The organism is Nocardioides flavescens (assembly GCF_009823805.1).
In the GTDB taxonomy this organism is placed as follows: domain Bacteria; phylum Actinomycetota; class Actinomycetes; order Propionibacteriales; family Nocardioidaceae; genus Nocardioides; species Nocardioides flavescens.
In genome coordinates, this window is record NZ_WUEK01000002.1 from 56,111 (window position 1) to 171,453 (window position 115,343).

Sequence of the window (115,343 nt, forward strand, 5' to 3'; positions counted from 1 at the left end):
TGCCCGACATCGCGAAGGTCGGGTTGTCCATCGGCGTCGGGCTCGGCACCAAGCTGCCGAGCGGCGGCTACGAGGTCGACGCCCACACGACGCAGACCACCGCGATCGACGCCGACGACGAGGCCCCGATGTTCTGGGGCCAGCAGACGTCGTCGGCCGACTTCGCCTCCGACATCCACCTCCTGCTGAACGGCTGACGCGGTCGTGAGTCTGCACGTGAGCCCGGCGCTGTTCATCCCCAGTCCGTCCAACGGCGTCTGGCACCTCGGACCGCTGCCGATCCGCGGCTACGCGCTGGCGATCATCCTCGGCATCGTCGCCGCGATCTGGATCGGCGAGCGCCGCTGGCAGGCGCGCGGCGGCGAGGCCGGCCAGGTGCAGGACTTCGCGATCTGGGCCGTCCCGTTCGGCCTGGTCGGGGGGCGGCTCTACCACGTCGCCACCGACCACGAGCTCTACTTCGGTCCCGACGGCAACCCGTGGGCGGTGTTCTTCGTCTGGCGCGGCGGACTCGGGGTCTGGGGCTCCATCGCGCTCGGCGCGGTCGGTGTGCTCATCGCGGCCCGGCTCAAGGGCTTCCGGCTCTGGCCCGTGCTCGACGCCCTCGCACCCGGGGTGCTGGTCGCCCAGGCACTCGGACGCTGGGGCAACTGGTTCAACCAGGAGCTGTTCGGCAAGCCGACCGACCTGCCGTGGGCGCTCGAGATCGACGCGGCCCACCGCCCGCCCGGCTACGAGCAGTTCGCGACCTTCCATCCGACGTTCCTCTACGAGTTCGTCTGGAACCTCCTCGTGTTCGCCGTCCTGCTGCGCCTCGACAAGCGCTTCCGGTTCGGCCACGGCCAGATGCTGGCGCTCTACGTCATGGGCTACACCCTGGGCCGCGGCTGGATCGAGATGTTGCGCATCGACACCGTCGAGCTGAACGACGTGGGCGGGCTCCGGTTCAACGTCTGGACCTCGCTCGTGCTGTTCCTCGTGGGCCTCGCGTGGTTCCTGTACAGCCGGCGCCGCTGGCCCGAGCAGGAGCCCTCCATCTACCGTCCCGGGCGCGGCCCCGCGGCACGCAGTGGGGAGGGCAGTGGGGAGGCCCACGGCGAGGAAGAGGCGGTCGGCGGCAGCGCGACTACGCTGGATCACGAGCCGGGGGAGCGGCCTGACCACGGATCGGATGCTCGTTCCTAGGAATGTGACGAACCTGTTAACGTTCCTCTCCGCGAGGGCCAACGTCGTCCCCTGCTCGCACTGACACAGCGCACGGTTCGCCCGATCGAGGGTGAGCGGCGCAGCAGCACATGACGACGGGAGCAACGACCATGGCGTACCCGCACGCCTTCCCGGCGCCTCAGGGCCTCTACGACCCGCGCCACGAGCACGACGCCTGTGGCGTGGCCTTCGTCGCGACCCTGACGGGCGAGCCGAGCCACGACATCGTGCGCAAGGGCGTCACCGCCCTGCTCAACCTCGACCACCGGGGAGCGGCCGGCGCCGAGGTCAACTCCGGCGACGGCGCCGGCATCCTGATCCAGGTCCCCGACGCGTTCCTGCGGGAGGAGACCGCGGCCGCCGGCTTCGACCTGCCCCCGGCCCACGCCTACGCCGTCGGCACGGCGTTCCTGCCCGGCGAGGCCGAGCACGTCGCACAGACCCGCGCCACGATCGAGCAGATCGCCGCCGAGGAGGGTCTCGACGTCCTCGGCTGGCGCGAGGTCCCCGTCGACCCGAGCTCGCTCGGCAAGACCGCGCTCGCGGTGATGCCGACGTTCGCCCAGCTGTTCGTCGCCGCCTCCGGCCAGCGCCTGACCGGCATGGCCCTGGAGCGCCTCGCCTACTGCCTGCGCCGGCGCACCGAGCACGAGACCGACGCCTATTTCCCGTCGCTGTCGAGCCGCACCCTGGTCTACAAGGGCATGCTCACCCCCGGTCAGCTCGACGAGGTCTTCCCCGACCTGCGCGACGAGCGGGTCGCCTCGGCGATGGCCGTCGTGCACTCGCGCTTCTCGACCAACACGTTCCCGAGCTGGCCGCTGTCGCACCCGTTCCGCTACATCGCGCACAACGGCGAGATCAACACCGTCATGGGCAACCGCAACACCATGCGGGCCCGCGAGGCGCTGCTCGCCTCCGACGTGATCCCCGGCGACCTCGAGCGGCTCTTCCCGATCTGCACCCCCGGCGGCTCGGACTCTGCGTCGTTCGACGAGGTCCTCGAGCTGCTGCACATGGGCGGGCGCTCCCTGCCGCACGCGGTGCTCATGATGATCCCGGAGGCGTGGGAGAACCACACCGAGATGGACGAGGCCCGCAAGGCCTTCTACCGCTTCCACTCCGCGCTCATGGAGCCGTGGGACGGGCCGGCGTGCGTGGTCTTCACCGACGGTGACCAGATCGGCGCCGTCCTCGACCGCAACGGCCTGCGCCCCTCGCGCTTCTGGGTCACCGACGACGGCCTGGTCGTCCTCGCCTCCGAGGTCGGGGTGCTCGACATCGACCCCGCCACCGTCGTGCGCAAGGGCCGCCTGCAGCCCGGCAAGATGTTCCTCGTCGACACCGGTGAGCACCGCATCATCGAGGACGAGGAGATCAAGGCCGAGCTCGCCGCCGAGCACCCCTACGCCGAGTGGCTCCACGCCGGCCTCGTGCACCTCGACGACGTCCCCGACCGCGAGCACGTCGTGCACACCCACGCCTCGGTGACGCGGCGCCAGCAGATCTTCGGCTACACCGAGGAGGAGCTGCGCGTCCTGCTCACGCCGATGGCCAACGCCGGCGCCGAGCCGATCGGCTCGATGGGCACCGACACGCCGATCGCGGCGCTGTCGAGCAAGCCCCGGCTGCTGTTCGACTACTTCGTCCAGCTGTTCGCCCAGGTGACCAACCCGCCGCTCGACGCGATCCGCGAGGAGCTCGTCACCTCCCTCAACGGCTCGATCGGCCCCGAGGCCAACCTGCTCGAGCCGCAGCCCGCGTCGTGCCGCCAGATCGTGCTGCCGTTCCCGGTCTTCTCCAACGACGACCTGGCCAAGATCCGCCACATCAACCGCGACGGCGACATGCCGGGCTTCCAGACCCACGTCGCCCGCGGCCTCTACGAAGTCGAGGGCGGCGGCGAGGCGATGGCCCGCCGGCTCGACGAGATCTGCGCCGAGGTCAGCCAGGCGATCGCCGACGGCGCGCGCATCATCGTGCTGTCCGACCGCCACGCCACCCAGGAGCTCGCGCCGATCCCGTCGCTGCTGCTGACCGGCGCGATCCACCACCACCTGGTCCGCGAGAAGACCCGCACCCAGGTCGGTCTGCTGGTCGAGGCCGGCGACGTGCGCGAGGTCCACCACGTCGCGCTGCTGATCGGCTACGGCGCGGCGGCGGTCAACCCCTACCTCGCGATGGAGTCCGTCGAGGACCTCGCCCGCGAGGGGCACTTCGTCACCACCGAGCCCGAGGTCGCGGTCAAGAACCTCATCAAGGCGCTCGGCAAGGGCGTGCTCAAGGTGATGTCGAAGATGGGCGTCTCCACGGTCGCCTCCTACACCGGTGCGCAGATCTTCGAGTGCGTCGGTCTCTCGCAGTCCGTCGTCGACCGCTACTTCACCGGCACGACCTCCAAGCTCGGCGGCATCGAGCTCGACGTGATCGCCGAGGAGGTCGCGCGGCGCCACGCCACGGCGTACCCCCGCGGCGGGATCTCGCCGGCCCACCGCGAGCTGACCGTGGGCGGGGAGTACCAGTGGCGCCGCGAGGGCGAGCCGCACCTGTTCGACCCCGAGACCGTCTTCCGCCTCCAGCACGCGACCCGCAGCGGGCGCTACGACGTCTTCAAGCAGTACACCTCCCGCGTCGACGAGCAGTCCGAGCGGCTGATGACGCTGCGCGGGCTGTTCCGCCTCAAGGACGCCGAGGCGACCGGCCGCACGCCGGTGCCGATCGAGGAGGTCGAGCCGGTCTCCTCGATCGTCAAGCGCTTCTCCACCGGCGCGATGTCGTACGGCTCGATCAGCCAGGAGGCGCACGAGACCCTCGCGATCGCCATGAACCGGCTGGGCGCCAAGTCCAACACCGGTGAGGGCGGCGAGGACCCCGAGCGCCTCTACGACCCCGAGCGTCGCAGCTCGATCAAGCAGGTCGCCTCGGGCCGCTTCGGCGTCACCTCGGAGTACCTCACCCACGCCGACGACATCCAGATCAAGATGGCGCAGGGCGCCAAGCCCGGCGAGGGCGGTCAGCTGCCCGGCCACAAGGTCTACCCGTGGGTGGCCAAGACCCGGCACTCCACGCCGGGCGTGGGCCTCATCAGCCCCCCGCCGCACCACGACATCTACTCCATCGAGGACCTCGCCCAGCTCATCCACGACCTCAAGAACGCCAACCCGCAGGCGCGGGTGCACGTCAAGCTGGTCGCGGAGGTCGGCGTCGGCACGGTGGCGACGGGCGTCTCCAAGGCGCACGCCGACGTGGTGCTCATCTCCGGCCACGACGGCGGCACCGGTGCCTCGCCGCTCACCTCGCTCAAGCACGCGGGGGGGCCCTGGGAGCTCGGCCTGGCCGAGACCCAGCAGACGCTGCTGCTCAACGGGCTGCGCGACCGCATCGTCGTGCAGGCCGACGGCCAGCTGAAGACCGGCCGCGACGTCGTCGTCGCCGCGCTGCTGGGGGCCGAGGAGTTCGGCTTCGCGACCGCTCCGCTCGTCGTCTCGGGCTGCATCATGATGCGCGTCTGCCACCTCGACACCTGTCCGGTCGGCGTCGCCACGCAGAACCCCGTCCTGCGCAGCCGCTTCGCCGGCAAGGCCGAGCACGTCGTGAACTTCTTCGAGTTCATCGCCGAGGAGGTCCGCGAGCTGCTGGCCGAGCTCGGCTTCCGCACGCTCGACGAGGCGGTCGGCCAGGTCGGCTCGCTCGACGTCGTCCAGGCCGTCGACCACTGGAAGGCCTCGGGTCTCGACCTGACGCCGATCCTGCACGCGCCCGACCTCGCGGCGTTCCCCGACCAGGACCTGCGCTGCACCAAGGCCCAGGACCACGGCCTGCAGAAGTCCCTCGACCTGACCGAGCTGGTGCCGCTCGCCCAGCCCGCGCTCGAGAACGGCGAACCCGTCCGGGCCCAGGTCGAGGTGCGCAACGTCCACCGCACGGTCGGCACGATCCTCGGCCACGAGGTCACCAAGCGCCACGGCGGCGCGGGCCTGCCCGACGGCACGATCGACATCACGCTCGTGGGCTCGGCCGGGCAGTCGTTCGGCGCGTTCGTCCCGAAGGGCGTGACCCTGCGCCTGGAGGGCGACGCCAACGACTACGTCGGCAAGGGCCTCTCGGGCGGGCGCATCGTCGTGCGGCCCGACCGCGCGGCGCCGTTCCGCGCCGACGAGCAGATCATCGCCGGCAACGTCATCGGCTACGGCGCGACCTCGGGTCGCATCCACATCCGTGGCGGCGTCGGCGAGCGGTTCTGCGTGCGCAACTCCGGTGCCTGGGCCGTCACCGAGGGCGTGGGCGACCACGCCTGCGAGTACATGACCGGCGGACGCGTCGTCGTCCTCGGCAAGACCGGCCGCAACTTCGGGGCGGGCATGTCGGGCGGCGTCGCCTGGGTGCTCGACCTCAAGGCGCACCGCGTCAACACCGAGCTCGTCGAGCTCGGCCCGGTCGAGGGCGAGGCCGCCGCGGAGCTCGAGCAGCTCGTGCGCGACCACGTCGAGGAGACCGGCTCGGAGATCGCCGCCGAGCTGCTGGCCGACTGGCCCGCCGCCCTGGCCCGCTTCACCGAGATCATGCCCACCGACTACCGCGTCGTCCTCGAGGCCAAGGCCAAGGCCGAGGCCGAGGGCCTCGACGACAACGCGATCGCCAACGCGATGATGGGAGCCCTCCATGGCTGACCCCAAGGGATTCTTGAAGCACACCCGCGAGGTCGCCCCCCGGCGACCGGTCGAGGAGCGCGTCAAGGACTGGAACGAGGTCTACCCCGACGGGATCGGGCGCGCCCTGCTGCCGATCATCACGCCCCAGGCCGGACGTTGCATGGACTGCGGCATCCCCTTCTGCCACCAGGGCTGCCCGCTGGGCAACATCATCCCGGAGTGGAACGACCTGGTCTGGCGCGACGACTGGGAGGGTGCGATCGAGCGCCTGCACGCGACCAACAACTTCCCTGAGTTCACCGGTCGCCTCTGCCCCGCGCCCTGCGAGACGGCCTGCGTGCTGGGCATCAACCAGGACCCGGTGACGATCAAGAACGTCGAGGTCTCGATCATCGACCGTGCCTGGGAGAGCGGCTTCGTGCGCCCCCAGCCCCCGGAGTGGCTCTCGGGTCGCACCGTGGCGGTCGTCGGCTCCGGCCCTGCCGGTCTCGCGGCCGCCCAGCAGCTGACCCGGGCCGGGCACACCGTCGCGGTCTACGAGCGGGCCGACCGCATCGGCGGGCTGCTGCGCTACGGCATCCCCGAGTTCAAGATGGAGAAGAAGCACCTCGACCGGCGCCTCGACCAGATGCGTCGCGAGGGCACCGTCTTCCGCACCGGCGTCTCGGTGGGCGAGGACCTCACCGCCGACTCTCTGCGCGACCGCTACGACGCGGTCGTGCTCGCGGTCGGCGCGACCGAGCCCCGTGACCTCGGTGCCACCGGGCGCGAGCTCGACGGCATCCACCAGGCGATGGAGTACCTCCCGCAGGGCAACCGCGTCGCCGTCGGCGAGGAGGTCGAGGACCAGATCCTCGCCACCGGCAAGGACGTCGTCATCATCGGCGGCGGTGACACCGGCGCCGACTGCCTCGGCACCGCCACCCGCCAGGGCGCCCGGTCCGTCACGCAGCTCGAGATCATGCCCGAGCCCTCGGAGTCCCGCCCGGCGGGCCAGCCGTGGCCGACGTACCCGATGACGTTCAAGATCTCCTCGGCCCACGAGGAGAACGGCGAGCGCGTCTACTCCGTCTCGACCAAGCAGTTCCTCGGCGACGACGAGGGCCGCGTGCGCGCCCTGCAGGTCGTCGAGGTGCGCTTCGTCGACGGCCGGTTCGAGGAGGTCGAGGGCACCGAGCGCGAGCTCCCCGCCCAGCTCGTCCTCTTCGCGATGGGCTTCACCGGCCCGGAGAGGCCGGGGCTGCTCGAGCAGCTCGGCGTCGAGCTCGACGCGCGCGGCAACGTCGTGCGCGACAAGGCCTACGCCACGTCCGCGCCCGGCGTCTTCGTCGCCGGTGACGCCGGTCGCGGCCAGTCGCTCATCGTCTGGGCCATCGCCGAGGGTCGCGCCGCCGCCTCCGCGGTCGACGAGTTCCTCACCGGCTCGACGACCCTGCCCTACCCGATCGCCCCGACCGAGCGTCCGCTCGTCGTCTGAGCAGCGACCCGACTCCTCGACAGTCGAACATCCGTGCCGCCCGGAGTGGTCCGGATGTTCGACTGTCGATCGGGCGGTGCTCGTCGAACGTCGTGTCGGCGGCCCGGGCTCCTGTTGGAACGTTCCAAGGGTGAGTAGGGTTCGGGGTGTGAGAAGAGCGAAGATCGTCTGCACCCTCGGCCCCGCCACCAGCTCCGAACGGCGCATCCGCGAGCTGGTCTACGCCGGGATGGACGTGGCGCGGCTCAACATGAGCCACGGTGACCACGCCGACCACGCCGAGTCGTACCGCTTGGTCCGCGAGGCCTCCGACGCCAGTGGTCACGGGGTCGCGGTCCTCGCCGACCTCCAGGGCCCCAAGATCCGCCTCGAGCGCTTCTCCGGCGGTCCCGTGCAGCTGCGCCGCGGCCAGCGCTGGACGATCACCACCCGCGACGTCGACGGCAACGACGAGATCTCCGGTACGACGTACAAGGGTCTGGCCGGCGACGTCGCCCCCGGCGACCCGCTGCTCATCGACGACGGCAAGGTCCGCCTGCGCGTCCTCGAGGTCGTCGACGGCACCGACGTGGTCACCGAGGTGCTCGTGGCCGGCAAGGTCAGCAACCACAAGGGCATCAACCTGCCCGGCGTGGCCGTCTCCGTGCCCGCGATGTCGGAGAAGGACGTCGAGGACCTGCGCTTCGCGCTCCGCCTGCCCGTCGACTTCGTCGCGCTGAGCTTCGTGCGCGACGGCAAGGACGCCGAGGACGTGCGCCGGATCATGCGCGAGGAGGGCGTCATGCGCCCGGTCATCGCCAAGATCGAGAAGCCGCAGGCCATCGAGAACCTCGACGAGGTCATCAAGGCCTTCGACGGCTTCATGGTCGCCCGCGGCGACCTTGGCGTGGAGTGCCAGATGGAGGAGGTGCCGTTCCTGCAGAAGACGATCATCGACCGGGCCCGGCTCAACGCCAAGCCCGTCATCGTCGCCACGCAGATGCTCGAGTCGATGATCACCAGCCCCTCGCCGACCCGCGCCGAGGCCAGCGACGTCGCCAACGCCGTGCTCGACGGCGCCGACGCCGTGATGCTCTCGGGTGAGACCAGCGTGGGGGAGTACCCCGTCCACACGGTCGAGACGATGGCGCGCATCATCCAGGCCACCGAGGCCCACGCCCTCGAGCAGCACGAGGTCGGCACCCTGCGCGCCCTGCCCTTCGAGCCGCGCACCAAGTCCGGCGTGATCACCAAGGCCGCCGGCGAGGTGGCCGAGCGGGTCGAGGCGAAGTACGTCGTCGCGTTCACGACCACGGGTGACTCCGCGCGCCGGATGTCGCGCCTGCGTGGCCCGATCCCGATCCTGGCCTTCACCCCCGAGGCGCAGACCCGCTCGCAGCTCGCCCTGTCGTGGGGCGTCGAGACCTTCAAGACGGCCTCGGTCGAGCACACCGACGAGATGGTGCGTCAGGTCGACGAGCAGCTGCTGCAGATCGGCCGGGTCCAGGAGGGCGACCTCGTCGTCATCATCGCGGGCGCACCCCCCGGCATCCCCGGCTCGACCAACGCGCTGCGGGTGCACCGGATGGGCGACGCCATCAACGAGGTGGCTCCGGCGTACCGCCGCGGCTGAGCAGCCGGTGCCGATGGTGCCGATGGTGCCGATGGTGCCGCTGAGTGTCCCGGGTGGGATTCGAACCCACACTGGATGAGGTTTGAGCTCATTCTCTCTGCCGTTGGAGTACCGGGACCTCCGCGGCGCGAGGCTACCGGAGCCGCTCGCTGTCGACAGAAGTCGATCAGTTCACTAGACTTTGCCAGGTGAGTCTGACGGCGTTCGTGTCCGCCCCCTGGTGGGGCCTCGTCGACGCCTGCGCTCGGCGCAGCCAGCGCGGTGCCGTCGCCAACGCGCGGGTCGCGGCCACCGCCTGCTCCCGTGCCCGTCTCGAGCGGGCCGAGGTGGACACGTGGCTGGAGGCGCGGGCAGAGCTCGCCGCGGCCGCCCGCGTCGCCGCCCGCGTGGGCGCCGTCACCTCCAGGCGATGACGCCGTGGGACGGGCGGCGTCGCCGCGCCGCGATGTCCTAGCCTTCAGGACGTGAGCGAGCACCCGATCAGCACTGCGCGCACGACGTCGCCGCGCACGGTCGTCGTGGCCGAGGACGAGGTGCTGATCCGCATGGACCTCGCCGAGATGCTGACCGAGGAGGGCTACGAGGTCGTGGGACAGGCCGGCGACGGGGCCACGGCCGTGGAGCTCGCCGAGCAGCACCGTCCCGACCTCGTGATCCTCGACGTCAAGATGCCCGTCCTCGACGGCATCGCCGCCGCCGAGCAGATCGCCGCCGCGCGGATCGCCCCGGTCGTCATCCTCACCGCCTTCAGCCAGCGCGACCTCGTCGAGCGGGCCCGTGACGCCGGCGCCATGGCCTACCTCGTCAAGCCGTTCACCCAGGCCGACCTGGTGCCGGCCATCGAGATGGCCCTGAGTCGCTACGCCGAGCTCACCCAGCTCGAGGCCGAGGTCTCCGGACTGACCGATCAGCTCGCCACCCGCAAGGCGGTCGAGCGCGCCAAGAGCCTGCTGATGCAGCAGCTGGGACTCACCGAGCCCGAGGCGTTCCGCTGGATCCAGAAGACCGCGATGGACCTGCGCCTGTCGATGCGGCAGGTGGCGGAGGGCGTCGTCGAGCACGGTCCCGGTCTCGCGGGCGCCTGACGCGGCGAGCCACCCCCCGGGGCGTGGTGCCCCGTGCTGCGGGGCTACTCCTCTCCCGCGTCGTGTGACAGTCCGATAACGGTCTGGTTTCCCGCGAGATCCCGCCGGTTCGCGCTGGCGCAATCGGCAGTTCGCACCCCTAGACTGCGGGGCGGCATCCGGCCGGGTGCCCGTGAGGAAGGACTCCTGATCAATGGTTCGACCACGTGCTCCTCTCGGAGCCATGGCACGAGGCCTCGCGGTCACGCTCCTGCTGGTGCTCGTCGCGCCGCTGCTCCTGCTCGTCACGAGCCGGTCCGCCGACGCCGTCACCCTGTGCGTGCCCAAGAAGGACGAGACCGCCTGCATCGCCGGGACCATGGGCAGCCGCTCCGACCCGATCGCGGACGTCGACGTCGTCCTCACCAAGCCCGACGGCACCACCGAGAGCCAGACGACGGCTGAGGACGGCAAGTTCTCCTTCCAGGTCGACGCGGCCGGTGAGTACCTCGTCGGCGTCGACCCGGAGACCCTGCCCAAGGGCTCCGAGCTGCGCCCGCCGTCGAACCCGACGCTGGAGGGCCCCGACGGCGCCCTGAAGGTGACGGTCGCCCTGGGTCAGACCCGGGCCGCGACCCTGACCGTCCGCGCTGCCGACTACGACGACAGCACCAGCAAGCTCGAGGAGGCTGTGCAGTCGGCGTTCAACGGCCTGCGCCTCGGCCTCCTGCTCGCCCTCGCCTCGGTGGGTCTGTCCCTGATCTACGGCACCACCGGCATCTCCAACTTCGCCCACGCCGAACAGGTGACCCTCGGCGGCATGGTGGGCTACGGCTTCGCCAACGTGATGGGCCTGCCGCTGTGGCTCGCCGGGCTCCTGGTGGTCATCGTCTGCGCCGCGACCGGCTACGGGCAGGACCGGCTGCTGTGGCAACCGCTGCGTCGCCGCGGTCTCGGCCTCACCCAGCTGATGATCGTCACGATCGGTCTGTCGCTGGCGATGCAGTACGCCTTCCAGTACTTCGTCGGCTCGCGCACCGTCCGCGTGGTGGTCGAGAGTGCGACCTCGGTCGAGCTCGGCCCCATCCGCACGACGGTGACGTCGCTGGTCTGCATGGCCATCGCGGTCGTCGTGCTCATCGCCGTCGGCTTCGCGCTGCTGCGCACCCGCATCGGTCGTGCGACGCGGGCCGTCTCCGACAACCCGGCGCTCGCCCAGGCCTCCGGCATCGACACCGACAAGGTGATCCGGCTCGTCTGGACCGTGGCGATGGGCCTGGCCGGCCTCTCGGGCATGCTCTACGCCCTCGTCGTCAACGGCATCAAGTGGGACACCGGTCTGCAGATCCTGCTGCTGCTGTTCGCCGCCGTCACCCTCGGTGGCCTCGGCACCGCCTTCGGTGCCCTCATCGGCTCCATCGTCATCGGCCTCGTCGTCGAGATGTCGCCGCTCGTCATCCCCGGTGACTTCAAGTACGCCGCCGCGCTCCTCATCCTCATCCTGCTCCTGCTCGTGCGGCCCCAGGGCCTGCTCGGACGAGCGCAACGGGTCGGCTGAGGTCCGAGGAAGCAGGAGAGAGAACTCAGATGGACGACATCCAGAACATCCTCGGCGCGATGATGCGCGTGGCGATCGACCCGCAGACCGCGGCCGTCGCCATCGCCGTCATCGGCCTCAACATCCACTTCGGCTACACCGGCCTGCTCAACATCGGTCAGTCGGCGTTCATGCTCCTCGGGGCCTACGGCTTCGCGATCTCGATCACGCAGGGCGTGCCGATGTTCTTCGCGATCCTGATCGGGCTCGCGCTCGCGCTGGTCTTCGCGCTGGTGCTCGGCGTGCCGACCCTCAAGCTGCGCGGCGACTACCTCGCCATCGTGACGATCTCGGCCGCCGAGATCATCAGGTACGTCGGGCGCTCGGTCGGCATCGGCTGGCTCACCGACCTCACCAAGGGCGCCCAGGGCATCCCCGGCAGCCAGTACCGCGCGCCGTTCACCAACCTGTCCTTCTTCGGTGACGGCAGCACGACGCTGCTGCCGTTCAACTACACCGACGTCGCCGGCGGCTCGGTCGTGGTGCGCCTGATCGGCTGGGTCGTGGTGATCGCCCTGATCGTGCTGCTGGTGCGCATCGCCCGCGGCAAGGTCGCGCTGACCGGCGCGGCCCGCACCGGGGCGATGGTCGGCGCCGTGGTCGTCGCCGCGCTGCTGGCGCTGTTCCTCGTCCCGGTGACCCAGCGCAACACCGGCGCCAACGGCCTGTGGTTCACCGCGGTGGCGTGGACGGTCGTCGGGCTCAGCGTCCTGCTGCTGCTCGGCCTCACCCGCAGCCCGTGGGGCCGCGCGCTGCGCGGGGTGCGCGAGGACGAGGACGCCATGCGCTCGCTCGGCAAGAACGTCTTCGCCATCAAGATGCAGGCGCTGGTCATCGGCGGTCTGTTCGGTGCCCTCGGCGGCATGATGTACGTCCTGCCGGCCACCGTGCAGCCGGACTCCATGGGCCGCACGCTGACCTTCTTCTGCTACACCGCGCTGCTGCTCGGCGGTGCGGCCACGATCTGGGGTCCGGTGCTCGGATCGCTGATCTTCTACGTCGGCCGCGCGTTCGTCATCGCGGTCTCGCAGACCTACCTGCAGGACGGCAGCAGCCCGATCGGGTTCATGTCGAACCAGCAGACCCAGCAGTTCGCCTTCATCGTCGTCGGTGTCGCGCTCATGCTGCTGGTGATCTTCCGTCCACAGGGCATCCTGGGTGACAAGAGGGAGCTCCGGTTCAATGTCTGAGACCACCACGCCGACCACTGGGAGCACAGGGGGAGCGCTCGCCGACCCGGCGGAGCGTCGCCGCCTCATGTCGACGGTGACGCCGGAGCCGGGTGCGGCCAAGGCCGACCCGATCCTGAAGGTCGACAAGATCACCCGTCAGTTCGGCGGCATCACCGCCGTCGATGTCGAGCACCTCGAGGTCCAGCGCGGCGTCATCACCGCGCTGATCGGCCCCAACGGCGCCGGCAAGACGACGTTCTTCAACCTCATCACCGGCTTCGACAAGCCGACCTCGGCCGGTCACGGCGCGCACTGGGAGTTCGACGGCCGCGCCCTCAACCGCACGTCGGCCTCGTCGGTCGCACGGTCGGGGATGGTCCGCACCTTCCAGCTCACGAAGTCGCTGAGCCGGATGACGGTGATGGAGAACATGATGCTCGGCGCCCAGGGACAGGCCGGGGAGAGCCTGGCCAAGGCGCTGTTCCGCCCGTTCTGGGCCGGCGAGGAGAAGCAGATCGAGGAGAAGGCGCTCGAGCTGCTCGCGCGGTTCAAGCTGCACGAGAAGCGTGCCGACTTCGCCGGCTCGCTCTCGGGCGGCCAGCGCAAGCTCCTCGAGATGGCCCGGGCGCTGATGAGCGACCCGAAGATGATCATGCTCGACGAGCCGATGGCCGGGGTGAACCCGGCGCTGACCCAGTCGCTCCTCGGGCACATCCAGAGCCTGCGCGACGAGGGCATGACCGTGCTGTTCGTGGAGCACGACATGCACGTCGTACGACACATCTCCGACTGGGTCGTGGTCATGGCCGAGGGCCGGGTCGTCGCCGAGGGGGCCGCGGACACCGTCATGTCCAACCCCGCCGTCATCGACGCCTACCTCGGGGCGCACCACGACACCGACCTCGGGGACGACGACCTGCTCGACGACGCGACGATGGAGCGTCTCGAGCAGGAGGTCGCTGCCGAGGAGACCGAGCGCGAGGAGGGCAAGGCGTGAGCGTCCAGACCGAAGGCACGACCCAGAACAGGACGGCGGTCATCGAGGCCAAGGACCTGGTGGCCGGCTACCTGCCCGGCGTCAACATCCTCAACGGGTGCTCGCTGGTCGCCTACCCCGGCGAGATGATCGGCATCATCGGCCCCAACGGCGCCGGCAAGTCGACGCTGCTCAAGGCGATGTTCGGGCTGGTGAAGATCCGCTCGGGCAACGTGCACCTCGGCGATCGCGACATCACCAACCTGCGGGCCAACCGGCTGGTGGAGATGGGTGTCGGCTTCGTGCCGCAGACCAACAACGTGTTCCCCTCGCTCACCATCGAGGAGAACCTGCAGATGGGTCTCTTCCTGCGTCCCGCCAAGCTGCGCGAGCGGCTCGATGCGATGTGGGACCTGTTCCCCAACCTCCACGAGCGCCGCAGCCGGTCGGCCGGGGCCCTGTCGGGCGGTGAGCGCCAGTCGCTCGCCATGGCCCGGGCGCTGATGATGGAACCGTCGGTGCTCCTGCTCGACGAGCCGTCGGCGGGGCTGTCGCCGGTCCGTCAGGACGAGACGTTCCTGCGCACGCGCAAGATCAACAAGACCGGTGTGTGCGTGGTGATGGTCGAGCAGAACGCCCGCCGCTGCCTGCAGATCTGCGACCGCGGCTACGTCCTCGACCAGGGGCGCGACGCCTACTCCGGCACCGGCCGCGAGCTCGCCAACGACCCCAAGGTCATCGAGCTCTACCTCGGCACGCTCGCCCAGGACGTCGACGAGGCCAAGGGCGACACCGCCCACTGAGGGCACGTCCGGGGCCCGATGCGAGTCGGGCCCCGGACGTTTCCCCGGCCAGCCGGGGAAAGGTGCACCCGGGGGTCGGAATGTCGGCCCCCGGGTGCACGCTCTGCCCCCTGAGACCACCGATGCAGCTGGCTGCGTTCAGCTGGCCTGGGCGGCGATGAGCGAGCGGATGCGACCCGCGAGCCGCTCGGGGTGGGACAGGTCGCTCCAGGTCACGCGCATGCATCGCCAGCCCATCGCCTCGACGATGCGCTCCTCACGACGCTTCTCACGGACCACCACGTCGCTCGCCGATTCACCGGGCCGCAGGAGCCCCTCGTACTTCACCTTGCCGTCGAACTCCAGGAACAGCCGGTGCTCGGGCCAGGCGAAGTCGACCCGGCCGAGGAAGCGTCCGAATCGGTCGTAGACGGCGTACTGGGCTGTGGGGAACGGGAGCCGCTGCTTCCAGCAGACGAACAGCACGCGTGACTCGCCGGCCGACTCGCAGGCCGGCTCGGCGAGCCTGAGCACCAGGTCCGCCGTCAACGAGTGCGGCCAGTGGTCCATCCGTTGTCGGACCTGGCCCAGTTGCTCGGCCGTGGCCAGGCGTCGGTGCAGGATGTCGTTGACTGCAACGAGGCCTCGCTCGACGTCGAGCACCTGCAACGACTCGACTGCCGCTCGAGCCGCCGTGGTGACCGCGATCCCGTTGAGGTGGACCACCTCGTCGGCGGGCAGGCGACCGTGGTGCTGACGAACGCCGGCCTCGTGTCGACCGGCGCGCCGGTCGAGACGGGTGAGGTCCACCGTGGTGAGGTCGACGTCCCACAGGGCCACGTCCCACTCGGCCAGGGCGCTGAGGTGCGACAGCGTCACCGGAGTCCGGGCCTGGCGGAGGACAGCGCGGGCACGCAGTCGGTGCCGCGTCATCTCGTCCGACGCTCGCCAGGTCGCGCCGTCGACGTACGCGCCGTGCCTCACCCGCTCGAGTGCTCCCGAGGAGAGCATCTGCAGGATCGCGCGGTGGGGCACTCCCTCGTCGATCAGCTCGCGACGGAGCACGATGGGAGACATCCGAGCGTCGTCGACGGGGCAGCGCATCACGACCGCGACTCTGCCCCTCGGCGAGGCTGGACGGCGGCCGCTCCCCGCGGGGTGTGGAGGGACGTGCTGACGTCGACGGCTGTGGACAGCTCGTGGCCACTCTCGCGGACGCTGCCGCCCCGGGGCCGGTGACGGAGCGCGGTGCTGCTCGGGGGGCAGTCCGTGCACCTGGTGTGCGAAATCTCGATCCGCAGGAGCACCTTTCCCCGGCTGACCGGGGAAACGTCCCACCCGGGCGACGCACAGAGGCCCCGGACCGTGTGGTCCGGGGCCTCTGGGTGGCGCGGTGGCTCAGCTGCGAGCCGGGGGTGGAGCTGAGGTCACTTGGTGCCCTCGACGGTGCCGGTGAGCGTGTACTTGTTGTCGGCGCCGTACTGGTAGATGCCGATGAACGCCGAGGACGGGTCGTTCTCGTCGTCGATCGGGCCGATGCCGGACGGACCGGCGTAGCGGATGTCCGAGCCCTCCTCGATCAGAGCGAGGCAGTCGGCGTAGGTGTTGCACTCCTCGGCGTTCTCGGACTCACCCGAGACGGCGCGGTAGTTGGCCTGGACCGTCTGCGAGTCGTTGGCGCCGCCCTTGGCCGCAGCGAGCGCGGCGAGGATGGTGGCGTCGTAGGACTCGGCACCGTAGGAGAAGTCCTTCAGGGCCTCGCCGTTGGCGGCCTCGTACCAGCCCGACAGCTTGTCCTTGAAGTCCTGGTCGGGGTCGGCGCCCGGCAGGGTGCCCTGGGCGCCCTCGAGGGTGCCCTCCTCGAAGTCCGCGCTGTAGTCGGAGAGGTTGCCGTCGGTGAAGTAGGTCTTCGACATGTCGAAGCCCGACGCGGCGAGCTCGGGGACGATCGACTTGGTCTCGTCGAAGGCGATGATGACGATGGCGTCGGGCTTGGCCGCGGTGACGGCCTGGACCTCGGCGGAGAAGGTCGTCTGGCCGGCGGGGAACTCGTCGCCGTCGCCCTTGCAGCCGTAGACGCAGGAGCCACCGGCGTCGGTGATGGTCTGCTCGACGGCGTTGCGCAGGCCGGTGCCGTAGGTGTCGTTGAACACCAGGAAGCCGACGTTGGTGTAGCCGTCCTGCGAGATCAGGGTGCCGAGGGCCGAGCCCTGGACGCCGTCCGGCGGGGCGGTGCGGAAGTAGAAGTCCGAGTAGCCGGACAGGTCGACCGCGGTGTTGGCGGGGGAGACCTGGGTGATCTTGGCGTCGGTGAGGGTGTCGACGAAGTTCAGCGAGACGCTGGACGAGGCGGCACCGATGACGACCGAGGGCTTCTGCGAGACCAGGGTGTTGGCCGACGCGGTCGAGATCGACAGGTCGGTCGAGTCGCCGGAGTCGAGGATGTCGTGGCAGGCCTGGACACCGTTGACGCCGCCCGCGGCGTTGATGTCGGAGACGGCGAGGCCGACGCCCGAGATCTCCGGCGGGCCGAGGAAGGCGAGGTTGCCGGTCAGCGGCAGGATGCCGCCGGCGACGAAGGAGTCGGCGCTGGACGCACCGGAGGCGCACTCGTCGTTGGTGAACGAGGCGGTGCCGGCGGACTCGGAGCTCGACTCGGACGGGCTGGCCGCGGAGGAGGACTCCTCGCTGCCGGCGCCCTCGTCGCCGCCGTCGTCGGAGCCGCAGGCGACCAGGGCCATGCTGAGGGCGGCCGTACCCGCCATCAGCTTCACCCAGGAAGCGGTTGTGGATCGATTCACGTCGTGAACCTTTCTGTGGTGTGAGTGCACTTCACCGCGGCCCGGACCCCCGGAAGTCGGGCACAGCAGGGCGAGCGTAAGGGCGGAACCGCCCTCGACACCGTCCCGAACACTGTCGTCACCAAACCGTTACGTGGGGGCCGGTGCACGGGCCGGTGCGCGGGTCGGTGCGCTCGTCAGTGCACGGCTGCGGCGACCTCGACCAGCAGCGGCGCCACGAGGAGCGCGGGCAGCAGGTCGGCCACGGGCACGTCGCGGATGCGCAGCAGGCGCAGCGCCACCCCGACCAGCAGCAGGCCACCCGTCGCGGTGATCGCCGCGAGGTGCGCGTCGGGGAGCACGTCGCCGAGCGCGAGCCCGACGAGGGTGAGCGACCCCTGGACGACGACGACGGTGACGGCGCTGGCGGCGACGCCCCAGCCGAACGACGCGGCGAAGGCGATCGCCGCGAACCCGTCGAGGACCGACTTGAGCAGCAGCTGGTCACCGCCGTTGCCGAGACCGTCGTTGAGCGAGCCGAGGATGGTCAGCGGCCCGGTGCAGAAGACCAGGGAGGAGACGACGAACCCCTCCACGAAGCGCTGGCGCTCCGCCGAGCCGGACCCGCCCGCGAGGCGCCGCTGCAGCCAGGCGCCGACGCCCTCGACGCGCTGCTCGAGGCGCAGCAGCGAGCCAGCGATCCCGCCGAGGAGCAGGGAGCCGAGGACGATGAGCACCGGGGCGCTGGAGCCCACCTCGGACGCGAGCTCGGGCGCGGTCACCGAGAGGGCGGAGGTGGCCGCGATGAGGAGTGTCACCAGACCCAGGGCGTCGGTGACGAGCTCGCGGGTGCGCACCGGGAGCCGGTTGCCCAGCAGCACCCCGGCGCCCGCGCCCAGCAGGACCGTCGCGACGTTGACGAGCGTGGCGACTCCGGGCGGCATGTGACTCCTGGGCTGTACGGCGGACGGGTGCGTGAGCGGGTTGCGCACAGTGTGGTCGACGGGTCGCTCGCGGGGTCCGGGGGCGCGTAGTCTCGCCCTGTCCGGGAGACGCTCCCGGCCGTGGTGTGGAGGAGGGACGTCGGTGAGCCGCACCAACGTGGTCCTGCGCGAGGCCACCGTCGGGGACGTGCCGTTCCTGGTCTGCCTCTGGGCCGACACGCTGCGCCGTGCCGAGCGCGAGGAGCAGGTGCGCGACCTCGAGCTCGTCGTCAAGGAGGCCGCGGGCTCTCCCGAGCAGCGCCTCCTCGTCGCGGAGTACGACGGTGAGGCGGCCGGTGCGGTGCTGCTGCGGCTCGCGACCCTGAGCCCGATCAACCTCGAGCCCACCGTGCAGGCTCTGTCGCCGCACGTGCTGCCCACCTTCCGGCGCCGAGCCGTCGGGCGGGCCCTGATGGAGGCCGCCGTCGGCTGGGCCGAGGAGCTCGGCGTCGACACGATCGCCACGGCCGCCCCGTCGTCGTCGCGCGCCGGCAACCGGTTCATGGCCCGGCTGTCGTTCGGGCCCCGCGCGGTGCTGCGGGTCTCGAGCACGCACCTCGTGCGGGCCCAGCTCACCGCGCTCACCCCGACCCGGGAGCGGGTGCCGGGCCGGCGCCCCATCGGCCAGGTGCTCGCGGTGCGCCGCCAGCAGCGCGGTCGCGCCGCCGACGCGGCGTCCGCCGACTCCTGAGCCCGCGGCGGCCTGTCGGAGGCCGCGACTAGGGTGACGTCGTGCCCGAGAACGCCCCCGCCAAGCTCCTGCTGCTCGACGGCCACTCACTGGCCTACCGCGCGTTCTTCGCCCTCCCGGTCGACAACTTCTCGACCACGACGGGGCAGCACACCAACGCCGTGTTCGGGTTCACCTCGATGCTCATCAACGTGCTGCGCGACGAGCGGCCGACCCACGTCGCGGTGGCCTTCGACGTCTCCCGCCAGACCTTCCGCATGGAGGAGTACGCCGAGTACAAGGCCGGGCGCAACAAGACCCCCACCGAGTTCTCGAGCCAGCTGCCCCTCATCGAGGAGGTGCTGGACGCGATGCGCATCCCCTTCCTCAAGAAGGAGGGCTACGAGGCCGACGACGTCATCGCGACGCTGGTGACCCAGGCGCTCGCCGACGGACCCGACGGCGCGGCGTTCGAGGAGGTGCTCATCCTCACCGGGGACCGCGACTCGATCCAGCTGGTCACCGACCGCTCGACCGTGCTCTACCCGATGCGGGGCGTCTCCGACCTGGCCCGCATGACGCCGGCCTACGTCGAGGACAAGTACGGCGTGCCGCCGCACCAGTACCCCGAGCTCGCGGCCATCGTGGGGGAGACCTCCGACAACCTGCCCGGGGTGCCGGGTGTCGGGCCGGGCTTCGCGGCGCGCTGGATCAAGCAGTACGGCGACCTCGACGGCGTCATCACCAACGCCGACAAGATCACCGGCAAGAAGGGCGAGGCGCTGCGCGAGCACCTCGGCGACGTGATTCGCAACCGCCAGCTCAACGCCCTGGTGACCGATCTCGACCTGCCCCGGCGGCCCGAGGACCTGGCCTGGGAGTCCTGGGACCGCCAGAAGGTCCACACCCTCTTCGACGGCCTCGAGTTCCAGGTGCTCCGCACCCGGCTGATCGAGGCCATCCCGACCGAGGAGGAGGAGATCGACGAGTCCGGCTTCGACGTCTCCATGCGGGTCCTGGGCGAGGGCGAGCTGGCGGGGTGGCTCGCCGAGCAGGGCTCGACCGGCGAGCGGGTCGGGGTCCACCCCGTCGGGCACTGGCGGGCCGGCACGGGAGACCTCACCGCCATCGCGTTCGCGACCGAGGAGGGCGCCGCCTACGTCACCACCGACGCTCTGAGCGTCGAGGACGAGGAGGCGTTGGCCGTCTGGCTGCGCGACCGCGAGCGGCCCAAGGTCCTGCACGACGCCAAGGGTCCGATGCTGGCCTTCGCCGCCCGGGGCATGCCGCTGGCGGGGCTCGAGCGCGACACCGCCCTCTCGGCGTACCTCGCGCGTCCCGACCAGCGCTCCTACGACCTCGCCGACCTCACCGTCCGCTACCTCAAGCGTGAGCTGCGCCAGGGACCCGCCGACGACGGCCAGCTCTCGCTCGAGGGCCTCGACGGCGACGCCGCGCCGTCCGGGCCGGCGGCGGGCGAGACCGAGATGCTCCACGCTCGAGCGGTGCTCGACCTCGCGGCCGCGCTCGACGACGAGCTCGAGGAGCGCGGCGGCACCCGGCTGCTGACCGAGATCGAGCTGCCGCTGGTCGACCTCCTCGCGCAGCTCGAGCGCACGGGCATCGCCGTCGACGATGACCACCTCAGCGCACTGGAGGACCACTTCGCCGCCGAGGTGAAGAAGGCCGCCGACGAGGCGTTCGCGGTGATCGGCAAGGAGATCAACCTCGGCTCGCCCAAGCAGCTGCAGGTCGTGCTCTTCGACGAGCTCGAGATGCCCAAGACCAAGCGCACCAAGACGGGCTACACCACCGACGCGGACGCGCTGCAGGCGCTGTACGTCAAGACCGAGCACCCGTTCCTGCTGCACCTGCTGCGCCACCGCGACGTGACCCGGCTGCGCTCGACGATCGAGGGGCTGCTCAAGACCGTCTCTCCCGACGGGCGCATCCGCACCACCTTCAACCAGCTGATCGCGGCCACCGGACGGCTCTCGAGCACCGACCCCAACCTGCAGAACATCCCGATCCGCACCGAGGAGGGTCGACGCATTCGCGAGGCGTTCGTCGTGGGCCGGGGAGCGGGGCAGGAGTTCGAGTGCCTGATGACCGCGGACTACAGCCAGATCGAGATGCGGATCATGGCGCACCTGTCGCAGGACGCGCTGCTCATCGAGGCGTTCCGCTCCGGTCGCGACTTCCACTCCATCACCGCCGCACGGGTCTTCGACGTGCCGGCCGACGCGGTCACCGTCGAGATGCGCGCCAAGATCAAGGCGATGAACTACGGCCTGGCCTACGGGCTCTCGGCGTTCGGCCTCGGGGGACAGCTCGGCATCGACCCGGCCGAGGCCCGTGGGCTGATGGACGAGTACTTCGAGACCTTCGGCGGCATCCGCGACTACCTCGGCGGCATCGTCGACCAGGCGCGGCGCAGCGGCTACACCGAGACGATCATGGGGCGCCGGCGCTACCTGCCCGACCTGACCTCCGACAACCGCCAGCGCCGCGAGATGGCCGAGCGGATGGCGCTCAACGCCCCGATCCAGGGCTCGGCCGCCGACCTCATCAAGATCGCGATGCTCAACGTCGAGCGGGCGATCCGCGCCGAGGGCCTCGAGTCGCGGATGCTGCTCCAGGTGCACGACGAGCTCGTCTTCGAGGTCGCGCCGGGTGAGCGCGGGGCGCTCGACGCGCTGGTGCGCCGCGAGATGGGGTCCGCGGCCGACCTCGAGGTGCCCCTCGACGTGTCCGTCGGCACCGGGCGCAGCTGGCACGAGGCCGCCCACTGAGGCACGGCCCCGGCGGTCCCGGAGGTCGCGGGCTCAGGCGGTCGCGCTGCCGGCCGGCTCCCGCGCATCCTCGCGGCTGCTGATCAGCGCGATGACGAGCAGCGCCGCGCACAGCACGGCGTCGATGGTCGCGACCAGCAGCACCAGCGACGGCGCGGTGTGCACGAACAACGCTCCGACGACGAGCACCGCGAGCGCGGTCCAGAGCACGACCGCGGCGCGACCCTGGCGCCGCGCCAGGGCGGAGTAGACGAGCAGCTGGATCATCGACAGCAGCGTGCCGACGACGCCGAACTTCCACAGGTCGCCGGAGACCTCGGCGAAGTCGTCGCCCCCGACGAAGAGCAGGGCGAGGTCGGGCAGCAGTGCCGTCGCGGCCACACCGAGGGCCCCCAGCACGGCGATCACCGCGAGCGCCGGCACCATCGTGCGCACGTCGGGGCGCTTCGACATCGCCGGGAACGCCAGCACGACGACGAACTGCGGCAGGAACAGCACGGCCTTGACGAGGATCAGCCCGGCGGCATACAGCCCCGCCTGGTCGTCGGGCATGGTCGCCCGGGCCAGCACGATGTCGAGGTTGGAGAGGGCGAAGAAGGCGAGCAGTGCCTGGCTGCTCACGCCGACCTCGCGGAGCAGCTCGAGACCGGGGTGGCCCTCGCTGTGCTCGGACCTGGCCCGGGGCCGGCGCAGGGCGAACCACGCGATCACCACGGGCACCCAGGCACCCGCCGCGACCCCGAGGATCGCCGCGAACTCCGTGGGGCGGAACACGATCAGCGCGGCACCCAGCCCGATGCGGCCGAGACCCTGGGCGAGGTAGACCAGCGCGAGCGGCACCCAGCGCTCCTCGCCCTGCAGCACGCCGAGCTGGGCGCCCATGTAGGTGAGGGGGAACGCCGTCACGCCGACGAGCAGCGCGGTCGGCAGGCTCTCGAGGCGCAGCAGCCCGTTGATGAGCGGCGCCGCGAGCAGGCACAGGCCACCCAGCACCACCGCACTGCGCAACCCCACGCCGAGCACGACGCGCTCGATGGCGGCGACCTGGTGGGGGGCGGCGGAGATCCGGCGGGCGCCGGTCGCCTGCAGGCCCAGCGACAGCACGCTGATGACGAGGAGCAGACCCATCAGCGCCGAGAACGCGCCGTAGGGCGCCTTGCCGATGCTGTGCGCCACGAGCACGGTGTAGGCGTAGACCGACACGTTCATCACGGCCATCGCGACCGCGACCACGGCGCCGCTGCGCAGCTTCTGCGTCGTCTCGGTGGCCATCTTCGTCACGGGGGGGCAGCCTACGGTGCCCTGGCCTGTGGAGCGGGATCGAGAGCGTCGCGGCGGGGGTGGTCGTGTCCGTGGCGCGGCGGGCGCAGTGGTTGGATCTGCAGGGTGAGCCGGCGTCGGGTCGAGGAGGTCGCCCTCGTCGCCTGGTCGGTCCTCCTCGCGGCGGTGACCCTCGGACCGGCGCTCGCACCCGGTGCGCTCGAGCTGCGCGACATGGTCTGGGTGCCCGACCTGCGTTTGTCGGGTGACGCGCTCGGCTTCGGTTCCGGGCTGCCCCGTGCGGTGCCGTCGGACGCGGTCGTCGCGGTTCTCGACGAGGCGGTGCGCGGCGAGCTGCTCCAACGGCTCGTCCTGTTCTGCGGGTTGGCCGGGGGAGGGCTCGGGGTCGCGCGCCTGCTCGGACCGGCGGCTGCCACGGTGGCTCGTTTCGCGGCGGTGACCCTGTACGTCTGGAACGCCTGGGTGCTCGAGCGGCTCCTGATGGGCCAGTGGCCCGTGCTCGTGGGCTGCGCGGTGCTGCCGTGGGTGGTGCTCGGCACTCGCGACTGGGCGGGGCGTCGCCGGCTGTCGCCGTTCCTGCTGGTGCTGCTTCCCCTCGGCAGCCTGAGCGCGAGCGCGGGGCTGGTGACGGCCGTCGGGCTGCTGCTCTCCCTGCACGACGCTGGCCGTCGTCGGCTGGGCGGTGCTCTGCTGCTCGTCGTCGCCGCCAACGCGCCGTGGATCGCGTCGGGGCTGCTCCACGCCGCCGATGCCACCTCGGATCCGCGCGCGGCCGAGGTCTTCGCTCTGCACCGCGAGGGGGGCGTCCCGGCGCCGCTGGCCGCGCTGACCCTGGGCGGGATCTGGAACGCCGACGTCGTTCCCCTCGAGCGGACGGGGCTGCTCGGGTGGGCGGCGCTCGTGGTGCTGTGCGGCCTGGCCGCGGCCGGCGCCGGCGTCTGGTGGCGGCGGACGTCGAGTCCGCTGCGCACCGCCCTCGTCGGTTGCTGGTGCGTCGGGGCCGGACTGGCCCTTCTGACCTGGGCCGCGCCCGGCGTCGTCGGTTGGGCCGCGGCCCACGTGCCGGGTGCGGGGGTCATCCGGGACGGAGCCCGCCCGTTGGTGCTGTGTGCCCCGCTCCTGGCCGTGCTCGTCGGCTCCGGGGTGGAGCTGGTCCTGCGCCGCCTGCAGGGCCCACCACGCGTCGTGCTCGCCGTCGCTGCGGTGCTCCTGCCCGTCGCGCTCCTGCCCTCGCTCGCCTGGGGTGCCGGAGGCTCGCTGAGGCCGACTACCCTCCCCGCGGCGTACGCCGAGGCACGGGACCTCCTGGCCGACGGGCAGGGCGACGTCCTCCTGCTGCCGCTCAGCAGCTACCGCGCACCGGTCTGGAACGGCGGCCGCCCGGTCCTGGACCCGCTCGCCCGCTACCTTGCGCGCGACCCCGGATCCAGCGTGGTGGCCAGTGACGTGCTGGTGGTCGACGGCGTCCCGCTCGCGGGCGAGGACCCGCGGGTCGCGTCCGCGGCAGGAGCGCTGGCGGCCACCTCGCCGGAGCTGCGCGCACGTGGGCTGGCGGCGATCGGCATCGGAGCCGTCGTCACGGACCTCGCCGCGCCGGGCGCTGAGCGAGCGCCGGCGGTCGCGGGCGACGTGCTCCTCGACGGGACGGGCCCGTCCGAGGGGCTCCGCGTCGTCTCGCTCCACCACGTGCAGGTCCGTGAGGTCCCGATCGCGTGGGTCGTGGTCATGGGCCTCGCCTGGGTGCTCTTCCTCGCCCTGCCGGTCGGCTCGGTCGCGCTCGTCGCGGTCCGTCGCGGGGCGTGGTGGCGCGGCCGGCGCCCGCCTCGCCGGGGCGTGCGGGAACGACCTCGCGACGTGTAACCTGGAACCCGTTCTGAGGAGGACTGTCTGTGGGCACTGTCATCACCACGTTCGTCTCGATGCTGGTCGGGGGCGCCGTCGCCGCCGTCACCGTCGTGGGTGTCGTGAACTCGCAGACCACCGCGCCCGACAAGACGCCGGTCAGCGTCAACGCGCCGGCCATCGACTACGGCTCGACCAACTGACCCCGTCCTGACGCCTGGCCCGCGTCAGAGGTCCGCGACCCTCTACTCGGGCCCGGTGTCGCAGGTCTTCACGGGGCTCGTCCCCGGGCGATCGCTCACGAGCTCGGTCGCGCACTCAGCTCGTCGGGGTCCTGGGCGTCGACGAGCCTGCCGTCGAGGGCGCTGACGAGGACGAGCGCGAAGGAGAGCTGAGCGTGGCTCCAGGAGAAGGCGTGGCTCATCTCGTAGGCCCCGTCTCCCAACCGCTGCCGCCGTTCGTGGTCCTCGAGCAGGTCGCCCAACGCCGCCACGAAGCCGACCTGGTCCTCGACGAGCAGACCGGACCAGCCGTCACGCACCGACTCGCGAGTGCCCCCGGCGCTCGAGTACGCGACGGTGGGCGTACGGTGCATCCCGGCCTCGCCGATGACCAGGCCCCACCCCTCTTTGAGCGAGGGCAGAGCCAGCACCCACGCTCGCTCGTAGACCTCGTGCTTGCGCGCCTCGTCGACCTGGCCCTCCCACACCACGAGGTCCTCGGCATCGCGGGCCACGACGTGCTCGCGCAGCTCCGCCTCCCACCACCCGCTGCCCACCACGTGCAGACGGATGCCCGGGAGACGTCCTCGCAGGGCCACCACGGCGTCCACCGCGTGCTCCACCTGCTTGTGGGGGACCAGCCGTCCCACGACGGCGACGACCGGGTGACCCGCCTTGCCCGACGTGACCGGTGTCGACGGGTCCGTGCCGTTGTGGACCACCGCGATGCGCGGGCCGCGGACCCCGAGGGTCCGCAGCTCTGCGCGCGTGGCGCGCGAGACCGCGACGTACTGGTCACGCCGGTAGAGCCACGGCGCGATGCGACTCTCGATGAACCAGCCGACCCGGCCGGTCACGCCGGGGTAGACGACGGGCCACTGCTCACGGTGGACGTGGTGGACCAGCACCACGACGGGGCGACGCGTGACCAGTCGGGAGAAGAACGGCAGTCCGTTCTGCACGTCGACCACCACGTCGGGCTCACCGAGGTCGCCGCGGCGCAGGGCTCGCATGCCGTGGAGGTAGACGCTCAGCTTGGTGCCCCGACGCACGTAGCGCACCCCGTCGACGATCTCCTCCGGCGGCGCGGCAGCGTGCGCAGCGCAGAACACCGTGACCTCGGCGCCGGCAGCGACCAGGCCGGCCGCGACGACCTCCAAGAAGCGCTCCGCGCCGCCGCCCTCGGGGTTGCGGGTGTCGCGCCAGCTCAGGAACACGACACGTCGTCCGCGCAGCGCCGTCACGTCGTCCACCCGGTGAAGGTTACGGGCTGGCGGCTGTCGTGATACCGCCCGGTAACCTCCGCGACGTGTCTGCCCAGCCCCGCACCGCACGTCGTTGGCGACCCGGTCTGCGCCGCTCCGTGCGTCTGCTGCGTGAGTTCCGCTACGAGCAGCCCGACCCGGCGCGCTTCTACACCGCGCTCGCCGAGGACTCGGTCGCCCAGCTCAGCGAGTACGCCGACCTCTCAGGTGCCCGCTTCCTCGACGTCGGGGGCGGGCCGGGCTACTTCCGCGACGCCTTCACCCGCGCGGGCGCGACCTACCTCGCGCTGGACTCCGATGTCGGAGAGCTCTCCGGTCTCGGCGAGATCGCCGAGGGCACTGTCGTCGGCTCCGGCATGCGGCTGCCGTTCCGCGACGACGCGGTCGACGTCTGCTACTCCTCCAACGTCCTGGAGCACGTGCCGGACCCCTGGCGGATGGCCGCCGAGATGGTGAGGGTGACGCGACCGGGCGGCACGGTCGCGATCTCCTACTGCGCCTGGTGGGGTCCGTGGGGCGGCCACGAGACCTCGCCGTGGCACTACCTCGGCGGGCACCGGGCCCGACGTCGCTACGCCCGCCGGCTCGGGGTGCAGCCCAAGAACAGGTACGGCGAGTCACTGTTCACCATCACCGTCGGAGCCGGCCTGCGCTGGGCCCGGCAGCAGGGCGAGCTCGGAACGGTCGACGTCGTCGACGTCCTCCCGCGCTACAACCCCCGCTGGTCGTGGTGGCTGCTGCGGGTCCCGGTCGTGCGGGAGGTGGTCACGTGGAACCTCGTCCTCGTGCTCCGCAAGAGATGACCGCGACGGAGTCGAGTGCGCTCCGGGGCAACGGGCGCACCCGGTTCCGGCTGGCTGCGGCGTGCGTGGTGCTCCTCGCCGTGGCGTTGGTGCAGGAGCCGGGGCTGCTGGTGCCGGACACCAAGTTCGACCTCGTCGCGGCACCGGGGGAGTTCCTGCGGCGCGCCCTGCACCTCTGGGACGCCGAGGGCGCCTTCGGGCAGCTGCAGAACCAGGCCTACGGCTACCTGTGGCCGATGGGACCCTTATTCTGGGTCGGGGACCTCGTCGACCTGCCAGGGTGGCTGGTCCAGCGCCTGTGGCTGTCACTCGTGCTCGTCGTCGCCTTCCTGGGCGCGGCCCTGCTGGTGCGTGCGCTCGGGGTGCGCTCCGACCTGGCCACCGTGCTCGCAGGCCTCGCCTTCGCCCTCTCGCCGAGGATGCTGACCACCCTCGGTCCGATCTCCATCGAGGCCTGGCCCGGCGCGCTCGCGCCGTGGGTGCTGCTCGCCCTCGTGCGAGGCTCCGAGTGCGGCTCACCGCGCCGCTGGGCGGCCATCGCCGGACTGGCGGTCGGGGCGGTCGGCGGCGTCAACGCTGCGGCGACGTTCGCGGTGGTGCCCCTCGGGGTCGTCTGGCTGCTGACCCGCACTCCGGGTCCCCGTCGGCGCGCGCTGATGCTGTGGTGGCCGGTCTTCACGCTGCTGGCGACCGGGTGGTGGCTGGTGCCGCTGTTCGTGATGGGCACCTACAGCCCACCGTTCCTCGACTACATCGAGACCTCGTCGGTGACGACACTGCCCACCACCGTGTGGGACGTGCTCCGCGGCACGTCCAACTGGGTCCCCTACGTCGATGCGAGCTCGCGAGCCGGCAACGACCTCATCACGACGCCCTACCTCGTGCTCGACAGTGCGGTGGTGCTGGCCGTCGGCGTCATCGGCCTGCTGGACCGGCGTACGCCGCAGCGGGCGTTCCTGGGACTCTCCGTTCTCCTCGGCGTCCTCATGGTGGGTGCGGGGCACCAGGGCTCGACCGCGGGCTGGTTCTCGGGCGACCTGTCCGCCCTCCTCGACGGCGCGCTCTCACCCCTGCGCAACGTCCACAAGTTCGACCCCGTCGTCCGGCTGCCTCTCGTCATCGGACTCGCCTTCTTCGTCGATCGGACCCGGAGCGGTGAGCGCCGCACCCGGCCCGTCGCCGAACGTGTCAACTCGATGGTGCTGGCCGGCGTGGTCGTGCTCGCGGTGGCCGGCGCCTCGGTGCCCGCCGTCGTCGGCCGCATCGCACCGGCTGGCGGCTTCGCCGCGGTGCCGGCGTACTGGCAGCAGACGGCGTCGTGGCTCGCACGGGAGGCTGACGGGACGACGTTGGTGGTCCCGGGCACCTCCTTCGGCACCTACGTGTGGGGCGACCCGCGCGATGAGCCGATGCAGTACCTCGCGACCTCGCCCTGGGCGGTGCGCAACGTCATCCCGCTCGCGCCCCCGGGCGGCATCCGGATGCTGGACGCCTTCGAGGACCGGCTGGCCCAGGGTGAGGGCTCGCCGGGCCTGGCCTCGGCCCTCGCCCGCGCAGGCGTCGAGCACGTCGTGGTGCGCAACGACCTGGAGCGCGGGAGCGATGTGCCCGACCCCGTGCTCGTCCACCAGGCCCTCGTCCAGTCCGGGCTCGAGCGGGTCGCCGACTTCGGACCCACGGTGGGTGGCGACGCGGTGCTGGCGTCCGGCACCTCGGCGGACCCGGCCACGGGTGGCAGCGCGGATGCGGTCGAGGCAGGCAGCGGCGGCCCGACCGCACCCCGGGTGCTCGCCAACGACGGCTGGCAGGCCCCCTACCCCGCGGTCGAGGTCTACGCCGTGCCGGAGCGCGCCGCGACGGCCGTGAGCGCCGCGGAGGTCGCCGTCGTCGCGGGCGGTCCCGAGGACCTCCTGGACCTGCAGGACCTGGGCGTGCTCGACGACCGGCCGGCGGTGCTGGCCGGCGACCTGGACCCCGAGCTCGTCGACGCCCTCGGTGTCGGTCCCGGGCGAGTCGTGCTCACCGACGGGCTCCGCGACCGCGAGCGCTTCTTCGCCCGCATCCACGACGGCGCCTCGGCTGCGCTCACCTCCGGTGACACGCCGCAGACCGGCAACCCGACCCGGGACTACCTCGTGCCCGGAGCCGACCGCTGGTCCACCCGGGTCCAGCTCACGGGGGCGCGTCGCATCGTCGCGAGCTCGTCACGCTCCTCCGCGGTCGCGCTCGGTGGTGCGGTGCGGGGCGACCTGCCCTACGCCGCGGTGGACGGCGACCCCGACACCCAGTGGGTCTCGGGTGCGGGCCGGACCGACCGGGCCTCGTGGCGCGTCGACCTCACCGACCCTCGCGACGTCGACGAGGTGGAGCTGCGGGGCGGCGCGGACGCCGCCGACAACCAGCAGGTGGAGGTCGTGACGCAGGCGGGGACCTCCGGGGCGGTCGACCTCCCGAGCGGCACCACCCGGCGTGTCCCGGTGCCCGCGGGAACCACCGGCTGGGTCGAGGTCCGAGACGCCTCACCCGACGGCGGCCGCCAGCTCGCCCTCGCCGACGTCGGCGTCGACGGCCTGCAGGTGGAGCGTGCGCTCCGGCTCCCGTCCCTCCCGGAGTCCTGGGGCGACCCCGCGGCCGTGGTGCTGCGGGCCGACCTCGACGACCGCCGCGGCTGCGTCGACGTGGGCGGTGACGTGCGCTGCGCGACAGGACGCGACCAAGCCGCCGAGGAGTCCTCGGGGATCGACCGAGTCGTGCCACTGGCGAGCGCCGACAGCTTCGGCACGGACCTCCTGGTCCGACCGCGTGCGGGCGCGGCACTCGACGACCTCACCCTCGCGTCGCAGCCCGTCTCGATCGCCGCCTCGTCGCTCGCGGTCCCCGACCCGCGGGCCGGGCCCGTCTCGGCCGTCGATGGCAACCGCTCGTCGACCTGGTACGCCGCGACCGACGACCTGCGACCGTCTCTCGACGTGCGCTGGCTCGGTAGCAAGCGCATCAGTGGCATCAAGATCGGGCTCGACCGCGACGCATCGGCACGCCGTCCGCTGCGAGTCCGCATCGACTCGGGGGACCAGACGCGAGTCGTGGCGCTCGACGAGCGCGGCCGTGCGTCGTTCCGTCCCCTCGTCACCAGCGCCGTCTCGGTCCAGGTCCTCCAGGCGGACGTGACCCAGAGCCTCGACTTCGCCGCGCAGGCGCGCCCCATCGGCATCGGGGTGAGCACACTCCGGTTGCGCGGACTCGACTATCTGCCCCTCGGTCTGTCGGCCGATCGGCGCGACCTCGGCTGCGGCAGCGGCCCCGACCTCCTCGTCGACGAGACGGCCCGGCTCACAGCCGTCCAGGCCGCGCCCAGCGAGCTGCTCGCAGGGCGCGAGGTTCCGGCGCGTGTCTGTGCCGGAGGGGCGGTCGTCGGTGACCCCGCGCCCACCGTCAGCAGTGCCGTGGAGCTGCCTGCGGGTGACGTGCGGATCGTCAGCCGACCCGATGGTGCGTTCGAGACTGCCTCCCTCGTGCTGTCCTCACGGAGCGCCACCGGACCCGCCGCCGCGGACACCACGGCGGCAGAGCTCGCCACCGGTCCCGACAGCCGGACCGTCCGACCTGGCGACGACGCGGCGGTCGTGGTGCTCCGACAGAACGTCAACGCCGGCTGGCAGGCCACCCAGGGCGGACGACGGCTCCTGCCCGTCACCGTCGACGGCTGGCAGCAGGGTTGGGTGCTGCCCGGAGGCGACACGGCGGGCGCTTCCGTGCGGGCGCGGTTCGCACCGGACACCGCCTACCGCTGGGGTCTGCTCCTCGGTCTCTGCGCGCTGTTCGCGCTCGCGGCCGGCGTCGGTTGGTCGTTGCGACGTCGGCGGGGCCGGCCCGACGGTCCTCCGCCGGTGTCCGAGCGTCGGTTGCCGGTAGTCGTCGCGGGGCCGGTGGCGCTCGTCGGTGGGGGACTGGTGGCGGGGTGGCCCGGGCTGCTCGTCGCCGCGGGTGTCGTGGCCGTCGTGGGTCTCGGCACGGCGCTCGGCCGGCTCAGCCCGGCGTACGTCTCGCTCCGCGGTCCCTGGCGGGAGCTGATGCCCTGGCTGTGTGCGGCCCCGTGTCTTCTCGCCGGGGCGGCGTACGCTGTGCGGCCCTGGGGTGGCGCGTCCGGCTGGGCCGGTGCGTCGGCCTGGCCGAGCTACCTGGCGCTGGTGCCGCTGCTCGCCGTGGTCGTCGTGGCCGGGTGGGACGACCTCGCGACGCGTGCGGAGCGGCGTCGTTCCTCCCAGAGGAGCACGGGGCGCTCCACCACGCGGTAGGCGACCTCCGCGGCCACCACGGAGCCGAGCAGTGCGAGCAGCCAGATCTCGGGCCCGTGCCCCTCGAAGAGCTCCCAGCCGGTGGTCCACATCACGAGGTGCAGCACCGGGAGGTGGAGGCAGAAGATGCCGTAGGAGATCCATCCGAGGTGGCGCAGCGGACGGGCGGACGCCGCGCGCGCGTAGGTGCTCCCCTCGGTCGGCCAGATGCCGGTGAGCACGACGCTCAGGGCCACGGCGGCGTAGAGCAGATTCTTGACCAGGAGGTCGCCGGTGTCGGGTGCCGTGAACATCGTCGGACCCGCCAAGGGGGTCGCGCTCACGACGAGCAGCGCCCCCGCCACCGTCCAGCAAGCACCAGGTTGGCCGGCCAGGCGCCGCAGTGCGCGGGTGAGCCGCGTGCCACGGCCGGCGCTGTCGAGAGCGTGCGCGGCGGCGAGGAGGAGTCCGACGCCGAACCACGTGAGGTAGGACGGCAGCCACTGCAGCGGTGCACCGTCGGTCGCGAGCCGGCCGGCCCGGGCCGCGCCGTCCACGAGCCACCAGACGTTGAGTGCGGCGAGTCCGAGCAGCACGCTCCAGAAACGTCCCGCACGCCACACCGGCGCGCGCCCCAGCATCAACGCCATCAGTGCGGGCAGGCCGAGGTAGAACATCACCTCGGCGGCGAGGCTCCACATCTGGGTGAGTCCAGCAGGGAACAGGGTGCCCGAGATCGTGTCGAGCATCAGGAGGGTACTGAGCCAGTCGACCGCCCCCAGGCCGGCGTTCTCGTCGATGAACACGAGCGCGACGACGACGGTGACGACGTACAGCGGCACGATGCGCAGGAACCGCCGCTGGGCGTAGACGCCGAGCGCCGGTGCGGGCCCGGGTTCGGCCCGCATCGCGGCCACGAGCCAGGGACGAGCAAGCAGGAAGCCCGACAGCACGAAGAACAGCGCCACCCCCACGTCGAGGCGGGCGAAGAGGGTCCCGAGGACGCCGTGGCGCAGGTAGTCGCCGGACCAGAACGTCGCGTGCGTGGTGAGCACGGCCAGCGCGCCGACCGCGCGGAGGGTGTCGAGGACCGGGAAGTCGCGCCCGTGGCGCGGCGGGGGCGCGACCAGAGAGGGGGGTGGGGCGCTCACAGGTAGCCTCCGGGCTCGAGTGAGCCGACCTGGACCTGGTCCACGCAGAGGGTCGTGCCCGGGGCGAGGCCAGTGAACGTCACTGCGCCGACCTCACCCGTGACGTGGACGAACAGCGTGCCGAGACCGGCGACGACACGGGCGTCGACGTCGTCGTCGCCCGCGACCACGGTCAGCGGGCCGTCGCCCGAGGCGAGGTAGCCGATCCGCATCCACCAGTCGTAGTCGAACGTCGTGGTGTCGAGCGGGACGCGCACGCTCGCACCACCGTCGATGCGCCAACCGCAGCCGTCGTCGGGCCCGCGGCTGCTCTGGGCCACGGCCTGGACGCTGGCCGCCCTGGGGACGCCGTCCCCGTCGAGGACCGTCAGCCGGTTGCTGGCCTCGGGGAACCTCGCGTTGTCGACGAGCAGCGGCACGATGGCGCTGGCCCGGTTGTAGGGCGCGGCGAAGGCGGGCATGACTGCCTCCGGGACCGAGGTGTCGGCGAGGTCCACCTCGCCCTGGCCTCGCAGGCCGTCCATCACGGAGTGGGCCCAGGCGTCACCCGGGTTGTCGTCGTGCCACACCGCGACGTACCGCACGGTGCTGACGATGCCGGACGCGCACACGAGAGCCACGACGACGGCGGGCCACGGGGTGCGCAGGTGAGACCGGACCAGCGGGTCCGTCCGGGGCGCGCTCGACTCGACGGCGCCGCGCAACGGCATGGTGGCCAGTCCCACGCACAGGCTCAGGACGAGGACCACGTCGGTCAGGTAGCGGTACTCGAGCCCCAGTCCGGCGCCGAAGGCCGCGACCCGGCTGCTGAAGAGAAGCAGGTAGGCGGACGCTGCATAGCCTGCGAGAAGCGCCCACGCACGCAAGGTGCGCGATCTCCGGGCGAACAACCAGAGGACGACCAGCACGATCAGGACCCAGCTGGCGTGCACGGTCCAGTCCGGCGGGTCGGCGCGGGCGACAGGCGGGTTGTCCGCACTCCAGCGCCACGGGCCCCCCGTGAGGCCGCTGGGCAGCGCGGTGCCGAGCATCGTGTCGGCCAGCCGGCCCGCCACGCCGGGGCCGGGGAGGCGGACCGGGGACTCGACGAGGGCGGCGTAGACAACCAGGTAGCCCACCGCGACGAGGGCGGCGAGGACGAGGGAGGGCCAGTAGGAGGACAGGCACGCGCGCGCCCGCGCGAGCGGCGTGCCCGCTGCGAAGTAGGCGAGCATGACGAAGGCCATGACGGGCAGCAGCAGCAGAGCCTTCTCGTAGGTCGACAGCCCGAGGGCGACGGCGACGAACGTGGCGCACAGCCACCACGGGGAACGGCCACGCAGGTACGTCACCCACGAGGCGACCGTCGCGAAGAAGACGACCTGGAAGGGCTGCTGCGACAGCGATGCGGCCCACCACATCGACGCGGGCACCGTGACCGCGAGGAAGAGGTAGAGCCCGAGGGGGACCAGGATCCCCCAGCGCACGCCGAAGAGGACCACGAGCATGACCAGGCACAGCACCGAGGCGAGCGCCTGGAGCGTCCAGGTCACGGAGGCGGCAGTGGTCCAGTCGGCGCGGCCGCTGGACTGGACGAGGAACGCGATCGCCCGGCCGAGCGGCAGCAGGTGGCCGTCGAACGGCTCGCCGAGGTAGGCCCGACCGAAGCCCTGATCACGGGCCTGTGTCATCAGCCGGTAGTCGTCGCTGTAGAACCAGCTCGGGAACAGCGCCCAGGCGCGCAGCCCCAGCTGCAGAGCGATCATCAGCCCTGCGGCGAACCAGACGAGCTGACCCGGCCGGACGGACCTGTCGGGAGTCGACCGCTGCGCCACCCGAGCCCCATCCGGCGACGCGTCGTCAGCCGCTGCGGATGGCGTGAGCGGCATCTCGTCCCGCACTGCCACGTCCGCGAGTCTCGCACACCTCTCGTGGCGCCCGACCCGCCCGGTGTGACGTCGTGCACATCGAGGCTACTGTGCAGTAGGGTCACCGGGTGTCGACCCGGGACCGGTCGGCGACGTCCTGGGGAGGATCGGCTGTGAGGGTGCTGGCACGTGTGCTGCTGGGGTTCGGCGTGTTCTTGGTGGTCGCGGGGGTCATTGCGCTGACCTGGGCGCCCGGCGTGGTCAAGAAGACCCCGCTGGACGTCGACACGTTGACGGTGTACACCGGTGAGGCCGCCAAGATCGATCCGGCCACCGGAGACTTCGACCGACGGCCCGTGTACGCCCTGACCGACACCAAGGCCGACTCCGAGGCGTCCTCCTCGGACCACGTCCTGTTCGTGACCACCCAGTGCGCCGTCTTCGACACCGGGGGCGAGAAGGTGTGCGTCGACGGGGAGGACCCCGACCTCATCACCGCGAACATCGACGTGTTCGCCACCGACCGCACGACCGCTCTGTCGGTCGACGACAAGAACCTGCCGGCCGACGCCGTCCCGCACGAGGGGCTGGTCAACAAGTTCCCCTTCGACGTGCAGAAGAAGGCCTACCCGTTCTGGGACGGCACCCTGGGCCGCGCCGTCGACATCGAGTACCAGGACACCGAGACCGTCGACGGTCTCGAGACCTACCGCTTCTCCTACACCGTCGCCGACGAGCCGATCGAGGTCGCCGAGGGCGTGGACGGCACCTACGACAACGTCATCACCGTCAACGTCGACCCGCGCACCGGCTCGATCGTGAAGAGCGGTCAGGACCAGCAGCGCTACCTCGCGGACGGCACCCAGGCCCTCGACATCACGGTCGTCACCGACGACGACACCATCAAGACCGCGGTCGACGAGGCGAAGGCCAACGGCTCCTCCTTGACGCTGCTGCTCACGATCGTCCCGGTGGTCGGCCTCGTCGGTGGAGCGCTGTGCCTGATCGCCGGCGGGCTCCTGCTGGCCCGGCGCCGCGAGCGTCCCGGGGCCCGTGTCGCCGAGCGCTCCCAGGATCGCGTCCCGGCCTGACCGCCTCGTTCCACGCGGGTCGAGCAGCGAGCGCCAGCGAGCGTCGTCGAGACCTGGTGACCCGGGCTGGGCCCCGGCGACAGGGTGCGGTGGTCTCGACGACGTTCGGTCCTAGCGGACCTCTCTGCCCGACCAGCGGTGCGCGGTCCTCGACCAGCGTCAGCGCGGGTCCCAGTCGGCGCCGAAGAGTGCGGTGCCCGGCGTCCACCGGCCGCGTAGGCCGGACCAGCCGCCCCAGACCCGGTCGTGGCCCTCGGGCCACTCCGGCTCGAGCAGGTCGGTGAGGCGGAAGCCGTGGCGGGCGAGCAGGGCGACCCAGTCGCCGAGGGTGCGGTGGTGCTCGACGTAGGCCACCTCGCCGGTGGCGCGGTCGACCTCGACGTAGGGCGTGCGGTCCCAGTAGGACTGGCTCGCCGTCAGCCCCGCCTCGCCGGGGTCGTCGGGGAACATCCACCGCGTCGGGTGGGTGATCGAGAAGGCGTAGCGCCCGCCCGGGCGCAGCACGCGGGCCGTCTCGGCCACCGCGTCGTCGAGGTCGGCCACGAACTGCAGCGCCCCGAAGGAGCTGAACACGACGTCGAAGCTGTCGTCGGCGAAGGGGAGCGCGGTCGCGGTCGCGCGCACCGACGGCACGGCGACGCCGGTCTGCTCGTCGAGGCGGCGCGAGTGCTGCAGCTGCCGGTGGGAGAGGTCGACGCCGAAGCCGTGCCCGCCCTGGGTGCGCACCCAGCGCGAGCACTGGCCCGCGCCGGAGCCGACCTCGAGCACGCTGCGCCCGCGCACGTCGCCGAGGATGCCCGCGCTCTCCTCGGTGAGCCCCTCCGGTCCCCAGACGAACCCCGCGTCGCCGAGGAAGGGCCCGTGCGTGGCCTGGTACTCGTCGGCGTAGCGGTCCCAGTCGGGACCGTTGGCCCGGCGCGACGAGGCCTCGTCGACGCTGCGGCGCTCGACGTCGACGGGGCGGTCGTACGGCGGGCTGGTGCCGTCGCCCAGCCCGTCGCTCGGCCCGTCGCTCGGCCCGTCGTTCGGCCCGTCGCTCGGCCCGTCTCCGAGACCGCTCAGGACGACGACCCGAGCGAACGACGGCGCGCGAGCGGGATCCGGTTGGCGAGGTCGCCGAGCGGCCCCACGGTGCGCCCGAGGGCGTCCGCGGACTGGGCGAGCTCGGGGATCAGCTCGGCCAGCTGGATCAGCTGGGGCTGGATCGCCTCGAGGGTCTCGCCGAGGCCGATGAGCTGCTCCAGGGTGCCGCCGTCGGCGATGAGCTTCTCGAGGTAGCCGTCGTCGCGCAGCAGCCGGTCGGCCAGGCCGCCGGGCTCCAGCAGCGTGTCGAGGATGCCGCCGGGCGCGGTGATCCGGTCGAGCGCGCCGTTGCTGGCCAGCAGCCGGTCGAGCACGCCGCCCTCGGCGACCAGCTGCTCGAGGGCACCGTCGCGACCGACCAGCCGCTCGAGCGGACCCTCGGCCGCCAGCAGGCGCTCGACGGGGCCGTCCGGGGCGAGCAGCCGCTCGAGCGCGCCGCCTCCCGCGGCGATCCGCATCAGCGGGCCGTCGTCGGCGAGCAGCCGGTCCAGCAGCCCGCCGCGGGCGAGCAGGCGCACCAGGGGGTGGTCGTCGCTCAGGTTGCGCAGCGACTCGATCCACTCGACGTAGCCCCCCGGTCGCAGCAGGGGCCCGTCCGGGGCGGTGAGGCGACCGACCTGCAGTGTGGTGCGGGCGAACGCGACGCCCACGCGCCACGGCAGCGTCGCGGCCTCGACCAGCAGCGCGGGCAGCTCGGGGGAGGTCCGGCGGGCGGGGAGGGCCATGGCACGACGGTAGCCCGGTGTGACCCCGATCTCCCGACCGACCGACGGATTCGTCCGCCAGTCGGTCAGGAGACCGTCACGGGTCGCGCCTGGGCGGGTGAGGTCAGTCCGGGTCGGTCAGTCCAGGACCGTGCGGCCGATAGCCGGGTCGTCGGTGAAGAACCCGTCGATCCCGGCGGCCAGGAACGCCCGCAGCTCGCCGGCGAGGTCGCCGGTGGCATTGGGGTCGGTGCCGCGGCGGTACTGCAGCGGCAGGAACTGGTTCTCCTTGCGGAAGGTGAACGGGTGCACCACCAGGTCGGCGCGGTGGGCGTCGCGCACGACGTCGGTCGGCTGCAGCAGCCGGCCCGAGGCGTCGCGGGGGATCACCAGGTCCTTGCACGGCCCGATGCCGTCGGCGTAGCGCCCGATCGCCTGCAGCCCGCGCCGCGTCGCGAGGTCGGCGTAGGTCGTCGGGTCGCCCTGCGCCACGAGGTCGTACGGCGCCCCGCTGCAGTCCATGAGCTGCACCAGCCGGAAGTCGGTGCGGCGGTCGAGCTGGCGCAGGTTGGTCGTCTCGAAGCTCTGCAGGTAGACCGGGTCGCGACCGTCGTAGCCGTTGGTCGCCAGGGTCGCGAGCAGGGGCTCCTCGGGGCTGAGACCGATCGAGTCGAAGTAGGTCGGGTGCTTGGTCTCGGGGTAGACACCGACGGGGCCGCCGGTGCAGGTGCGCGAGTGCCGGGCCAGGTCGAGCACCTCGTCGAACGTCGGCACGGCGTACCTGCCGTCGAAGCTCGCGTTGCCCGGGCGCACCTGCGGCAGCCGCTCCTTCGCCCGCAGGGTCTTGAGCTCGGCGAGGGTGAAGTCCTCGGTGAACCAACCGGTGACGGAGCGACCGTCGATGGTCTTCGTGGTGCGCCGGTCGGCGAACTCCGGTCGGGTCGAGACGTCGGTGGTGCCGCCGATCTCGTTCTCGTGCCGGGCGACGAGCACGCCGTCCTTCGTCGGCACGAGGTCGGGCTCGATGTAGTCGGCGCACGCCTGGATCGCCTGCTCGTAGGAGGCGAGGGTGTGCTCGGGGCGGGTGCCCGACGAGCCGCGGTGCCCGATGAGGGTGCGGGCGTTGGGGGTGACCCGGGTCTTCTCGAGGTCGATGACCGCGAGCTCGGTGTCGTCGGGGGTGCCGGGCACCCGGGCGTCGTCGCCGGGGTAGTTGTTGTCGTTGGCGGTCAGCAGCCGGCCGTCCCGCAGCTGCACGACGGTCTCGACCGAGACGAACGGGAACGAGAACGGGTCGCCCACGCCGTAGGCACCGGGCGAGGTGCGGGTGCCGATGCCGGCCGGGTTGGCGATCTTCAGCAGGTCTACGACCAGCTCCTTGGCGAGGAACCCGTCGGGCTCGCTCCGCCGCAGGTCGACGGAGTAGATCCGCTTGGTGACCGCGGTGGCGCCGTCGTAGTTGTCGCGCTCGAGGACGAGCAGCCGGCCGTCGCGGGTCGTGAACGCGTCGGCGACGAAGTTCGCTGCGTCGTCGGTCTGGTAGGCCCACCGGCGCCCGGTGTAGCGACCGGCCCGGGTGTCGAACTCGTAGATCCAGCGACGGCGCTGGTCGGCGTCGTCGAGGAAGGCGCCCTCGAGGGTCGGGTAGAGGTAACGGCCGTCGCGCGAGCCGGCCATCGCCTCGAAGCCCCGGCTGGCGCCGATGCGCGGGGCGGCGCCGGCAGGAGCGGGGTTCTGCGGGGAGGCGCCGTCGACGAACGGCACGGGGGCCGAGAGGAGCCTGCCGGTGGCGTCGACGTGGAGCAGGAACGGGCCGAACTCCTCGCCGACCCAGAACGTGCCGTCGGGCTGGCGCACCAGCGACTCGATGTCGAAGTCGGCGCCGGTGAGCAGCCGGTCGGCGGTGGCGTCGTTGACGATCGGGAAGGGGATGCGGCGGTCGGGGTCACGCAGGCTGATGAAGCCCCGGACGTCGATGCGGCCCGGGCCCCCGTTCGCGGTCTCCCACTGCGGGGCGATGCGGTAGATGCGGAGCAGGAAGTCGGCGGAGTTGGCCTTGGTGCCGAAGCCGTTGTCGGGCTGGGCCCAGAAGGTGCCGTCGCGGTCCTCGACGACGGCCGAGAAGCCCGGGACCACCTGTCCCGCGAACGGTCCGGTCCGACCGTTGCCGGGGGAGGCCAGGGCCCCGGACGGCGGGCCGTCGGCGAGGAAGTCGGCCGACAGCGTCGCGCGGGCCTCGAGCGTCGGCACGGTGGCGAGGACGGGCTTCGGCGGCTTCGCGGGCTTCGCGGGCTTCGTCGGGCCGTGGTCGTGGCGGTGCTCGTGGCGGTCGCGGCCGGCCGGCGTGGCCGCCGCGGCGTGGGGGAGGGAGAGGGTGGTGGAGGTGAGGGTGGCGGCGAGGGCGAGACCCAGCCAGGGTCCGAGACGTGGCATGCCTCGACCCAACCGAGACCCGGCCGAGGCCCGGTGACGTCTCGGCCAACGCACGGGGAAGACTGGGTGTCGTGGACCTCTCCTCGCTCGAGCCGCTGACCGGCGGCTGGTCGGGCCGCACCTTCGTGGGCGAGGTGGCGGGCGAGCGCTCCGTGGTGCGCATCTACCCGCCGGAGGACGAGCGCTCCGAGCGCGGACCGGAGATCGACGCGGCGCTGCTCCTGCTGGTGCGCGGGCTCGTGCCGGTGCCCGACGTGCTCGAGGTCCGCCAGGGGACCGACGTGACGCCGGGGGTGCTGGTCACCTCGCTCGTCCCGGGCACCCGTGGCGACGAGCTGCTGCCGACCCTGGCCGAGGACCAGCTGGCGGTCGTCGGCACCCACCTCGGTCACCTGGCGGGCGACCTCGCCGGCATGCCGCAGCTGCGCGCGGGGGAGTTCGTCGACGGCTCGCTGCGAGTACGGCCCTTCGACGTCGACGGTCTGCCCGACCTGCTCGAGCGGAGCCTGCCCGACCTCGGCCACCTCGCACCGGGCGAGGTCGAGGCGCTGCGCGACGTGGTCGCCGAGGCGCAGACCCTGCTCGACACCGTGACCCGCACCAGCCTGGTCCACAGCGACCTGAACCCGAAGAACCTGCTGCTCGACCCGACCACGCTCGAGCTGACCGGGGTCGTCGACTGGGAGTTCTCCCACGCCGGTCACCCCTTCACCGACCTGGGCAACCTGCTGCGCTTCGAACGCGTCCCGGCGTACGCCGAGGCCGTGCTGGCGGGGTACGCCGAGCGCCGCGGCACCGCCGCCGAGCTGTCCCTGCCGCTGGCGCGGGCCGCCGACCTGGCGGCGCTGATCGACCTGGCCGCGCGCCGGGGACGCGACCCGGTGGCCACCCGGGCCGACGCGCTCCTGCGGGCGATCGCCCGCGAGCGCGACCCGGGTGCCGACGTACCCGCCTGACGTGCCTGCCTGACGTGCCTGCCTGAGTTGGCCGCGCCCCGCGGTGCGGCGTAGTGTGGGCTATTGCGTCAGAAGTCTGCCTGCGTCCCAGACGGAGTGGACTCTCGCTCGTCACAGATGGCCGTCCGTGGCTCTGCATTCCGGTGCACTGCACCAGGGCGGCCCGACATCGGTGGTGAAACCGGCTTCCGCGCGCGCCCGCACGACATCTGTCCACCCAAGGAACACATCCACCACATGACGTCCACCATCTCCACCCTCCCCGACTACGACGCGCCCCAGGTGGCCGTCAACGACATCGGGTCCGAGGAAGACTTCCTCGCCGCGATCGACGCGACCATCAAGTACTTCAACGACGGCGACATCGTCGAGGGCACCATCGTCAAGGTCGACCGCGACGAGGTCCTGCTCGACATCGGCTACAAGACCGAGGGCGTCATCCCCTCCCGCGAGCTGTCGATCAAGCACGACGTCGACCCCTCCGAGGTCGTCTCTGTCGGCGACGCGGTCGAGGCCCTGGTCCTCCAGAAGGAGGACAAGGAGGGTCGCCTGATCCTGTCCAAGAAGCGCGCCCAGTACGAGCGCGCCTGGGGCACCATCGAGCAGGTCAAGGAGGAGGACGGCGTCGTCGAGGGCACCGTCATCGAGGTCGTCAAGGGCGGCCTCATCCTCGACATCGGCCTGCGCGGCTTCCTGCCCGCCTCGCTCGTGGAGATGCGTCGCGTCCGCGACCTGCAGCCCTACGTCGGTCAGACGCTCGAGGCGAAGATCATCGAGCTCGACAAGAACCGCAACAACGTCGTGCTCTCGCGCCGTGCGTGGCTCGAGCAGACCCAGTCCGAGGTGCGCCACGGCTTCCTGACCCAGCTGCAGAAGGGCCAGATCCGCAAGGGTGTCGTCTCCTCGATCGTCAACTTCGGTGCGTTCGTGGACCTCGGCGGCGTCGACGGCCTCGTGCACGTCTCGGAGCTGTCCTGGAAGCACATCGACCACCCCTCGGAGGTCGTGACCGTCGGCGACGAGGTCACCGTCGAGGTGCTCGACGTCGACATGGACCGCGAGCGGGTCTCGCTGTCGCTCAAGGCGACGCAGGAGGACCCCTGGCAGCACTTCGCCCGCACCCACCAGATCGGTCAGATCGTGCCGGGCAAGGTCACCAAGCTGGTGCCCTTCGGTTCGTTCGTCCGCGTGGAGGAGGGCATCGAGGGTCTGGTGCACATCTCCGAGCTGGCCGAGCGCCACGTGGAGATCCCCGAGCAGGTCGTCCAGGTCAACGACGACGTCATGGTCAAGATCATCGACATCGACCTCGAGCGTCGCCGCATCTCGCTGTCGCTGAAGCAGGCCAACGAGACCGCCGCCGCCACCGACGTCGAGGAGTTCGACCCGACGCTCTACGGCATGACCGCGACCTACGACGAGCAGGGCAACTACGTCTACCCCGAGGGCTTCGACCCCGAGACGGGCGAGTGGCTCGAGGGCTTCGACGAGCAGCGCGCGATCTGGGAGGACCAGTACGCCAAGGCGCACGCCCGCTGGGAGGCCCACGTCAAGCAGCAGGAGGAGGCCGCCAAGGCCGAGGTCGAGGCCGGCGAGGCCACGTCGTACTCCTCCGGCGGCAGCGACGCGGCCGAGGAGGACGGCGGCTCGCTCGCCTCCGACGAGGCGCTGCAGGCCCTGCGCGAGAAGCTCACCGGCGGCAACTGAGCCGCAGGAGACCGATCGCGGCACCCGCCGCTGACGTACCGCACACGACGACGCCCCGCCCGGGAGACCGGGCGGGGCGTTGTCGTTCGTTGTCGTTCGTTGTCGTTCGTTCTGGTCGTTCGTTCTGGTCGGTGCTCAGCGGGCGAGCGGGGCGATGAAGGACGGGTCCTCGAAGTGGGAGACCGGGGGCCGCTGGGGGCCGCGGCCGTCGTGGAGCAGCAGGTGCACGGTGCCGGCCAGGGACAGCGCGGCGACCGCCAGGAGGATCAGCAGGAAGGTCATGGCAGAAATCGTGCTCTCGTCGACTTGCCGCCACGAGTGGCAGAGAAGTCGTGCTGCGTTGATTTCCTGCCACACCTCCGCGAGGATCGACGCATGAGCACCCCGTCCGCACTGCACACGGTCGCCGTCATCGTGCAGGACAACGCCGAGCCGTTCGGGCTCGGCTCGCTCGTCGAGGTCTGGGGCGAGCCCTACCACCCCGAGGACGACAACCCGGTCTTCGACTTCCGGGTGTGCACGCCCCGCCCTGGCCGCGTGACGACCCGCAGCGACTTCGACCTGGTGGTGGACCGGGGGCTCGAGGCGGTCGCGGACGCCGACCTCGTCTGCGTCTCGCCCCACTGGGACTACGACGTGCACGACGACGCGGTGCTCGAGGTCCTGTGCGCCGCCCACGAGCGCGGCGCGATCATCTACGCGCACTGCTCGGGCAGCTTCACCCTCGGCGCCGCCGGGCTGCTCGACGGTCGCGAGTGCACCACCCACTGGCGCTACACCGACCGGCTGCAGCGCGCCTACCCCGAGGCCCTCGTGCACCCCGACGTCCTCTACTGCCACGACGGCACCGTGCTCACCGGCGCCGGCTCCGCTGCGGGCATCGACGCCTCGCTGCACCTCGTGCGTGACCGGTTCGGCGCCCACGTCGCGTCCACCACAGCCCGCCGGATCGTCGTACCCCCGCACCGCGACGGCGGTCAGGCGCAGTTCATCGCCCGCCAGGTGCCCGAGTGCGACGCCGAGACGCTGGGCCCGCTGCTGCAGTGGATCCTGGAGCACCTCGCCGAGGACCTCGACGTCGAGAGCCTCGCCCGGCGCGCGCTCATGTCGTCGCGGACCTTCGCGCGTCGCTTCCGCGCCGAGACCGGCGCGACGCCCCACGCCTGGGTGACCCAGCAGCGGGTGCTCCGCGCCGAGCAGCTGCTCGAGCAGTCCGACCGCTCGATCGAGTGGATCGCCGCGGAGGTCGGCTTCGGCAACGCCGCGACCCTGCGCCACCACTTCACGCGTCAGCGCGGGGTCAGCCCCCAGCAGTACCGCCGCACCTTCTCGGGTGTCGCGTGAGCGGCACCTTCCTGCTCGGGGTCGGGGCGCAGAAGGGCGGGACTGCCTGGTTGCACCGCTACCTCGCCGACTCCCCTCAGTTCGACGGCGGCTTCCGCAAGGAGTACCACGTCTGGGACGCCCTCGACCTGCCGTCGGGACGGCTCGTGCGGGAGCGCATCGAGGCGCAGGGCGGCCCGCGCGCGGAGCTGCTGGCCGACCCGGAGCGCTACTTCGACTACTTCACCTCGCTGCTGGAGCCGCCGGCGGTGCGGCTCACCGCCGACATCACCCCGGCCTACGCCGAGCTGCCGGTGGCCCGGCTCGCCGCGGTCCGCGACGGCTTCGCCACGCGCGGCGTGCGCCCGGCCGCGGTGTTCCTCATGCGCGACCCGGTCGAGCGGGTCTGGTCGGCCGCCCGGATGGACATGCGGCGGCTGGGGGAGGCGGCTCCCGAGCCCGCCGAGGTGCGGATCAGTCACATGTACCACCACCCGATGTACGCCGAGAAGACGCGCTACGACCTCACCATCGACGCCCTCGAGCAGGTCTTCTCACCGGACCAGGTGTTCTACGGCCTCTACGAGCGGCTCTTCTCCGCCGACACCCTCCGCCCGTTCTGCGCCTTCGCCGGCATCGACTACCACGAGCCCGACCCCGACCGGCGGGTCAACGAGTCGCCGAAGACCGTCGAGCTGCCCGAGGAGACGGTCCGCACGATCGCCCGCCACTTCGCGCCGGTCTACGCCGCCGTCGCCGCGCGCTTCCCCGACGTCGACCTCGCCGCCCTCTGGCCCTCGGCCCGCCACCTCTGAGCAGGGCACGGACGACGGTCCGTCTCCGCGCGTCACGAACTACCTGCCCGGGAGCTCCGATCGCCGCACCTTGCCGGTGAGGGTCATGGGCAGCTCGTCGAGGTGGTGCCAGACCTTGGGCCGCTTGGGCGGGGCGAGCTCGGCCCGCGCGAAGGCGTCGAGGTCCTCGGCTCCCGCCGTGCCGACGTACGCCGCGCGCAGCTGCTGGCCCCACTCGTCGTCGGGGACACCGTAGACCGCGACGTCGCTGATGCCGGGGTGCCCGCGGAGCACCTGCTCGACCTCGAGCGGGTAGACGTTGACACCGCCGGTGATGACGAGGTCCTCGCGGCGCCCGTCGAGGAAGAGGTAGCCGTCGTCGTCCAGACGGCCGAGGTCGCCGACCGTGAACGCCGGTCCGTCCGCGGTCTCGCGCCAGGCGGCGGCGGTCTTCTCGGGCGCCTCGAAGTAGGTGAACCGGGCGTGGGGCGGCACCGTGCACCAGACGGTGCCGTCGTCGTCGACGTGGAGCGTGCGCCCGGGCCGGGCCCGCCCGACGGTGCCGGGGCGCTCGAGCCACTCCTCGGAGCGGCACGCGGTGAACTGGCCCTCGGTCGATCCGTAGAACTCCCAGGTGGTCCCGGGCGGGAAGGCGTCGATGAGGCGCCGCTTGACGCGCTCGGGGCAGGGGGAGCCGGCGTGGGCGAGCAGCCGGAAGCAGGTCAGGTCGGGCCAGCCCGCCTCGTCCCAGTGTGCGAAGAGCCGCTGCAGGTGGGTCGGGACGACGAACGCCGTCGTCGGCCGCTCGCGCTCGACGGACGTGGTGAGGACGGCGGCGTCGAACGGTCCCGGCAGCACGACTCGGCCACCGGCGAGCAGCGTGCCCATCGAAAACCGCAGCGGTGCGGAGTGGTAGAGCGGGGAGACGACCAGGTTGACGTCGTCGGCGCTGAAGCCCCACAGCTCGCGCTCCTCGGCCACCAGAGCCTCGGCGTCGTCGGGGGAGAGCAAGCCGCTCCACACGCCCTTCGGGACGCCGGTGGTGCCGCTCGTGCAGTGCATGGGGCGCGCCCGGGGCAGCTCGCCGGCCCAGGGGTACGCCGTCCGCAGCCCGTCGAGGGCGGCGTCGTCGTCGACGACCAGAGCCGGTCGCAGCGGGGTGAGGATCCGCTCCCGCTCGGCCTCGCTCAGCCGCGGGTCGAGCGGGATCGGCACGACCCCGGCGGCCAGCAGCCCCAGCACGACCTCGAGGTAGGCCGGGGAGCCGGCGACGAGCAGAGCGACCCGGTCGCCCTCGCTCAGCCGCACGGCACCACACTACGCATCACCAGACCGGCGGGCGCACCACGAACGTCGCGGCGGTGCGGGCCGCCTCGGTGGCGCCCGGAGCGCCGAAGGAGACGACGTTGCCCGTCGCGCTGACGACGGACGTGCTGTCGTCGGCGCTGCGCAGACTGACGCCGCTGCCGGCGGCGCCGGTCACCGAGGTGAACGTCGCGGCGGTCACGTCGGTCGTGCCGACCGGCGTGCGGATCACGAGTCCGCCCTGCTCCTGGACGACGAACTGACCGGGGAAGTTGACCGTCTCCAGCGAGATCCCCGGCCCACCGGCCAGGGGTGCGCGGACCCAGAAGGTGGCGTCGGCCCGGGCGCCCTCACCACTGCGCACGTTGATCGCGTCGGCCCACAGGCGCCAGTTGGCGTGGCGCAGCAGCGTCCCCGGCGCGGCCAGCGGCTCCAGCGACACCTTGGCGGTGCGCGGCATCGGGTCGAGCGCGCTCGTGACCCGGAAGGTGCTGTCCGCGCGGCCCAGGTCGCTGCCGTCGAACTTCTCGGCGTACAACCGGAAGTTGCGGTGGCGCAGGTATGCCGTGCGGTCCGAGAGGAGGCGCAGCGAGGTGCCCTGGCCGGAGAGTCCGGTGACCGCCACGTAGGTGGCCGCCTGGGCGAACGCCGCTGTGCCGTCGCGCTGGACGACGCGTGCGGCGCCGCCCGCCGTGGCGCGCAGGTAGTAGCCGGGGTAGTTGACCGACTCGAGCGAGACGCCCTGCCCGGCGAGGCCCGGCCGCGTCACGAAGGAGGCATCGGCTCGCAGCCACGGCGACGACGTCGTGCTCGCCGGCTCGAGGTAGAGGTCGAAGTCGTAGTGGCGCACCTTGTGACCGGGGTAGTTGATCGGCACCAGCGACACCGCGGTGCCGGACGCGAGTGGCACGACGCCGGGGTCGGTGCCGGTCGCGGTGCCGCCGCCGGCCGCGACGGCCGGCGGGTAGACGGTGACCGTGCCGGGCTGACCGTTCTGGCGCAGCGTGAGCGTCTGGGCCGGGCTGGGCACCCCGGCGCTGTCGACGGCGACGAGGGCGTAGGAGCCCGGCGGCAGCGCGAGCTTGTCCTTGGGCAGCGTCACGGTCAGGCTCTGGCTGCGCTGGCTGAAGGTCAGCGGCACGCGCCGTTGGTCGGCGTTGACCGAGTGCGTCACGTTGCCGAGCTTGACCAGCGCGACGGAGGCGATCGTGCGGGCGTCGGACAGGCCTAAGGTGAGGGTGCCGCCGTAGACGAGGCTGCCCGCAACCGAGGTGAGCTGCACGCGGCTGGCCCAGCGCGTCACGCCGTCGGAGCCCTTGGTGAACAGGTGCGGCGGGTAGTACAGCTCGGCGTTGAGGTTGTCCTCGGGGCCCGGCACCCCGCCGCCCCCGGTGAAGACGGCGCCGCTCTGCATGAGCAGCGCGGTCGAGTGGTAGGTGCGGATCCGCACGGCGCTGGCCCCGCGGCGCCACGTGCCCTTGGTGGGGTTCCAGATCTCGACCTGGTAGCTGGAGTTCGCGGCCCCGCCGTCGGTGCCGTTGACCGTGCCGCCGCTGGCGAGCACCTCGCCGTTGCCCAGCACGGTGAGGTTGACCCAGTTGCGCTTGAGCGCCATCGCCGCCGTCGTCGCGACCTTGGGCGTGGTGCCCGTGATGTCGACGGTGCAGGCGGCGCCCGTGGCGGTGACGGCCTGGGTGTTCATGGCCTGACCGCCGCCGGCGACGAGGATCTTGCCGGGGGCGTACATCGCCGAGGAGCCGGAGACGCCCGGGGTGAAGGGCAGCGTGCCCAGGGAGCGGACGGAGCCCGTGCCCGTGTCGGACAGCGACCACATCTGGTCGTCGGACATGCCGAAGACGGTGCCGTCGGGGGCGTTGTAGACCCGGGGGTACCACCAGCGGTTGCGGCGCGCGCCGAAGGCGACGGTGCTCGCGGCGCCCGTGAGCTGGGTCCAGGCGCCCTCGCCCGTGCCGATCTCCGGCGTCAGCGCGACGCCGGCGTTGTTGTCGGGGTTCCGGTAGGCCTCGGTGTTGTAGTAGTCACCGCCGCCCAGCACCAGGACCCGGTCGTCGGGGCGGCGCAGGATCGTGGCGTACCACCGCTGCGTCGTGAGCTGCGGGCCCATCGCCTCCGAGCTCGTGTCGGGGTCGAACAGCATCGTGGCGGTGGTCGAGTTGCCGCCGATCATGAGGATACGGCCGTCCGAGAGCGGCTGGAGGCCGTTGCAGAAGCTGTTGTAGGTCTCCATGCTCGGCGTCTGCTGGTGCGAGGCGCGGCTCGCGCCGTCGGCGGGGCTCCAGTCGTCGTAGACCAGTCCGCCCTGCTCGGGCCGGTCGAGCGGGGTGCCGTAGGTGACGAGGTGGCCGTTGGGCAGGAGCGCGGCGTGGACCGGGATCAGCGGCCAGGCGACCTGGGGACTGAACATCCCCGCGGTTGCGGCGTCTGCGCTCGGCTTCATCGTGCCGAGGAACGGGTCGGGCGGCTGGACGAGCGCACGCGGCGTGGCGGACACGGGGTACTGCCCCGGCTCGGCGGCCGCGGCCCTCCCGGTCTGGCTGGCGACGGCCGCGGCGGCCAGGCCGAGGCCCGAGGCGGCGAGCAGAGAGCGTCGAGTCGTGCGAGCAGACAGCAGCGGCTTGTCCACGGATCCCCCCGAATCGTGGCGGCGGCGTCCACCCCCCGTGGACGCTCTGCGCGCACGGAGCATGGCAGGCACCCTTGCGGGTGAGCAACCCGGGGGAGCACCTGGCCCGGACCGCACCAGACCGCCGCTGCGCCGCCGGTGGGACACTGGCGGCGTGCGCGTGGGACTCACAGGCGGTGTCGCCTCCGGCAAGAGCACCGTCTCGGCGGTGCTGACCGAGCTGGGGGCCGTGGTGATCGACTCCGACGTCCTCGCCCGCGAGGTCGTCGCCCGGGGTACGCCGGGACTCGAGCAGGTCGTCGCGGCGTTCGGCGCGGGCGTGCTGACCCCCGAGGGCGACCTCGACCGCGCCGCGGTCGGCGCGATCGTCTTCGCCGACGAGGCGCAGCGCCGGGTGCTGGAGTCGATCGTGCACCCGCTGGTGCGCGCCCGCAGTGCCGAGCTCGAGGCGGTGGCGGGCCCCGGCGCGCTCGTGGTGCACGACATCCCGCTGCTGGTGGAGGGGGGCATGGCGCCGGCGTTCGACGCCGTGGTGGTCGTCGACGTGCCCCCCGAGCTGCAGGTCGAGCGGATGGTGCGCGACCGCGGCTGGAGCGCGGAGGAGGCCCGGGCACGCATCGCCGCCCAGGCCACCCGCGAGCAGCGCCTGGCGGTCGCCACCCACGTCATCGACAACACCGGCACCCGCGAGCAGCTGCGCGAGCGCGTCGAGCAGGTCCACGCCGAGCTGCTCGCCGCGGCCTCGTAGGACGCATCCGGGCCTAGGACGCACCGAGGGCCCCGACCAGCGTGTGTCGAGGCCCTCGGGTGGTGGACGTCGGGTCTCGGGTCCCGTCGTCCGTGTCTCAGATGACGCGCAGGGGTGCGCTCAGGCGGCCAGGTCGGGGTCGGCGATGCGGCGCAGCTTCTGCAGGGCCTCCCGCTCGAGCTGACGCACGCGCTCGGCGGAGATGCCGTGCTTGGCGCCGATGTCGGCCAGCTTGTGCTGACGACCGTCGGTGAGGCCGTAGCGAGAGCGGATGATGTCGGCGGCCCGCTCGTCGAGGTGCTCGACGAGGGTGTTGAGCCGGTCGCGCGACTCCGAGTCGAGGACGGTCAGGTCGGGCCCCGGGGTGCTCTCCTGGGCCATCAGGTCACCGAGCGAGGTGTCGCCGTCCTCGTCGACGGGCGAGTCGAGGCTGACGTGCTCACGACCCCAGGCCATCAGGTCGAGGACCCGGTCGAGGTCCATGCCGAGCTCGGCCGCGATCTCCTGCGGCTCCGGCTCGCGACCGAGCTGACGCTCGAGCGTCCGGCGGGCACCGCCGACCTGGTTGAGCTCCTCCACGACGTGCACGGGCAGCCGCACGACGCGGGCCTGCTGCGCGATGCCACGGGTGATGGCCTGGCGGACCCACCACGTGGCGTACGTCGAGAACTTGTAGCCCTTGGTGTAGTCGAACTTCTCGACCGCACGGATCAGGCCGGTGTTGCCCTCCTGGATCAGGTCCAGCATCGGCATCTGGGCCCGGCCGTACTTGCGAGCGATCGAGACGACCAGGCGCAGGTTGGCGGTGATGAAGGTGTCGACGGCCTTGCGGCCCTCCTCGGCGAGCCACTCGAGCTCCTCCTGGGTCGCACTCATCGGCGCGCCACCCTTGCGGCGACCGACGCGGCCCTCGCGCAGGAGGTGCTCGGCCATCAGGCCGGCCTCGATGGTCTTGCTCAGCTCGACCTCGGAGGCGGCGTCCAGGAGGGCGTTGCGAGCGATCTCGTCGAGGTAGAGCCCGACGCTGTCACGCCCCTCGATCTCACGTGTGCTGCCCGTGGTGCGAGTCGCCATGATGATCCCTCCTCCGCTTGCCCGGACGCTCTCGGCGTCACGTAGTCCTCAACGTCCTCAGTGACCGGGGGATTCCCCCGCAAACCTGGACCTCTCGACTGGAACGACGAGTGAGACGGGCTCGGAGTTGCAGTACCCGGATACTCTCAGCGACTTCTCAGCACAGGGGTGGGACTCAGGACCGGGGCTCGACCTCCGCCAGGCCCATCCGGTCGAGCATCCAGGCCAGGGCGAAGGCCCGGTCGTGCCAGGCCTTGTAGCGGCCCGAGACGCCGCCGTGACCGGCCGACATCTCGGTGCGCAGCAGGACGTCCTCGCCGTTGAGCGCGGTGTGGCGCAGGCGGGCCACCCACTTGGCCGGCTCGACGTAGAGCACCCGGGTGTCGTTGAGGGAGGTCTCGGCGAGGATCGCCGGGTAGCGCACCGCCGCGACGTTGTCGTACGGCGCGTAGGCCGCGATGTAGTCGTAGACCTCGGGGTCGCCCTCGGGGTTGCCCCACTCGTCGTACTCCGTGACGGTGAGGGGCAGGGTCGCGTCGAGCATCGTGGTGAGGTTGTCGACGAACGGCACCCCGGCGGCGATCCCGGCGAACAGCTCCGGTGCCTGGTTGGCGACCGCGCCCATGAGCAGCCCGCCGGCGCTGGCGCCCTCGGCGACGAGCGTGTCGGGGCTCGACCAGCCGGTCTCGACGAGGTGGCGGGCGCAGGCGACGAAGTCGGAGAAGGTGTGCTGCTTGGCGAAGAGCTTGCCGTCGTCGTACCAGTGCCGGCCCATCTCACCTCCGCCGCGCACGTGCGCGATCGCGAACGCCGCGCCGCGGTCGAGGAGCGAGAGCCGCGCGACCGAGAAGTAGGGGTCCATGGAGGCCTCGTAGGCGCCGTAGCCGTAGAGCAGCGTCGGCAGCGGCCCGGCTCCGTCGACACGGGCGTCGCGGCGGCACACGATCGAGATCGGCACCTGCACGCCGTCCTCGGCGGTGGCCCACAGGCGGTGCTCCTCGTAGTCCTCGGGGTCGTAGCCACCGAGCACGGGGGTCTGACGCAGCAGGGTGAGCTCGCGGGTGCGGACGTCGTAGTCGTAGACCGACGACGGCACGGCCATGGTGGTGTAGCCCAGGCGCACGGTCGGCTGGTCGAAGCCGGGGTTGCCGCCGGAGCCGACGGTGTAGACCTCGTGGTCGAACTCGACGAGGTAGTCGTCGCCGGGCCCGTCGGGGCCGAGCTCGACGATGCGCAGCTGCGTGAGGCCCTCGCTGCGCTGGTGCACGACGAGGTGCCCGGCGAAGGCGTCGACGTCCTCGAGGCGAACGGCGGGGTCGTGGGGGATGAGCGGGGTCCACTCCTCGCGCGGGGTCGGACGGGCGGGGGCGGTCGCGAGCTCGAAGTCGGCCCCGGAGCCGTTGTGCAGGACGAGGAAGACGTCCTCGCCGGCGATCCGGGCGTGGTCGAGGGAGTACTCCAGTCCCTCCTCGCGCGGGAGGAAGACCTGCAGGCCCAGCTCGGGGGCGTCGGCGTCGAGGTAGTGGTACTCCGACGTGGTCTTGGAGCCCGAGACGACCATGATGAACCGGTCGCTGCGGCTGCGGCCGACGCCGACGAAGAAGCGGCCGTCGGTCTCGTGGTGGACCAGCTCGTCGTCGGCCTGGGCGGTGCCGAGGCGGTGGCGCCAGATCTTGTCCGAGCGCCAGGAGTCGTCGACGGTCGTGTAGTAGAGGTGCTCACCGGCCCGGTCCCAGGTGGCCCCGCCGATGGCGCCCTGGATGACGTCGGGCAGGTCGGTGCCGGCGGCGAGGTCCTTCACGCGGATCGTGTAGCGCTCGTCGCCGACGGTGTCGACCGACCAGGCCAGGCGGGTGCCGTCGGGGCTGATGCTGGAGCCGCCCAGGGAGAAGAACTCGTGGCCCTCGGCGAGCGCGTCGAGGTCGAGCAGCACCTCCTCGCCGGGCAGCGCGGGCTGGTCGGGGGCGCAGTCCTCCGCGGGGCGCGGGGGAGTCCAGTCCTCCGGGTCGGTGACCGGCACCCGGCAGCTGGCGCCGTACTCGCGGCCCTCGAAGGAGCGGCCGTAGTACCAGTGACCGCGGTTGCGGGTCGGCACCGACAGGTCGGTCTCGCGGGTGCGCGCCTTGATCTCCTCGAAGATCCGCCCGCGCAGGTCGGCGAGGTGGGCCGTGCGCGCCTGGGTGTAGGCGTTCTCGGCCTCGAGGTGGGCGGTGACCTCGGGCTCGCCCTTCGCGCGCAGCCAGTCGTACTCGTCGACCCGGGTCCGGCCGTGGTGCTCGGTCGTGACGGGGCGTCGCTCGGCGACGGGGGGAAGCACCTCAGCCATGCTGGCAACCTATCCGTGACGGTGTGAGGTGCCGTGAGGTGCCCGGCGCGGGTGCGCGCCCTACCTTGGTGCCGTGGCCGATGTCGTGAGCGGTGCCGCGAGCGGTGGCTCGAGCCGGTTCCTCGACCTCAACGCCGACCTCGGCGAGGAGGTCACCGACGACGCCGCGCTGCTGCGCGTGGTCAGCAGCGCCAACGTCGCCTGCGGCTACCACGCCGGCACCCCCGCCACGATGCGTGCGGTGTGCGAGCAGGCGGCGGAGCGCGGGGTCTCCGTCGGTGCGCAGGTGTCGTACGACGACCGGCCGGGCTTCGGGCGGGTGCCCCGCGACGTCGCGCACGACGTCCTGCGCGAGCAGGTCGCCGACCAGGTCGGCGTCCTCGCCGAGCACGCGGCCGCGGCCGGGCTGGCGGTGCGCTACGTCAAGCCGCACGGCGCGCTCTACCACCGCGTCCTCGACGACGAGGAGCAGGCCGACGCGGTGCTGGCCGGCTCGGGTGACCTGCCGGTGCTCGGCATGCCCGGGGTCGTGCTGGACGCCGCCCGTGCGGCCGGCCGGGTGGTGCACCTGGAGGGCTTCCCCGACCGCGGCTACGGCCCCGACGGGCGCCTGCTGCCCCGCGACGCGCCCGGAGCGCTCGTCGAGGGCACCGACGCCGTGGCGGCCGCCGCCGTACGTCTCGCGCACACCGTCGACTCCGTCTGTGTCCACGGCGACAGCCCCGGTGCTGTCGAGCACGCCGTCGCCGTCCGTCGTGCCCTGCTCGACGCCGGCTGGGTGCTGAGGGGCCTGTGAGCCGCGCCGAGTCCCACCCGTCCCACGAATCCCAGCAACTGCTGGGATCGCCAACGTTCTGGGGTGTTGCAACCCCCCAGAACGTCAGGAAACCCAGCAGCTGCTGGGATTCCGACACCTCCGGAGGGGGAGGCCGGTGAGCGGGCCGGTCCGCTGGCTGTCGTACGGCGCGACGGCGGTCCTGGCCGAGGTGGCCGGCCCTGATCAGGCCCAGTCGCTGGCGGCGTACGCGCGGCAGGCGGGGCTGACGGCGCTCGAGATCGTGCCGGGCGCGACCACGGTGCTGTTCGACGGCGTCGCCGACGCCGGCGCCCTGCAGCGTGCGCTCGACGGGTGGCGCCCGGGTGTGGTCGCGGACCACGAGGGGCCGCTCGTCGAGGTGCCCGTGGTCTTCGACGGACCCGACCTCGCGCCGGTCGCCGAGCGGTGGGACACCGACGAGGCGGGCGTCGTCGAGCGGCTGACCGGCACCGAGCTCGTCTCGGCGTTCTGCGGGTTCGCTCCGGGGTTCGCCTACCTCGCCGGGCTGCCGGCCGAGCTGGCCGTGCCGCGGCTGGCGACCCCGAGACCGAGGGTGCCGGCGGGATCGGTCGCCATGGCCGACACGTGGTGCGGGATCTACCCGAGCGCCTCGCCGGGTGGCTGGCGGCTCGTGGGGCGCACCGACGCCGCGCTCTGGGACCCCGACCGGACGGACCCGGCGCTGCTCGCGCCGGGCACCCGGGTGCGGCTGCGCCCCGTGAGCGGCTGGTGAGCAGCCCGTGAGCGTCCTCCACGTCCACCGGGCCGGGCCGCTGACGACCGTGCAGGACCTGGGACGGGTCGGCTGGGCGCACCTCGGAGTCCCCAGGGCGGGGGCGCTGGACGGGCCGGCTGCCGCGCTCGCGCAGCGGCTCGTCGGCAACCCGCCCGACGCGGCGCTGCTCGAGGTGACCTGGGGAGGACTCGAGGTCACCAGCAGCCACGCTGTCTGGGTGGCCGTGACCGGCGCGCCCGTGCCGGTCGAGGTCGACGGCCGGGCGGTGGGCCACGACCGCGTCGTCCGGCTGCCGGCCGGGGGCCGGCTCCGCCTCGGGACGCCGGAGCGCGGGGTGCGGTCGTACGTCGCGGTGGCCGGGGGCATCGACGTCACGCCGGTCCTCGGCTCGCGGTCGACCGACACCCTCGCATGGCTGGGACCACCGCGGGTCGCGGACGGCGCCCTCCTGCCGGTGGGGCTGCCGACCGGGCCGCCGGCCCCGGTCGACGTCCTGCGCCCACCCGCGCCGGGTCCGCTGCGGCTGCACCCGGGCCCGCGCGCCGACCGGGTCGAGGGCGACGTGCTCGTCCGGCTCGCGGCGACGTCGTACGTCGTGGGGGAGGCGTCCAACCGGGTCGGGCTGCGCCTCGACGGCGACCCGCTGCCGTTGTCCGTCCGCGACGAGCTGCCGAGCGAGGGCGCCGTGCTCGGCGCCGTGCAGGTGCCGCCCGACGGTCGACCGGTGGTGTTCCTGGCCGACCACCCGCCGACGGGCGGCTACCCGGTCGTGGCGGTGGTCGACCCCGGCGACCTGTGGTGTTGCGCCCAGCTGCGGCCGGGGGAGCCGGTGCGCTTCGCGCTCACGCCGGGAGGTGGCGGGCGAACTCCGCGGTGAGCTCGACCGGGCGGAAGCCGAGCTGCTCGTTGATCGCCACCATGAAGGCGTTGTCCTCGGCGTTCTGCGTCACCACCACGCGCGCGCCGGGGGTCGCCCGCTGGGCGGCCCGCAGGCCGGCGGCCTTGACGGCGAGGCCGAGGCGGCGGCCCCGGTGCGCGCGGTGCACGAAGGTGCCCCACTGGACGACCTCGGTGCTGTCGAGGCGGCTGGGGACGAGCAGGGTGTTCTGCGCGACGACCTCGCCGTCCGGGCTGATCGCGACGGTCTCGAGGCGGGTGCGTCCCATCGCCGTCGCGCTGGCGACCGCCGCGGTGAGCCGCTCCGGGGTCATCACCTCCTCCTCGAAGTCGACCGCGCCGCTCGGGGCGTCGACGGACAGCTGACCGAGCAGGACGCAGAGAGAGGCGACGAGGGAGTCGGGCACGCCGTCCGCGTGCGTCTCGACGCGGTAGCCCCGGCGCTCCGCGCCGGCCTCGTCGACCCAGTCCTGCAGTCGTTCGTCGGGCACGGGCAGGTCGAGGTGGCGCACCACCTCGACGCTCGCCCGCTCGTAGCCGCAGGCCCGGGCGAACCGGGCGTGGCCGTGGTCCTCGCGCTCGTCGGCCGGGAGGTGTGTCTCGGCGAGCAGCAGGGTGCGGCCCTCGGCGCGGGCCAGCTCCTCGACCCGGCGCACCAGCGCCGTACCGACCCCTGCCCGTCGCGCCAGCGGGTCGACGTGCAGCTCGAACCACGCCTTGTCGGTGTTGTCGAGCAGCGGGACCCACAGCTCGGCGACGCCGAGCAGCCGGCCATCGGCGCTCGCTTCGAGGAGCAGCTGCCGCTCACCCGGGTCGGGCGTGCGCATCGCGCCGACGTACTCCCCGGGCGTGCGCTGGGGCAGCGACTCCCGACCGACCAGGTCGGCTCCGGCCCACACCTCGCCGCGCGCGCGGAGCTCGTCGTCGCCGAGATCGGCCTGGTCGAGCACCCGGATCTGCACGCGCGTGACGCTAGGGCTCTTCCGGCTCGTCCTCCACCGGTTTCTGCCAGGGGTGCAGCGCCGGGTCGTCGTGGGCGAAGGAGCGCACCGGGCCGGCGGGGGTCTCCGCGGTCTCGAAGCGCACGGTGACGACGCCGCGGCCTGCGCCCCAGACCCACCCGCGGCCGAGCTCGTCGTGGACGACGTCGGCCCCCGGCCACCAGCCCGAGCGGTCGCGCACCCGGCTCAGGTCGGGCAGCTCCACCTCGGGCGCGGTCTCCGCGCCGTCCCCTGCCTCGCCGAGCGCCTCGCCGAGCGCCTCACCGAGCGTCTCGCCGAACAGGTCCTCCTGCACCCAGTCGGCGAGCCCGGAGACACCGACCCCGAGGAGCCGCACGCCTCCCGAGGTGTCGAGGTCCGCCAGCAGTCGCCGGGCCAGCCGGGCGACGGTCGGGGCGCTGTCGGTGGGGGAGGGCAGGGTCGTCGACCGGCTGAGCGTGGTGAAGTCGTGCATCCGCACCTTGATGGTCACGGTCCGCCCCGACAGGCCGTGCTTGCTCAGCCGGGTCGCCACCTCGCCGGCCTGGCGGGTCAGCAGGTGCTCCATGAGCGAGCGGTCGGTGAGGTCGGTGTCGAAGGTGCTCTCCGAGCTCACCGATTTGGCCTCCCGGTCCGCGACCACGGCGCGGTCGTCCTGGGCGCGCGCCAGGGCGTGGAGCCCGGCGCCGTGGGCCTTGCCGACGAGGCGCACCAGCTCGTCGAGGTCGACGGCCTCGAGGTCGGCGACCGTCACGATCCCCGCCCGCCGCAGCCGCTCGCCCGTGGCCGGTCCGACGCCCGGGATGACCGTCACGTTCATCGGCCGCAGCAGCTCGCGCTCCGTGCCGGGTGCCACGACGACCAGCCCGTCGGGCTTGTCGAGGTCGCTCGCGACCTTGGCGATGAACTTCGAGGTGCCGATGCCGACGCTCGCGGTCAGCCCGCCGGTCGCCTCGTGGACCCGCGCGCGCAGCGTCTCGGCGTACGCCGACACCGTGGCGACCTCCAGGTCGGGCAGGTCCGCTGCCGCCAGGTCGACGAACGCCTCGTCGAGGCTGAGCGGCTCCACCAGGGGGCTGGCCTCGCGCAGCAGCCCCATGACGATCGCGCTGGCCTCGCGGTAGGCGTGGAAGCGCCCGGTCAGGAACGCCGCGTGCGGGCAGCGGCTGCGGGCCTCCCGGGTGGTCATCGCCGAGCGCACGCCGAACCGACGCGCCTCGTACGACGCCGTCGCGACGACGCCGCGTCCGCCGACGCCGCCCACCACGACGGGCTTGCCGCGCAGCGACGGCTTGTCGCGCTGCTCGACGGCGGCGAAGAAGGCGTCCAGGTCCAGGTGGAGGACCGAGGCCTGGGCACGCACGGCTGGCAACGTACCCCGCGGCTCCGACGCCGCTGCGCGGGTGGAGACCGGTGTGCCTGCGAGAGCGGCGGCGGTCAGTCCTTCGCGGCCGCTGCCTTGGCGGCGGCCTTCATCTCCTTCTTGTGCTCGCGCACCTTGAGCAGGCTGTCGGGATCGGTGACGTCCGCGACCGAGCGGTAGCCGTCCTCGGCGTAGGCGCCGACCGCCTTCTCCCACCCGTCGGGACGGACGCCGAGCTGCTTGGCGACGAGCGCCGTGAAGATCTGCGCCTTCTGCTTGCCGAAGCCGGGCAGCTCCTGCACCCGCTTCAGCAGGTCCCGGCCGTCGCTCGCCTCGAGCCACAGCCGCTCGGCGTGCCCGTCGTAGCGCTCGACGACGATGCGGGCGAGCTCCTGCAGGCGGGCTGCCATCGAGCCCGGGAAGCGGTGGATGGCCGGCGGCTGCGAGCAGAGCCGGGTGAACTCCTCGGGGTCGGCCGCTGCGATCGCGCCCGGCTCGATGGTGCCGAACCGCTCCAGCACCTTGTGCGGGCCCCGGAACGCGTGCTCCATGGGGTACTGCTGGTCGAGCATCATGCCGACGAGCAGGGCGAACGGGCTCTCGCTCAGCACGTCGTCGGCGGCGGCGTCGCCGGTGATGTGGATCCGGGTGCTCACGCCGCAGCTCAGTCGGCCTTGACGGCGAGGACGGGGCACTCGGCGTCGAGCAGGATGTGCTGGGCGTTGCTGCCCAGGATGAGCTTGCCCACCGGCGTGCGCCGGCGCAGCCCGATCACGATCAGCTCGGCATCGACCTCGCGCGCGATCTGCAGCAGGTCCTCGGCGGCCTCCAGGCCCGTCTCGGGGTGACGCACCGAGACGGCGATGCCGGCGGCCTCGACCTTGGCCCGCACCTCGTCGAGCTCCGCTCCGATGCGCTCGTGCGCCGCGGCGTCGCCGTGCCGGGGTCGGTGGCTGTTGACGACGACCAGGTCCGCCGAGCGGAGGGTCGCCTCGCGGATCGAGGCCTCGAGCGCGGCCTCGCCTTCGGGCTTCGGCACGTATCCCAGCACCACGGTGGCCATGAGTCTCCCTTCGGGCTCGTGGGCATCGGGTACCCACGGGCTGGTTGCGGGCAACCTACCGAACCCCGCTCGCCCCCGCTCTCCGTCCGCCTGTGGACGAGCGTGGTGGGACCCGGCGGGGCTGGGCAGGGTCCGGACGTGGCAGGAGTGGAGAACCCCGTGGACCGCGGCCTCGCCCGTGCACTGCGTCGCGCCGTCCTCGACCACGCGGGCTCAGAGCAGCGGCGCCTGCACCCGCCTGTGCTCCACGTCGGTGTCCCGGGCGGTTTCCCGGGCGGTTTCCCGGGCGGTGTCCCGGGTGCGGTCCCGGGGGCGGCCGTGGCCCGTCTCGACCTCGGCGCGACCGCTGGTCCGGTCGATCCGGGCCTGGCGGTCGACGTGGTCGCCGCGATGCGCGCCCGCGTGCGCCGCGCGGCCGAGGGCGACGGCGTCCGCCGACGGATGTGGGCCACCGTCTGTCGCGCCGGGGCCCCCAGTGCGGAGCTCGACGACGGCCCGGACGACCTCGACTACGCCGGCGCCCCGGCAGGCGGCCCCGAGGTCGACCTCGCGCCGTTCGTGTGGCTCACCCGGGCCGGCGACCCGGCGCTGCTGCAGGACCTCGACGCCCACTGGCTCGCCGCCGCCGGAGCGGCGTACGCCGAGGCAGGGGCGGCGCTGACCTTCGTGGTCGTCGGGCGCCGCGGCTGGTACGACCCCCGCAGCGGGGTCGGGCGCACCTGGGTGCGGCTGCGCCAGCCCGTCCGCTGAGGCTGTGGGGCCGGTCGGACCGGTCCCGGCCTCAGACAGGCCAGGTGTGGACCGGCTCGTTGGTGTGCATCAGCCTCCGGTACTCCAGCAGCGTCGCGCGCAGGGCGTCGAACCGCGCAGCGTCGTCGGAGTCCTGGTCCGACCCTCCGGCGGCCTCACGGGCGGCCATCGACCGCACGAACCACTCGGCGCCGTTGGTGCCCAGCAGGCAGCGCTGCTCGATGATCCCGAGCAGCCGGTCGGCGGTCTCCTTCTCGACGCCCCACGACGCGAGTCCCTCGTGGGCGAGCGGCAGCAGTCTGCGCAGGGTCAGCTCGGTTGCGCGCACCTGGCCGACCCCGGGCCAGTAGACCTGGGCGTCGATGCCGTGCTGGGCGGCGACGTGGAAGTTCTCCTCGGCCGCGCTGAACGACATCTGCGACCACAGCGGTCGCTCGCTCTCGGCCAGAGCGCGCACCAGGCCGAACCAGAACGCCGCGTTGGCGACCGTGTCGGCGACCGTGGGACCGGCCGCGAGCACGCGGTTCTCGACGCGCAGGTGCGGCACCCCGTCGGCGACGTCGTAGACGGGTCGGTTCCAGCGGTAGATCGTGCCGTTGTGCAGCCGCAGCTCCGACAGGCTCGGCGTGCCCCCCGCGTCGAGCACCTCGAGCGGGTCCTCGTCGTCGGTGATGGGCAGCAGCGCCGGGAAGTAGCGGACGTTCTCCTCGAACAGGTCGAAGACCGAGGTGATCCACCGCTCCCCGAACCACACCCGCGGGCGCACGCCCTGGGCCTTGAGCTCCTCCGAGCGCGTGTCGGTCGACTGCTCGAAGAGCGGGATCCGGGTCTCGCGCCACAGCTGCCGGCCGAGCAGGTAGGGCGAGTTGGCGCAGACCGCGACCTGGATCGCCGCGATCGCCTGGGCGGCGTTCCAGTACGCCGCGAAGCTGTCGGGCGAGGTCTGCACGTGGAACTGCGTGCTCGTGCAGGCCGCCTCCGGGACGATCGAGTCCGAGGTGGTGTCGAGTCGCTCGTGCGTGCCGACCAGCTGGATGGCGATGTCCTCGCCCCGGGCGTTGAGGATCTGCTCGCTCAGCAGCTTGTAGCGCGGGTTGGGGCTCAGGCTGCCGGCGTTCATGTGCCCGGGGCGCAGGGTCGGCAGGATGCCGATCATCACCAGGTGGGCACCGGTCTGGGCCGAGGCCTCCTCGGCGCCGTTGAGGTCGTCGCGCAGGCTCTCCTCGAAGAACTCCAGACCCCGCTCGCGCAGCAGCGCCGGGGGCACGTTGATCTCGATGTTGAACTGCCCCAGCTCGGTCTGGAACGCCGGGTCCGCGATCAGCTCGAGCGCCTCGGCGTTCTTGAACGCCGGGTCGCCGCGCTCGTCGACCAGGTTGAGCTCGACCTCCAGCCCGGTCATCGGGTCGTCGGTGACGAAGCGGTTCTCGCGCAGCATCCGCGCGAACACGTCGAGGCAGCGCCGCACCTTCTCGCGGTGGCGGGTGCGGTCGGCCCGCGAGAACTCCTGGGCGTCGACCTCCTCACCCACGTCGACCACCCCGCTCCGCCCCAGCAGTCCCGTTCGTCGTGCCGGTCATGGGGTCACTCCCGTCCTCGTGCGGACCATCCGACGAACCTAGTGATGGACGGTCGGTCGGGGGAAGCGACCCGCCCCACGCGCCCTCCCACGAGGCCGCGGTGCGGGCGAGGAGGTCGTCGACGACGCCCTCGAGCGAACCGCCCCGCTCGCGGGCCGAGCGCTGGTGCACCGCACCCGTGCCCGCGAGCACCCGGGCGACCCCGGTCTCGACGAGTTCGAGGTCCCCGGCTGCGTCCAGGCGCTCGCGCACGTGGTCGACGAGCCGGGCGAGCACCTCGCGCGCCGGGCGGACCGTGTGGTCGACCGGGTCGAGCAGCCGGTCGCCGAGGCCCGAGCGGGACGCGCGCCAGCGCGCGGCGCGCAGCTCCTCGCAGCGCCACCCGTTGCGGGCGACCCCGTGGGAGGCGACGTCGAGGGCCGCGGTCTCCACGAGTCCCCGCACCAGGGCGGCGAGCAGCGCGATGTCGTCGGGGTCGGTGGTCGCGTCGAGCACCCGGACCTCGAGGGTCGGGTGCTCCTCGGCCAGCCGGGCGTCGAAGTAGAGCATCCCGCGGTCGAGCGCGGCACCGCTCGCGATCATCCGCTCGCAGACGGCCTCGTAGCCCGCCACGGACCCGAACGCCTCGGTCGGGCCCGCGCTGGGCCACGACGACCAGGCCTGGGTGCGCCAGGAGGCGTAGCCGGTGTCGCGACCGTCGGCGTAGGGCGAGTTGCTGCTCACCGCCGCCAGGACGGGCAGCCAGGGCGCGATCCGGTCGAGGCAGCCCACGCCCTCCTCGTCGGACTCGATCGCGACGTGCACGTGCATGCCGCACGTGCCGCCGAGGCGGGCGACGTCACCGTAGGTGTCGACGATGCGGCGGTAGCGGTCCTCGGCGGTGACCGCCGGCACGACCTCGTCGAGCCCCAGGGGCGAGGCGGCTCCCGCGGCGACCGCGAGCCCGAGGGCGGCGGCCGCCTCGCCCGCCCGACGTCGTGCCTCGACGATCTGGCCGACGGCGCGGACGACGTCGGTGGTCGGGTCCGAGCGGGTCTCCAGCTGGTGGCGGAACAGCTCGGGGTCCAGCGGGGACGGCTCGCCGTGCTCCCCGCCGTCCTCCCCGCCGTGCTCCCCGCTGCTCGGGAGGTCGCGGCGGCGGTGCTCGCGCAGTACCGCGCCGGCCCGGGAGGTGGCCGTGCGGGACTCGGGGTCGACGACGAGGAGCTCCTCCTCGATGCCGAGCGTGCGGGTGTCCACGCGGGGGCTGGTACCCAGCCCCGCGCCGACGCCGCCCCCGCCGCACCCGCCGCACCCGCCGCCGTACGGATCACGCGCGGCCCCGGGGTGCGATCAGCATGTCGAGCAGCTCGGGGAACGACGACGGCGGCACGGCCCGGGTGAGCAGGTCGTCGACGACCTGGGCGAGCGGGTGGTCGGCCTCGGCCTCGCGGCACCGGTCGACGGCGCACCAGGCGAGGGCGCCGTGACCGGCGAGCCACGCGGTGAAGGCGAGCAGGGCGGCAGGCGCGGCGACCAGCTCCTCCGGGCTGCGCTGGACGGCGTCGGTCCACAGCCGCACGGCGCTCTCGGCCTGGTCACGGTCCAGGGTGGCCCAGCAGACGTCACGCCCCGGTCCGCCGTGCGCACCGGTGGTGCCCAGCAGCACCCGAGCCAGCTCCACGTCGGTGAAGCGCCCCGTCGTCAGGCGCAGCGCGACCAGGTCGGCGACCTCGTCGGGGGAGCCGGGACCGGCGGTGACGAGGGCCGAGCGGGTGAGGTCGACCAGGGCGCTCACCGGACGCAGGGACAGCTCGAGGTCGGCGCGCGAGCCGTGGATGACGATGCCGTCGAGGACGGCCTGGGCACGGAAGGGGTGGTCGTCGACGCGGTAGGGGACGCCGTGGCGTGGCGCTCCCGCGGCGTACCACCGACCCTCGTGGGTGCGCAGCACCTGGACGACGTCGATGCGGGCCGCGGCGAAGGCCCGCCGCAGTGCGCGGACGGTGCGTCGCGTGCGCGAGTCAGCGTCGCCGTAGACGACGAACAGCACCTGGTGCACACGGTGCCGGCGGGCCGGGTCGAGCAGCATCCGCACCCCCTCGTCGAGCGTGGCGGCGTCGGCGCCCGGCGGTGGGAGGTCGAGGCGCCCGTGGAAGGTGTCCTGACCGCCGAAGGTGAGCATCACGACCGAGTCGGAGGGCACGAAGCCCAGCACGACGGGCACCAGCGCGAGCACGTCCTCCGGGGTGCGGGCGGTGAGGCGGCGCGGGGGCCGAGGGCCGGAGCCGTGGACGGGAGCGGGAGGGGTGGTGGTCATGGCGCCACGCTCCCTGTCCGGAGCCGGTCCTGGCCGCGTCGGGCACGATCTGTGGAGGACCGGGCGTGGTGCACCCGCCTGTGGACGGTTCGTGGACTCCGGCGTCTCCCGCCGGGGCGAGCGCCGGGCACCGCGATGCGGGAGGTCCTTGGACACCGTGGCATGATGATCAGCGCGGCTCTTGACGACAGCGGGTCTTGCCGCGCCCTGCTCCAGCACGGGCCCGCATCCGAGTTGGTCACCGGTCAGATTGCAGAGGTGTTCGTGTCCTCGAACGCACGAAGAGTCCCTGAGCAGGTCCTCGGTCACCCCGCCGTGGTGGCCCTGGTCGAGAAGGGCCAGCTCGGCCCCCTCAGTCCCGAGGACGTCCGTCGCGCCAGCGAGGACGCCGCCGTGGAGCCCAAGCACCTCAAGGGGCTCATGGAGCACCTGAGCACGCTCGGGGTCTCCGTCCGGATCCCGGCCGGCTCCGGCCGCGTGGCCGCCGCGACGACCGCGAAGAAGACCACGACCGCGAAGGCCGCCAAGACCGCGGCCCCCGCGAAGTCCGCCGCCCAGACCGCTGCCGCGCCGGCTGCGGGTGCCGCCGCGACCGACCCGGTCGTGCCGGTCCCTGCCGTCGACGCCGACGGCAAGAAGGTGCTGCCCGACCTGCCGGACGAGCAGTTCGAGAAGGACGTCGCCGCCGACCCCTCCATCAAGGAGGACGAGAAGGAGGCGTCGTTCGTCGTCTCCGACGCCGACGACACCGGCGAGCCGGAGCAGCAGGTCATGGTCGCCGGCGCGACCGCCGACCCGGTCAAGGACTACCTCAAGCAGATCGGCAAGGTGCCCCTCCTCAACGCCGAGATGGAGGTCGAGCTCGCCAAGCGGATCGAGGCCGGCCTCTTCTCCGACGAGAAGCTCGCCAAGGGCGGCAAGATCAAGCCCGCGCTCCTCGAGGAGCTCGAGTGGATCGCCGAGGACGGCCGTCGCGCCAAGAACCACCTGCTCGAGGCCAACCTGCGCCTCGTCGTCTCGCTGGCCAAGCGCTACACCGGCCGCGGCATGCTGTTCCTGGACCTGATCCAGGAGGGCAACCTCGGACTGATCCGCGCGGTCGAGAAGTTCGACTACACCAAGGGCTACAAGTTCTCGACCTACGCGACGTGGTGGATCCGTCAGGCGATCACCCGCGCGATGGCCGACCAGGCCCGCACCATCCGCATCCCGGTGCACATGGTCGAGGTCATCAATAAGCTGGCCCGCGTCCAGCGGCAGATGCTGCAGGACCTCGGCCGTGAGCCCACCCCGGAGGAGCTCGCCAAGGAGCTCGACATGACCCCCGAGAAGGTCATCGAGGTCCAGAAGTACGGCCGCGAGCCGATCTCGCTCCACACCCCGCTCGGTGAGGACGGCGACTCGGAGTTCGGGGACCTCATCGAGGACTCCGAGGCCATCGTGCCGGCCGACGCGGTCAGCTTCACGCTGCTGCAGGAGCAGCTCCACGCGGTCCTCGACACGCTCTCCGAGCGTGAGGCCGGCGTGGTCTCGATGCGCTTCGGGCTGACCGACGGGCAGCCCAAGACGCTCGACGAGATCGGCAAGGTCTACGGCGTGACCCGCGAGCGGATCCGTCAGATCGAGTCCAAGACGATGAGCAAGCTGCGCCACCCGAGCCGGTCCCAGGTCCTGCGCGACTACCTCGACTGACGCGCACTCAGGCACATCACGACGCCCGCGAGGGCCCGACCGCGCTCGCGGTCGGGCCCTCGCTGCGTCGTGCGCCGGGCGTCAGTGGCTGGCGCGGGCGCCGCGCTTGACGCGGCGGCGCAGCTGCAGGATGCGCAACGTGCCGGCCATCCCGGCCAGGAACAGCCCCGCGACGGCTGCGATGAGCAGCGCCACGGCGACCGGCACCTGACCGTCCCAGGTCAGGAAGCTGACCGTGGTGCGGCGGGTGTTCTGGGCGATGAAGATGATCAGCAGGATCAGCACCACGCCGAGACCGATGACGGCGGCGTAGATCCCGCTCGTGCGCGAGCGGCGCAGCGGGTCGTCGTCCTGCGCGCGCGTGGGTGTGGCGATGCTGGTGCCGCGGTCCTTGCTGGTGTCGGCGCCGAGGGACTCCTCGCGGAGGAGCCCGTCGCGGGTCGGGTCGTTCGTGTCGCTCATGCCCGTCAGTACCCGCCTCCGGGGGGTGTCAGCGCTCAGCCGGCCGCGACGAGCACCACGGCGGCGGTGCACATCGCGAGGCCGAGTCCCTGCGCCCGGTGCACGTGCTCGCGCAGGACCACCGCGGCCAGGAGCACCGTGACGGCGGGGTAGAGCGAGGTGATGACGGCGGCGACGCTGAGGTAGCCGTGGTGGGTCGCGACCTGGAACAGCCCTGTGGCGAGGGCACCGAGAGCGCCGCTCACGACCCCGCCGAGTGCCCACGAGGAGCGCGGCACCCAGTCCTGACGCAGGGTGAGGGCCACCGCGACGATGGCGAACGCAGCCACGAGCTGGTTGAGCGCGAGCGGGAGGAAGCCCGCCTCCTGCGGCACCTGCGCCAGCGCCGCGAAGAGCGAGCCGAAGCCGAGCCCCGCCAGCAGCCCGTCGACCACTCCGGAGGAGCCACTGGCGCCGGTCGGGGAGGAGGACGGGGCCCGCGAGACGAACCAGATCGCCGGGAGGGCCAGGACGAGCCCGAGCCACACCAGCACGCCCGGCCGTTCACCGGCGACGAGGCCGACCAGCACGGGGACGGCCACCGCGCCGACGCCCGAGACGGGCGCGACGACGCCCATCCGGCCGCCCGCGAGGCCACGGTAGAGGAACGCCGTGCCGAACCCGTTGCCGAGTCCGGCGACCAGGGCCCAGGCGAGATCCGTCGCGCCCGGGGTGCGCCCGTCGACCAGGGCGACGACCAGCACGAGGACGGTGCCGCCCAGCTGCGCGAGCAGGGAGACCGCCCAGGGGCCGCCGCGCTTGGAGAAGATGCCGCCGCTGAAGTCGCCGAGACCGTACGACGCCGCCGCGAGCAGCGAGAGCAGCACGGTCACGTCGCGAGCACTCCGCCGACCCAGACCAGCGTCGCGACCAGGCCGGCCGCGAGCTCGATCAGGATGCTGAGCCCGACCGCGCGCAGGGCGTGCTTCGTCGAGGGCCACGCGCGCTGGGCCCCCAGCCGGCGGTGCTCCGCGGCGTACACCCCGAGGACGAAGCCGAGGAACAGGCCGACGACCGGCACGACGAAGAAGCCGACCACGCCCAGCGCCACCCCGGCCCACTGCGTTGACGCGGGGATGCCGGCGACCTGCAGTCGCCGCCCGGGCACGAGGTACTTCACGACGGCTCCGCCGGTGAGCACGACGGTCACGACCCCGGCGACGCTCCAGGCGAGGACCCCGCCGGTGGAGAAGGCCCACGCGACCGCGGCCCCGAGGATCAGGATCGAGCCCGGCAGGATCGGCACGAGGATGCCGACGAGGCCCACGGCGATCACGAGGGCGCAGAGGAGCTCGACGCCGGTCACGGCCTCAGGCTCCCACAACGACCCCCGGCGACCGGCAGCGACGAGGCGCACGTCGGGAGTCGAGCGCCGGGAACGGCACGAGGCCCCGGACCTGGTGGTCCGGGGCCTCGTCGTGTCGTACGCCGCTGATCGGCGGCGGGTCGGTCAGGGTCTGTGGGGCGGTGCCTCAGGCGGAGGCGCCCGGCTTGTCGGTGAGCTTGCCCGTCTCGTCGACGACGGTCACGGCGATCTCCTTGAGCTTGTCACCGTGCTCGCGAGCGTGGTGGGCGCAGAAGAGGAGCTCGCCGCCGGACTGGAGCTCTACGCGGAGATAGGCCTGGGCTCCGCAACGGTCGCAGCGGTCGGCTGCGGTGAGCGGGGTGCTCGGAGCAACTGCAGTGGTCACGACGGCCTCATTTCTCGTTTCGGTGTCGTTGGTGCAACGTAGCCAGGGTCCCCAAAGATTCCCCGGTTGCGTCACATCCCCCTCGGACGCCTTGATCCAATCACGGATGGTCTTCCCACCACCGTCCCGGTTCACGCCTGGGACCAGTGTGTGGCCTCGGTAACCGAGATGGTGGTGGAACAACGCAGTTCGGACAGGTGGTGCGGTCGGGCTGGTGGGACGGCTGGTGCGAATGGTGCGGCTGCCTGGCTGTCCGGACGGCGGCGACGCTGCCGCTGACCCCACCGTAGTGGGGGTCCGGGGGCGACCCGACCAGGCGTGCCTGCGAGGCCGCCCGGCGTGTCGAAGGTAGATTCGGAGCCGCACCCGCCACCGGATGGGACCCGCGAACGGTCCCGACCGGGGGCACCGACGCGAGGAGTGACCGATCGACACCGCCTACAACGCCGCGCACCTGCTGGTCCTCGAGGGCCTCGAGGCGGTGCGCAAGCGCCCGGGCATGTACATCGGCTCCACCGACACCCGCGGGCTGATGCACTGCCTGTGGGAGATCATCGACAACGGCGTCGACGAGGCCCTCGCGGGAGCGGCGCAGCGGGTGGAGGTCACGCTCCACCCCGACGACTCGGTCGAGGTCCACGACGACGGGCGCGGCATCCCGACCGACAAGGAGCCGCGCACCGGGCTCCCGGGCGTGGAGGTGGTCGCAACCAAGCTGCACGCCGGCGGCAAGTTCGGTGGCGGCTCGTACGTCGCCACGGGCGGTCTGCACGGCGTCGGGCTCTCGGTCGTCAACGCCCTCTCGGCGCGCATGGACATCGACGTGGAGCGCTCGCCCGCCATCCAGGGGCTGTCGTTCAAGCACGGCGTGCCGGGCGTCTTCGACGGCGACGGCCCGCGGGCGGCGTTCACGGCGCAGAGCGGTCTGACCCGCAAGGGCGCTCGGGTCGCGAAGGGCCGCAGCGGCACCCGGATCCGCTTCTGGCCGGACCGGCAGATCTTCACCAAGGACGCCGACTTCGTCTACGACGGCCTGCTCGGCCGAGCCCGGCAGACGGCGTTCATCGTGCCCGGCCTCGAGATCGTCATCCGCGACCTGCGTGGACCCGAGATGGTCGAGGAGAAGTTCCGCCACGACGGCGGCATCGGCGAGTTCGTCGACTTCCTGGCGAAGGACGAGCCGGTGACCGACGTGCTGCGCCTGCAGGGCAGCGGCACGTTCACCGAGACGGTGCCGGTGCTCGACGCCAACGGCCACATGACCCCGCAGGAGGTCGAGCGCGAGCTCGGCGTCGACATCGCGGTGCGGTGGGGGACCGGCTACGACACCGAGCTGCGCTCGTTCGTCAACGTCATCGCCACCCCCAAGGGCGGCACCCACGTCAGCGGCTTCGAGCAGGGCCTGCTCAAGACGTTCAACGACGTGATGAGGGCCGCCAAGGTCCTCAAGGTCAACGACGACCCCGTCACCAAGGACGACGTCCTCGAGGGGATGACCGCCGTGGTGACCGTGCGCCAGGCCGAGCCCCAGTTCGAGGGTCAGACCAAGGAGATCCTCGGCACGCCGCAGGTGCGCAGAGTGGTGAACAAGGTCGTCTCCGCCGAGATGGATGCGTTCCTCACCTCGACCAAGCGGGTCGAGAAGGCCCAGGCCAGGCTGGTGATGGAGAAGGTCGCCGGCGCGGCCAAGACCCGCATCGCCGCGCGCCAGCACAAGGAGACCCAGCGCCGCAAGAACGCCCTGGAGTCCTCGGCGCTGCCGGCCAAGCTCGCCGACTGCCGCGCGACCGACGACCGCACCGAGCTGTTCATCGTCGAGGGGGACTCCGCGCTCGGCACCGCCAAGCTCGCGCGCAACTCGGAGTTCCAGGCCCTGCTGCCGATCCGGGGCAAGATCCTCAACGTCCAGAAGGCGTCGGTGGGCGACATGCTCAAGAACGCCGAGTGCGGCTCGATCATCCAGGTGGTCGGCGCGGGCTCGGGGCGCACCTTCGACATCGACGCGGCGCGCTACAGCAAGATCATCTTCATGGCCGACGCCGACTCCGACGGGGCCCACATTCGCTGCCTGCTCGCGACGCTGTTCTTCAAGTACATGCCCGAGCTCGTCGCCGCCGGCCGGGTCTTCACCGCCGTGCCGCCGCTGCACCGCATCGAGCTCACCAACCCCCGCAAGGGCATGGACAAGTACGTCTACACGTACTCAGACGACGAGCTGCACCGCAAGCTCGCCGAGCTGAAGAAGAAGAACATCGGCTGGAAGGACACCCCGCAGCGCTACAAGGGGCTGGGGGAGATGGACGCCGACCAGCTGGCCGAGACCACGATGGACCCGCGCCGGCGCACCCTGCGCCGGCTCACCGTCGACGACGCGGAGGCCGCCTCGCAGGTCTTCGAGCTGCTCATGGGCTCCGAGGTCGCGCCGCGCAAGGAGTTCATCGTGCAGGGCGCCTACGAGATCGACGCGGAGACGCTCGACGCGTGAGGTGGCGGTCGGTGCCGGTGGTCGAGGAGGTCACGCTGGCGACCGTCTCGAAATCGCTGTCGGAGGTGCTGGTGGCTCCGAGACAGGACTTCGTCCTTCCTCACCCACCGGGGCAGCGCCGTCTTTCCTGGACAACCGGCGTCGCCGCGCTCTCCGTCGCGACCACCGAGGCCTAGAACTTGCGGTCGAGCAGACCCGTGTCGACGTCGTAGACGAACCCGCCGACGGCGACGGTCTCGGGGATCAGGGGGTGGGTGCGCACCTTGCGCACGTCCTCCTCGAGGGCGGCGACCTGGTCGCGCACGACGTTGAAGGGCTGCCAGGTGGAGTCGAGGCCCGAGGAGGCGTTGATCTTCTCGTGCAGCTCGGCCTCGGTGTTGCTCGCCACGGCGCAGCGGGTGTGGGGGACGATCAGGACGCGCGAGACGTTGAGCAGGTGCGCGGCGAGCACGAGCGCCTCGAGGGCCTGGGGAGTGACCCGACCGCCCGGGTTGCGGAAGATCTTGGCGTCGCCGGCCTTGAGCCCGACCATCGCGAGCGGGTCGATGCGCGAGTCCATGCAGGTGACGATCGCGACACCCGCGTGCGCGATGCCGTCGAAGCCGGAGAGGTCGAAGCGTTCGGCGTACTCGCCGTTGGCCTGGAGGAGGTCGTCGAAGGAGTGCACGTCTCCGGAATCTAGCGCGTCGCTCACACCGTCGCACCCAGGCTGTCCCGGGGCTGGACACCCCGGGTCTGCGCCCCGCGGAACAGCACGAGCGCCAGCACGCCGGCGACGACGCAGCACACGACGGCGCCGGCGAAGACGGTCTGCTCCTGGGCGACCCCGGCGAGCTTCTGCAGGTCGCGGTAGGCGTCGCACATCTGCGCCTGCCCGCAGACCTGGGCGACGGTGTCGATCGCGTCCTGCTCGGCGTAGAACCGGCGCAGCCCGATCGTGGTCAGGGCCGAGATGCCGACGAGCATGCCGACCATCCGGGCGACGACGACCATCGCCGAGGCCACGCCGTGCACGGCGTCGTCGGTGCTCGCGAGCACGGCGGCGTTGACAGGGGCGAGCGCGAGACCGAACCCGAGGCCGCACACGACGAGCGCGACGGTGGCCGAGGGGTGCTCGAGGGCGTCCACGCCCCAGCGCGACATCATCGCGAAGCCGACGGCCGACAGGCCCATGCCGACCGTGGTCACGAGACCGGCGCTGCGGCTGCGGACGAGGTAGCCACCGACGACGGCCCCGACCGGGAGGGCGACGAGGAAGCGCACGAGGACGAGCGCGGCCATCAGCTGGGAGTCGCGGTACGTCGTCGTGCGGGCGAAGATCGGGATGTCGATGAGCGCCGCGATCAGCGCCGCGCCGACGAAGAAGCTGACCGCCACCGCGCCCCAGGCCGGACGCCGGTGCAGCGCGCCGCGGGGGAGCAGGGGGGCCTCGGCGCGGCGCAGGTGCAGGACGAAGGCGAGCGCGGCGACGGCGGAGCCGAGGAGGTACCACAGCCCCTGGTCGGAGAAGACCTGCACCGCGGGGTCGGCGGTGGCGAAGGCCAGGATCACGCCACCGAGCGCCACGGCCAGGAACAGTGCGCCGACGAGGTCGGCCTCCCGGGCGCTGCGCCACCACCCGCGCAGGTCGACGAGCGGACGCCGGGCGAGGACGCAGCGCAGCAGCAGGAGCACGAGCGCGCCGACGGCCGCTGCCCCGACCGGCGTCAGCCACCGCCCCGAGCCGGCGAACGGCACGAACCACGCGCCCCAGGTGAGGTCGCGCACCAGCGGCGCCGGCCGGACGAACACGACGGCGCCCAGGACCAGCGTGGCGGCGAGCAGCAGCGCGCCGACGACGTCGGGCCGGCCGCGTGCCGTCGTACGCGCGGGGGAGCGGCCGGCGGTGGCCCGCACGGCCGCCGCGAGGACGAGGCCGACCGCGAGGTTGAGCGCGAAGATCGCGCGCCAGTCGGCGAGCGCCAGCACGACGGCGCCGAAGAGGGGACCGAGGACGCTGCCAAGCTCCTGGACCGCGGAGACCACCCCGAGCGGCACGCCACGGCGCTCGGCGGGGTAGAGGTCGGCGACGAGCGCGAGGGTCGCGGGCACGAGACCGCCGCCTCCGACCCCCTGCAGGAAACGCCCGGTGACCATGCTGGGCAGGTCGTAGGCCATCGCCGTGACGAGCGATCCGAGAGCGAACACGACCAGGGCCGCGGTCAGCACCGGCAGCCGGCCGCGCAGGTCGGCGATGCGTCCGATCAGCGGCAGCATCGCGACGTAGCCGAGCAGGAACCCCGAGATGATCGGGGCGGCCCGCTGGAGCTGGTCGATCGAGATCCCGACGCTGCCCATCATCTCGGGCAGGGCCAGGACGACGACGTAGGTGTCGGCAGCGGCGAAGGCCACCGCGACCGAGGCGAGGACCAGCAGGAGCCGGGGGGAGCGGAGTCCCGCCCGCGACGGGCCGGCGCCGACGTCGGTCACGGAGCGGTGATCTGCTTCTCGGTGCCGTAGTCGTCGAGGCCGAGCGTGTAGGTCACCTGGCCCTGGTCGTCGCCGTAGAACGCGCCGGTGATCTCGGCGCTGCGCAGTTCGTCGTCGTCGGTGATCGTGTAGGTCACGTCGAAGTCGCCGCTCGCGGTCGGGATCAGCGCGGACACGGCCTCGGCGGGCAGGGTGCCGGTGTACTCGGTGAGGATCTCGGAGTTGTCGGCACCGCCGCGCACCGAGTCGCCCTTCTCGAGCCCGGTCGCCGAGCCGAGCAGACCGGAGAACCCGCCGTCGGGGTCCATCAGCTTCGCCGGGTCGGGCGCGCCGTAGTCGGCGGGGTCGATCTGGGTCCAGTCGGGCAGCAGCAGCGAGTTGCGGGCGTACGTCGTGCCGTCGACCGCGATGACGTCGGCGTCGGCGGCCAGGCCGTTGACGCTGAGCTTGAACGTGCCCTCGAACGCCGAGGGGTGCACACCCGTGCCGGTCGCCGCGGTGATGCCCGTGACGCCGCTCGGCAGGTCGTCGGTGCTGAGCTCGATGGCGACGCCGCTGGTGTCGTCGAGCGTGGTCTTGGCGGCGGCCACGACCTCCTCGGGGGAGCGCTCGGGTCCGTCGTCGCCGCCGTCGTCGCCGGAGCAGCCGGCGAGCACGGCCGCGCCGAACACCGCGGCGAGGGACAGGGACACGAGCCGGCCCGGGGAGCGGCGAAGTGCGCGGCTGGTCACGGCCCTCACCCTTGCACACCGCTGGTCGGGGCGGCCTCGAGCGACCGGGCGAGCCGGGTGCCGACCGGACCGGCGACCGCGGCGATGGGCTGCGCCGCCGGGACGCCGGAGCCGTCGCGGCGGCCGGTCGCCTCGGGGAGCTCGACGGGGGCTCCGCTGGTCGCGGCCGCCCGGGCCGGCGCGTCGCCCGCCCACGCGGTGACGAGCACGTCCTCTCCCTTGAGGAACCGGTGGCAGCGGACGCCACCGGTGGCGCGACCCTTGGCGGGGTACTCGCTGAACGGCGCGACCTTGACCGCGCCCGGCTCGGTGCCGGGCAGCGCCGTCGAGGAGCCGGACGCGGTGACCACGACGGTCTCGACGGAGGGGTCCACGACGCCGAACCAGGCGACGTGCTGGCCGGCGGCCAGGCGGATGCCCGCGATGCCACCGCCGGAGCGGCCCTGGGGGCGCACGCCGTCGGCCCCGAAGTGCAGCAGCTGAGCGTCGGTGGTGATGAAGCACAGGGTCTCGGTCCCGGTGACGAGCTCGGCGGCGCCGACCACCTCGTCGCGGTCCTCCAACCGGACGACCTCCCACTCGTCGCGGTTCAGGACCTCGGGGTTGACCCGCTTGACGACGCCCTGGCGGGTGCCGAGCGCGAGCCCGGGTCCGTCGGTGCGCAGCGAGGTCAGCGCCAGGGCGCGCTCGCCCGCGGCGAGCTGCACGAGCTCGCTGAGCGGGTAGCCGCCCTGCAGGTTGGGGTCGTTGGCCGACGGGGGCAGCGCCGGCAGGTCGAGCACCGCGATCCGGACCAGCCGGCCGCGGCTGGTGAGCAGTCCCACCTCCGCGCGGGCGGTGGTCGCCACGGCCGAGACGACGACGTCGTGGTTGGCCCGCGACGCGGCGTCGCCCTCGCCCCGGCCGACCGGGTCGGCGTTCGTGGTGCGGGCGAGCAGCCCGGTGGAGGAGAGGAGCGCGAAGCACGGGTCGTCGGCGACCTCGAGCGGGGCGCTCGCCGCGGTGACCGTCGTACCGGCGGACTCCAGCAGGACCGTGCGGCGCGGGGTGCCGTAGGTCCTGGCGACCTCGGCGAGCTCGTCGGAGACGACCTCGCGCAGCAGCTGGTCGTCGGCCAGGATCGCCTCGAGCTCCTCGATCTCGCGGCGCAGCGTCTCCTGCTCCTTCTCGAGCTCGATGCGGCTGAGCCGGGTCAGGCGGCCGAGCTGCATGTCGAGGATGTTGGTGGCCTGGATCTCCGAGAGGTCGAAGACCTCCATCAGGCGCTCACGGGCGGCCGCGCGGTCGTCGCTGGTGCGCACGACCTGGATGACCTCGTCGATGTCGAGCAGGGCCAGCAGGAAGCCGTCGACGACGTGGAGACGCTCGGCCTTCTTGTCGCGCCGGAACTGCGAGCGCCGGCGTACGACGTCGTAGCGGTGGCCGAGGAACACCTCGAGCAGCTGCTTCAGCCCCAGCGTGCGCGGTTGGCCGTCGACGAGGCAGACGTTGTTGATGCCGAACGTCTCCTCCATCGGCGTGAGCTTGTAGAGCTGCTCGAGGACCGCCTCGGGCACGAAGCCGTTCTTGACCTCGATGACCAGGCGGGTGCCGTGGGTCATGTCGGTGAGGTCCTTGACGTCGGAGATCCCCTGCAGCTTCTTGCCCTGCACGAGGGTCTTGATCCGCTCGACCACCTTCTCGATGCCGACGTTGTAGGGCATCTCGGAGACCACGATGCCCTTGCGGCGCCCCATGGTCTCGACCCGGGCGGTGGCTCGCATCCGGAAGGTGCCGCGGCCGGTGTCGTAGGCGTCGCGGATGCCGTCGAGGCCGATGATCTTGCCGCCTGTCGGCAGGTCGGGGCCGGGGATGAAGCGCATCAGCCCGTCGAGGTCGACGCCGGGGTGCGTGATGAGGTGGCGCAGCGCCTGGACCACCTCGACGAGGTTGTGCGGGGCCATGTTGGTGGCCATGCCGACCGCGATGCCGGTCGTGCCGTTGACGACGAGGTTGGGGATGGCGCTGGGCAGCACCACCGGCTCGGTCTCGCGGCTGTCGTAGTTGGGCTTGAAGTCGACGGTGTCCTCGTCGATCGACGCGGTCATCGCCACCGCGGGCGGAGCCATCCGGCACTCGGTGTTGTGGTTGACGAAGCCGCCGGCGAGGAACGAGTGGTCCTCGCTGTCGACACGGATCGAGTACACCGTCTCGGGTGCCTCGTCGGTCACTTCTGCCACCTCGACGAACCGGTAGCCCGAGTCCATGACCGAGGCGACGACCTTGAGCACCTCGGAGTCCTCGAACTGCGAGACGATGAGGCTACGGTCCTGCTGCCACCGCTCCACCCGGTCGAAGTTGTGCTGCACGAGCCAGGTCTTCCCGGTGCCGCGGCCCTCGCCGAGACTGTCGCGGACGAAGTCTGCGACGTACGGGGCCCGGTCCCGCGTGAGCCGGTGCGTGTAGCGCGGCATCTCACGCAGCAACGACTCGAGGCGGCGACGCTTGGCCGTGAGGAAGCCGACCCGCTCGGCGAAGGCGTGCATGTCGTGCAGGCCGGAGATGACGAGGCGGTACTCGCCGCGCTCGTAGCGGGTGAGGTTGCTGTGGATGCCGAACTCGAGCAGCAGCTCGAGGAGCCCGCGGGCGAGCCGTTCGCTGCAGGTGGAGTACTGGATCGTGAGGGACTTGTCGCTGGCCGGCCTCAGCCCACCGTCGCTTTCGAACAGCGCCATGAGGAACGCTCGCTTGACGCCTGGCGTGCCGCGCCAGACGACCTCCGGCACGACCTTCTCGGCTGCCTCGAGACCGCTCAGGGCGTGCAGATGACTGGTGCGGAGCTGCGTGAGGTTCTGCACGTCGAGCTCGTGGATCGTCTTGCCCGATCGCCTGAGCTGCCGGGCGCTGACGCATCGGCGACCGCCGACGAGCGCGTCGTAGGCGTCCAGGACGTACTGGAAGTACTCGGGATCCGTGTTGTTGAACCCGGCGCGGCCCTCGGAGACGAACCCCTCTGAGACCCAGCCGCCCAGCAGCGTCCCGAGCTGCATCTCGTAGGCCATCGGGACGGCGGTCGTCCATGCGTTGCGCGCCAGACAGACCACGGTCCCCGGGGTGATCTCGTCCAGGCGGAGCCACTGGAACATCGGCACGCCTGCGATGGGCAGGAGGCACAGCACCGGGTGGTTGTGACTCCCACGCAGGGTGTGGCCACTGGCCGTGGTGAGGCGCTTGACCGGGTGCACGCCGGAGTTGAAGACCTTGGACACGTGGACGGCCTTGCCGTCCTTGTCGAGCACCTCGACGTCCGTGTCGGCCTCGCTGTCGGCCGGGAGCGACACGAGCTCGTCGATGCGCAGCGAGGACCCGTCCGCCAGGCGCACGTGCGTGTCACCGGTCACGCAGTACCGCATCGCTGCCGGCGGGTCGTCAGGAGATCCGAAGTTGCCGTGGCCGTCGATCATCGGCAGCCGCAGGGTCCACGGCTGGGCGAGGCGCACGAGGGCGTCGTAGATGGCTCCGTCGCCGTGGGGGTGCAGCCGGCCCATGACCTCGCCGGCGACGCGGGCGCTCTTGACGTGACCGCGGTCGGGGAAGAGCCGCATGTCGTGCATCGTGTAGAGGATCCGTCGCTGCACCGGCTTGAGCCCGTCGCGCGCGTCGGGCAGGGCGCGGGAGTAGATGACCGAGTAGGCGTACTCCAGGAACGACGAGCGCATCTCGTCGCCGACGTCGATGTCCTGGATGTGCTCCTCGAAGTCGTCGGGGAGCTCCTGCGGGGTGCTGCGCCGTGCCATGGGGCCAGTCTCTCGCGACGCGCGGCGCCGTACGACGTGGGCACGCCGGGACGGGTGCGTCGCTCCATCGGGCACCGGGGAGGGAGCCACCCGACCCATCCGCTCACCCGAGGAGCCCCTCCATGCCCCTGGTCCGCATCGACCTCGTCGCCGGTCGCACCGACGACGAGGTCCGCGCCCTCGCCGACACCGTGCAGGAGTGCCTGCTCGACGTCTTCGCCGCGCCGCCCGGCGACCGCTACCAGGTCGTCACCGAGCACCCGCCCGGCCGGCTGTTCATCGAGGACACCGGCCTGGGGATCGAGCGCAGCGACCAGGTGGTGGTGATCCAGATCACCCAGCAGGGTCGCGACCGTGAGCAGAAGCAGGCGTTGTACGCCGCGCTGGCCGAGCGCCTGCACGAGCGGGTCGGGCTGCGGCCCGAGGACCTCGTCGTCTCGGTGGTGCGCAACGAGCCCGAGGACTGGTCCTTCGGTCACGGCCGCGCCCAGTTCCTGACCGGCGAGCTCTGACCGGCTCGCACTGACCCGCTCGCTCCGACCGGACGCCGGCGCGCGCCGGATCGGACGCTCCGCCAGCGCGTGTCGGCGGCGGCGGATACGGTTCTCGGTGTGGGCGGACCAGACCAGACGACGGCGCGGACGGCGCCCGAGCACTGGACCTCCGACGTGCTCCTGCGCGACGGGCGCACGGCCCACATCCGCCCGATCCAGCCGGCCGACGCCGACCTGCTGCGCGAGTTCTACGCCCGCGTCTCCGACCGGTCGAAGTACTACCGCTTCTTCAGCCCGATGCCGCGGCTCTCGGACCGCGACGTCAAGCGGTTCACCCAGGTCGACCACCACGAGCGGGTCGCCTTCATCCTCACCCTGCAGGGCCAGATGATCGCGGTCGGGCGCTACGACGTGGTCCGCCCCGGCGAGGCGGAGGTCGCCTTCCTCGTGGAGGACCAGCACCAGGGGCGCGGCATCGCCCAGGTCCTGCTGGAGCACCTCGCCCAGGCCGCGCGCGAGCGGGGCGTCGACAAGTTCGTCGCGGAGGTCCTCCCGGACAACCAGCGGATGATCCAGACCTTCCGCGACGCCGGCTACCGCGTGGTCTCGGCCTACGACGAGGGTGTGCTGCAGCTCGAGTTCCCCATCGAGCCCACCGACACCGCGATCGGCATCATGCAGGGCCGCGAGCACGTCGCCGAGGCGGCGTCGATCCACCGGTTCTTCAACCCTCGCTCGGTGGCGGTCATCGGCGCCTCGCGCCGCCAGGACACGATCGGTCAGGCGCTCGTGCGCAACCTCGTCCTCGGCGACTTCACCGGCCGCGTCTACGCCGTCAACCCGACCGCCCGCGCGGTGTCCGGCCTGCCGACGTACCCCACCGTCGGCGACATCGAGGACGACGTCGACGTGGCGATCGTCGCGGTGCCCGCCGACGCCGTCGAGGACGTCGTGCTCGACTGCGCGGCCAAGGGGGTGCACGGTCTCGTCGTCATCTCCAGCGGGTTCGCCGAGACCGGCGAGGAGGGGCGCCAGCGTCAGCGCCGCCTCGTGGGGCTCTCGCGGTCCTACGGCCTGCGGCTGATCGGGCCCAACGCGCTCGGCATCATCAACACCCACCCCGACGTCAAGATCAACGCCTCGCTCGCCGGGCTGATGCCGCCGCGTGGTCGGGCGGGGTTCTTCTGCCAGTCCGGCGCGCTGGGTTCGGCCATCCTCGAGAAGGTCAACAACCGCGGCCTCGGCCTGTCGACGTTCGTGAGCGCGGGCAACCGCGCGGACGTCTCGGGCAACGACCTCCTGCAGTACTGGGAGGAGGACGAGTCGACCGAGGTCGTGATGATGTACCTCGAGTCCATCGGCAACCCGCGCAAGTTCTCCCGGATCGCGCGCCGTGTCTCGCTGCGCAAGCCGGTCATCGCGGTGCGCTCGGGGCGCACCACCCAGGGCGTGCCGATGGGCCACGCCGTGCGCAAGATCGCGGCGCCGCCGCAGGCCGTCGACGCGATGTTCCGCCAGGCCGGCGTCATCCAGGTCGACACCCTCGACGACATGTTCGACGTGGCCCAGCTCGCCGCCCACCAGCCGCTGCCCCGCGGACGCCGGGTCGCCATCGTCGGCAACTCCGACGCGCTGGGCCTGCTCGCCGCCGACGCGGCCGCGGCGGTCGGCCTCGTGGTCAACAAGCAGGTCGCGCTGTCGACCGAGCCCACGCCCGAGGACTTCGAGGACGCCCTCGACGACGCGATCGACGACCCCGACGTCGACGCGGTCGTGGTCGTCTACATCCCGCCGATCGACGTCGGCAGCGCGGCGATCGCCAACGTGCTCGCCGCGGTGGGGGAGCAGTCCGACAAGCCGCTCGTCTCGACGTTCCTCGGTGCCGAGGGAGTGCCCGAGCTCCTGCGGGTGCCGGACCTCGCGGGCTCCACCGCGGGCCGCGGCTCGGTCCCGTCCTACCCGGCCGTCGAGGCGGCCGTGCGCGCCCTGGCCCGCGTCGTCGACTACGCCGTGTGGCTGCGCACGCCCGACGGGCGCGCACCCGACCCCGACACCGTCGACGTCGCCGCGGCCCAGGCGATCGTCACCAAGGTGCTCAGCACCTACCCCGACGGCCACGACCTGCGCGCCGACGACCTGACCGCCCTGCTCGCGGCGTACGGCATCGACCTGTGGGAGGCACGCCCCGTGCGCTCGCTGCGCGAGGCGCAGCGGGCGGGCAAGGACCTCGGGTGGGACGTCGTCCTCAAGGCGACCGCCGAGCACCTGCGCGAGCGCCCCGACCAGGCCCACGTCGTGCGCAGCATCGACGACGAGGCCGAGATGCAGGAGGCCTGGAAGGACCTGGGGCGCGTCATCGACGACCCCGAGCGCGCGGCGTTCGTGGTGCAGAAGTCCGCGACCCCCGGCATACCCGTCGCGATCCGCTCGCTGGAGGACCCCCTCTTCGGTCCCGTGGTGTCGTTCGGCATCTCCGGGCCGATCATCGAGCTCCTCGCCGACGTGTCCTACCGGATCCCCCCGCTCTACCAGCACGACGCCGCCGCGATGGTGCGCGAGATCAAGTCGGCCCCGATGCTCTTCGGCTACCGCGGCAGCGAGGTCGTCGACATCGAGGAGGTCGAGCGGCTCATCCAGCGGGTGGCGCAGCTGCAGAACGACCTGCCCCAGGTGCGCTCGCTCGAGCTCTCGCTCGTCCTGGCGGGCTCCCACGGCTCGACCGTCCTCACCGCCTCGGCGCGGGTCGAGCCGGTCGCCGACCCGCGCTCGGACTGGTTCGTGCGCCGCCTGCCCAGCCACCCGGGCGACACGATCCCGACCTGAGCCGGGGGGCGCGTGGGAGACTCGGCCCATGCCACTGCGCACCACCCACGGCCGCACCGACGACGGTGACCGCAGCGTCGACCGCAGCGTCGACCTGCAGGCCGCGATCGACCGCACCGGCTACTACCCCGAGGTCGTCAGCGACAGCGTCGGCGCCTCGGTGGCGGGCGAGCAGGTCGTGTCCTTCTTCGTCCACCACGAGCCGACGTTCGACCGCGACGAGGTGCGCCGCCACCTGTCCGTCCTGGTGCTGACCCCGAGCCGGCTGATCATCGTCCACACCGACGAGCACGCCGGGGACGACCTGCTCCCGGAGCCCTACACCTCCACCTCCTCGGAGGCGATCCGGCTCAGCGCCGTCACCAGCGTCGTGGTGACCCGGATGGTCACCAGCCCCGCGAAGGCCAAGTGCCCCACGCCGCCCGCCGAGGCGGTCATCACCCTCGGCTGGGGCGGCGTGAGCCGCGTCGACCTCGAGCCCGCCGGCTGCGAGGACCCGCAGTGCGACGCCGACCACGGCTACACCGGCGTCCTGGCCTCCGACGACTTCTCGCTGCGGGTCTCGGCCGCCGCCGACGGCACCGACGCCGTCGACCGGCTGCTCTCCTTCGCCGCCCAGCTCTCCGCCCGCACCCACGCCGGCGCGTGAGGGCGGTCGACGGCTTCGTCGAGCCGGCGTACGGCGTCCGCGGTCTCGGGGACGTCGTCCCGGCCGTCGCCCGGGCGCTCGGGCGCACCGGGGTGCTCCCCGAGCCGAGCGGCCTGGTGCTGCCCGAGGCCCCGGCGTACGTCGTGTTCCTGGTCGACGGTCTCGGCCAGCGGCTCCTGGAGCGTCACCGTGACCTCGCGCCGTACCTCGCCTCGCTGCTGGTCGACTCCCAGCCCGGCACCGCGGGCGTGCCGTCCACGACCTCGACCTCGCTGACCTCGCTCGGGACCGCGCTGCCGCCCGGCACCCACGGGCTGGTCGGCTTCACCGCGCGGGTCCCCGCCACGGGCAAGCTGCTCAACGCGCTGTTCTGGGACAAGTCCATCGACCCACTGCAGTGGCAGCCGCACGAGACGGCGTTCTCCCGGCTGAGCGCGGCCGGGGTGCGCGTCGACGTGGTCAACAAGCGCGAGTTCGACCGCAGCGGGCTCACCGTCGCCGCGCACCGCGGCGCGGGCTACATCGGCGCCGACAAGGTGGGGGAGCGCATCGCGGCCGCGGTGAGCGGGTCGGCGCACCGGCCGTCGCTGACCTACCTCTACGACTCCGACCTCGACTGGACGGGTCACCGCTACGGCGTCGACTCGCCCCAGTGGCGACAGCAGCTCGCCACCGTCGACGCCCAGGCCCAGCAGCTGCGCGAGGCGCTGCCCGACGAGGTGCGGATCGTCGTGGTCGCCGACCACGGCATGGTCGACTGCTCGGCGGGCGACCGCATCGACGTCGACCGGTTCCCCGAGCTGCGCGAGGGCCTCGCCCTGCTCGGCGGGGAGGCGCGCTTCCGCCACCTCTACGCCGACGCCGGTGCCGCGGACGACCTCGCCAGCACCTGGTCCGAGCTCCTCGGCGACCGGGCGACGGTGCTGACCCGTGCCGCCGCCGTCGAGCGCGGCTGGTTCGGCGCGGTGACCGAGGCCGTCCTCCCGCGCCTGGGTGACGTCGTCGTCGCCGGGCACGGCAGCTTCGGGGTCTTCTCCAGCCGCGACTTCGGCTACGAGACCAGCCTGATCGGCCTGCACGGCTCTCTCACCGCCGACGAGATGCTGATCCCGCTGCTGGTGGGGTGAGCGCCGGTTCGGGTCCTGGTGGGGCGGGGGCCGGGCGGTAGTCACCGACGTTCCGGGGCCTGAGAGGTGTCTCAGGCCCCCAGAACGTCGGTGACTACCGCCCGAACGTCGGTGAGTACCGCCCGGTATCGAGGCCGGGCGGCCGCCCGAGGGGTCAGCCGAAGGGGAGCGGGTCGACGCCGAGGGCGACGGCGTGGGCGCGGGCGGCGGTCATCCGACGACGGTGGTGCATGCGGCAGAGCACCTCGTAGCCGACCTCGGGGGCGTGGACGGCGCGTTCGGCCTCGGAGGTGATGTCGCCGACCACGATGACCTCGCCCTCGACGACCATGACGCCGTCCTCGGTGCGGGCGTTGTGGGTCGCCCGGCGCCCGCACCAGCACAGCGACTCGACCTGGAGCACGTGGGTGCGGTCGGCGAGCTCGACCAGGCGGGCGCTGCCGGGGAACAGCCGGCTGCGGAAGTCGGTGAGGATGCCGAAGGCGAACACGTCGAGCTGGAGGTCGTCGACGACCTGGGCGAGCTGGTCGACCTGGCTCGCGGTGTAGAACTGCGCCTCGTCGCAGACGAGGTAGTCGATGCGGGCGCCCGCGGTGAGCTCGGTGACGACGTAGCGCCAGAAGTCGAACGAGTCGTCGACCTCGATGGCCGCCTGCTCGAGACCGAGCCGGCTCGACAGTCGCGCCTCGCCGGCGCGGTCGTGGCTGGTGAAGATGCGCCCGTGCAGTCCGCGGGCGGTGCGGTTGTGGTCGGTCTGCAGCGCCAGGGTGCTCTTGCCGGAGTCCATCGTGCCGGTGAAGAACGACAGCTCGGCCACGGCGCCGAGTCTCCCACGGAGCGGGCCGGGAGGCGGCTCACGGGTGCAGGCGCGCCCCCTTCACCGTCTTGTCGACGCCGTTGCGCGGACCGTGCAGGGCCACGCCCACGAGGTCCAGGTCGGCGCGGGCGACGGCTGCGACCGCGGCGCGGTTCGCCTCGTCGTGCCCGGTCGCGAACATCTCGCGCGTGTAGACCGACATCGCGAGTCCGCGACCCAGCGCCCGCCCGTGCACCTGCGCGAGGGTCGAGGCATCCGCCTCGAGGACGACGACCGGCTGCCCCAGCAGAGGGAGGTACGCCGTGCCGTCGGCGTCGGCGTACGCCTCGCCCACGAGCTGCGGGAAGGCATGGGTGATGCCGCTGACAGGAACGCCGTGACGTTCAGTCGCTGCCAGGTCTCCAGGTCGTCGCGCACGACGACCGCGATCTTCGTCTCGAACTTCACAGGCAGCAGGCTCGCCCGCCACCGGGGTGCGGGTCTTGTACGTTCTTGACGTGCGGCGACCGGCTGATCAGGGCGAGCGCGTCCGGGCCTGGAGCCCCGGGGTGCCTGGGGTCGAGGAGGTGCTGCACGCGCACTTCACCGACCACGCCTACCCCGCCCATGTCCACGGCCTCTGGACGGTGCTGCTCGTCGATGCGGGCGGCGTCGACTACACCCTCGAGCGAGACCGCCAGCAGGCGGTAGCCGGCCGGGTCACGGTGCTGCCGCCCCACGTCGCCCACGACGGGCGCTCGGCGGCGCCGGGCGGGTTCGACAAGCGGGTCCTCTACGTCGACGAGCGGTGGCTGCCGGCGCGCCTGACCGGTGCCGCCGTGCGCGCGCCGCTCGTGGCCGACGCCGGCCTCGCCCGGGCGGTCGCCCGGCTGCACGCCTCGATCGCCGAGCCCCTCGAGGCGGAGGCGCGCATGGCGCTGGTCTCCGAGCGGATCACGCTGCACCTCGACCGCGGTGGCTCCGAGCGACGCGGCACCCGCGACCCGGGCCTGGCCCGCCGTGTGCGCGCCCGCCTCGACGACGACCCGACGGTGACCCTCGACGTGATCGCCCGCGACCTCGGCAGCCACCCCTCGCACCTGGTGCGGGTCTTCGGTCGGGAGTACGGTCTGCCGCCGCACCGCTACGTCCTCGGCCGGCGCCTCGACCGCGCGCGCGGGCTGCTGCTGGCCGGCGAGCCGATCGCCGCGGTCGCCGTCGAGGTCGGGTTCCACGACCAGGCCCACCTGACCCGGCACTTCCGGTCCCTGCTCGGTACGACGCCGGGTGCGTTCCGGCGCAGCGGAGGCCGAGCGGCAGGATGGGGTCGTGAGCCCGCTGATCTCCGCCGGTGACCTGATCGAGCTGACCGACCGCGGGGAGGTGACGGTCCTCGACGTCCGCTACCGGATGGGCGGTCCACCCGGAGCCGAGGAGCACGCGGTCGGCCACGTGCCCGGTGCGGCGTACGTCGACCTCGGGCGCGACCTCGCCGGTCCGCCCGGCGAGCGCGGCCGGCACCCGCTGCCCGACCCCGAGGCGTTCGGTGAGGCGATGCGGGCGGCCGGTGTGCGCCGCGACCGGACGGTGGTCGTCTACGACGACTGGAGCGGCCACGCCGCCGGCCGGGCCTGGTGGCTGCTGCGCCACCACGGCCACCCCGCCGTCCACGTGCTCGACGGCGGCTGGCCGGCCTGGAAGGCCGCCGGGGGAGCGGTGGCGACCGGCGCCGTGACGGTCGAGCCCGGTGACTTCGAGCCGCAGCCGGGGGCGATGCCGGTCGTGGACGCCGACACCCTCCAGCGCGCCGACGTCGTCGTCGACGCCCGCGCGCCCGAGCGCTTCCGAGGCGAGGTCGAGCCGGTCGACCCGGTCGCGGGCCACGTGCCCGGCGCCGTCAACGTGCCGACGAGCACCAACCTCGCCGCCGACGGACGCTTCCGCAGCCCCGACCAGCTCCGCGCGCTGTACGCCGCCGCGGGGGTCCCTGTCGACGCGGCCGCCGCCGGCGACGCCGAGGTCGCGGTCTACTGCGGCTCGGGGGTCACCGCCACCCACGACCTCATCGCGCTCGAGCTGATCGGCGTGCGTGCCGCGCTCTACCCGGGCAGCTGGTCGGAGTGGGTCGCCGACGGGAGCCGTCCGGTCGAGCGCTCGTGAGCGAGCGCGCCGAGGACGACGACCGGGCGGCCGTGGCGGCGGTCGTGAGGGCGTTCTTCGACGCCTTCACCTCGGGGCCCGAGCTCGAGGAGCGTCTGGACGCGCTGCCCGGGCTCTTCGTCCAGGGCGCGGTCGTCGTGCGCACGTGCGGAGGTGAGCCGACCGTCCACGACGTGCCCGGCTTCGTCGCGCCCCGGCGGGCCCTGCTCACATCCGGCGACGTGACGGGGTTCCGCGAGTGGGAGGTGGACGGTCGCACCGAGCTGCTCGGCGACGTCGCCCACCACGTGTGCACCTACGCGAAGCGGTGGTCGCAGGACGGCGTCGAGCACACCGGCCGGGGCGCGAAGTCGTTGCAGCTGGTGCGCACCGGCGCCGGCTGGCGGCTCAGCGCCGTGGCGTGGGACGACGAGCGCGCGGGGTGGTCCTCGCCCGAGGGCTGGCCTACCAGTGCACGCCCTTGAACACCCGGGCGAGCATGATCTGCTCGCTCTCGCGCGCGCTGCGGGTGCCGTCGGGCGCCGCGCCCTTGGCGGCCGCCGAGTCGGGGAAGACGTGGTAGGCCATGTTGAGCACTCGGAAGGCCAGCTTGGGGGCCACGGTGTGGGCCACGGCGCCGGCGTTGCCGAGCAGGGTGTTGATCTCGTGGGGCCGCTCGACCATCGCCCGGACGACCAGGTCGGCCGCCTGCGCCGGTGAGATCGTGGGGAACTTGTCGTAGAGGCGCGTCGGCGCGATCATCGGCGTCCGCACGAGCGGCATGTGGATGCCCGTGAACGTCACGCCGTCGCCGACGAGCTCGGAGGCGACGACGTTGGACCACGAGTCGAGCGCGGCTTTCGAGGCGACGTACGCCGAGAAGCGGGGCGGGTTGGTCTGCACACCGATCGAGCTGACGTTGACGACGTGGCCGCGGCGCTGGGCGCGCATCGCGGGGAGCAGTCCCATCACGAGCCGGATGGCGCCGAAGTAGTTGAGCTGCATGGTGCGCTCGAAGTCGTGGAACCGGTCGTGGCTCAGCTTGAGCGAGCGGCGGATGGAGCGACCGGCGTTGTTGACCACGACGTCGATCGAGGGCAGATCGGCGACCAGCTGCTCGCAGAGAGCGTCGATCGCGTCGAGGTCGGAGAGGTCGCAGGCGTAGACGTGCGCGGTGCCGCCCCGGCGTTCGATCGCCGCACGGGTCGCCTCGAGCTTGTCCTTGCCGCGCGCGACCAGCACGGGGATGCCGCCGCACTGCGCCACCTTGAGCGCGGTGACCTGGCCGATGCCCGACGAGGCTCCCGTGATGACGACGTGCTTGCCCGCGAGAGCGGCGCGGTTGCGGGGGTCGCGACCGGTCGACTCGTCGAGCTCGTCCTCCCAGAACGACCACAGCGTGCGCGCGGTCGCGCCGAGGTCGGGCACCGAGATGCCCGAGCCGGCCAGGGCCCGCTCGGTCGCACGCGCGTCGAAGACCGGCCGGAAGGAGAGGTGGCCGAGCACCTCCGCGGGCACGCCGAGGCGGCCCAGGGTGAGGTCGAGGGCGACCTGGGCGGGTGCGGTGCGCACCACCTTGGTCAGCGCCCAGGGCAGGGCGGCGGCGAGCCGGGTGCGGCTGCGGTCGACCGGGGTGGCGAACGTCGGTGCGCCCGCGGCACGGCAGAACTCGTTGACCATCTCGACGACGGGCTGGGGCGCCGGGTCGACGAGGTGGAAGGTCTCTCCGTCGCGGTCCGGCAGGTGCGCCAGGTGGTCCATCGCCTGGGCGACGTAGTCGACGGGCACGACGTTGGTGTCGCCGAGGTCGACGCCCACCAGCGGCAGCCACGCCGGCAGCAGGTCGCGCAGTCGCTTGATGAGCGGGAAGAAGTAGTAGGGCCCGTCGACCTTGTCCATGGCGCCGGTCTCGGAGTGCCCGACGACGATCGAGGGCCGGTAGACCCGCCACGGCACGCCCGCCTCCTCGCGCACGAGGCGCTCGGACTCGTACTTCGTGCGGTGGTACGGCGACGGCAGGGCCTGGCCCTCGGCGAACATCGTCTCGTCGAAGGTGCCGGCGTGGTCGCCCGCGACCGCCACCGACGAGACCTGGTGGAAGCAGCCGACCTCGAGGGCCTCGGCGAGCTCGAGGGCGTGGCGGGTGCCGCCGACGTTGAGCGCCTCGTTGGTGTCGTCGTCGGCGGTCATGTCGTAGATCGCCGCGAGGTGGAAGAAGTGCTCCACGGTGCCGCGCTGCTCCTCGATCCACGCGCCGTCGACCCCGAGCCGCCCGGTGCCGAGGTCACCGACGACCGGCACGACCCGCTCGACGCCCCACGCCTCGACCAGGGGCTGCAGGCGGTCCAGCGACTCCTCGCGGCAGAGCACGAAGACCGTGCCCTCGCGCCGTCGTACGAGCTCGTCGACCAAGTGGCGACCGATGAACCCTGTGGCCCCCGTCACGAAGTACGCCATGACCGGAGGTTACCGGCAGGTCACCTCGCTGGACAGGGCATCGCGGCCGGGGTCTCGCGGGTCAGTCGCCGGGGCCGCCGAACATGATCTCGTCCCAGCTCGGGACGGAGGCGCGGCCGCGGTTCTTCTTCACCGGACGACGGGCGGGCGGCTCGGCGTGGGCCGGGTCCGGCTCCGGGGCGGGCTCGGGGTCCGGGTCGCTCGCCGCGGCGTCGGCGGCCTGCTCGACCAGCTCCGACTCGTCGGCGCCCTGCTGGTCGTCGAGGAAGGCCTCGACCGGGGAGTCGGAGCTGACCGGGGTGTCGACGATGCCGAGGACGTCGTCGCCCAGGCTGAGCTGGTCGGGGTCCTGGTCCTGGTCCTCGGTGCGTACGGCGGTCAGCCGGCGGGGCGCGTCGGCGGCGGCCTCCGCGGCGGCCGGAGCGGGCGCCGCGGCCACGGCGTCGCCGACGAGCCAGCGGGCGTCGTCGTTCTCGAGCACGACGAAGTTGCCGGGCTGGTCGAAGGTCAGCTCGGCGAGCCCCTCGCGGCCCTGCACGCTGTAGCGGCCGGCGAGCGCCCAGCGACCGTCCTCGCGACGCCAGGCGTCCCAGGTGACGACGTCGGGGTCGACGTTGCGCGAGTGCAGGTGCGCGGTGACCGCGTCGCCGAGGGTGCGGGCGGCCGTGGTCGTCGCCTCGCCGGCGGGGCGGCGGATCGAGGAGCGCTGGGCGCGGTCGGCGACGTGCTCGCGCTCGGCCAGCACCGGCGCTGCGAACGGCATGATCCGCTCGACGCTGGTCTGCGCCGCCTGCGCCACGGCCTCCGGGGTCTCGCCGGCCCGGATCCGGGCCTGGATGTCGCGCGGGCGCAGGGTGCTCTCCATGGTGGTCCTCACCTCGGCGGTGCTGCTGGGGGTGCTGGGGGTGCTGGTGCTGGTGGATGCGGCGGGGCCGGGCGCCGCCGGCGGGGCGACCCCGAGGGCCGCGCGCAGCCGGGCGTCGACGTCGACGACGAACTCGGCCCCGCTGGCGTCGTGCGGGTCGCCGAGTCGCAGCCGACGCCCGTCGGCGGTGAGGCCGAGGAGGGTCAGGTGGCGCCCGGCCGTCCGCGTCGGGCGCGGAGCGACCGGGTGCGGGGTGGGCAGCTCTTCGGCCGACATGCCTCGTCTCGTCCTCGCTCGGGGGTCTGTCCGACCCTACGCCAGCGGCGGGCCGCCACGCGGGAGCCACCCCGCGCGCCGCGGCCCGGAGCCGTGTGTATCACGCGTCACTCTGGCCCCACGGGGCTCGGCGGCCATGCCGCGACCTCAGCGGCCGAGGACCCGCCGGAGGTGGTCGTTGGCGAAGACCCGGTGCGGGTCGAGGCGCTCGCGCACGGCCAGGAACTCCTCGAACCGCGGGTACGCCGGGGCCAGGTCGGCGGCGGTGCGGGTGTGCACCTTGCCCCAGTGGGGCCGGCCGCCGGCCTCGCGCAGGACCGGCTCGAGCAGTGCGAAGTAGGCGCGGTGGTCGGCGTCGCGATGGGTGTGGAAGGCGAGGTAGAGCGAGTCGCGGCCGCTGCCCGTCGAGAGCGCGACGTCGTCGGCGGGCGCGGTGCGCACCTCGACGGGGAAGCTGATGCGCAGGTCGGAGGCGTCGATGGCGCGCCGGCAGGCGCGCAGCACGTCGAGGCCGACCTCGCGCGGGACGGCGTACTCCATCTCGCGGAAGACGACGGTGCGCTCGGCGGTGAGGACCCGGTGGGCGACGTCGCTGTAGCGCCGGGTGCTGAGCAGCCCCGCGGCGAGACGGTTGACCCGGGGGATCGCGGCCGGCACGCGGTTGAGGCCGCTGGTGACGAGACCGAAGACGGTGTTCTGCAGCAGGTGGTCGTCGAGCAGCAGCTGGTGCCGGCTCAGCGGACGGGCCTGGGAGAGCTCGGTGCCGCGGCGGGTGTTCTGCTTCAGCTGCACCGTGTCGGTGTGGGGGAACCAGTAGAGGTCGAGGTGGTCGACGGCGGACGCCACCTCGTCGAAGCGCTCGAGGGCGTCGTCCCAGCGCGCGGCCTCCTCGACGGCCTCCAGCACGAAGAGCGGCTCGACCCGGAACGTCAGCGTCGTCAGGATGCCCAGCGCCCCGAGCCCCACCCGCGCGACCGCGAACACGTCGGGGTGCTCCTCGGCGCTGGCGTGCAGCAGCTCACCCGTGCCGGTGACGAGCTCGAGGCCGACGAGCTGGGCGGCCAGCCCGGCCGCCCGGCCGCCGCTGCCGTGGGTGCCGGTCGAGACCGCTCCGGCCAGCGTCTGCTCGGCGATGTCGCCCATGTTGTGCAGCGACAGCCCCTCCCGCTCCAGGGCGAGGTTGAGGTCGGCCAGCCGGGTGCCGGCGTGGGCCGTCACGGTCATCGCCTCACGGTCGATCCCGACGACGCCGGTGAGGCCGCCCGGGCGCAGCAGCGTCGCCTCCGGGGCGGCGATCGCGGTGAAGCTGTGACCGGTGCCGACCATCTTGACGGTGCTGCGCCGCTCCACCGCCCGGCTCACCTCGACGACGACGTCCTCGACGGAGACGGGCGTGGACTCTCGCGCCGGGGCCGCCGACTCCAGCCCCGACCAGTTGCGCCACACGCTCATGCGACCACCTCCTGGCTCGACGGCACGACGTCGCGGGGACCAGCCTGGCCCGGCTGGCGGGGGATGGCCAGGGCCGCGGCCGCGGCGAGCAGTCCCGCGCCCAGGCTGACGAGGTACGCCGGTGACGCGCCCGCGGCGTCGACCACGGCACCGCTGAGCGCCGCGCCGGGCGCGATGCCGACGACGACGCCGGTCTGGATCCAGGCCATGCCCTCGGTCAGGCGCGAGGCGGGCACGACCTGCTGCACGAGGCTGGTCGCGGCGATCATGGTCGGCGCGATCGCGACCCCGCCGACGAGCAGCAGCACGCCCATGAGCGGGATGGAGCCGACGAGGAAGAGCGGCGCCATGGCGACCGCCATGCCGAACGCGCCGATCCGCAGCCGGTACGACGGCCCCCGCTGCCAGGCGATCGCGCCGGTCACGAGCCCGGCGAGCAGGCTGCCCAGCGCCCAGACCGCGAGCAGCGCGCCCGACCAGCCCTTGTGGCCCTGCTCGTCGGCGAAGGCGACCGTGGTGACCTCGGCGGCGCCGAAGAGCACGCCGAGACCCGCGGTGACGCCCACCACCGGCACGACGGTGCGCCACGGCATCGGCGCCCGGACCCCGCTGTCGTCGTGGTGGGGCACGACCGGCGGCTCGGTGCGTCGCTGCGCGGCGAAGGCGAGGCTGCCCACCGCGCCCGCCGCGCCCGCCGCGGCCAGCCCGAGCACCGGGTCGACGAGCGTCGCGAGGACGGTCACCAGGATCGGGCCGGTCATGAAGACCATCTCGTCGACGACCGCCTCGAGGGCGTAGGCCGTCTGCAGCCTCGGACCGGACTCGCCGACCGGTTGCCCGGAGCCTCCGAGGGCGTGCGCCCAGCGGGCCCGCACGCACGATCCGACCGGCGGCAGCGTCGCGCCGGCCAGCGCCGCGGCGACGTAGGTCACCGGCCGCGCCCAGTCCTCGGCGACCGAGACGATCAGCAGCGCCACCGTGACGCCGAAGGCGACCCCGAGCGCGGCCAGCACGCGGCCCTGACCGAGCCGGTCGACCAAGCGCCCGAGCACCACCGCGAGCACGGCGTTGGCGACGGTGTAGGCGCCGGCGACGGAGCCGGCGACCCCGTAGGAGCCGGTGCCTGCCTCGACCAGCAGCACGATGCCGAGCGAGGCCATCGAGATCGGGAGGCGACCGACCAGACCGGTCGCGCTGAAGAGCGCGGCGCCGGGGGCGGCGAGGACGGTGCGGTAGGAGGACAGGACGGCCATGGCCCGGCCAATCTAAGACCCGGTGCGACGCTCACCCAATCGTTTGCGGGCTGGGGAAACGCTGGTCGATGGGGGTGGATGTCAGCGTCGTCCCGGTGCGTGCACGAGTGGTGCCGACGAGGGAGCCGTGCCGGAGGCACGGCGACCGAGGAGAAGCCGCTCGGGTGCGTGCTGGGGCGGGGCTGACGCCGCCCTGCCACTGACCAGCGCTTCCCTAGGTCCGATCTCTACGCTCGGAGGTGTGGACAGCCCCCTGGAGAGCACCGGTCAGAGCCCCGACGTGACGCCGTACGACGCGCTGCTGCTCGTCTCCTTCGGGGGACCCGAGAAGCAGGAGGACGTCGTGCCGTTCCTGGAGAACGTCACGGCCGGTCGGGGCATCCCGCGCGAGCGACTGGAAGAGGTCGGCGAGCACTACCGGCTCTTCGGCGGCCGCTCGCCGATCAACGACCTCAACCGCGACCTGCTGGCCGCGATCCGCGAGGAGCTGTCGCGCGCCGGTCTGGACCTGCCGGTCTACTGGGGCAACCGCAACTGGGACCCCTACCTGCGCGACGCGGTCGAGCATATGAGCGCGGACGGCGTGCGCCGCGCGGCCTGCTTCGTGACCAGCGCCTACTCGTCGTGGTCGAGCTGCCGGCAGTACCGCGAGAACCTCTACGACGCCGTCGACGGGGTCGAGGGCGCGCCCGCGCTCGACAAGCTGCGCCACTACTTCAACCACCCGGCCTTCGTCGCGGCGAACACCGACGCCGTGATCGCCTCGCTCGAGGCCCTGCCGGAGGACGCCCGCGCCGGCGCCCACCTGGTGTTCGTCACCCACTCGATCCCCGAGTCGATGAACGCCCAGAGCGGCCCGCCGCAGACCGAGGGCAACTACGTCGCCCAGCACCTCGACCTCGCCGCCGAGATCACCCACCGGGTCACCGAGGCCACCGGGGTCGAGCACCCCCACGCGCTCGTCTACTGCTCGCGCTCCGGTCCGCCCCAGGTGCCGTGGCTCGAGCCCGACGTCAACGAGCACCTCGAGTCGCTGGCCAAGTCGGGGGCGACCGGCGTCGTCATCGCCCCGATCGGCTTCGTCTCCGACCACATGGAGGTCGTCTACGACCTCGACACCGAGGCGCTCGAGACCGCGCGCGAGCTGGAGCTGCCGGCGCAGCGCGCCGCCACCGCCGGCACCGACCCGCGGTTCGCGGCGATGGTGGTCGAGCTGCTCCTCGAGCGCGCTGCCGTCGAGCGGGGCGTCCCCGTCGACCGGCCGTCCTGCGGGTCGATCGGCGCGATGTGGGACCGCTGCCCCGTCGACTGCTGCAAGAACCCCCGCAGCGACCACCCGACGCTGTGCGAGGCCCCCGCGTGAGCGCACCTGTCGAGCCCGCTGAGCCCGCCGAGCTGCTCGACCTGGCGGTCGAGGTCGCCCGCGAGGCGGCCGAGCTCGTGCGCGAGGCCCGCGCCCGCGGGGTGAGCGTGGCGGCGACCAAGTCCAGCGAGGTCGACGTCGTCACCGAGGCCGACCGGGCCTCCGAGCGCCTGATCCGCGAGCGGCTGGTCGCCGCCCGCCCCGACGACGCGATCCTGGGGGAGGAGGGCGACGACCGCGCCGGCACCTCGGGCGTGCGCTGGGTCGTCGACCCCATCGACGGCACGGTCAACTTCGTCTACGGCGTGCCGGCGTACGCCGTCTCGATCGCGGCCGAGCGCGACGGCGAGGTCGTCGCGGGCGTGGTGCTCAACGTCGCCACCGGCACGACGTACACCGCGACCCTCGACGGACCGGCGCTGCGCGACGGTGAGCCGATCTCCGTGCGTGACGACGCGCCGCTCTCGCAGCGCCTGGTGGCGACGGGCTTCAACTACGACGCGGGGCTGCGCGAACGTCAGGCCCAGGCCCTGGTGCGGCTGCTGCCGCGGGTGCGTGACATCCGTCGCATCGGCGCCTGCTCCCTCGACCTGTGCGGCGTGGCCGAGGGCACGGTCGACGGCTACGTCGAGGAGGGCATCAACCTCTGGGACCACGCCGCCGGCGGCCTCGTCGCGGAGCGGGCCGGAGCCCGCGTCGAGGTCGGCACCGGGGTGCTCGGACGGCGCATGGTCATCGCGGCACCATCGGGTGGTTTCGACGTGCTGAGGCGTGCTCTGGTGGACGCCGGGTACTGCGACTGACACGCTCCCCGACGCCTGCGCGGACGGGGAACAAGACGCCGTCACCGGACGTTCACCAGCCGCCTCGACTGCCGGTGTGTCCGTTCCCGGTGTGATGGTGCACAATCCTCCCCTGCCGGACGCCTCACGCGTCCGGGGTCGGGGGACTGCTGACGTGAACGGCCGAAGGGAGTGAACTGACATGGCGACTGACTACGACGCCCCGCGCAAGAGCGAAGAAGACCAGTCCGAGGAGAGCATCGAAGAGCTCAAGGCTCGACGTCACGACAAGAACTCCGGGAAGGTCGACGAGGACGAGACGGAAGCCGCCGAGTCCTTCGAGCTCCCCGGTGCGGACCTGTCCAACGAAGAGCTCGCGATCGAGGTGAAGCCCAAGCAGGAGGACGAGTTCACCTGCATGAGCTGCTTCCTCGTGCACCACCGCAGCCAGCTGGCCGACTCGAAGAAGATGATCTGCTTCGACTGCGCCTGAGCGCTGGGCGGCCCGATCGGACGGCCGCTGACGTGACGAGAGCCCGGCCCCCGCGTGGGGGCCGGGCTCTCGTGCTGTCCGGTGCGGTGGTCGGGGCGACTCAGCGGGTGTCGCCCTTGCGCAGTCCGGGCGGGTTGTGACCGGTCGAGCGGGCGTAGTAGTCGGCCGCCCGGCGCTGGGCGAGCATCCGCGCCAGGGCGATGAAGGCGCCCGTGACGCTCGCCCAGACGATCGCCTCGCCGAGGCTGGTGTCGGGGTCGGCGGGGTTCTCCGGCGGGTTCTTGCCAGACGCGGCCTTCCACGAGGTGTCGAGGACCTTGCGTGCGACGCTCGCGGCACCGACGCCGGCGACGAGCGACATCACGGTCCAGATCTTGGAGCTGTCCGAAGCCATGCGTGGACAGTACCCAGCGTCGGGCCCGCTGGTCAGGAGCCGGTCAGGAGCTGGTCAGGACGTGTGCGGGGCGGTGCTGGCGAGGGCGCGGACGGCCTCGGCGAGCTCCTCGGGGTGGCGCGAGCTGAGCAGCCAGTACGGCGCCGGGTCGGCCGGGTCGGTGATCTCGACGCGCACCGAGCGCTTGAGGTAGGGGCGCAGCAGGAGGAAGGCGCGCGCGTCGGCGTCCGGTCCGGCGGTGCGGCGCGTCTGCTCGGCGTCGAGCGGGGTCACCGTGCCGAGGTGCTCGGCCTCGATGCGGGCGCGGCCGGCGTGCAACCAGCCGTCGCGCACGACCAGCCGGGCGCCGCCGTAGGTGAGGAAGAGCGCCGCCACGCCGGTCATCGCGACCGCCGCGATCGACCACGCCACCGGACCGGGCAGGGCGACTACGAGGGCCAGCCAGAGGCTCGCGACGAGCATCGTGCCCTGGGCCCACCACCGCAGGGGCACACCGAGCCGCTCCGCGTAGGCGGGGGCGTCGGGTGCGGTGCTCACGGCCCCGATCCTCCCATCCCGCTGTCGGCGCGGCTGTCTAGGGTCAGGCGCGTGACGTCCTCCAGCGAGCCCTCCGCGGGCGCGGCGCCGACCGTGCGCGTCGAGGTGGTCCGCCTCGACCCCGAGCTGCCCCTGCCGGCGTACGCCCACCCCGGCGACGCCGGTGCCGACCTCTTGACCGCCGTCGACGTGACGCTGCGGCCGGGGGAGCGGGCGCTGGTGCCGACGGGGATCGCGCTGGCGGTGCCGTTCGGCCACGTCGCGCTGGTCCACCCCCGCTCGGGGCTCGCGGCGCGCCACGGGCTGTCCATCGTCAACACCCCCGGCACCGTCGACGCGGGCTACCGCGGCGAGGTGAAGGTGCTGCTGGTCAACCTCGACCCGGTCGAGCCGGTCGAGCTGCGCCGGGGCGACCGGATCGCCCAGCTGGTGGTCCAGCGGGTGGAACTCGCGGACTTCGCCGAGGTGGAGTCCCTGCCCACGAGCGCCCGGGGCGCCGGGGGCTACGGTTCTACCGGTGGCTTCGCGGCCGCTCAGCAGACTGCACAGACCACAGATCCAGGGAAGGCCAGCACGTGAGGTTCCGTCGCAAGGGCAACGACGCCAGCGCCGAAGGGGGCGCCGACCAGGGCGCCGACCAGGGGCGCGACCACGCGGCCGAGGTCGCGGAGGCCGCCGCCCGGGCGCTGGCCGACGGTCCGCTCGACGCCGACGACATCCCGCACGACCACGTCGAGCGCGTCGACCTCGGCTCCCTGCTCATCGCCCCCGAGCAGGGTCGCGAGCTCCGGCTGCAGGTCGACGAGGCCAGCGGCACCGTGCAGGCCGTGATCATCGCCGGGGCCGAGGGCGCCGTCGAGCTCCGCGCCTTCGCGGCGCCCCGCGGTGGCGACCTGTGGGCCGAGGCCCGACCCCAGATCGCCGCGGAGGTCGCCCAGAGCGGCGGCACCGCCACCGAGCGCCAGGGCCCCTGGGGCACCGAGCTCGTGTGCCGGGTCGGCCAGCGCGGGGGACAGCAGCAGCTCACCCGCATCATCGGCATCAACGGCCCCCGCTGGATGCTGCGTGCCTCCCTGCTGGGCAAGCCCGCGGTCGACCCCGACGCGGCCACGGAGTGGGAGGACAGCATCCGCCGGGTGGCCGTCCAGCGCGGCAGCCACGCCCTGCCCGTCGGCGAGCCGCTGCCCGTGACCATGCCCCCGCAGGCGCGCCGCGTCGAGCCGCCGACCGGCGGCTGACGGCCCTCGACCGACGGAGACCGCACCGTGACGAAGAGCCGACTGCGCCAGACGATCAGCCGCTGGGCCAACCCCTCCGACCAGGAGGCGCTACAGCTGCGCCAGGAGTACGCCGTCACGGAGAAGTCGGGAGCGGTCTGCATCGCTGACGCGCCCGACCGCGACCGGGTGCGGCTGCGCGGGGCGCTCAGCACCGTCACGCTGCGCCCGCGGGCCGGCGTACCCGTGCTGGAGGCGGAGCTCTACGACGGCACCGGTGAGATCACCATCGTCTGGCTCGGGCGTCGTCGCATCGCCGGCATCGACCCCGGCCGCTCGATCTCGGTCGAGGGCCGCATCGGCGAGCACGACGGCGTCCGCATCATGTACAACCCGCGCTACGAGCTGATGCCGTGAGCGAGACGCCCGGTGTCCCCGCGACCGCCCAGCCCTCGGAGACGACCGTCGAGGCGGTGGTGCGCGCCCAGCTCGCCAAGGCCCTCGGTGGACGCCGGGGCATGGTCGAGGCCGCCGTGCCGACGATCGTCTTCACGCTGCTCTGGCTGACCACCCGCGAGCTGCGGCTCGCGCTGATCGTGAGCGTGGCCGCCGCAGTGGTGCTGCTCGTGGTGCGCCTGGTCCAGCGCACGACGGTGCAGTTCGTCGTCAACGCGCTCGTCGGCATCGGGATCGGCTGGCTCTTCGTCACCATCGCGGCCAGCCGCGGGGGAGACGCCGACGACCAGGCGCTCGCCTACTTCCTGCCCGGCATCATCTACAACGGCGGGTACGCCGTGCTGATGGCGCTGACCTGCATCGTGGGGTGGCCGCTCGTCGGCTTCATGGTCGGCAGCGTGACCGGCGACCCGACCGCCTGGCACGCCGACGAGCAGGTCGTGCGGCTGTGCGCCAAGCTCACCTGGCTGCTGACGCTGCCCTGCCTGGTGCGGGTGCTCGTGCAGGGCCCGATCTGGCTCGCCGCCAACTCCGGCTCGCTCGACGTCGACACCGCCGTGGCCGCCCTCGGCATCCTCAAGATCGCCTTCGGCTGGCCGCTCCAGCTCGCCGCCCTCGCCGGCATGCTCTGGGTGCTCGGCCGCAACAAGACCCCGGTCCAGCAGCCCGCCTGAGGGTCATTCGACGCAGGTGGTTTCGAGACGGGCCTGGCGGCCCTCCTCAACCAGCGGTGATCGAGCCCGGTGGTTGAGGAGGCCGGCTACGGCCGTCTGGAACCACTCCAGGTGAGCACTCAGGTGTGCGAGCCAGGGGCGAGGAGTCGCTCGAGCTCGTCCTCGCGGTCCTCGGGGAGCACGAACAGCAGCTCGTCGCCCGACTCGATCGGCTGCTCGGCGTCGGGCACGTAGACCTGCCCGTCGCGCAGGATCGAGACCAGGGCGCAGTTGTCGGGGAAGGGGATGAGCCCGGTCGGCTTCCCGACGTACGGCGAGTCGGCGGGCAGCGTCATCTCGACGAGGTTGGCGTTGCCGCGGCGGAAGGTGAAGAGCCGGACGAGGTCGCCGACGGTGACGGCCTCCTCGACGAGCGCCGACATGATGCGCGGGGTCGAGACGTTGACGTCGACGCCCCAGGCCTCGGAGAACAGCCACTCGTTGTTGGGGTGGTTGACCCGGCCCACGGTGCGCGGCACGCCGAACTCGGTCTTGGCCAGCAGTGAGGTGACGAGGTTGACCTTGTCGTCGCCGGTGGCGGCGATGACGACGTCGCAGCGGTCGAGGCGGGCCTCCTCGAGCGAGGACAGCTCGCACGAGTCGGCCAGCAGCCACTCGGCGTCCGGCACCCGCTCCGGCTTGATGGAGCGGGAGTTCTTGTCGATGAGCAGGACCTCGTGGCCGTTCTGGATCAGCTCGCGGGCGATGGAGCGCCCGACGGCGCCCGCCCCGGCGATGGCGACGCGCATCAGCTCTCCTCCGGTCCGTCGGCGATGACCTGGAACACGTGGGCGGCGTGCTCCTCGCGCATCGCGAGGTGCAGCAGGTCGCCCTCCTGGATCACGGTCTCCCGGTTGGGGAGCATCCCCTCGCCGAGCCGGTCGATCCAGGCGATGCGGCTGCGGGTCTGCTCCTGGAACAGGACCGTGCGCTGGCCGACCCACTGCTCGGGGATCGGCACCTGGTCGACGCGGACCGTGCCGGAGGGGTCGCGGAAGTCGGGCTCCGCGCCGGCCGGGAGGATCCGGCGCAGCACCTGGTCGGCGGTCCACTTCACGGTCGCGACCGTGGTGATCCCGAGGCGCTGGTAGACCTCCGCGCGCCCGGGGTCGTAGATGCGGGCGACGACCTGCTGGATGCCGAAGGTCTCGCGCGCGACGCGCGCGGCGATGATGTTGGAGTTGTCGCCGCTCGAGACGGCCGCGAAGGCGTCGGCGCGACGGATGCCGGCCTTCTCCAGCACGGCCTGGTCGAAGCCGTAGCCGGTCACCTTGTCGCCGTTGAAGCCGGGGCCGAGACGGCGGAACGCGTCTGGCTCGCTGTCGATCACCGACACCGTGTGGTTGCGGTCCTCGAGGCTGCGCGCGAGCGTCGAGCCGACCCGGCCGCACCCCATGATCACCACGTGCACGAGGTGACGGTATCCGTTGCGCAGGGGTCCGCGCTCGGTGGTGCGTGCGGGGGTGCGCTCGACGGGTCTCGTCGCTGTGTGCATACGCATCGCTGTGTGCATCTGCAGAGCCACCTGCCCGTACGCTTGCCGCTCGTGAGTGTGGGCGACGTCTCCAAGCGGATCCTGCTGGGGCGCAAGCTGCGCAGCTCCCAGCTCGGCGAGACGCTGCTGCCCAAGCGGATCGCCTTGCCGGTGTTCGCCTCAGACGCGCTCTCCTCGGTCGCCTACGCGCCCGACGAGATCTTCATCATGCTGTCGTTGGCCGGGGCCTCGGCCTACGTCTGGTCGTGGAAGATCGCGATCGCCGTCGCGCTGGTCATGGCCGCGGTGATCGCGTCGTACCGCCAGACCGTCCACGCCTACCCCAGCGGCGGCGGCGACTACGAGGTCGCCACCGTCAACCTCGGCAAGACCGCCGGCACCACCGTGGCCAGCGCGCTGCTCGTCGACTACGTCCTCACCGTGGCCGTCTCGATCTCCTCCGGCGCGCAGTACGCCGCGGGCGCGATCCCTGCGCTCAACGGCCACGAGGCGACGTTCGCGACCGTGCTCGTGCTGCTGCTGATGGCCGTCAACCTGCGCGGCATCCGCGAGTCGGGGAGCGTCTTCGCGATCCCGACCTACGCCTTCATGGTGGCGATCCTGGGGATGTGCGGCTACGGCCTGCTCCGCCTGGCGGCGGGCGACCTGCCGCGGGTCGAGAGCGCCGACCTCGAGATCCTGCCCGACCCGGGTGTGGGCTCCGAGCAGTCGCTGACGACGTTCGCGCTGCTGTTCCTGCTGGCCCGCGCGTTCTCCTCCGGGTGTGCGGCGCTGACCGGGGTCGAGGCCATCTCCAACGGCGTGCCGGCGTTCCGCAAGCCGAAGAGCCGCAACGCCGCGACCACGCTGCTGCTGCTCGGCCTGATCGCCGTCTCGATGATGGTCAGCGTCACCGTGCTGGCCAAGGAGATGGGGCTGCGCTTCGTCGACCCGCGCGACTTCGACCGGCTGCGCCTCGACGGCCAGCCGCTGCCCGAGGGCTACGAGCAGCACCCGGTGATCTCCCAGATCGCCGAGGCGGTCTTCAACGACTTCTCGCCCGGCTTCTACTTCGTCATCACCGTCACCGGCGTGATCCTGGTGCTCGCCGCCAACACGGCGTTCAACGGCTTCCCGGTGCTCGGCTCGATCCTCGCCAAGGACGGCTTCGCGCCGCGAGCACTCGGCTCGCGCGGCGACCGGCTGGCCTACAGCAACGGCATCGTGTTCCTCGCCGTGATGGCGATCGTGCTCATCGTCATCTTCGACGCCGAGCCGACCCGGCTGATCCAGCTCTACATCGTCGGCGTCTTCGTGTCGTTCAACCTCAGCCAGCTCGGGATGATCCGCCACTGGACCCGGCTGCTGCGCACCGAGAAGGACCCGGCCGCGCGGCGCCGGATGTTCCGCTCGCGGGTCATCAACACCGTCGGGCTGTCGTTCACCGCCGTCGTGCTGGTGATCGTGCTGATCACCAAGTTCCTCGCCGGCGCCTGGATCACGATCCTGGCGATGGTCTTCTTCTTCGCGCTGATGCGCGGCATCCGGCGCCACTACGACAACGTCGCCGAGGAGCTCGCCGCTGAGGACGAGGACCGCGTGATGCCGACCCGCGTCCACGCCATCGTGCTGGTCTCCAAGATCCACAAGCCCACGCTGCGCGCGCTCGCCTTCGCCAAGGCGACCCGGCCCAACGTCCTGGAGGCGGTGACCGTCTCCAGCGGGCCCGAGGACACCTCGCGGCTGCTCGACGAGTGGGACCGCCGCGGCCTCGACGTACCGCTCAAGGTGCTCTTCTCGCCCTACCGCGAGCTGCTGCGCCCGATCGTGGAGTACGCCGCGGAGATCCGCCGCGCCAACCCCCGCGGCGTCGTCGCGGTCTACATCCCGGAGTACGTCGTCGGCCGCTGGTGGGAGCAGCTGCTCCACAACCAGACCGCGCTGCGCCTGAAGGGGAAGCTGCTCTTCACCCCGGGCGTCATGGTGATCTCGGTGCCCTACCAGCTGCGCTCCTCCGAGATCGCCCGCGAGCGCGAGCTGCGCGAGGACTTCCGGCCGCGGCCCGGTGACCTGCGCCGCGGCGACGTGCGCAAGCGCGCGAAGCGGTGAGCCGCCGGGCCGGGCGCCGTCCGAGCCGGCCGCGGGCCGCGCGGGGCGCCTCGCACGTGGGGGAGCGCCACGACGTCGTCGTGGGCCCGGTCGCCCACGGCGGGCACTGCGTGGCGCGCCTCGAGCCGGGCCCGGGCGACGAGCGCGGCCGGGTGGTCTTCGTGCGCCACGCGCTGCCCGGCGAGCGGGTGACGGTGCGCATCACCGAGGGCACCGACGGTGACCGGTTCTGGCGCGGCGACGCGGTCGTCGTGCACGAGCCGTCGCCGCACCGGGTCGCCGCTCCCTGCCCCTACGCCGGCCCGGGGCTGTGCGGCGGCTGCGACCTGCAGCACGTGGAGCTCGCGCACCAGCGCGAGCTCAAGGCCGAGGTGGTGCGTGAGCAGCTGCGCCGTCTCGCGGGCCTCGACGTGGACGTCGAGGTCGAGGCGGTGCCGGGCGACGTCGACGGAGTGCGCTGGCGCACCCGGCAGCGCTACGTCCCCTTGCCCGGCGGTCGCCGCGGGATGCGCCAGCACCGCTCCCACGACGTCGTCGAGGTCGACGAGTGCCTGCTGGAGGGGCCGGCGTCCGACCACGTCGTGCGCGGCGTCGAGCTCTCGGTCGCCGCCGACGGGTTCTGGCAGGTGCACCCCGGTGCGCCCGAGATCCTGCTCGACACCGTGCTGTCGTGGCTCGAGCCGGCCGAGGGGGAGTCCGCGCTCGACCTGTACGCCGGTGTCGGGCTCTTCGCCCGCTTCCTGGCCGACGCCGTCGGCTCCACGGGCTCGGTGACGCTCGTCGAGGGCTCGGAGTCGGCCTGCCAGCAGGCAGCGCTCAACGTGCCTGATGCGACCGTGCACGCCGGCGACGTCGGCGAGGTGCTCGCGGGCCTGCCCGCCGACCCGGTCGACCTCGTCGTGCTCGACCCGCCTCGCGAGGGCGCACGTCGCGCCGTGGTCGAGGCCGTCGCAGCGCGCCGGCCCCGCGCCGCGGCGTACGTCGCCTGCGACCCGGCGGCGCTGGCCCGCGACCTCGCGATCTTCGCCGAGCACGGCTACCGGCTCGAACGGCTGCGCGCTCTCGACCTCTTCCCGATGACCCACCACGTGGAGTGCGTGGCGCTCGTCGTGCCCGACGCCGGGTCGTAGGGATCGAGGATGCGTCTCGTCTCGGCGGTCCTCGGCTTCGCGCTGCGCAAGGCCGGTCTGTTCGTCGCACTGGTCGTCACGTCGTTCCTGGTGCTCCTGCTGGTCTCCGCGCTGGTCCCGACGCTGCGGGAGGCCGAGGCGCAGCGCGACCGGCTGGTGCAGGCCACGCAGGAGCGGGAGGGGCTGGAGCGCGACCTCGAGGCGCTGCAGGACAGCTACGACGCTGCCCAGAGCGAGGCGGTCACGTCGTTGGGCGACACGGTTGGCGCAGAGGTCGAGGGAACGCGTGACGACCTCGAGGACCAGGAGGCGGAGGTTGCCGACCGGCGCGAGGAGCGCGACGAGGCCTGCGGGACGATCGAGAGCCTGGTAGGGCAGATCCCCTACGTCACGACCCCGTGCGAGGCCAAGCAAGCGGCGTACGACGCAGCCGTCGAGGCCCAGCGGACCGTGAAGGCGGGCCTCGAGCGGGCCGAGGCCGATCTCGAGGTGCTCCGCGACCCGACGTTGAGCGACGCCGAGAAGCTGGACCGGCTCGGCGACGACGCGGGCCGCCCCGACCTGGCGCGTCAGATCGCGAGCACTCAGGCGCAGCTGGAGCGGGCCACCGCGGAGCAGACGAGCGCCCAGGAGGCCCAGGACTCGTGGGCCGGTCGCGTCGTCGACCTGTGGGACCGGTCGTGGCGCTGGCTGGCGCTGGTCGCCCTGCTCGTGATCGTGATGCCCGCCGCGCTGCGCACCCTGAGCTACTTCGTGCTGATGCCGCTGGTGAGCCGCGCCCAGCGGCCCCTCGAGCTGGCGGGTGACGACGACGCCGCGACCGCCCCGACCGCCTCCCTGTCGACGGCCCCGGCCGAGCGCACCCTCGCCGTGCACCTCGTTGAGGGTGAGGTGCTGTCGGCGCGCTCCGAGCACGTGCGGCCCGTGCAGGGCAGCGTCCGGAGCCGTCTGCTCTACGACTGGTCCTCGCCCTTCATCAGCTTCGCGGCCGGCCTCTACGGCCTGAGCCGCGTCACGGGCGACGCCGAGGGGACGCTCGCGACCCTGGCGACGCCGGACGACCCCGACTCCTACCTCATGCGCATCGACTTCACCGACCATCCGGGCGTGGTCGTCCACCCCCGCCACGTCGTGGGCGTCATCGGCGCCCCGACGCTGCGCACCCGGTGGCGGTGGGGGATCACCCCGCTCGCCCGCTGGCAGGTCCGCTACATCATGTTCGCCGGCACCGGCAGCCTGGTCGTCCAGGGCACCGGCGACGTGCGGGCCGAGCAGCCGGCGGGCCGGTCGACGCGCATGGACCAGAACCTCGTCATGGGCTTCGACTCCCGCCTGCACGTCGGCGTACGCCGAACGGAGGCGTTCGTGCCCTACCTGTGGGGCCGGACCGCGCTGGTCACCGACGAGTTCACCGGCGCCCACCCGTTCCTGTGGCAGAAGTCCACCACCGCGGGGTCCGCCAACCCCGTCACGCGGACCTTCAACGCTTTCTTCTCCGTGATCGGCAAGGTGCTGGGCTTCTGACCCGGCGGGCCTGACAGGGTGTGGTCATGCAGATCCTGGCCACCTCGGGCGGCTTCCACCCCACCGACACCGGACCGTTCCAGTGGCGTCGGGGACCACTCATCGAGCACGCGATCTCGCTCGCCGGCGATCCGGCGCAGCCGCGGTTCTGCTACCTCGGCACCGCGTCGGGCGACTCGCCCAACGGCACGGCCGGCTTCCACCGCGCCTTCGCAGGCTCGGACGTGCGGGCCTCCACCCTCGAGCTCTTCACGATGCCCAACGTCGCCGACGTGCGTGCCCACCTGCTCGCCCAGGACGTCATCTGGGTCGGCGGCGGCTCGGTCGCCAACCTCCTCGCCGTGTGGCGCGTCCACGGCCTCGACGAGATCCTGCGCGAGTGCTGGGAGGCCGGTGTGGTGCTCGGCGGGGTCTCCGCCGGCTCGATCTGCTGGTACGCCGGCGGCCCCACCGACAGCTGGGGGCTCGACCTGCGGGTCTCACCGCCGGGACTCGGGCTGCTGCCCTACGGCAACGGCGTGCACTACGACAGCGAGGAGCAGCGCCGCCCGCTCCTGCACTCCCTCGTCGCCGACGGCACCCTGCCGACCTCCCACGCCACCGACGACGGCGTCGGCCTCGTCTACCGCGGCACCGAGCTCGTCGAGGCCGTCTCCGACCGGCCCGGCGCCGCGGCGTACGTCGTCGAGCGCACCGCCGACGGCACCGTCACCGAGACGCGTCTCGAGCCCCGGCGCCTCGACCTGGCCTGACCGGCGACACGGGTCACATTCCCTCTCGACGTCGTGTATCTTGACATCAAGAGACTTTCGACCGGGTACCGCGATGCGCGGACCGGACGGCAGGATGAGTGCAGACGCGGCCCCAGCGGCTGGGGCCTCGATCAGAGGAGATGGTGGAGCGATGGCCAGCAAGGACAGCTTCGGCGCGAAGAAGACGCTCGAAGTCGGCGACAAGTCGTACGAGATCTTCCGGCTCGACGCGGTCGAGGGCGACGGCCTCGACGTGCAGAGCCTCCCGTTCAGCCTCAAGGTGCTGCTGGAGAACCTCCTGCGCACCGAGGACGGCGCCGACATCACCGAGGACCACATCCGGGCCCTCGCCGGCTGGGACGCCGACGCGCAGCCCGACAAGGAGATCCAGTTCACGCCGGCGCGCGTGATCATGCAGGACTTCACCGGCGTGCCGTGCATCGTCGACCTGGCCACCATGCGTGAGGCCATGGCCGAGCTCGGTGGTGACCCGACCAAGATCAACCCGCTCGCCCCGGCCGAGCTGGTCATCGACCACTCCGTCATCGCCGACGTCTTCGGCAGCCCCGAGGCGTTCGAGCGCAATGTCGAGATCGAGTACGACCGCAACCGCGAGCGCTACCAGTTCCTGCGCTGGGGCCAGGGCGCCTTCGAGGACTTCAAGGTCGTCCCGCCCGGCACCGGCATCGTGCACCAGGTCAACATCGAGCATCTCGCCCGCACCGTCTTCACCCGCGAGGTCGACGGCGAGCTCCTGGCCTACCCCGACACCTGCGTCGGCACCGACTCCCACACCACGATGGTCAACGGCATCGGCGTGGTCGGCTGGGGCGTCGGCGGCATCGAGGCCGAGGCGGCCATGCTCGGCCAGCCCGTCTCGATGCTCATCCCGCGCGTGGTCGGCTTCAAGCTGAACGGCGACCTGCCGGAGGGCTCGACCGCCACCGACCTCGTCCTCACGATCACCGAGATGCTGCGCAAGCACGGCGTCGTCGGCAAGTTCGTCGAGTTCTACGGCCCCGGCGTCTCGGCTCTGCCGCTCGCCAACCGCGCCACCATCGGCAACATGAGCCCGGAGTTCGGCTCGACCATCGCGGTCTTCCCGATCGACGAGCAGACCCTCGACTACCTCGAGCTCACCGGCCGTTCGGCCGAGCAGCGTGCCCTGGTCGAGGCGTACGCCAAGGAGCAGGGTCTGTGGCACGACCCGTCGGCCGAGCCGCGCTACTCCGAGCGCCTCGAGCTCGACCTCGCCACCGTCGTCCCCTCCCTCGCCGGCCCCAAGCGCCCGCAGGACCGCGTCGCGCTCTCGGAGGCCAAGCAGGGCTTCCGCGCCGCGCTCGCCGACTACGTCGACGAGGGTGACGAGGGTGCCACCGGCCCCGACGCCGCCGCCGGCGCGCAGGGCTACGACGAGAGCGTCGAGGAGACCTTCCCGGCCTCCGACGCGCCCAGCCACTCCGGTGAGGCCTCGGCCCCGCCGGTCGACTACGCTTCCTGCGCGCCCAAGGACGGCGGCCGCCCGAGCAACCCGGTCAAGGTCACCCTCGAGGACGGCACCGAGTTCGAGCTCGACCACGGCGCGGTCACCATCGCGGCCATCACGAGCTGCACCAACACCTCCAACCCGTCGGTGATGATCGGCGCGGCCCTGCTCGCCAAGAACGCCGTCGAGAAGGGCCTGCAGCGCAAGCCGTGGGTCAAGACCACGCTGGCCCCGGGCTCCAAGGTCGTGTCGGACTACTACGACAAGGCCGGGCTCACGCCGTACCTCGACAAGCTCGGGTTCAACCTCGTCGGCTACGGCTGCACCACCTGCATCGGCAACTCCGGCCCGCTCATCCCCGAGGTCTCGGCCGCAGTCAACGAGAAGGACCTCGCGGTCACCTCGGTGCTCTCGGGCAACCGCAACTTCGAGGGCCGGATCAACCCCGACGTGAAGATGAACTACCTCGCGTCCCCGCCGCTCGTCGTCGCCTACGCGCTCGCCGGCTCGATGGACCTCGACCTGTTCACCGACCCGCTCGGTCAGGACCAGGACGGCAACGACGTCTTCATGAAGGACATCTGGCCCTCGCCGGCCGAGGTCGAGCGGGTCATCGGCGAGGCGATGAGCTCGGAGACCTTCGAGAAGGAGTACGCCGACGTCTTCGCCGGCGACCAGCGCTGGCAGGAGCTCCCGACGCCGGAGGGCGACACCTTCGCCTGGGACGCCGAGTCGACCTACGTCCGCAAGCCCCCGTACTTCGACGGCATGCCCGACGAGCCGGAGGCCGTCACCGACATCGAGGGTGCCCGCGTGCTCCTCAAGCTCGGCGACTCGGTCACCACCGACCACATCAGCCCGGCCGGTGCCATCAAGAAGGACTCGCCCGCGGGTCGCTACCTCGCCGAGCACGGCGTCGAGCAGCGTGACTTCAACTCCTACGGCTCGCGCCGTGGCAATCACGAGGTCATGATCCGCGGCACCTTCGCCAACATCCGCCTGCGCAACCAGCTCGCGCAGGGCACCGAGGGCGGCTTCACCCGCGACTTCACCCGGGACGACGCCCCCGTCACCACGGTCTACGAGGCCTCGGAGGCCTACCTCGCCGCCGGCACCCCGCTCGTGGTGCTCGCCGGCAAGGAGTACGGCTCCGGCTCCTCGCGCGACTGGGCCGCCAAGGGCACCGCGCTGCTCGGGGTCAAGGCGGTCATCGCCGAGTCCTACGAGCGCATCCACCGCTCGAACCTCATCGGCATGGGCGTGCTCCCGCTGCAGTACCCCGAGGGTCAGAACGCCGAGTCGCTCGGCCTCACGGGTGAGGAGACGTTCTCGTTCACCGGCGTCACCGAGCTCAACGACGGCACCACGCCGCGCACGGTCAAGGTCACCGCGACCCGCGGTGACGAGACCGTCGAGTTCGACGCGGTCGTCCGCATCGACACCCCCGGCGAGGCGAACTACTACCGCAACGGCGGGATCATGCAGTACGTCCTGCGCAACCTGCGCCGCGCGTCCTGATCCGCACCACCTGATCGAGTACTGATCGACCAGCGCCCGCAGCGTGGCCCCGAGCCACGCTGCGGGCGCTGTCGTGTCCGGGCTCGCCTGCGGGTCGCGTGACGTCGACGGCCGGCGTGGGGGAGCATGGTCAGGTGCTCCCCGTGGTCGTCCCCGTGCTCGGCCTCGCAGCGGCCCTGGTCGTTCTCCTCCTCGCCGTGCTGACCGGCCTCGGCGAGCACCGTCGCGGCGCTCGGGCGTCGACCGTGTTCGTCGCCGCCCTGCTCTTCCCGCTCGCCTGGCTCGTCTGGTACGTCCGCGACGAGCTACCGGTGAGGCGTCGCCGCGCCGCCTGACCCCCCGACCGACCCCCTCTCCGACACCCCCAGGAGTCCCTCGTGCTCGTCGCCTTCAGCATCGCCCCGTCCGTCGCTGACGGGACCGGCTCGGTCTCCGAGGCGGTCGCGGCCGCCGTCCGGGTGGTCAAGGAGTCGGGGCTGCCGTGGGAGCTGACCTCGATGTTCACCACCGTCGAGGTCGCGACTCGTCCGTGATGGCACGCGAAGGTGCGCGTCGAGATGATGAGTCCCTGCTCGTCTGGGTCGATGCATGGCAGATGCAGTGCTGTGGCGATCCCTTCTCGATGGGCTCCCGGGTCGAGTGGACTCTCCGCGAGGGGCCAGACCGAGGGTGGTTGACCGCCGTCCTCGGTGATGACCTCGCAGCCGAGGTCACCCATGGCGAGGAGCATCACGGCGGACTGCCCGAAGGTGCGCCGCTGACCATCGGCGTCGTCGATCGAATCAGGGCGGTGAGCAGTCGCTTCGGTCCCGACCCCACGAGCGTCAGCGCTGCCGCGGCTCGCCTCGTGCCGGTTTCGGGAACCGCCGTGGTGGTCGAGGTTGCCGAGGCCGATGGTTGGTATCCCGAGGACGGTGACCGTCACTTCAACGGCTATCTGGTGGATGTACGTCGGACGGAGTCGTAGTTCCGTGAAGATCAGGCTCTCCGAGGCGCCGACTGTGTCGCCCGTGTGTCGGGGCTCCCGACCACACGCGTTCGATGCTCACCGAGCAGACGGTGCGACGTGAGCGCACAGGCGCATGAGATGCCGACGGCGCTCGTCGTGATCGACATGCAACGTGCCTTCCTCGAGGGCGATCACGCGACCCACGCACGCGCAGGCGTGCAGGTCACGGTACGCCACCTGCTCGCGGCTGCTCGAACTGCTGAGGCGCTGGTGATCCACCTCCAGAACGACGACCCAGCCGGAGCGCCGGACGAACCAGAGACGGCGGGATGGGAGTTGGCCGTCTCGCCGGCTCCGGGGGAAGCGGTCCTCCGCAAGTCCCGGGACGACGGCTTCATCGACACCGATCTCGGTCCCATGCTGGATCGCCACAGAGTCACGTCGGTGGCGGTCGCCGGATTGCTCTCCGAGATGTGTGTCGCCACCACCGCGCGATCCGCGATGACGCGCGGCTTGAACGTCGTGCTCCCGCGAGGCGCGCACGGCACGTACGACATCCCGGAGGATGACTCTCCACGAGGCGTGCCAGTGTCAGCACTACAGGTCGCCCGCGTCGCTGAGTCGTCCCTGGGAGACGAGGTCGTCATCTTGCCTGCAGAGGCGGTCCAGTTCGCACCTGCGACACCGCCGCAGTCCTGAAGTCCATCCACACCTATCGGAGGTCGTTCCCGTGCTCGTCGCCTTCAGCATCGCCCCGTCCGTCGCCGACGAGACCGGCTCGGTCTCCGAGGCGGTCGCGGCCGCCGTCCGGGTGGTCAAGGAGTCGGGGCTGCCGTGGGAGCTGACCTCGATGTTCACCACCGTCGAGGGGGAGTGGGACGAGGTGATGGACGTGGTCAAGCGCGCCACCGACGCCGTCGTGGCGGTCTCACCGCGGGTCTCGCTCGTGCTCAAGGCCGACATCCGGCCCGGCCACACCGGGCAGCTGACCGAGAAGGTCGACCGGGTCCGCGCGCTGCTCCAGGACTGACGTGGCGAGCGCTCAGAGCACCGGACGGCGCGCGGCCGCCGCCCTGACGGCGTACGCCGTGCTGGCGGGCGTCGTCGTCGCGTGGGGCTGGATGCTCACCCACACGTGGAGCGCGGTCGACGGGCCGGACGACCGGGTGTCGCGGTGGTTCGCCTCCCAGCGCAGCGGCGCGCTCGACCCGGTGGCCGAGGTCGGCACCTTCCTCGGCGAGACCGTGGTCGGGCTCGTGGTCGCCGCGGTGGTCGCGGTCGCCGCGGGGCTCGCCCTGCGCTCGCTGCTGGCGGCCGCCCTCGTGCTCGTCGCGGACGTCGGCGACGGGGGCATCTACTGGCTCGCCTCGCACGCCGACCCGCGCGACCGCCCGCCTGTGCAGATCCTCGACGCCGGGCTCGTGGCCGACCACAGCTTCCCGTCGGGCCACGTCGGCACGGCCACCGCGGTCTACGGCGCCGCGGCGCTGCTGCTGGCGGTGTGGCTGCGTCGGCGCCACCAGACCGGGCCGGGCTGGCTGCTCGTCGGCGTGCTCGCCCTCCTGCCGGCGTACGTCGCGCTCAGCCGGCTCTACCAGGGCGCCCACCACGTCACCGACGTCGGCACGAGCCTGGTCTTCGGCGCGGTGTGGCTCGGGGTGCTCGTCGCTGCGACCCGGCTCTGGCCGGGCCGTGAGGAGCGCGTGCCAGGATCGAGCGGTGGACTCCCAGACCCGTCAGTACCGCACCGGTGACCGCGAGGTCGTGCGCGACCTGACCCGCGACTGCGCGGCCTACGTCGCCGGGCGCGGCGACGGTCTGCTGCAGCTCTTCGTGCCCCACGCGACCGCGGGCATCGCGATCATCGAGACCGGTGCCGGCAGCGACGACGACCTGCTGACCGCGCTCGGCGACCTCCTGCCGGCCGACGATCGCTGGCGCCACGCCCACGGCTCGCGCGGCCACGGGCGCTCCCACGTGATGCCGGCGATCGTGCCCCCGCACGCCACGGTGCCGGTCATCGACGGCGAGCTCGCCCTCGGCACCTGGCAGAGCGTCTGCCTGGTCGACCTCAACGTCGACAACGACGAGCGCACCGTGCGGTTCAGCTTCCTGAGCGACGGGACGGGGCGTGGCTGAGGTCCGCGCGGCGACGCCCGGCGACCACCGGGCCGTCGGCGAGCTCGTCGCGGCGGCGTTCGGCGAGGAGGAGGGTCCGACGGTGGCTGCGCTCGTCGAGGCCCTGCGCCCGCGCCACGCCCGCGCCGAGCTGGTCGCGACCGAGGGCGACGACGTCGTGGGTCACGTCCTGCTCAGCCGCAGCTGGCTCGACACGCGGCGGGCCCTGGTCGAGGTGCTCGTGCTGAGTCCGCTCTCCGTCGCTCCCGACCGCCAGCGCCAGGGCCTCGGGACGACGCTGCTGCGTGCCGCCCTCGACGGGGCCCGGGCGCTGGGCGCGCCGGCAGTCTTCCTCGAGGGCGATCCGGGCTACTACGCCGAGCGCGGCTTCGAGCCCGGCGCGGCCCACGACCTCGTCCGCCCGTCGACCCGGATCCCGGAGCTCGCCTTCCAGGTCGCGCTCCTCGAGGCCCACCAGCCGTGGATGACCGGGCCCCTCGTCTACGCCGAGCCGTTCTGGGAGCTCGACTGCGTCGGACTGCGCGACCCCCTGCTGTCGCAACTCGAACAGGTGTTCGACTACCGTGGCTGAATGAGCTCCGTCGCCCCGCCCGGCTGGCCCGAGGGGGTCCGCGCGCCCGACGCGCCCGACTGGGAGCGCACCGCGGTCAACTGGCTGCTCGACATCTGCCCGCCGGAGTACCGCTCCTACCCGGTCGTGCGGCGCCACGCGCTCGTGCTCGCGCGCTTCGCCGTGCTGCACACCGAGGCCTGCCTCGTCGGGGTGCAGAAGGGCCTCAGCGAGGCCAGGGCCCAGCTGCGCCAGGTCGTCGCCCCCGAGGTCGTCGACGCCGCCGTCGAGACCTGGCTGGCCGAGGAGGCCCGGCTCACCGGCGTACGCCGCTCCGTCGGGCTGGTCGAGCAGGCGCTGCAGGGTCGGCGGTTCACCGCGCGGCTGTGAGGGGCGGTCCACCGTGAGTGGTTTCGAGACAGGACTTCGTCCTTCCTCAACCGCCGGACTCGAGCGCCGTTGGTTGAGGAGGCCGGCTACGGCCGTCTCGAAACCACTCGAGCGAGAGTGGTCTCGAGACAGGACTCCGTCCGTGCTCAACCAGCGGCGGGGAGGGCGCCGGCGGAGCCGAGGCGCCAGATCGCGAGGCCGTGGGCTCCGAGCTCGGTGGCCAGCTCGGTGCGCAGGGCGATCGAGCGGGCGTCCGACCACCACAGGCGGGTGCCGTCGGAGAGCCGGGCGGTCCACTCCCCGGGGCCGGGGCGCCACCGCGCCCGGGCGCCGTCGCGGGCGACGAGGCGGCGGGCCTGGGCGACCGTGACGGTGCGGCCCGTCCGCCCCGACGACGCGCTCGGCCAGGTGTAGCCGTAGCCCGCGACGCCGACGTCGACCTTGGCCAGCGGCACCTCGGTGGCCACGACGGCCAGAGCGCGCCGCTGCCAGCGCAGCGAGCCGACCGGGCCGGGGCCCGACCAGGTGGGCCCGTGCTGGTCGTAGGTCATGAGCGCCACGGTGTCGACGCTCTGCCCGAGCTGCGCGAGCTGGTAGCCGCGCGCGGCGTACGACGGCAGGCTGGTCGAGGCGCTGATCGCGATCGAGACCGTCCGATCGGGGGCCATCAGGGCCTGGAGCCGCTGGGCGAGCAGCACCAGGCCGTCACCGTCGGCCCGGTCCATCCGCTCGAGGTCGATCTGCACGCCGTCCCAGCCCTGCGTGGCGACGTACGACGCGAGGCGGCTCGCGACCGCCTCGACCCGCGCGGGGTCGCGCAGCAGGCGTCCGACCCGCCGCGGGTCGAAGTCGCCGAGGCGGTCGCTGTAGTTGCTGAGCAGCAGCTCGGCGCGCAGCCCCTGGGCGTGGGCCGTGGCGAGCTGGCCGGTGAGGTCGGCACCCGGGGTGCCCACGTCGCCCCCGTCGCGCGAGAGCGGCACGGCGGCGACGCCGAGAGTGCCGAGCGCGTGGGCGTCGCGCGCCACGACCGAGGCCGGGGTCGAGCCGAGGACGTAGCCGGTCGAGGCGAGCGGGGGAGCGGCGGCCGTCGGGGCTGCGAGGAGCAGGGCGGCGGCGAGCGAGGCGAGGAGACTCACACGCCACAGTCTCACGCGCGGCGTCCGGGTTCGGGCGTTGTCGGCGCGCCGCGGGCCCGGATCCCCTACTCTCCGGGGCATGAGCCAGGCCGTCGTCTCCAGCGTCCTGCGCGTCTCGCGCCACGACGCCGACCTCGTCGACCACCCCATCAACCCCGACTGGATCATCGAGGGGACGCCGCACGCCCGGATCTCCGAGTGGGCCGAGAGCCCCGACGGCACCACGTCGCACTGGACGTGGGACGTCACGGCGGGCACCTTCCGGTGGTACTACCCGGTCGACGAGACCATCGTCGTGGTCGCCGGGGCCACCAACCTGCAGGTCGACGACGAGCCGCCGGTGCGCCTCGAGGTCGGCGACGCGGCGTACTTCCCGGCCGGCCACTGGGTGACCTGGCACGTCGAGGAGTACGCCCGCAAGCACGCCGTCGTGCGCGTGCCGGTGCCGAAGGCGATGCGCTACGCCGTCAACGGCTTCGGGCGCCGCACCCACCGCCTGCGCTGACCGACGCGCCCCGACCCGCGCAGATCACGTCACACCCGCGTCGAGTGGGTCCGGCCACAGGCCCCACCTAGACTCGGTTCTCATGGGTGTCCTCCAGAGCATCGCCGAGCCGCGTGACCTGCGCGGGCTGTCCGACGAGGACCTGGCGCTCCTCGCGAGCGAGATCCGCGACCTCCTCATCAGCTCCTGCGCCCCCTCGGGCGGCCACCTCGGCCCCAACCTCGGCGTCGTCGAGCTGACCATGGCGATCCACCGCGTCTTCGACTCTCCGCGCGACCGCGTGGTCTTCGACACCGGCCACCAGGCCTACGTCCACAAGATGCTGACCGGCCGCGCCGCGGCGTTCGACCGGCTGCGCCAGGAGGGCGGGCTCTCGGGCTACCCGAGCCAGTCGGAGTCCGAGCACGACATCGTCGAGAACTCCCACGCCTCGACCGCGCTCAGCTACGCCGACGGCCTGGCCAAGGCCTACGCCATCCGCGGCGAGGACCGCCACGTCGTGGCCGTGATCGGCGACGGTGCTCTCACCGGTGGCATGGCCTGGGAGGCGCTCAACAACATCGCGGTCGCCGACGACTCGCGCGTGGTCATCGTCGTCAACGACAACGGTCGCTCCTACACCCCGACGATCGGGGGGCTCACGACGGCGCTGACCGCTCTGCGCACGAGCCCGCGCTACGAGCCGCTCCTCGACGCCGTCAAGAAGCGGCTCAACGCCGTGCCGGGCGTCGGTCACGCGGCGTACGACGCCCTGCACGCGATGAAGAAGGGGCTCAAGGACGCCGTGGCGCCGCAGGGGCTCTTCGAGGATCTCGGTCTCAAGTACGTCGGCCCGGTCGACGGCCACGACCGACACGCGCTCGAGCAGGCGCTCGCCCAGGCCAAGGGCTTCAACGGCCCGGTCATCGTGCACGCCATCACCCGCAAGGGATTCGGCTACGACGCCGCCGAGCGGCACGAGGCCGACCAGTTCCACCAGGTCGGGCCCTTCGACCTCGAGACCGGCGTGAGCACCCCCAAGGGCCGGATCTGGACCGACTTCTTCTCCGAGGAGATGCTCGAGCTCGGCGCCGAGCGCAGCGACATCGTCGGCATCAGTGCCGCGATGGTGCACCCGGTGGGGCTCGCGGAGTTCGCGGCCCGCTACCCCGACCGGCTCTTCGACGTCGGCATCGCCGAGCAGCACGCCGTGACCTCGGCCGCCGGTCTGGCCATGGGTGGGCTGCACCCGGTGGTCGCGATCTACGCGACGTTCCTCAACCGCGCCTTCGACCAGGTCCTCATGGACTGCGCGCTGCACCGCTGCGGCGTCACCTTCGTGCTCGACCGTGCCGGCGTGACCGGCGACGACGGCGCCAGCCACAACGGCATGTGGGACATGTCGATCCTCCAGGTCGTGCCCGGCCTGCGGCTCGCCGCCCCGCGCGACGGCGCCCGGGTGCGCGAGCTGCTGCGCGAGGCCGTCGACGTCTCCGACGCCCCCACGGTGCTGCGCCTGCCCAAGGGCCCGCCGCCGGCCGACATCCCCGCGATCGACCGCGCCGGCGGTGCCGACGTGCTCGTGCGCTCCGGCGAGCGCGACGTGCTGATCGTCGCCGTGGGCGCCATGGCGGAGGTCGCCGTCGACGTGGCCCAGCGCCTGGTCGCCCAGGGCATCGGCGTCACCGTCGTCGACCCGCGCTGGGTCAAGCCCGTCGACGCGGGCGTCGTCGAGCTCGCCCGGACGCACCGGTTCGTGGTCTCCGTCGAGGACAACGGAGAGATCGGCGGCTGCGGTGCCGTGCTGCTGCAGACGCTCAACGCCGCCGGCGTCACCACGCCGTTCCGCCTGCACGCGATCCCGCAGCAGTTCCTCGACCACGCCAAGCGTGCGCGCATCCTCGAGCGCATCGGCCTCACCCCGCAGGCCATCGCCCTGCGGATCGTCGAGGACGTGACCGCCGCCTCCGAGGGTCAGCCCACGGGACGCTCCACCGTCTGAGAAAATGGACGGGTGAGCACCGAGCGACTCGTCCACATCGTCGACGAGGTCCCCGCCCTCGAGGGGGTCGGCGACCTCACCATGGTGCTCGTGCTCGACGGGTTCCTCGACGCGGGCAACGCCGCGGCCCACGCCGCGCGCCACCTCGCCGAGCTGCACGTGAGCCCGACCGGCCCTGGTCCCGTCGTGGCGACGTTCGACGTCGACCAGTTCCACGACTACCGCGCCCGCCGGCCGGCGATGACGTTCGTGCGCGACCACTACGAGGACTACGACGCCCCGCGGCTGGTCGTCCGGGTGCTGCGCGACACCGGCGGCACGCCGTACCTCCTGCTCCACGGACCGGAGCCCGACAACCGGTGGGAGGCCTTCGCCCGCGCCGTGCGCGAGGTGGTGGAGCGGCTCGGGGTGACCCGGGTCGTGGCGATGGGCTCCGTGCCGATGGCGGTGCCGCACACCCGGCCGCTCACGATCACCCCGCACGCCAACCGTCCCGAGCTCCTCGTCGGCTCGAGCCCGTGGCGCGGGGAGCTGCGCATCCCCAGCTCGATGCAGTCGCTGCTCGAGCTCCGGCTGGGGGAGTGGGGCCACGACATGCTCGGCTTCGTCGCCCACATCCCGCACTACCTCGCCCAGCTCGACTACCCGCAGGCCGCAGCGGCACTGCTCGAGCAGGTCGAGCTCGCAGGTCGGCTGACCGTCGACCTCACCGACCTGCACGCCGCCGCGCGCGAGCGGGAGGCCGAGATCGAGACCTACCTCGCCGAGCACGCCGACGTGGCCGAGGTCGTCACCGCCCTCGAGCAGCAGTACGACGCCTTCCAGCGCGCCGAGGAGAGCGGTGCGAGCCTGCTCGCCTCCGACGAGCCGCTGCCGACCGGGGAGGAGCTCGGACGCGAGTTCGAGCAGTTCCTGGCGGGGCTGGACGGCCCCGACGGGCCGTCCGACG

The 115,343-nt window shown here is 72.6% G+C and carries 98 protein-coding genes, 1 tRNA gene and 6 pseudogenes (2 of these 105 running past the window's edge); 61 read left to right on the forward strand and 44 right to left on the reverse strand.

The features are described 5' to 3' along the window. The 5 genes from GRQ65_RS03005 to pyk form a co-directional block, all read left to right on the forward strand. Window positions 1–197: the final stretch of an SCO family protein gene (locus GRQ65_RS03005; protein ID WP_337191441.1), read on the forward strand. The gene continues 442 nt to the left of window position 1, outside the view; 197 of the gene's 639 nt are visible here — the last part of the coding sequence; its start codon lies beyond the left edge, outside the window; it ends in the stop codon at window positions 195–197. Between the two features lie 7 nt (window positions 198–204). Beyond that, window positions 205–1,185 (forward strand): prolipoprotein diacylglyceryl transferase, encoded by a 981-nt coding sequence (gene lgt / locus GRQ65_RS03010; protein WP_337191442.1) that lies wholly within the window; start codon window positions 205–207, stop codon window positions 1,183–1,185. Between the two features lie 131 nt (window positions 1,186–1,316). Next, complete coding sequence (gltB, locus tag GRQ65_RS03015; protein ID WP_160875745.1) at window positions 1,317–5,876, forward strand: glutamate synthase large subunit; 4,560 nt, start codon at window positions 1,317–1,319, stop codon at window positions 5,874–5,876. After that, the gene (locus GRQ65_RS03020) at window positions 5,869–7,335 is read left to right on the forward strand and encodes a glutamate synthase subunit beta (RefSeq protein WP_160875071.1); all 1,467 of its coding nucleotides are present in this window, start codon (window positions 5,869–5,871) and stop codon (window positions 7,333–7,335) included. The genes gltB and GRQ65_RS03020 overlap by 8 nt, the downstream gene beginning before the upstream one ends. A 148-nt stretch (window positions 7,336–7,483) precedes the next feature. After that, a complete protein-coding gene (gene pyk / locus GRQ65_RS03025) occupies window positions 7,484–8,947 on the forward strand; it encodes a pyruvate kinase (protein ID WP_160875073.1) in 1,464 nt (487 codons plus the stop codon). 45 nt (window positions 8,948–8,992) lie between these two features. On the opposite strand, the gene GRQ65_RS03030 is transcribed toward pyk, so the two are convergent. Continuing rightward, window positions 8,993–9,065 (reverse strand) — tRNA-Leu (locus GRQ65_RS03030). A gap of 70 nt (window positions 9,066–9,135) precedes the next feature. On the opposite strand from GRQ65_RS03030, the gene GRQ65_RS03035 reads away from it, so the two are divergent. The 6 genes from GRQ65_RS03035 (at window position 9,136) to GRQ65_RS03060 (ending at window position 14,559) form a co-directional block, all read left to right on the forward strand. Further along, window positions 9,136–9,360 carry a hypothetical protein gene (locus tag GRQ65_RS03035; protein WP_160875075.1) on the forward strand — a complete coding sequence of 75 codons (225 nt, stop codon included), beginning with the start codon at window positions 9,136–9,138 and terminating at the stop codon, window positions 9,358–9,360. A 51-nt stretch (window positions 9,361–9,411) separates the two neighbouring features. Continuing rightward, on the forward strand, window positions 9,412–10,032 hold the full coding sequence (locus GRQ65_RS03040; protein WP_160875077.1) for a response regulator: 621 nt from the start codon (window positions 9,412–9,414) through the stop codon (window positions 10,030–10,032). A gap of 223 nt (window positions 10,033–10,255) precedes the next feature. Next, window positions 10,256–11,569, forward strand: coding sequence for a branched-chain amino acid ABC transporter permease (locus GRQ65_RS03045; protein WP_202387280.1), 1,314 nt, complete (start codon window positions 10,256–10,258; stop codon window positions 11,567–11,569). Window positions 11,570–11,598: 29 nt separating this feature from the next. Further along, window positions 11,599–12,798: a branched-chain amino acid ABC transporter permease gene (locus GRQ65_RS03050; RefSeq protein WP_160875079.1), complete on the forward strand. Its 1,200-nt coding sequence runs from the start codon at window positions 11,599–11,601 to the stop codon at window positions 12,796–12,798. Then, window positions 12,791–13,777 carry an ABC transporter ATP-binding protein gene (locus GRQ65_RS03055; protein ID WP_160875081.1) on the forward strand — a complete coding sequence of 329 codons (987 nt, stop codon included), beginning with the start codon at window positions 12,791–12,793 and terminating at the stop codon, window positions 13,775–13,777. Before GRQ65_RS03050 ends, GRQ65_RS03055 begins: the two co-directional genes overlap by 8 nt. After that, window positions 13,774–14,559, forward strand: coding sequence for an ABC transporter ATP-binding protein (locus GRQ65_RS03060; RefSeq protein WP_337191443.1), 786 nt, complete (start codon window positions 13,774–13,776; stop codon window positions 14,557–14,559). The genes GRQ65_RS03055 and GRQ65_RS03060 overlap by 4 nt, the downstream gene beginning before the upstream one ends. 138 nt (window positions 14,560–14,697) lie before the next feature. On the opposite strand, the gene GRQ65_RS03065 is transcribed toward GRQ65_RS03060, so the two are convergent. The 3 genes from GRQ65_RS03065 to GRQ65_RS03075 all read right to left on the reverse strand — a co-directional run bounded on the left by GRQ65_RS03065 (window position 14,698) and on the right by GRQ65_RS03075 (window position 18,262). Continuing rightward, window positions 14,698–15,615, reverse strand: a complete 918-nt coding sequence (locus GRQ65_RS03065) for a type IV toxin-antitoxin system AbiEi family antitoxin domain-containing protein (protein WP_160875083.1) — start codon at window positions 15,613–15,615, stop codon at window positions 14,698–14,700. A gap of 350 nt (window positions 15,616–15,965) precedes the next feature. Continuing rightward, window positions 15,966–17,339: an ABC transporter substrate-binding protein gene (locus GRQ65_RS03070; protein ID WP_202387282.1), complete on the reverse strand. Its 1,374-nt coding sequence runs from the start codon at window positions 17,337–17,339 to the stop codon at window positions 15,966–15,968. A 176-nt stretch (window positions 17,340–17,515) separates the two neighbouring features. Next, entirely contained in the window at window positions 17,516–18,262 is a 747-nt protein-coding gene (locus tag GRQ65_RS03075) for a DUF554 domain-containing protein (RefSeq protein WP_160875085.1), read from the reverse strand. Window positions 18,263–18,404: 142 nt separating this feature from the next. Here GRQ65_RS03075 and GRQ65_RS03080 point away from each other — a divergent pair, with 142 nt between their 5' ends. Together GRQ65_RS03080 and polA are read left to right on the forward strand one after the other, a co-directional pair. Beyond that, window positions 18,405–18,992, forward strand: coding sequence for a GNAT family N-acetyltransferase (locus GRQ65_RS03080; RefSeq protein WP_337191444.1), 588 nt, complete (start codon window positions 18,405–18,407; stop codon window positions 18,990–18,992). Window positions 18,993–19,033: 41 nt separating this feature from the next. Then, window positions 19,034–21,763 (forward strand): DNA polymerase I, encoded by a 2,730-nt coding sequence (gene polA, locus GRQ65_RS03085; RefSeq protein WP_160875087.1) that lies wholly within the window; start codon window positions 19,034–19,036, stop codon window positions 21,761–21,763. Window positions 21,764–21,796: 33 nt separating this feature from the next. On the opposite strand, the gene GRQ65_RS03090 is transcribed toward polA, so the two are convergent. After that, entirely contained in the window at window positions 21,797–23,035 is a 1,239-nt protein-coding gene (locus GRQ65_RS03090; protein ID WP_439331844.1) for an MATE family efflux transporter, read from the reverse strand. 114 nt (window positions 23,036–23,149) lie between these two features. Here GRQ65_RS03090 and GRQ65_RS03095 point away from each other — a divergent pair, with 114 nt between their 5' ends. Both GRQ65_RS03095 and GRQ65_RS03100 read left to right on the forward strand, forming a co-directional pair. Beyond that, window positions 23,150–24,904, forward strand: coding sequence for an MmpA family trehalose lipid delivery protein (locus GRQ65_RS03095; RefSeq protein ID WP_160875091.1), 1,755 nt, complete (start codon window positions 23,150–23,152; stop codon window positions 24,902–24,904). A gap of 29 nt (window positions 24,905–24,933) precedes the next feature. Further along, window positions 24,934–25,089 (forward strand): hypothetical protein, encoded by a 156-nt coding sequence (locus GRQ65_RS03100; protein ID WP_160875093.1) that lies wholly within the window; start codon window positions 24,934–24,936, stop codon window positions 25,087–25,089. Between the two features lie 95 nt (window positions 25,090–25,184). Here the strand turns inward: GRQ65_RS03100 and GRQ65_RS03105 are convergent, their stop codons facing one another. Continuing rightward, window positions 25,185–26,360 (reverse strand): glycosyltransferase family 4 protein, encoded by a 1,176-nt coding sequence (locus tag GRQ65_RS03105; RefSeq protein ID WP_337191445.1) that lies wholly within the window; start codon window positions 26,358–26,360, stop codon window positions 25,185–25,187. 56 nt (window positions 26,361–26,416) lie between these two features. Here GRQ65_RS03105 and GRQ65_RS03110 point away from each other — a divergent pair, with 56 nt between their 5' ends. Both GRQ65_RS03110 and GRQ65_RS03115 read left to right on the forward strand, forming a co-directional pair. Continuing rightward, window positions 26,417–27,175, forward strand: coding sequence for a methyltransferase domain-containing protein (locus GRQ65_RS03110; RefSeq protein WP_160875095.1), 759 nt, complete (start codon window positions 26,417–26,419; stop codon window positions 27,173–27,175). Next, window positions 27,172–31,470, forward strand: a complete 4,299-nt coding sequence (locus tag GRQ65_RS03115; RefSeq protein WP_160875097.1) for an alpha-(1->3)-arabinofuranosyltransferase domain-containing protein — start codon at window positions 27,172–27,174, stop codon at window positions 31,468–31,470. The genes GRQ65_RS03110 and GRQ65_RS03115 overlap by 4 nt, the downstream gene beginning before the upstream one ends. A 23-nt stretch (window positions 31,471–31,493) precedes the next feature. Here the strand turns inward: GRQ65_RS03115 and GRQ65_RS22440 are convergent. Next, window positions 31,494–32,600: pseudogene (locus GRQ65_RS22440) on the reverse strand (acyltransferase family protein); the annotation flags it as partial. Further along, window positions 32,597–34,345 carry a hypothetical protein gene (locus GRQ65_RS03125; RefSeq protein ID WP_160875101.1) on the reverse strand — a complete coding sequence of 583 codons (1,749 nt, stop codon included), beginning with the start codon at window positions 34,343–34,345 and terminating at the stop codon, window positions 32,597–32,599. The pseudogene GRQ65_RS22440 and the gene GRQ65_RS03125, both read right to left, overlap by 4 nt. Before the next feature lie 275 nt (window positions 34,346–34,620). Here GRQ65_RS03125 and pgfA point away from each other — a divergent pair, with 275 nt between their 5' ends. Beyond that, window positions 34,621–35,538, forward strand: coding sequence for a cell envelope lipid trafficking protein PgfA (gene pgfA / locus GRQ65_RS03130; protein ID WP_160875103.1), 918 nt, complete (start codon window positions 34,621–34,623; stop codon window positions 35,536–35,538). Between the two features lie 159 nt (window positions 35,539–35,697). Here pgfA and GRQ65_RS03135 read toward each other — a convergent pair whose 3' ends face one another. The 3 genes from GRQ65_RS03135 to GRQ65_RS03145 form a co-directional block, all read right to left on the reverse strand. Next, window positions 35,698–36,321 (reverse strand): class I SAM-dependent methyltransferase, encoded by a 624-nt coding sequence (locus tag GRQ65_RS03135; RefSeq protein ID WP_337191446.1) that lies wholly within the window; start codon window positions 36,319–36,321, stop codon window positions 35,698–35,700. Between the two features lie 275 nt (window positions 36,322–36,596). Continuing rightward, window positions 36,597–37,346: an ABC transporter gene (locus GRQ65_RS03140; RefSeq protein WP_160875105.1), complete on the reverse strand. Its 750-nt coding sequence runs from the start codon at window positions 37,344–37,346 to the stop codon at window positions 36,597–36,599. Between the two features lie 117 nt (window positions 37,347–37,463). Next, window positions 37,464–39,758 carry an esterase-like activity of phytase family protein gene (locus GRQ65_RS03145; protein ID WP_160875107.1) on the reverse strand — a complete coding sequence of 765 codons (2,295 nt, stop codon included), beginning with the start codon at window positions 39,756–39,758 and terminating at the stop codon, window positions 37,464–37,466. 71 nt (window positions 39,759–39,829) lie between these two features. Here GRQ65_RS03145 and GRQ65_RS03150 point away from each other — a divergent pair, with 71 nt between their 5' ends. Both GRQ65_RS03150 and rpsA read left to right on the forward strand, forming a co-directional pair. Beyond that, window positions 39,830–40,714 carry a phosphotransferase gene (locus GRQ65_RS03150; protein WP_160875109.1) on the forward strand — a complete coding sequence of 295 codons (885 nt, stop codon included), beginning with the start codon at window positions 39,830–39,832 and terminating at the stop codon, window positions 40,712–40,714. Window positions 40,715–40,951: 237 nt separating this feature from the next. Then, window positions 40,952–42,421: a 30S ribosomal protein S1 gene (rpsA, locus tag GRQ65_RS03155; protein ID WP_160875111.1), complete on the forward strand. Its 1,470-nt coding sequence runs from the start codon at window positions 40,952–40,954 to the stop codon at window positions 42,419–42,421. Between the two features lie 135 nt (window positions 42,422–42,556). Here the strand turns inward: rpsA and GRQ65_RS03160 are convergent, their stop codons facing one another. Beyond that, the gene (locus GRQ65_RS03160; RefSeq protein WP_160875113.1) at window positions 42,557–42,703 is read right to left on the reverse strand and encodes a hypothetical protein; all 147 of its coding nucleotides are present in this window, start codon (window positions 42,701–42,703) and stop codon (window positions 42,557–42,559) included. A gap of 93 nt (window positions 42,704–42,796) precedes the next feature. On the opposite strand from GRQ65_RS03160, the gene GRQ65_RS03165 reads away from it, so the two are divergent. Together GRQ65_RS03165 and GRQ65_RS03170 are read left to right on the forward strand one after the other, a co-directional pair. Beyond that, entirely contained in the window at window positions 42,797–43,765 is a 969-nt protein-coding gene (locus tag GRQ65_RS03165; protein ID WP_202387284.1) for a GlxA family transcriptional regulator, read from the forward strand. Next, the gene (locus GRQ65_RS03170) at window positions 43,762–44,559 is read left to right on the forward strand and encodes a sulfotransferase family protein (RefSeq protein WP_160875115.1); all 798 of its coding nucleotides are present in this window, start codon (window positions 43,762–43,764) and stop codon (window positions 44,557–44,559) included. Before GRQ65_RS03165 ends, GRQ65_RS03170 begins: the two co-directional genes overlap by 4 nt. A gap of 39 nt (window positions 44,560–44,598) precedes the next feature. Here the strand turns inward: GRQ65_RS03170 and GRQ65_RS03175 are convergent, their stop codons facing one another. Together GRQ65_RS03175 and GRQ65_RS23740 are read right to left on the reverse strand one after the other, a co-directional pair. After that, the gene (locus GRQ65_RS03175; protein ID WP_160875117.1) at window positions 44,599–45,846 is read right to left on the reverse strand and encodes an AMP-binding protein; all 1,248 of its coding nucleotides are present in this window, start codon (window positions 45,844–45,846) and stop codon (window positions 44,599–44,601) included. 16 nt (window positions 45,847–45,862) lie between these two features. Next, window positions 45,863–48,487 (reverse strand): AbfB domain-containing protein, encoded by a 2,625-nt coding sequence (locus GRQ65_RS23740; RefSeq protein WP_160875119.1) that lies wholly within the window; start codon window positions 48,485–48,487, stop codon window positions 45,863–45,865. A gap of 154 nt (window positions 48,488–48,641) precedes the next feature. Here GRQ65_RS23740 and coaE point away from each other — a divergent pair, with 154 nt between their 5' ends. Beyond that, window positions 48,642–49,235 (forward strand): dephospho-CoA kinase, encoded by a 594-nt coding sequence (gene coaE, locus GRQ65_RS03185; protein WP_337191447.1) that lies wholly within the window; start codon window positions 48,642–48,644, stop codon window positions 49,233–49,235. Window positions 49,236–49,355: 120 nt separating this feature from the next. On the opposite strand, the gene GRQ65_RS03190 is transcribed toward coaE, so the two are convergent. Together GRQ65_RS03190 and GRQ65_RS03195 are read right to left on the reverse strand one after the other, a co-directional pair. Further along, window positions 49,356–50,309 carry a sigma-70 family RNA polymerase sigma factor gene (locus GRQ65_RS03190; protein ID WP_160875123.1) on the reverse strand — a complete coding sequence of 318 codons (954 nt, stop codon included), beginning with the start codon at window positions 50,307–50,309 and terminating at the stop codon, window positions 49,356–49,358. A 175-nt stretch (window positions 50,310–50,484) separates the two neighbouring features. Beyond that, a complete protein-coding gene (locus GRQ65_RS03195; protein ID WP_160875125.1) occupies window positions 50,485–52,635 on the reverse strand; it encodes a S9 family peptidase in 2,151 nt (716 codons plus the stop codon). A 73-nt stretch (window positions 52,636–52,708) separates the two neighbouring features. On the opposite strand from GRQ65_RS03195, the gene GRQ65_RS03200 reads away from it, so the two are divergent. From GRQ65_RS03200 to GRQ65_RS03210, 3 genes are all read left to right on the forward strand, one after another. After that, window positions 52,709–53,431, forward strand: a complete 723-nt coding sequence (locus GRQ65_RS03200) for a LamB/YcsF family protein (RefSeq protein ID WP_337191448.1) — start codon at window positions 52,709–52,711, stop codon at window positions 53,429–53,431. A 136-nt stretch (window positions 53,432–53,567) separates the two neighbouring features. Then, window positions 53,568–54,185 (forward strand): carboxyltransferase domain-containing protein, encoded by a 618-nt coding sequence (locus GRQ65_RS03205; RefSeq protein ID WP_160875127.1) that lies wholly within the window; start codon window positions 53,568–53,570, stop codon window positions 54,183–54,185. Between the two features lie 7 nt (window positions 54,186–54,192). Further along, entirely contained in the window at window positions 54,193–55,065 is an 873-nt protein-coding gene (locus GRQ65_RS03210; protein ID WP_160875129.1) for a 5-oxoprolinase/urea amidolyase family protein, read from the forward strand. Here the strand turns inward: GRQ65_RS03210 and GRQ65_RS03215 are convergent. The 4 genes from GRQ65_RS03215 to GRQ65_RS03230 form a co-directional block, all read right to left on the reverse strand. After that, window positions 55,031–56,047: a GNAT family N-acetyltransferase gene (locus GRQ65_RS03215; RefSeq protein WP_160875131.1), complete on the reverse strand. Its 1,017-nt coding sequence runs from the start codon at window positions 56,045–56,047 to the stop codon at window positions 55,031–55,033. The two genes, GRQ65_RS03210 and GRQ65_RS03215, sit on opposite strands and share 35 nt — an antisense overlap. A gap of 10 nt (window positions 56,048–56,057) precedes the next feature. After that, window positions 56,058–57,428 (reverse strand): DNA polymerase IV, encoded by a 1,371-nt coding sequence (locus GRQ65_RS03220; RefSeq protein WP_160875133.1) that lies wholly within the window; start codon window positions 57,426–57,428, stop codon window positions 56,058–56,060. 74 nt (window positions 57,429–57,502) lie between these two features. Next, on the reverse strand, window positions 57,503–58,084 hold the full coding sequence (locus GRQ65_RS03225) for an HhH-GPD-type base excision DNA repair protein (protein WP_160875135.1): 582 nt from the start codon (window positions 58,082–58,084) through the stop codon (window positions 57,503–57,505). Window positions 58,085–58,092: 8 nt separating this feature from the next. Beyond that, entirely contained in the window at window positions 58,093–58,491 is a 399-nt protein-coding gene (locus GRQ65_RS03230; RefSeq protein ID WP_160875137.1) for a universal stress protein, read from the reverse strand. A gap of 138 nt (window positions 58,492–58,629) precedes the next feature. Here GRQ65_RS03230 and GRQ65_RS03235 point away from each other — a divergent pair, with 138 nt between their 5' ends. Then, a complete protein-coding gene (locus GRQ65_RS03235; protein ID WP_160875139.1) occupies window positions 58,630–59,241 on the forward strand; it encodes a hypothetical protein in 612 nt (203 codons plus the stop codon). A 31-nt stretch (window positions 59,242–59,272) separates the two neighbouring features. Here the strand turns inward: GRQ65_RS03235 and GRQ65_RS03240 are convergent, their stop codons facing one another. The 3 genes from GRQ65_RS03240 to GRQ65_RS03250 form a co-directional block, all read right to left on the reverse strand. Further along, window positions 59,273–60,772 carry a glutamate-cysteine ligase family protein gene (locus tag GRQ65_RS03240; RefSeq protein ID WP_160875141.1) on the reverse strand — a complete coding sequence of 500 codons (1,500 nt, stop codon included), beginning with the start codon at window positions 60,770–60,772 and terminating at the stop codon, window positions 59,273–59,275. Further along, entirely contained in the window at window positions 60,765–62,060 is a 1,296-nt protein-coding gene (locus GRQ65_RS03245) for a glutamate--cysteine ligase (protein WP_160875143.1), read from the reverse strand. The genes GRQ65_RS03240 and GRQ65_RS03245 overlap by 8 nt, the downstream gene beginning before the upstream one ends. Before the next feature lie 70 nt (window positions 62,061–62,130). Further along, a complete protein-coding gene (locus GRQ65_RS03250; protein ID WP_160875145.1) occupies window positions 62,131–63,120 on the reverse strand; it encodes a DUF4192 domain-containing protein in 990 nt (329 codons plus the stop codon). A gap of 420 nt (window positions 63,121–63,540) precedes the next feature. Here GRQ65_RS03250 and GRQ65_RS03255 point away from each other — a divergent pair, with 420 nt between their 5' ends. Further along, a complete protein-coding gene (locus GRQ65_RS03255; protein ID WP_237447687.1) occupies window positions 63,541–64,812 on the forward strand; it encodes an RNA polymerase sigma factor in 1,272 nt (423 codons plus the stop codon). Window positions 64,813–64,893: 81 nt separating this feature from the next. On the opposite strand, the gene GRQ65_RS03260 is transcribed toward GRQ65_RS03255, so the two are convergent. The 4 genes from GRQ65_RS03260 to GRQ65_RS03275 all read right to left on the reverse strand — a co-directional run bounded on the left by GRQ65_RS03260 (window position 64,894) and on the right by GRQ65_RS03275 (window position 67,004). Further along, entirely contained in the window at window positions 64,894–65,274 is a 381-nt protein-coding gene (locus GRQ65_RS03260; RefSeq protein ID WP_160875147.1) for a LapA family protein, read from the reverse strand. A 35-nt stretch (window positions 65,275–65,309) separates the two neighbouring features. Next, window positions 65,310–66,146 carry an EamA family transporter gene (locus GRQ65_RS03265; RefSeq protein WP_160875149.1) on the reverse strand — a complete coding sequence of 279 codons (837 nt, stop codon included), beginning with the start codon at window positions 66,144–66,146 and terminating at the stop codon, window positions 65,310–65,312. Then, complete coding sequence (locus tag GRQ65_RS03270) at window positions 66,143–66,619, reverse strand: DUF456 family protein (RefSeq protein WP_160875151.1); 477 nt, start codon at window positions 66,617–66,619, stop codon at window positions 66,143–66,145. The genes GRQ65_RS03265 and GRQ65_RS03270 overlap by 4 nt, the downstream gene beginning before the upstream one ends. Window positions 66,620–66,785: 166 nt before the next feature. After that, a complete protein-coding gene (locus GRQ65_RS03275; protein WP_160875153.1) occupies window positions 66,786–67,004 on the reverse strand; it encodes a DUF7455 domain-containing protein in 219 nt (72 codons plus the stop codon). A gap of 499 nt (window positions 67,005–67,503) precedes the next feature. Here GRQ65_RS03275 and GRQ65_RS03280 point away from each other — a divergent pair, with 499 nt between their 5' ends. Then, entirely contained in the window at window positions 67,504–69,489 is a 1,986-nt protein-coding gene (locus GRQ65_RS03280) for a DNA gyrase/topoisomerase IV subunit B (RefSeq protein WP_160875765.1), read from the forward strand. 11 nt (window positions 69,490–69,500) lie between these two features. Next, window positions 69,501–69,665 carry a hypothetical protein gene (locus tag GRQ65_RS03285; protein ID WP_160875155.1) on the forward strand — a complete coding sequence of 55 codons (165 nt, stop codon included), beginning with the start codon at window positions 69,501–69,503 and terminating at the stop codon, window positions 69,663–69,665. On the opposite strand, the gene GRQ65_RS03290 is transcribed toward GRQ65_RS03285, so the two are convergent. The 6 genes and pseudogenes from GRQ65_RS03290 to GRQ65_RS23755 form a co-directional block, all read right to left on the reverse strand. Continuing rightward, window positions 69,662–70,156, reverse strand: coding sequence for a carbonic anhydrase (locus GRQ65_RS03290; protein ID WP_160875157.1), 495 nt, complete (start codon window positions 70,154–70,156; stop codon window positions 69,662–69,664). The genes GRQ65_RS03285 and GRQ65_RS03290 overlap by 4 nt on opposite strands. 23 nt (window positions 70,157–70,179) lie before the next feature. After that, a complete protein-coding gene (locus tag GRQ65_RS03295) occupies window positions 70,180–71,958 on the reverse strand; it encodes an MFS transporter (RefSeq protein ID WP_160875159.1) in 1,779 nt (592 codons plus the stop codon). Next, window positions 71,955–72,689 (reverse strand): LppX_LprAFG lipoprotein, encoded by a 735-nt coding sequence (locus tag GRQ65_RS03300; protein WP_160875161.1) that lies wholly within the window; start codon window positions 72,687–72,689, stop codon window positions 71,955–71,957. Before GRQ65_RS03300 ends, GRQ65_RS03295 begins: the two co-directional genes overlap by 4 nt. A 5-nt stretch (window positions 72,690–72,694) precedes the next feature. Continuing rightward, a pseudogene (locus GRQ65_RS23745) lies at window positions 72,695–74,833 on the reverse strand (DNA gyrase/topoisomerase IV subunit A); the annotation flags it as partial. 366 nt (window positions 74,834–75,199) lie between these two features. Beyond that, window positions 75,200–75,814 (reverse strand): annotated as a pseudogene (locus GRQ65_RS23750) (LAGLIDADG family homing endonuclease); the annotation flags it as partial. Between the two features lie 87 nt (window positions 75,815–75,901). After that, window positions 75,902–76,465, reverse strand: a pseudogene (locus GRQ65_RS23755) (DNA gyrase subunit A); the annotation flags it as partial. Window positions 76,466–76,587: 122 nt separating this feature from the next. On the opposite strand from GRQ65_RS23755, the gene GRQ65_RS03310 reads away from it, so the two are divergent. The 4 genes from GRQ65_RS03310 to GRQ65_RS03325 all read left to right on the forward strand — a co-directional run bounded on the left by GRQ65_RS03310 (window position 76,588) and on the right by GRQ65_RS03325 (window position 81,558). Next, entirely contained in the window at window positions 76,588–76,977 is a 390-nt protein-coding gene (locus tag GRQ65_RS03310) for a tautomerase family protein (protein ID WP_160875165.1), read from the forward strand. A gap of 99 nt (window positions 76,978–77,076) precedes the next feature. After that, entirely contained in the window at window positions 77,077–79,782 is a 2,706-nt protein-coding gene (locus GRQ65_RS03315; protein ID WP_160875167.1) for a GNAT family N-acetyltransferase, read from the forward strand. Window positions 79,783–79,810: 28 nt separating this feature from the next. After that, a complete protein-coding gene (locus GRQ65_RS22450) occupies window positions 79,811–80,431 on the forward strand; it encodes a DUF5998 family protein (RefSeq protein ID WP_237447650.1) in 621 nt (206 codons plus the stop codon). Beyond that, entirely contained in the window at window positions 80,428–81,558 is a 1,131-nt protein-coding gene (locus tag GRQ65_RS03325) for an alkaline phosphatase family protein (RefSeq protein ID WP_160875169.1), read from the forward strand. Before GRQ65_RS22450 ends, GRQ65_RS03325 begins: the two co-directional genes overlap by 4 nt. Before the next feature lie 154 nt (window positions 81,559–81,712). Here GRQ65_RS03325 and GRQ65_RS03330 read toward each other — a convergent pair whose 3' ends face one another. Both GRQ65_RS03330 and GRQ65_RS03335 read right to left on the reverse strand, forming a co-directional pair. Further along, window positions 81,713–82,375, reverse strand: coding sequence for a thymidine kinase (locus GRQ65_RS03330; protein WP_160875171.1), 663 nt, complete (start codon window positions 82,373–82,375; stop codon window positions 81,713–81,715). A 37-nt stretch (window positions 82,376–82,412) separates the two neighbouring features. After that, window positions 82,413–82,822: pseudogene (locus GRQ65_RS03335) on the reverse strand (DUF2000 family protein). Between the two features lie 50 nt (window positions 82,823–82,872). Here GRQ65_RS03335 and GRQ65_RS03340 point away from each other — a divergent pair. From GRQ65_RS03340 to GRQ65_RS03350, 3 genes are read left to right on the forward strand one after another with little or no spacing between them, the layout of a single operon-like run. Then, complete coding sequence (locus GRQ65_RS03340) at window positions 82,873–83,709, forward strand: helix-turn-helix domain-containing protein (protein WP_160875173.1); 837 nt, start codon at window positions 82,873–82,875, stop codon at window positions 83,707–83,709. Beyond that, window positions 83,684–84,514, forward strand: coding sequence for a rhodanese-like domain-containing protein (locus tag GRQ65_RS03345; protein WP_160875175.1), 831 nt, complete (start codon window positions 83,684–83,686; stop codon window positions 84,512–84,514). Before GRQ65_RS03340 ends, GRQ65_RS03345 begins: the two co-directional genes overlap by 26 nt. Continuing rightward, a complete protein-coding gene (locus GRQ65_RS03350; RefSeq protein WP_160875177.1) occupies window positions 84,511–84,978 on the forward strand; it encodes a DUF4440 domain-containing protein in 468 nt (155 codons plus the stop codon). The genes GRQ65_RS03345 and GRQ65_RS03350 overlap by 4 nt, the downstream gene beginning before the upstream one ends. Here GRQ65_RS03350 and GRQ65_RS03355 read toward each other — a convergent pair. The 4 genes from GRQ65_RS03355 to GRQ65_RS03370 form a co-directional block, all read right to left on the reverse strand. Next, complete coding sequence (locus GRQ65_RS03355) at window positions 84,959–86,950, reverse strand: SDR family oxidoreductase (protein WP_160875179.1); 1,992 nt, start codon at window positions 86,948–86,950, stop codon at window positions 84,959–84,961. The genes GRQ65_RS03350 and GRQ65_RS03355 overlap by 20 nt on opposite strands. 61 nt (window positions 86,951–87,011) lie before the next feature. Further along, window positions 87,012–88,091: a septation protein SepH gene (gene sepH, locus GRQ65_RS03360; protein WP_160875181.1), complete on the reverse strand. Its 1,080-nt coding sequence runs from the start codon at window positions 88,089–88,091 to the stop codon at window positions 87,012–87,014. 147 nt (window positions 88,092–88,238) lie between these two features. Further along, the gene (locus GRQ65_RS03365) at window positions 88,239–89,543 is read right to left on the reverse strand and encodes a D-arabinono-1,4-lactone oxidase (RefSeq protein ID WP_160875183.1); all 1,305 of its coding nucleotides are present in this window, start codon (window positions 89,541–89,543) and stop codon (window positions 88,239–88,241) included. Then, window positions 89,540–90,796, reverse strand: coding sequence for an MFS transporter (locus GRQ65_RS03370; RefSeq protein WP_160875185.1), 1,257 nt, complete (start codon window positions 90,794–90,796; stop codon window positions 89,540–89,542). Before GRQ65_RS03370 ends, GRQ65_RS03365 begins: the two co-directional genes overlap by 4 nt. Before the next feature lie 241 nt (window positions 90,797–91,037). Between GRQ65_RS03370 and GRQ65_RS03375 the strand changes: the two genes are divergently transcribed. From GRQ65_RS03375 to GRQ65_RS03385, 3 genes are all read left to right on the forward strand, one after another. Continuing rightward, window positions 91,038–92,159 carry a ferrochelatase gene (locus GRQ65_RS03375; protein ID WP_337191451.1) on the forward strand — a complete coding sequence of 374 codons (1,122 nt, stop codon included), beginning with the start codon at window positions 91,038–91,040 and terminating at the stop codon, window positions 92,157–92,159. Next, on the forward strand, window positions 92,156–92,962 hold the full coding sequence (locus GRQ65_RS03380) for an inositol monophosphatase family protein (protein ID WP_160875187.1): 807 nt from the start codon (window positions 92,156–92,158) through the stop codon (window positions 92,960–92,962). The genes GRQ65_RS03375 and GRQ65_RS03380 overlap by 4 nt, the downstream gene beginning before the upstream one ends. A gap of 181 nt (window positions 92,963–93,143) precedes the next feature. Next, window positions 93,144–93,434, forward strand: a complete 291-nt coding sequence (locus GRQ65_RS03385; RefSeq protein WP_160875189.1) for a DUF4193 domain-containing protein — start codon at window positions 93,144–93,146, stop codon at window positions 93,432–93,434. Window positions 93,435–93,534: 100 nt separating this feature from the next. Here the strand turns inward: GRQ65_RS03385 and GRQ65_RS03390 are convergent, their stop codons facing one another. Both GRQ65_RS03390 and GRQ65_RS03395 read right to left on the reverse strand, forming a co-directional pair. Continuing rightward, complete coding sequence (locus GRQ65_RS03390) at window positions 93,535–93,828, reverse strand: DUF4235 domain-containing protein (protein ID WP_160875191.1); 294 nt, start codon at window positions 93,826–93,828, stop codon at window positions 93,535–93,537. Window positions 93,829–93,882: 54 nt separating this feature from the next. Next, a complete protein-coding gene (locus tag GRQ65_RS03395; protein ID WP_160875193.1) occupies window positions 93,883–94,365 on the reverse strand; it encodes a DUF3093 family protein in 483 nt (160 codons plus the stop codon). A 51-nt stretch (window positions 94,366–94,416) separates the two neighbouring features. On the opposite strand from GRQ65_RS03395, the gene dut reads away from it, so the two are divergent. From dut to GRQ65_RS03415, 4 genes are all read left to right on the forward strand, one after another. Next, window positions 94,417–94,944 carry a dUTP diphosphatase gene (gene dut / locus GRQ65_RS03400; RefSeq protein WP_337191452.1) on the forward strand — a complete coding sequence of 176 codons (528 nt, stop codon included), beginning with the start codon at window positions 94,417–94,419 and terminating at the stop codon, window positions 94,942–94,944. Then, a complete protein-coding gene (locus tag GRQ65_RS03405) occupies window positions 94,941–95,603 on the forward strand; it encodes a DUF3710 domain-containing protein (RefSeq protein ID WP_160875195.1) in 663 nt (220 codons plus the stop codon). Before dut ends, GRQ65_RS03405 begins: the two co-directional genes overlap by 4 nt. A 96-nt stretch (window positions 95,604–95,699) precedes the next feature. Beyond that, on the forward strand, window positions 95,700–95,999 hold the full coding sequence (locus tag GRQ65_RS03410; RefSeq protein ID WP_202387519.1) for an OB-fold nucleic acid binding domain-containing protein: 300 nt from the start codon (window positions 95,700–95,702) through the stop codon (window positions 95,997–95,999). Next, window positions 95,996–96,712, forward strand: coding sequence for a DUF3159 domain-containing protein (locus tag GRQ65_RS03415; protein ID WP_337191453.1), 717 nt, complete (start codon window positions 95,996–95,998; stop codon window positions 96,710–96,712). The genes GRQ65_RS03410 and GRQ65_RS03415 overlap by 4 nt, the downstream gene beginning before the upstream one ends. A gap of 119 nt (window positions 96,713–96,831) precedes the next feature. On the opposite strand, the gene GRQ65_RS03420 is transcribed toward GRQ65_RS03415, so the two are convergent. Together GRQ65_RS03420 and GRQ65_RS03425 are read right to left on the reverse strand one after the other, a co-directional pair. Continuing rightward, entirely contained in the window at window positions 96,832–97,500 is a 669-nt protein-coding gene (locus GRQ65_RS03420) for a potassium channel family protein (protein ID WP_160875198.1), read from the reverse strand. Continuing rightward, window positions 97,500–98,162 (reverse strand): NAD-binding protein, encoded by a 663-nt coding sequence (locus tag GRQ65_RS03425; RefSeq protein WP_160875200.1) that lies wholly within the window; start codon window positions 98,160–98,162, stop codon window positions 97,500–97,502. Before GRQ65_RS03425 ends, GRQ65_RS03420 begins: the two co-directional genes overlap by 1 nt. A gap of 135 nt (window positions 98,163–98,297) precedes the next feature. On the opposite strand from GRQ65_RS03425, the gene GRQ65_RS03430 reads away from it, so the two are divergent. The 14 genes and pseudogenes from GRQ65_RS03430 to GRQ65_RS03495 all read left to right on the forward strand — a co-directional run bounded on the left by GRQ65_RS03430 (window position 98,298) and on the right by GRQ65_RS03495 (window position 110,772). Next, window positions 98,298–100,334: an APC family permease gene (locus GRQ65_RS03430; protein WP_337191454.1), complete on the forward strand. Its 2,037-nt coding sequence runs from the start codon at window positions 98,298–98,300 to the stop codon at window positions 100,332–100,334. Then, window positions 100,331–101,464, forward strand: a complete 1,134-nt coding sequence (locus GRQ65_RS03435) for a TRAM domain-containing protein (protein ID WP_160875202.1) — start codon at window positions 100,331–100,333, stop codon at window positions 101,462–101,464. The genes GRQ65_RS03430 and GRQ65_RS03435 overlap by 4 nt, the downstream gene beginning before the upstream one ends. Window positions 101,465–101,473: 9 nt before the next feature. After that, complete coding sequence (locus GRQ65_RS03440) at window positions 101,474–102,988, forward strand: hypothetical protein (RefSeq protein ID WP_160875204.1); 1,515 nt, start codon at window positions 101,474–101,476, stop codon at window positions 102,986–102,988. A gap of 26 nt (window positions 102,989–103,014) precedes the next feature. Beyond that, window positions 103,015–103,740 (forward strand): Type 1 glutamine amidotransferase-like domain-containing protein, encoded by a 726-nt coding sequence (locus tag GRQ65_RS03445; RefSeq protein WP_160875206.1) that lies wholly within the window; start codon window positions 103,015–103,017, stop codon window positions 103,738–103,740. Between the two features lie 151 nt (window positions 103,741–103,891). Then, a complete protein-coding gene (locus tag GRQ65_RS03450) occupies window positions 103,892–106,744 on the forward strand; it encodes an aconitate hydratase (protein ID WP_160875208.1) in 2,853 nt (950 codons plus the stop codon). A gap of 134 nt (window positions 106,745–106,878) precedes the next feature. Next, window positions 106,879–107,079 (forward strand): hypothetical protein, encoded by a 201-nt coding sequence (locus GRQ65_RS03455; RefSeq protein WP_160875210.1) that lies wholly within the window; start codon window positions 106,879–106,881, stop codon window positions 107,077–107,079. A 42-nt stretch (window positions 107,080–107,121) separates the two neighbouring features. Next, a pseudogene (locus GRQ65_RS03460) lies at window positions 107,122–107,259 on the forward strand (thiamine-binding protein); the annotation flags it as partial. 17 nt (window positions 107,260–107,276) lie between these two features. After that, window positions 107,277–107,711 carry a DUF6578 domain-containing protein gene (locus GRQ65_RS03465; RefSeq protein ID WP_337191499.1) on the forward strand — a complete coding sequence of 145 codons (435 nt, stop codon included), beginning with the start codon at window positions 107,277–107,279 and terminating at the stop codon, window positions 107,709–107,711. A 99-nt stretch (window positions 107,712–107,810) separates the two neighbouring features. Next, the gene (locus GRQ65_RS22460) at window positions 107,811–108,392 is read left to right on the forward strand and encodes an isochorismatase family protein (protein WP_337191455.1); all 582 of its coding nucleotides are present in this window, start codon (window positions 107,811–107,813) and stop codon (window positions 108,390–108,392) included. Window positions 108,393–108,423: 31 nt separating this feature from the next. Further along, window positions 108,424–108,723 carry an MTH1187 family thiamine-binding protein gene (locus GRQ65_RS22070; protein ID WP_160875216.1) on the forward strand — a complete coding sequence of 100 codons (300 nt, stop codon included), beginning with the start codon at window positions 108,424–108,426 and terminating at the stop codon, window positions 108,721–108,723. 1 nt (window position 108,724) lies between these two features. Next, entirely contained in the window at window positions 108,725–109,447 is a 723-nt protein-coding gene (locus tag GRQ65_RS03480; RefSeq protein ID WP_160875218.1) for a phosphatase PAP2 family protein, read from the forward strand. Next, window positions 109,413–109,832 (forward strand): YjbQ family protein, encoded by a 420-nt coding sequence (locus GRQ65_RS03485; RefSeq protein ID WP_160875220.1) that lies wholly within the window; start codon window positions 109,413–109,415, stop codon window positions 109,830–109,832. The genes GRQ65_RS03480 and GRQ65_RS03485 overlap by 35 nt, the downstream gene beginning before the upstream one ends. Continuing rightward, window positions 109,825–110,403 (forward strand): GNAT family N-acetyltransferase, encoded by a 579-nt coding sequence (locus GRQ65_RS03490; RefSeq protein ID WP_160875222.1) that lies wholly within the window; start codon window positions 109,825–109,827, stop codon window positions 110,401–110,403. The genes GRQ65_RS03485 and GRQ65_RS03490 overlap by 8 nt, the downstream gene beginning before the upstream one ends. After that, window positions 110,404–110,772, forward strand: coding sequence for a hypothetical protein (locus GRQ65_RS03495; protein ID WP_160875224.1), 369 nt, complete (start codon window positions 110,404–110,406; stop codon window positions 110,770–110,772). A 146-nt stretch (window positions 110,773–110,918) separates the two neighbouring features. Here GRQ65_RS03495 and GRQ65_RS03500 read toward each other — a convergent pair whose 3' ends face one another. Continuing rightward, the gene (locus GRQ65_RS03500) at window positions 110,919–111,908 is read right to left on the reverse strand and encodes a glycosyl hydrolase family 18 protein (RefSeq protein ID WP_160875226.1); all 990 of its coding nucleotides are present in this window, start codon (window positions 111,906–111,908) and stop codon (window positions 110,919–110,921) included. Between the two features lie 79 nt (window positions 111,909–111,987). Here GRQ65_RS03500 and GRQ65_RS03505 point away from each other — a divergent pair, with 79 nt between their 5' ends. From GRQ65_RS03505 to GRQ65_RS03515, 3 genes are all read left to right on the forward strand, one after another. Then, on the forward strand, window positions 111,988–112,413 hold the full coding sequence (locus GRQ65_RS03505) for a cupin domain-containing protein (RefSeq protein WP_160875228.1): 426 nt from the start codon (window positions 111,988–111,990) through the stop codon (window positions 112,411–112,413). 82 nt (window positions 112,414–112,495) lie between these two features. Continuing rightward, window positions 112,496–114,394 (forward strand): 1-deoxy-D-xylulose-5-phosphate synthase, encoded by a 1,899-nt coding sequence (gene dxs / locus GRQ65_RS03510; protein ID WP_160875230.1) that lies wholly within the window; start codon window positions 112,496–112,498, stop codon window positions 114,392–114,394. A 12-nt stretch (window positions 114,395–114,406) separates the two neighbouring features. Continuing rightward, window positions 114,407–115,343, forward strand: the 5' portion of a protein-coding gene (locus GRQ65_RS03515; protein WP_337191456.1) for a PAC2 family protein. 32 nt of this gene lie beyond the right edge of the window; the window shows 937 of its 969 coding nt (coding positions 1–937); its start codon is at window positions 114,407–114,409; its stop codon lies beyond the right edge, outside the window.

Excerpts from the sequence above, each read along its gene's own strand:
- gltB (WP_160875745.1), top strand. The coding sequence starts at position 1,317 with ATGGCGTACCCGCACGCCTTCCCGGCGCCTCAGGGCCTCTACGACCCG.
- GRQ65_RS03020 (WP_160875071.1), top strand. The coding sequence starts at position 5,869 with ATGGCTGACCCCAAGGGATTCTTGAAGCACACCCGCGAGGTCGCCCCC.
- GRQ65_RS03045 (WP_202387280.1), top strand. The coding sequence starts at position 10,256 with ATGGCACGAGGCCTCGCGGTCACGCTCCTGCTGGTGCTCGTCGCGCCG.
- GRQ65_RS03050 (WP_160875079.1), top strand. The coding sequence starts at position 11,599 with ATGGACGACATCCAGAACATCCTCGGCGCGATGATGCGCGTGGCGATC.
- GRQ65_RS03055 (WP_160875081.1), top strand. The coding sequence starts at position 12,791 with ATGTCTGAGACCACCACGCCGACCACTGGGAGCACAGGGGGAGCGCTC.
- GRQ65_RS03065 (WP_160875083.1), bottom strand. The coding sequence starts at position 15,615 with ATGTCTCCCATCGTGCTCCGTCGCGAGCTGATCGACGAGGGAGTGCCC.
- GRQ65_RS03075 (WP_160875085.1), bottom strand. The coding sequence starts at position 18,262 with ATGCCGCCCGGAGTCGCCACGCTCGTCAACGTCGCGACGGTCCTGCTG.
- GRQ65_RS03090 (WP_439331844.1), bottom strand. The coding sequence starts at position 23,035 with ATGGCCACCGAGACGACGCAGAAGCTGCGCAGCGGCGCCGTGGTCGCG.
- GRQ65_RS03115 (WP_160875097.1), top strand. The coding sequence starts at position 27,172 with ATGACCGCGACGGAGTCGAGTGCGCTCCGGGGCAACGGGCGCACCCGG.
- GRQ65_RS03125 (WP_160875101.1), bottom strand. The coding sequence starts at position 34,345 with ATGATCGCTCTGCAGCTGGGGCTGCGCGCCTGGGCGCTGTTCCCGAGC.
- GRQ65_RS03140 (WP_160875105.1), bottom strand. The coding sequence starts at position 37,346 with ATGGCCCTCCCCGCCCGCCGGACCTCCCCCGAGCTGCCCGCGCTGCTG.
- GRQ65_RS03145 (WP_160875107.1), bottom strand. The coding sequence starts at position 39,758 with ATGCCACGTCTCGGACCCTGGCTGGGTCTCGCCCTCGCCGCCACCCTC.
- rpsA (WP_160875111.1), top strand. The coding sequence starts at position 40,952 with ATGACGTCCACCATCTCCACCCTCCCCGACTACGACGCGCCCCAGGTG.
- GRQ65_RS03160 (WP_160875113.1), bottom strand. The coding sequence starts at position 42,703 with ATGACCTTCCTGCTGATCCTCCTGGCGGTCGCCGCGCTGTCCCTGGCC.
- GRQ65_RS03165 (WP_202387284.1), top strand. The coding sequence starts at position 42,797 with ATGAGCACCCCGTCCGCACTGCACACGGTCGCCGTCATCGTGCAGGAC.
- GRQ65_RS03190 (WP_160875123.1), bottom strand. The coding sequence starts at position 50,309 with ATGGCGACTCGCACCACGGGCAGCACACGTGAGATCGAGGGGCGTGAC.
- GRQ65_RS03195 (WP_160875125.1), bottom strand. The coding sequence starts at position 52,635 with ATGGCTGAGGTGCTTCCCCCCGTCGCCGAGCGACGCCCCGTCACGACC.
- GRQ65_RS03230 (WP_160875137.1), bottom strand. The coding sequence starts at position 58,491 with ATGGCCACCGTGGTGCTGGGATACGTGCCGAAGCCCGAAGGCGAGGCC.
- GRQ65_RS03250 (WP_160875145.1), bottom strand. The coding sequence starts at position 63,120 with ATGACCACCACCCCTCCCGCTCCCGTCCACGGCTCCGGCCCTCGGCCC.
- GRQ65_RS03255 (WP_237447687.1), top strand. The coding sequence starts at position 63,541 with ATGGAGCACCTGAGCACGCTCGGGGTCTCCGTCCGGATCCCGGCCGGC.
- GRQ65_RS03260 (WP_160875147.1), bottom strand. The coding sequence starts at position 65,274 with ATGAGCGACACGAACGACCCGACCCGCGACGGGCTCCTCCGCGAGGAG.
- GRQ65_RS03280 (WP_160875765.1), top strand. The coding sequence starts at position 67,504 with ATGTACATCGGCTCCACCGACACCCGCGGGCTGATGCACTGCCTGTGG.
- GRQ65_RS03310 (WP_160875165.1), top strand. The coding sequence starts at position 76,588 with ATGCCCCTGGTCCGCATCGACCTCGTCGCCGGTCGCACCGACGACGAG.
- GRQ65_RS22450 (WP_237447650.1), top strand. The coding sequence starts at position 79,811 with ATGCCACTGCGCACCACCCACGGCCGCACCGACGACGGTGACCGCAGC.
- GRQ65_RS03355 (WP_160875179.1), bottom strand. The coding sequence starts at position 86,950 with ATGGCGTACTTCGTGACGGGGGCCACAGGGTTCATCGGTCGCCACTTG.
- sepH (WP_160875181.1), bottom strand. The coding sequence starts at position 88,091 with ATGTCGGCCGAAGAGCTGCCCACCCCGCACCCGGTCGCTCCGCGCCCG.
- GRQ65_RS03365 (WP_160875183.1), bottom strand. The coding sequence starts at position 89,543 with ATGAGCGTGTGGCGCAACTGGTCGGGGCTGGAGTCGGCGGCCCCGGCG.
- GRQ65_RS03370 (WP_160875185.1), bottom strand. The coding sequence starts at position 90,796 with ATGGCCGTCCTGTCCTCCTACCGCACCGTCCTCGCCGCCCCCGGCGCC.
- GRQ65_RS03385 (WP_160875189.1), top strand. The coding sequence starts at position 93,144 with ATGGCGACTGACTACGACGCCCCGCGCAAGAGCGAAGAAGACCAGTCC.
- GRQ65_RS03390 (WP_160875191.1), bottom strand. The coding sequence starts at position 93,828 with ATGGCTTCGGACAGCTCCAAGATCTGGACCGTGATGTCGCTCGTCGCC.
- GRQ65_RS03420 (WP_160875198.1), bottom strand. The coding sequence starts at position 97,500 with ATGCGCGTCGCCATCGCCGGGGCGGGCGCCGTCGGGCGCTCCATCGCC.
- GRQ65_RS03440 (WP_160875204.1), top strand. The coding sequence starts at position 101,474 with ATGCGTCTCGTCTCGGCGGTCCTCGGCTTCGCGCTGCGCAAGGCCGGT.
- GRQ65_RS03445 (WP_160875206.1), top strand. The coding sequence starts at position 103,015 with ATGCAGATCCTGGCCACCTCGGGCGGCTTCCACCCCACCGACACCGGA.
- GRQ65_RS03450 (WP_160875208.1), top strand. The coding sequence starts at position 103,892 with ATGGCCAGCAAGGACAGCTTCGGCGCGAAGAAGACGCTCGAAGTCGGC.
- GRQ65_RS03465 (WP_337191499.1), top strand. The coding sequence starts at position 107,277 with ATGGCACGCGAAGGTGCGCGTCGAGATGATGAGTCCCTGCTCGTCTGG.
- GRQ65_RS03495 (WP_160875224.1), top strand. The coding sequence starts at position 110,404 with ATGAGCTCCGTCGCCCCGCCCGGCTGGCCCGAGGGGGTCCGCGCGCCC.
- GRQ65_RS03505 (WP_160875228.1), top strand. The coding sequence starts at position 111,988 with ATGAGCCAGGCCGTCGTCTCCAGCGTCCTGCGCGTCTCGCGCCACGAC.
- dxs (WP_160875230.1), top strand. The coding sequence starts at position 112,496 with ATGGGTGTCCTCCAGAGCATCGCCGAGCCGCGTGACCTGCGCGGGCTG.